Here is a 112,932-nt window from a genome sequence, read left to right as displayed (position 1 = left end):
TGCGCGGTTCGGCTCACCCGACCCGAGGACGAGGCCGTACGTTGGCGTGATGACCGACTCTCCCGCGGACCTTGTCATCACCGGATGCACCGCCCTCGTCCACGACGACCAGGAGCGCGTCGGGTTCGAGGAGAACGCCACGATCGTCGTACGGGACGGAGTCATCGAGTCCGTCACCATCGGAACGGAGCCGCCACCCGCGAGCGAACGCATCGACGCCCGCGGGCAGGTCGCCCTTCCCGGACTCGTCAACTGCCACACCCACGCCCCGATGGTCGCCCTGCGCGGGGTCGCCGAGGATCTGCCCACCGAGGAGTGGTTCAACGACGTCGTGTGGCCCATCGAGTCCAACCTCACCGCGCGAGATGTGGAGTTGGGGGCGCGGCTCGCCTGTGCCGAGATGATCCGGGGCGGTGTCACCTGCTTCGCCGACCACTACTTCTCGATGGACGCCGTCGCAGCCGTCGTCGAGGAGAGCGGGATGCGGGCGCATCTCGGCGAGGCCTACTTCTCCTCCCAGGGGGCCCAAGGGCGGGAGAAGTCACTGGAGTTCGCGCTGCGGCACCGGGGTGGCGCGGGAGGCCGTATCACCACCGCCCTCGCCCCGCACGCGCCCTACACCGTCGACGACGCCGATCTCGCCGCCACCGCCGAACTCGCCCGCGCACACGGCCTGCCCGTCCACCTCCATGCCTCCGAGAACCGGGACCAGGCCGAGGTCAGCCTCGAACGCCACGGCGTCACCCCGATCGAGGTCCTGGCGCGCACCGGCATCCTCGACGTCGACGTCCTGATCGCCCACGGCACCGGGATCCTCGACCGCGACCTGCCCGTGCTCGCCCGCGCCGCCGGCCGGGTCGCCGTCGCCTCCGCGCCCCGCGGCTACCTCAAGTTCGCCTGGCCCACCACCACACCTGTCCGCGCCCTGCGCGAACTCGGCATCCCCGTCGGACTCGCCACGGACGGCGCCGCCTCCAACAACTCCCTCGACGTATGGGAGTCGATGGCGCTCACCGCCCTCGTCCAGAAGTCCACGACCGGCGACCCCCGCTGGCTGACGTCCCGTCAAGCCCTGCACCACGCAACCCTCCAGAGCGCCCGCGCGGTCGGCCTCGGCGACACCCTCGGCACCCTCGCGCCCGGCCGCCGCGCCGACCTCGTCCTCGTCGACCTCACCGGCCCGCACACCCAGCCCGTCCACGACCTCGCCGCCACCCTCGTGCACAGCGCCCGCTCCTCCGACGTCCGCACGACCATCGTCGACGGCCGCGTCCTCATGCGCGACCGCGAGCTGCTGACCATCGATGTGCCTGAGGTCATACGGGAGTTGGGCGAGCGACTCCCCGCCCTCCTCGACCGCGGCCACGGCAAGCGCATCCAGGACTACGACACCTGAACCGGATCCCGAATGAGCCGGATCCCGAAAAGAAATTTCCCGTACTGCGATGAGTTCGGCGCCCGCCATAAGTCACCACCCCGAACGGACCGTCGCAGCAGGAGGAGCCATGTCGCTTCCGGAGGTCGTCTCGCGTGAGCAATGGCGCGCGGCGCGCGGGGAATTGCTGGTCAAGGAGAAGGCGGCCACGCGCGCGCGTGACGCGCTCAACGCCGAGCGGCGCGGGCTGCCCATGGTGGAGGTCGACGAGGAGTACGTCTTCGAGGGCGGCGACGGGAAGGCCACGCTGCTCGACCTGTTCGAGGGGCGGGCCCAACTCGTCGTCTACCACTTCATGTTCGCGCCCGAGTGGGACGCGGGCTGCCGCAGCTGTTCGGGATTCCTGGACCAGATCGGGCACCTCGCGCATCTGAAGGCACGCAGGACGACGTTCGCGGCGGTGTCCCGGGCGCCGTACACGAAGATCCTGCCGTTCAAGGCGCGGATGGGATGGACCGTGCCCTGGTACTCGTCGTACGGCGGTGGGTTCAACCATGACTTCGAGGTGACCCTGGAGCGCGAGGGGGAGTTCCTCGAACGGCCCGGGATCAGCTGCTTCCTGCGGGACCGTGACCGGGTGTTCCACACCTACTCGACGTACGAACGCGGTCTCGACGGGCTGGGTTCCACCACGAGCCTGCTCGACCTCACCGCCCTGGGACGGCAGGAGGAGTGGGAGGAGCCGAAGGGGCGCGCGTCGGCGGCGGGGGCGCCTGCGGGCAGTGAGCGCGTTCGGTATCACGATGAGTACGAGGAATGACACGAACGGTGGCGGAAGTGACCGTTCGGTAACCGAAAGCTCACACTGCGCGCCGAACCCGTGTCGGCTACGTCTCAGTCCGGCAACTCAGCGAGCCGTTCGGGGCCTCCAGAGCGTTAACTCCTACAAGTACGACGCTCAAGGGAGGTGCAGGATGGTGAACGGGCGAACCGTGCTCGAGCGCTTTCCCGCAGGTGGGCCGCGAGGCTCGTGGCCGGCGGAGGAGTTCGCGCACGCTCGACGGCTCGAAGGGCTGCCCGCGGAGGTCGTGATGGACCTCGCGACGGACATGTTCCTGGTGATCGTGCGGGGCCAGGCGAGCGTCGACGTCGTGGCCTGACCTCAGCTCGCCTTCGGCGCGGTGAACTGGTCCGCCTGGAGCGAGTACAGCTCCGCGTAGATCCCGCCCGTGGCGAGCAGTTCCTCCGGTGTGCCGGACTCCACGAGGCGGCCCTGCTCCAGGACGTGCACCAGATCCGCGTGGCGTACGGACGCCAGCCGGTGGGTGATCAGGACCACCGTCTGGCCGGTGCCCGCCAGCGCGCGGATCTTCTCGAAGACCTCCAGCTCGGCCCGGGCGTCGAGCGCCGCCGTCGGCTCGTCCACGATGAGGATGCGGCCGCGCCGGTACGCGGCCCGCGCGATGCCGAGCCGCTGCCACTGCCCGCCCGACAGCTCGTGCCCGCCGCTGAAGTGGCGGGCCAGCAGCGTGTCCAGGCCGCGCGGCAGATCGTCCACCACATCCTGGGCACCGGCCTCGGCGACCGCCTCGGCCAGCCGCTCCTCGGTCAGCGGCGCGCCCGAACGGCCCACCGCCACATTGACCTTCGCCGTGAACGGCCAGCGCTTGAAGTCCTGCGCCACCATCGCGATCCGCTCGGCGAGCAGCCGCCGGTCCGCACCGGCCGCGTCCACGCCGTCCCACAGGATCCGGCCCCGGTCGGGCGTGTACAGACCGGAGAGCAGCTTCACGAGGGTGGTCTTGCCGGAGCCGTTCTCGCCGACCAGCGCGACGATCCGGCCGAGGGGGAGGGTGAGCGTGATGTCGTCGAGCGCGGGGCGGGTGGACTCGCCCGGGTAGCTGAAGCTGACGTTCTCGAAGCGGATCTCCCGCGGCTCCTCGGGCAGTTCGCGCCCGCCGACCGGGATCGCCCGCTTCTCCGCCTCGACGTACAGCCGTTGCAGATCGCCCACGAACAGGGCCTCCTGATGCAGCTGGTTCACCTCCAGGACCAGGCTGTCGAGGCTCGCCGACCCCGAACGGATCGCGATCACGGCCGTACCGGCGACGGACAGCGCCATCGCCCCGGTGAGCAGCAGACCGCCGAGCGTCGCGTACGTCGCCACGGTCGCGATGCCCGTCCAGGACGCGGCGATGAGCCCCGTACGGGCCGCCAGCCGGGCCAGCCGCGCCTGTTCCGCCTCCGCGACCTCCGACATCGCGCGGTAGTGGCGCAGCAGGAACGGGCCGACTCCGTGCAGCCGGATCTCCGGCGCGGACTCCGGTTCGATGAGCAGCCCGCTGAGGAGATGACCGGCGCGGGCGTGCTGCACCCAGATGTGGAACGACTCGTACCGGCGGCGGGCGTTGGTCAGGGCGCTCCAGGCGCTGGGCAGGGTCATGGTCACGAGGAGGGGGAGCAGCGCGGGGTGCAGCACGGTCAGGACACCGGCCGCCGCGACGAGGGAGATCGCCGCGTTCATGACCCGGGTGGCGTAGGCGATCATGCGGCGGGCGGACGTGGCGCCGTACTGGGCGGTGTCCAGCAGCTTGTGGAAGGCGTGGTCCTCGATCGCGGCCAGCTCCACGGCCGCGGCCCGTTCGAGATACCGCTCGGTGGCCACGCGCTCCACCTTCGGCTCCAGACGGCCGGTGGCGTACGTCGACGCGGCCCGCAGCAGCGCGGACACCAGCATGACGGAGGCCATCGCCACGAGGGCCGGTACGGCTTCCCGCAGCCGTTGCTCGATCGCCCCGCCGGCGATCAGCCGCCCCAGCACACTGTTCACGGCCAGCAGACTCACCGCCTGCGCGACACCCCGGCCGGCCTCGGCGCCCAGCACGATCCGCGCGGCCCTGCGGTCGGCCTGCCAGGCCAGCCGGAACGTGAGCGCGAGCAGGGCGGGCAGCTGCCGCATCATCGTGCGGAAGCTCAGCCGCAGACGGGCGTCGGAGTGGCTGTTCCACCCGGTGTCATAGCGCAGGGGACCGCCGAAGAGCAGCTGCTCGGACTCGGACAGCCCGGGTTCCGCCGCCTGACGCTTCTTCCTCACGGTCGCCCTCCCCCGATCGTGCCGGAGGGCCACTATCGCCGCGAGGGGGTGCCAGGGGCAGGGCGCAGACGGATATGCGGGCGCGCGCGGGCGTACGCCGTGGGGGCGGGGCGCGCAGGCAGGAGACCGCTGCCTGGACACCGGCGCCTTCAGGACCTCGATCTCTCGATCTCCTTAGGGCGCCGGTTCCCTGAGAACACCGGCACCGTACCCCGGCCGAACCGCCGGAGGCCTACGCGCTGACGGGCCGCGACCAGCTCGGCGTAGTCCCCGTCACCCGGCACAGCGCCAGGTACAGGGGGATCGGCGGGGTGTACGGAAGCTTGCCGTCGGGGCGGTGGATCAGGTCGGGAACCACCGGCGCGTCCGGAACGATCGCGCCGGTGGCGTACTGGGCGGGGGCGGGCCACTCCAGGGCGTAGTCGGAGTCCGACGGGACCAGCCACCACCAGTGCGTCTCATCGGCGTAGACGCACCCCACGCGGGGCAGCCGGGGCATGACGAGCGGACCGTAGCGGGCGGGGACCGCCACCGCGTCGCACCCCAGCGGGGCCGTCATGCCGTCGGGGACGGGGAGCCGGCGCGTCGCGGCCGGGGCGTGCAGGCCGCGCCGGAGGCGGACCAGCGTGTCCAGGGTCAGTACCTTGCCGCCGGTCACGGGCCTCACAGCCATGGGCCCCCCGTCCCGTGCCGCCGCGCCGTCCCGTGCTCCCGCGCCGCCTCGTAGAGCCGCGCTCTCTCGTGAGCCTGCGGCGCGATCTTGTCCTGCGGCGTGAGCCGGACATGCGGCGACATCCGGTGCGGGGGCGTCGGGCCGTCCTGCCGCGCTGCTTCGGGAGCTTGCGGTGCGATGTTGTCCTGCGGTGCGAGCCGGTCCTGGGACGACATCCGGTGCGGGGGCGTCACGCCGTCCTGCCGCGCTGCTTCGGGAGCTTGCGGTGCGGTCTTGTCCTGCGGTGCGAGCCGGACCTGCGGTGACATCCGGGGCCCGGGCGTCACGCCGTCCTGCCGCACCCCCTCGTGAGCCTGCGGAGCGATCCGCTCCTGCGGCGCGATCAGATCCCGCGGCACCCCGAAGTCCTGCCGACCCCCTCGGTCCTGCGGTGCGACGCCGTCCTGCCGGGCCACGCCGTCCAGCCGCGCCGAGCCCTCCTGCCGCGCCACCCCGTCCCGCCGCGCCATCTCCCCGTACGGAGGTCTCTCATGGCCCCGCGGCGCCGCTTCGGCGTGCCGCGCGTCGGCCTCCTCGTCGTCGCCGCCCGAGCCGCCGGCGGGGCCGGGCTTCGGGCGGGCTCCCCAGCCCAGGTCGTTGCAGGGGCCGCAGTCGTGCCTCGGGGCGTCCGCCTGGCGCGGCAGCTCCGCCCAGACCAGCAGGCCGGGACCGTGCTCATGGGCGCCCCAGGCGTGACAGAGGGCGTCGACGAGAAGCAATCCCCTCCCGTGCTCCTCCTCGCCCCGCTGCGCCACCGCCGGATGGACCTCGCTCGGTGCGCAACCCTCGTCACGCACGGCTATTCGCACGATGTCGTCGCCGTCGTGCAGCTCGCAGACTATGTGGGTACTCGCGGTGTGCACGATCGCGTTGGTGACCAGTTCGGAGACCACCAGGGCCGCCGAATCGCAGATGTCCTCGCAGACCGACCAGCCGTTCAGCCGAGCCCGCGTCAACCGTCTCGCCTGCGCGGCGGAGCCCGGATGTGCGGCCAGCTCGAACCGGAACCGGCGCTCGGCAGCGGCCCCACCAGGGGTTGCTCCCGGACCAGCGCCGAGGCTGTGGGGGCCGGCGGCGGCGTCTGTTCCTAAGGGCGCGGACGGAATCACGCTTGCCACTATCGCCCCGCCGTGAACACTTGGCAAGTGTCACTCTGAAAATTGCAGAGTGCTGTGTGACGGTCTGGAAGGCCGTGGCACACTGCTCGCAACAGCATGTCGAGCGGCGCCAGTTGAGATCACCGGAGATCCGACCAGGTCTTCGAATAGGTCTTCGAATGGCGCCGTCCGGCTGCCAGGATTCTTTTTTGACAGGTTTTTCCCAGCAAGGTCCAGCAGGGTCCAGCAGGGTCCAGCAAGGCCTCGCAGGGGCGACTTCCGGGAGGTGGAGGGTGAGCGAGCCGCGGTCCGCGCCGACGGTCGGCCAGGTCGTGCTCGGCCGGCGCCTCCTCGACCTGCGCGAGCGCGCGGGTCTCAAGCGCGAGGAGGCCGCCAAGGTCCTCCGCGTCGCCCCCGCCACGGTCCGCCGCATGGAGATGGCCGAGGTCGCCCTCAAGATCCCGTATCTCCAGCTGCTCCTGAAGTCCTACGGCGTCTCCGAGGAGGAGGCCGACGCCTTCGTGGAGCTGGCCGAGGAGGCAAACCGGCCCGGCTGGTGGCAGCGGTACCACGACATCCTGCCCGGCTGGTTCTCGATGTACGTCAGCCTGGAGGGCGCCGCGAGCCTGATCCGCTCGTACGACCCGCACTTCCTGCCCGGACTGCTCCAGACCGAGGACTACGCCCGCGGGGTCCTGAAGTCGGGGGCCATCGGCCAGACCAGCCCCGACGACATCGAACGGCACGTCGCACTGCGAGTACAACGCCAGGAACTGCTCACCCGTCCCGACGCGCCGCGGTTCTGGGCCGTGGTGGACGAGACCGCGCTGCGCCGCCCCGTCGGCGGCCCGGAGGTGATGCGTGCCCAGATCGACAAGCTGCTCGACGCCACGAAGCTGCCCAACGTGACGCTTCAGGTCGCCCCGTTCACCAACGGGCCGCACCCCGGCACGTACGGGCCCTTCGTGCTGTTCCGATTCGCCGTGCCGGAGCTTCCGGACATGGTTTACAGCGAGTACCTGACCGGCGCCGTCTATCTCGACGCGCGTCCCGAGGTGGCGACCCACCTGGAGGTCATGGACCGCATGGCGGCGCAGGCCGCTACGGCACATCGCACGAAGGAGATCCTCCGGGATCTCCGCAAGGAGCTGTGAATGGATCGCATCAAGCCGCGCATACCCGTCTACAACGGCATGCCCGCGCGGGAGTTGGGCAGTGAGGGCTGGCACAAGCCCTGGAGCGGCGGCAACGGCGGCAACTGCCTGGAGGCGATGAAGCTCGCCGACGGACGGATCGCCGTCCGTCAGTCCACCGACCCGGACGGTCCGGCGCTGATCTACACCACGGACGAGATGACGGCCTTCATCGAGGGCGCGAAGGCGGGGGAGGCGGACTTCCTGCTGTCGTGACGCATTGGTCCGGCACCGACGTGAACTTCCTTGCAGCAGTGCTTAATTCGCCCTTGAGAAAGTCTCAACTGCTTTAGAACCAGGACGCGATGCGCCGCGGCGCGTCCACCAGCCGGCTGACCGCCACCACCGGGAGCGGCGGCTGGGCCGCCTCGTCGCGGCTGAGGTTCAGCCCGTAGTAGATCTGCTCGATCGACGGCGGTCCGACCGCGAGATTGCGCCGGACCGCCTGAGCGGACGACTCCTCCCCGGTCTGCACGAGATACGCGGCCGCCATGGTGCCCGTACGCCCGACTCCCGCACCGCAGTGCACGAACACCGGCCCTGACGACTTCGCCACGACGTCCAGAAGCCTCCGCACCTGCTCGGGCTTCGGCGTCTGACCGTCCCGGATGGGCAGTCGTACGACGTCCAGGCCGGCCTCGGTCGGTTCGGCGAGCTGCGCCGCGCTCAGGTCCTCGGCGCGCAGGTCGACGACCGTCGTGAAGCCCATCGCCGCGAGCGCCCGGTACCCGGCCGGGGAAGGCGCCGCGCCGCGCCACAGATGCCCGGACGTGTCCACCGGCTGGAAGTTGTGGACGCCCTGCACGGTACGGGTTCCCGCCGGTGCCGGGGTCTCCGCGCGCGTCCAGTACGACAGGGCCAGGATGCCCCCGGCGCCGGCCGCCCACAGGACGGCGTAACCGATGACGAGGGTCAGCAGGATCCGCACGGCACGTCGCCGGAGCGGGCGCTGCGGGAGGACGGGGCGGGGGAGTGCGGCGGTGAGGACAGCCATGAGCGACCAGGGGGACTAGGGGACGTGGGCGCTTTGGCAGGGTAACCCGAGGTCCTCTTGGCCGTCTTGTCCGTGTACACAAGCAAATGCGTCCTTCGTGTCCCGCTGCCGTGTCCGGCCGGCTGTCGTGGGCCGTGTCCCGTCAGTCGTCGTCGGCGTCCGCGTCGCCGATCCCGACCACCGTGAGATGGGCGCGCTCCAGGGTCGCGTCCTCCAGGCAGCCGCGCAGCCGCAGGCGGTCGTGGTCGGTGAGGGCGGGGCGTACGACACCGGCGAAGAGCCCGTCGCCGAGGTCCCCGAGCGTCGCGTGCCGCAGCGGTACGGAGGTGGAGTCCCGGCAGCGCTCCCAGACCTGCTGCGCGGCGAGGGACCTCCGCGCGGCCGTCGTGTCCGGGCCGCGCATGTCGACCTGGACGACCACCGAGGTCGCCGCACTGTCGTTCGCGCCCTCCTCGCGGGTCTGGGTGAGGTCCGCGAGCCCCACGACGAGCCCGCCGAGCAGGGCGACCCCGACGACACCGACGGCGGCCACCCGCACGGTCCGCCCCTTGGGGCGCGCGGCGGCCGGCGACGGCAGGTCCTCCAGGTCGTCCGGGGAGGCCGGGTCCGGCGCGGTGAGGACCGTCAGGCGCCCGGCGAGCCGCCGCTCGGCGGGCCGGGCCGTGGCCGAGGCGACGCGTTGCACCACCCAGGCCAGCCCGGACAGCAGCACACCGGTGACCATCAGGACCGGCACGAAGACGTACGCCCGGTCCGCCGGGTCCTCCAGCCACCGGAACCGGGTCTCGTCCGGTTCCGCGGCCGGCTGCCGCAGCCGGGCGAGCGCGTCCTCCTGCCGGGCCGCCTGCTCCCGCTGCCGCTGGTCGGACGCGCTCAGCCGGTCCTCGATCCGGGTCAGCCGCCCCAGCAGCACGATGCCGAGCAGCAGCACCTCGACGACCAGCAGCAGCACACCGCACAGCAGGGCCCGCTGCCACTGCCACCGGTACAGATAGACGACGAGGTACGTCCCGGCCCCGGCGGCGGCCAGGCCTCCGAAGACGTACGCGATCCTCCTCATGGCGCGTCTCCCGGCTGTACGTCCCCTGCCGTCCCGTCGACGGTGAGCCGGGAGCCGACCGGGAAGCGGTGCACGGCGTCCGTCGCACCGACGACGGCGGGCACCATGAACTCCCGTGCCAGCACCGCGAGATGGGACAACGGGCTGCCGGTCTGCGCGACCAGTCCGGTGAGCCCGGGCAGCAGCGGGGCGAGCGCGGGATCCAGGGTCCGTACGACGAGCACGGCGTCCTTAGGCCGGGGCCCCGCCCCGTCCCAGACGGTTCCGACGGCCCGCCCGCCGGACACGCCCCGCGTCCCGTCCCGGCCCCCGCCGGTCCGCTCGGCGACGACGGCTCCGGCCTCCGTCAGCCGGAAGGCGTCCGGCAGCGGCGCCGACTCGCTCTGCGGCACGCGCGCGTGGAGATCGGCGGGCAGCCCGCCGCCGTGCAGCGCGGCGGCCAGCTCCCGCCACCGCAACAGCCCGACCCGCTCGGCGTCGAGCCGCAGCCGCAGCGCCGCCTCCCGGACGAGCCGCACCTGGAGCTCCTGCACCCAGCGGATACGGAGGCGGAGAGCCTCGCGGGGTGGGAGGGGGGTGGTGGGGGTGCGGGACTTCATCGTGAGGTGGTCGGTGGGGTGCTCGGCGGCATCCGGTACCCGTGACCCCGGTACCCCGCGCTCCTCGTCGCCCTCGGGCAGCCGCCCCCGCGCTCGCAGACTCGGTGCGGTGAGCGCCAGCACCACCGGGTCCTCGGCGACCACCACGCTGTCGGGCACGCCACGCGCGCGTGCCGACGCCAGCGCCTCCAGCGCCGTACCCGCCGCCGTACGGCTCTTCGACGGCTCGTGCAGCAGGGCACCCGCGAGGGCCTCCTGGGCGTGCAGCGAGACCAGGGTTCTGCGGGACCAGCGGACCTCGCCGACGAGGGCGGACGCGGACAGCGCGGACAGCGACGGGATCTCGGCGAGGCGACGGTCGACGTCCGCCACGAGGTCCGTCGCCAGCCCGGGCAGCGCCACGGAGAGCCGGCCCAGCCGCCAGGCCGCGCCCAGGCGGCGCGCCCCCGGCGCCGGGTTGAGCAGGGCCAGCCACCGGTGCCGCGGTCCGACGGCACCCAGCAGCCGCAGGTCGGCCGCGGCCCGCCCGCCGACCGTCGTGACCACCGGCACCGTCCGCAGCAGCCGCCGCGGCGCGCTCCCGCCGATGTCGAGCGCGGCGGCGAGCCCGCGGGCCATCGGAGCCACCCACAGGTCCTCCTCCAGCGGCGCCAGCTGCTCGGGCAGCGTCTCCGCCACCGGACCGGGGCCGAGCAGCCGCGCCCCGCGCGGAGGCCGGGCCGCCATCGCCGTGATCGGACGGCTCTGGAACAGCCACAGCCGGCCGCCCCCGTCGAACCCGAACTCGATGTCCTGGGGCCCGCCGAAGATCCGCCAGGCCCGTCGCGCGAGCCGGGCGAGCCGGGCCAGCTCTGCGCGCGTGAGCAGCGGACCGGCGTCCGCCGGCTCCGTCCGCAGCAGCCGTCCCCGCCCGCCCAGCCAGTAGTTGGTGCCCGCCTGCGCCCCGCTGACCAGGCTGTCCGGGCCGCCCCGCACCGCGCTGACCAGCATCCGGTCGGCCCGCCCCTCGACGGGGTCGGCGCCGAACACGACCCCGCCGACCCGCGCCGCCAGCATCGGCTGCACGAGCACCGCCATCGGTGCCGTGGACCCGTCGGGCCGTACCGCCGAATCGAGGACGGTCCGCACCGCCGTAAGGAAGCCGTCCCAGCCGCGCACGTCGAGGACGGAGGCGAACTGGCCCGCCAGCGACGACTCCTCGGTGTCCTCCTGGGGCGACGAGGACCGTACGACGAGGGGGCGTGTGCCGCCGTCGGAGAGTTCGTGCCAGGCGTGGCGCAGGGCGGCTGTGTCTTCTGTGTCCTCTGTTGTGTCCTCTGTGTCCTCGGCGGTGTCGCCGCCCCCGTACGGGATGACGAAGCCGGGGAGCACGGGCAGGCCGGCGCCCGCCGCGCGGGCGAGGTTCGCGGCCTTGGAGCCCGCGCTACCGGGCAGCGCGGCGGCGGGTCGGTCGAGTGGGACGGCGGGTCGGTCGAGCCGGACGGTAGGTCCGTCGAGTGGGACGGTGGCCGGGCCGCGGGCTTCCGCCAGGCCGAGGGTCACCTCGCCCCGGGGCCTGTCCCCGTCGCGCGCACCTTCTCCGTGACGTTCGTCGAGCGTGGTCATCGCTCACCCTCCCGGACCGGCCGCCAACAGGGGGGACGCGCGGGGGTTGCCCTGCGCCTGACGGCGGAACGAAGGATGGGACGGGCCGCTGCCGACCCCCGCGGGGGCCCGACGGCAGCACGCCTCCTGCTGCAATGATCCCACCGCTGTTCGGTTCCATGTCGGTCGGAAGCCACTTTTCGGACGCCGGGCGAGGATTTACGAGCACCGTAGGAGAGTGCGCGGGGCGCGCTCCTCCGCAGGCAGTACGCCGCTTCTCATCCGGGAGAAGGAGACCCTCAGCCGGGGGCCGGGGGGAGCGCTTGGCACAGGGCTTCCAGGGCCGCTCCGTAGGCGTGCTCCGAGGGGGTCGCGTAGCCGACGACCAGGCCGTCAGGGGCGGGCATGTCCGTCCCGGAAGCCTCCGAAGCCGCTGGATGCCGGAAGTCGGCGAGGCCGTCCAGGGCGATGCCCCGCCAGGTGGCGGCCTTGACGGTGGACCGCTCGGTGCCCGGCGGCAGCCGCAGCACCGCGTGCAGGCCGGCCGCGACCCCGGTGACCTCGACATGCGGCGCGTGCTCGGCGAGCGCGGCGACGAGGCGGTCGCGACGGCTCCGGTACCGCTGCCGCATACGCCGCACATGACGGTCGTACGAGCCGGATGAGATGAGGTCCGCGAGGGCCAGCTGGTCCAGGACGCTCGCCCAGGCCTCCCGCTCGCCCTTGGCCGCGAGCACGGGACCGACGTACCGCTCGGGAAGGACCATCCAGCCCAGCCGCACCGCCGGGGACAGGCTCTTGCTGACCGAGCCGATGAAGATCACGCGCTCCGGGTCGAGCCCCTGGACCGCCCCCACCGGCTTGCGGTCGTAACGGAACTCCCCGTCGTAGTCGTCCTCCAGCACCACCCCGCCACGCGCGCGTGCCCAGTCGACGACGGCCGCCCGCCGCTCGGCGTGCAGCGGGCCACCGGTCGGGAACTGATGCGCGGGCGTGAGCAGCACGCCCCGCTCCCGCCCCAACCGGCTCACATCGGCGCCGTGTTCGTCTAGGGGCAGCGGTACGGTCCGGACGCCGGCGGTGGCGAGGAGCTGCCGGTGGAAGGGGAGGCCGTACGCCTCCACGGCGAGGGGATCGCGGACGATCGGCGACTGACCGGTTGGCTGGGCGGGCCTCTGGGCGGCGGGCCGGGCGGGCGCTTGGAAGAGCAGCCGCAGGGCGTGTGCGAAGCCGGAGCAGATGACGACCCGGCCCGGCTCGGTGCGCACGCCACGCGCGCGTGCCAGGTACTCGGCGAGGGCCTCGCGCAGCTCGATCCGCCCGGCGGGGTCACCGGGGCCGAAGACCTCGTTGGGCGCCTGCTGGAGGGCCCGCCGGTAGGAGGCCAGCCAGGCGGTGCGCGGGAACGCGGAGGCGTCCGGAGTGCCCTGGCGGAGGTCGTGCCGTGGTCCACGCACGCGTGGCGGCGTTTTCACGGGTACGCGCGCGTGCTTGCCGTTGCGGAGAGGTTCGGCGCGCTCGGCGACCCGGGTGCCCGAGCCCTGGCGGGCGGTGAGCCAGCCCTCCGCGACGAGCTCCGCGTACGCGTCGGCGACGGTGTTCCGGGCCACCCCGAGATCGGCGGCGAGGGAACGGTACGGCGGCAGCCGGGTGCCGGGGGCGAGCCGCCCACCGCGTACGGCCTCGCGGAGCGCGTCGATGAGAGCGGCCCTCTTGCTGCTCGCCCGGGAGAGTTCGAGGTGCAGGTCGGAGCCGATCCGCTGCGCTGAATTGACCCATGACTCCGCCATGGAAATGCACCCTACAGTGGGTCTTTCCGGCTCGTAGGTTGAGGGACATGACGACGAACACGCAGACGAACACCGGCCGCCTCAACTTCGCCAAGTCCGCCCCGAAGGCCTTCCGAGCCCTCATCGGCTTCGACGCCGCCGCCCGCGCGGGCCTCGACCCCGCCCTCGTAGAACTGATCCAGATCCGCGCCTCCCACCTCAACCACTGCGCCTACTGCCTCCACATGCACACCAACGACGCCCGCAAGGCCGGCGAGAGCGAGGACCGGCTCCACATGGTCGCCGTGTGGCGCGAGGCCCGGAACTTCTTCACGCCGAAGGAGCAGGCGGCCCTGGCCCTCACGGAGGCGGTGACGCTGGTGGCCGACGGGGGAGTCCCGGACGAGGTGTACGCGGAGGCCGCGGCCCGCTTCGGCGAGGAGGAACTGGCCCAGGTCCTGGCACTGATCTTCGCGATCAACACGTGGAATCGGGTGGCCCTGGCGACGAAGAAGGTGGCGGGGACGGACGAGCGGGGTTGAAGCGGTGGGGGGTGGCGTGGGGCGGGCGCCCGCCGGTGTGGCGTGGGGCTGGCGCCCGCTGGTGTGGCGTGGGGCTGGCGCCCGCTGGTGTGGCGTGGCGATGGTGCCGCCCGGGAGGTGTGGCGAAGGCACCGGCCGGGGTGGTGTGGCGCTGGTGCCGCCGGGGTGGTGCGGCGATGGCGCCCGCCGGGGTGGTGTGGCGATGGCGTCCGCCGTCGGTCCCGGCTACACCGTCATCGGCCGGTCGTACGGCCCGATCGGCGCAGGCAACCGCGAACTCCCCGTCAGATGACGGTCGACCGCCGCGGCCACCGCCCGTCCCTCCGCGATCGCCCACACGATCAACGACTGCCCCCGCGCCGCGTCCCCCGCGGCGAACACGCCGGAGGCGCTCGTCGCGAACCCGGCGTCCCGGCTGATCGTGCCGCGCGGCTCCATCGCCAGCCCCAGCTGGTCGACGAGCCCGTCCCCCCGGTCCGGCCCGGAGAAGCCGAGGGCGAGCAGGACGAGGTCGGCGGGGAGCGCCCGCCCGGTGCCCGGCAGCGGCCGCCGCTCCGCGTCCACCTCGACCAGGTGCAACGACCGCACCTGCCCGTCCGCGTCCCCGGTGAAGCGGAGCGTGGACGCCGCGAACAGCCGCGCGTCCGCGTCCGCCGCCGGGGCGGTCCGGAGGTCACCGGCCTCCTCGTGCGCCGCCGACAGCCGGTAGATCTTCGGATACGTCGGCCAGGGCTCGGTGTCCTCGTCGCGCTCGGCGCCGGGCTGGGCGTAGATGTCCAACTGGCTGACGGACGCGGCCCCTTCACGCACCGCCGTCCCCAGACAGTCGGCCCCCGTGTCCCCACCGCCGACGATGACGACATGCTTCCCGGCGGCGGACAACGGGGAGCTCTCCAGATCCCCGTCGCACACCCGGTTGGCCAGCGGAAGATACTCCATCGCCTGATGGATCCCCGCCAACTCCCGCCCGGGTACGTCGAGTTCGCGCCAAGCCGTCGCCCCCGTCGCGATCACCACCGCGTCGTACCGCGCCCGCAGCTCCGCCGCCCCGATGTCCCGCCCGACCGCCGTCGACGTACGGAACTTCGTGCCCTCCGCCCTCATCTGCTCGATCCGCCGGTCCAGATGGTGCTTCTCCATCTTGAACTCCGGGATGCCGTACCGCATCAGACCGCCGAGCCGGTCGTCCTTCTCGTACACCGCGACGGTGTGCCCCGCCCGCGTCAGCTGCTGTGCCGCGGCGAGCCCGGTCGGCCCCGACCCGATCACCGCGACCGTCCGCCCCGACAGCCGGTCCGGTGGCCGCGGCGGCGCGAACCCCAGCTCCCAGGCCCGGTCGGCGATCGCGACCTCGACGTTCTTGATGGTGACCGCGGGCTGGTTGATGGCGAGCACACACCCCGCCTCGCACGGCGCGGGACACAACCGCCCGGTGAACTCGGGGAAGTTGTTCGTCGCGTGCAGCCGGTCGGCGGCCCGCCGCCAGTCGTCCCGGCTGACCAGGTCGTTCCACTCGGGGATCAGATTGCCGAGCGGACACGCCTCGTGGCAGAACGGCACCCCGCAGTCCATGCACCGGTCGGCCTGCTTGGTGATGATGGGCAGCAGCGCCCCGGGGACGTACACCTCGTCCCAGTCCCTGACCCGCTCCTCGACCGGCCGCCGGGGCCAGTCCTGGCGAGGGGTGGTCATGAATCCCTTGGGATCGGCCATGGCCGTCTTCCTTGCGTGGGTTTCGACGGGCCGTGCGTCATCGGGCGGCTCTTTCGGCCACGATACGTCCCGCCGGCCACTCGCGCAGAGTGGGGGACAGCGCTTTCTCAGGCGCTTCACGAAGCCCCCGGCGACCCTGTCGCGGCTACCCTGGGCACCTCTGTCGCGGCTACCCCCGGCATCCCTTTCGCTGCTACGCCAGGGCCAGCAGGTACGACAGCGCCGCGGCGCCCGAGGCGACCATGCGGACGTGGTTCCAGACCGTCCACTCCCGCACATACGTCGGCCAGTACGCCGCCGCCTCCGACGTCCCCGCCTCCAGTCCCATCAGGGTGTCGTTGCGCGGCACGTTCGCGACCATGGTCACCCCGAACGAGCCGAACAGATACAGCGCACTGCCCAACAGCAGCTCCACCGTGCCCTCGTCCGGCCACAGCACGAACGTCACCACGGCGATCACCGCGCACAACACCGCCGACCCGGCGAACACCAGCATGAACGCGGGCCGCAACGCCGTCACATTGATCGCCTTCATCGCGGCGACACCCTGCGCGGGCGGCAGCGCGGCGAGCCCCTTCATCACGAACGTCGAGAACGCGCAGAAGACCCCGGCCACCAGACCGGTCCCGAGCACCCCCAGCACCGTCAGCACGAAGTACGGTCCCTCGATCATGTCAACGTCAACTCCCGCATCGAGCCGAGATCTTGCCCGGCACCAACCGTCACCACAAGTGAATTCCCGTACGGGAAGCGTCACCATGGCCGAGGACCGCGAGGGCATGCGCGAGCGTCCAGGGGGCTTCTCAAGCCGGGTGCTCCTTCCGTACAGGACCTTCCGAACCGGACCTCACTGTGTCGACTCCGGGTGCGGGGGTGCGGGGGTGCGGGGGTGCGGGGGTGCGGTGTGACCTCAACCGGCCGCCACTCCTTCCTCTTCCTCCTCCGCACGCCAGCCGCCCAGCACCGACTCCACCCCCGCCGAGATCCGCCGCCGCGCCTCATGCCTCGGCACCCCGCTCATCAGCAACCGGTCGTACGGCGTGTCCAGATGCCGTACGGACGCCACCACCGCCGAGACCACCGCCGCCTCGGACAGGGCCCGCCCCGCCGCACTCCGCCCCACCCGCCCACTGCCCCGCACCGAGGCATGCGCCGCGATCCCCTGCGCCCGCTCCACCGGACACCGGGGAAACAGCCGCCGTATCTCCGCCGCGAACACGTCCGCGAACCGCACATCCTCCACGGCCCTCCGCCGCGCGTCCCGCGCCCTGCGCCGCCGCCGCGCCTCGGCATCTGCCAGACACCGCACCTCGGCCCGCCCGAGCGCCGCCTCCTCCACGAGCACGCCCTGCCGCTCGTACCGCCCCTTGCGCCGGTTGAACCGTACGACCACCGCCGACAGCGCACTCTCCTCCCGCGCCCTGCGCGTCAACGCCGTGTCGCCACGCGGCAGAAACACGAGATGCCCTAGATCGGCGCAGTCCAGACACCTCGGCGCCCCTTCCTCCAGCACCAGCAGCGTCAACGGCCCACCCCGGCACTCGGCACACTGCTTCCGCTTGAGGGGCTGGACGACGAGAAGCCCGGTGCGGTGCGGAGGAGTAGCGAGGTGAGACATAGGGGGTTCATTCCCGGCGACGGGGCGGGAACCACGGCGTCGGGCTGCTTGGCGGGTTGCTCTTCGACCGGGTTTCTTGGGCGGTTTCCTTTGCGGCGCCCCCTATCTCGCCGTCCCCCCCTCCCCCCGGCCCCCTCCCTCCCCCCAACCCCGCTCGGCTACTCGCCGTCGAACACCGACACCCGCGTCCGATGTGCCGTCGGCCGCTCGATCTCGTCGACCACCGCCACCGCGAGATCCGCGTACGACAGGACACGCGCCCCGTTGGGCACCCGCTCCCCGCCGATCGCGTAGCGCCCGGTGCGTGGCGCGTCCTCCTCCAGCCCTCCTCCCGGGGTGAGCATCACCCAGTCGACACCGCTCTCATAGTCCGCACTGCCCGCACCACCCGCACCGGCCTCCCGCAGCCGGTTCAGCCCCGCCGTGTGCGCCAGCGCGAACGGCCGGATCTCCGGCGGGAACAGCGCGGGATCCTCCAGGACCGGCCGCCCGTCCGCCCCGAGGAGATTCGCGAACAGCCCCACGGCGACCAGCCGCCGGACCCTCGCCGAGGCGAGCCCGTCCAGCAGCGCGTCCGCCGCCTTCACGAAGAAGTCCGGGTCGAGCGTGTCGAACCCCTGTTCCGGCCCGCTGAACGGCGACACGGCGTGCACGGCCGCCAGCTGCCCGCGGCCGGCGGAGGCGACCGAACCCGGATCGGTCACATCACCCCGGACCACGGTCACCCCCTCCGCGCCCAGCTTCGGATGGCGCGCCGGATCCCGCACCACGGCCGTCACCGCGTACTCGCGCCGCCGGGCCTCCGCCGTGACCGCCCGCCCCGCACGTCCGCCCGCTCCGAAGACGACGATCCCGCCCATGTCCAACCCCCTTGCCACGCACCGCGGTTCGGTGCCTGACCTGGACGTTAGAGACACAAGGGCCGGTTACTTCAACGGTATCGGCGCTACCCTCGACCGATGACCGACTCCTCGGACGGCATGGCTCGGCTCGCTCCGCTGGACCCCGACATGTTCGACGCGGTGTGCCCGTCGTCCGCGATGCCCTTCCGGGTGGGGGACAAGTGGACCGGCATGGTCGTCCGCTGCCTCGAAGGCGGCCCGCGCCGTTTCACCGAACTCCGGGCCCCGCTCAGGGCCGTCACCCCCAAGGTCCTCGCCGAGACCCTGCGCGCCATGGAACGCGACGGTCTCCTCACCCGCACCGCGTACGACGAGAACCCCCCTCGCGTCGAATACGCCCTCACCTCTCTCGGCCGCACCCTGATCCCCCTGCTCGACGCCGCCCGCACCTGGAGCGAGACCCACCTCCCACAACTGCTCGCCGCCCGCCGGGCCCACGAGCGGAACGCGTCCTGACCGTCTGGGGGTCGCGTCCTGACCGTCGACGGGTCGCGTCCTGACCGTCTGTCGGCCGCGTACAGACCGTCGGCGGAAGGCGTCCTGGCCGTCAGCTGACGCATCATGGGCCGTGTGCGACTCGAAGCGATCACCTGGGAACGGCTCGGCGACCTCCTCGCCGACCGGCTGCTCGACCTGAAGTCGGCCGACGACAGCCCCTGGCCCCGTATCGCCTTCGACGGCGCCCCCGCGGCCCGTCCCCAGGACCTCGCCGAACGTGTCTCCGAAGCGCTGCGCGTACGCGGCCGCCCCTCGCTCGTCGTCGGCACCGAGGGCTTTCTGCGCCCCGCCTCGCTCCGCCTGGAGTACGGCCACCAGGACGTGGAGGCCTATTACAACGGCTGGTTCGACACCGGCGCCCTGTGGCGCGAGGTCTTCGGCCCCCTCGAACCCGGCGGCGACGGCCGCGTCCTGCCCGACCTGTGGGACCCCGACACCGATCGCGCCACTCGCAGCCCCTACGTCCAACTCCCGCCCGGCGGCTTCCTGTTGCTGCACGGACCCCTCCTGCTCCGGCACTGGTTCCCCTTCGACCTGACCGTCCACGTCCTCCTCTCCCCGGGCGCCCTGCGCCGCCGTACCCCCGAGGCCGACCAGTGGACCCTGGAGGCCTTCGACCGCTACGCGGACGAGACCGACCCCGCCGGCACGGCCGACGTCCTGGTGCGGGCCGACGACCCTCGCCATCCCGCGTGGGGCGGCTGATCCAGCGGCTCTCCGGGGAAGATCCACCAAACCGCTTTTATATGCGCGTGCATGTAACTACGCTGTGCCCCATGACGACCTCCACTTCCGCGAGCGATTCCCTCTCCTTCGACGACTCCGTCCGCACCCTCCTCGACGGCAAGAACTTCGCCAGCGTCGCGACCCTCGGCCCCGACGGCTCCCCACAGAACTCCGTGGTCTGGATCAAACGGGAGGGCGACGCCGTCCTGTTCTCCTCCGTCGACCACCGCCAGAAGGTCCGCAACCTGCGCCGCGACCCCCGGATCAGCGTCTCCGTCTACGACCTCGCCAACCCCTACACCTCGGTCGAGATCCGCGGCACCGCCGAGATCCTCCCGGACCCGGACAAGCGCCTCCCGCACGATCTCTCGCACAAGTACCTCGGCATCGACCCGCCCGCCGAGAAGGAGGACGAGGCCCGCGTGATCATCCGTGTCGTGCCGCGGAAGATCGTCGGCTTCTCCGTCTGAGTGCGTGAGCACCTGAGCGCGTGAGTACCACCTGGGTGTGTGAGCACCTGGGTGCGGGAGTGCTTGAGTGCGGGAGCGCCTGGGCGCCTGGCACCTGGCACCTGAGCTTCCGGTCGGTTCCGGGTGCGGGGGCCCCGCCGCGCGGCGAGAATGTAGGGCGCCGGGACCAGCGGTGCGCCCCGCGCCGCGCCGGCCGTCCGGCACCGGGAGGTACTTCATGACCACCGCCGGAGACATCATGCACCGCGGCGCCCAGTGGATCCCCGCCCACGAGACCCTGGACCGCGCCGCCCAGCTGATGCGCGAGCTCAACGTCGGAGCACTGCCCATCAGCGACCAGAACGAACGGCTCTGCGGCATCCTCACCGACCGCGACATCGTCGTCGGCTGCGTGGCCATGGGGCACGACCCCGCTAAGGTCACGGCCGGTGAGATGGCCCAGGGCACCCCGCGCTGGATCGACGCGGGCGCGGACGTCGGCGATGTGCTCCGCGAGATGAAGGACCACCAGATCCGCCGGCTCCCCGTCATCGAGAACAAGCGCCTGGTCGGCATGATCAGCGAGGCCGACCTGGCCCAGCACCTGACGGAGGACCAGATCGCCGCCTGGGCGGAGAGCGTCTACGCGAAGAGCTCGATGCGCTGATCCGGTCTTCGGTCCTCAGAGCCAGCCGTTGCGCCGGAAGCCCCGGTACAGCACCAGGCACGCCACCGATATCACGCCGAGAACGAGGGGGTAGCCGAACGTCCAGCGCAGCTCCGGCATGTGCTCGAAGTTCATGCCGTACACCCCGCAGACCATCGTCGGCACCGCGACGATCGCGGCCCAGGCCGTGATCTTCCGCATGTCCTCGTTCTGTGCGACCGAGACCTGGGCGAGGTGTGCCTGGAGGATCGAGTTCAGCAGTTCGTCGAAGGCGGCGATCTGCTCCTTGGCGCGCAGCAGATGGTCGGAGACATCGCGGAAGTAGGCCTGTATCTCCGGGGCGACCGCCCGTATCGGCCGGGTGGAGAGCTCCTCGATCGGCCGGGTGAGCGGGACCACGGCCCGCTTCAGCTCCAGCAGTTCACGCTTGAGCTGGTAGATGCGCCCCGGGTCGAGCCGCGCGCCGTTCTGCGAGAAGACGTCCGACTCGACCTGGTCGATGTCGGCCTGCACCAGGTCGGTGACGTGCAGATAGTCGTCGACCACATGGTCCGCGATCGCGTGCAGCACCGCGGCCGGCCCCTTGCCGAGCTGCTGCGGGTCGGCCTCCAGCTCCTCGCGCAGCGGGCCCAGCGAGCCATGCATCCCGTGCCGGACGGTGATGACGAAGTCCTGGCCGACGAACACCATGATCTCGCCGGTGTTCACCACCTCGCTCGTCGCCGTGAGCTCCTCGTGCTCGACGTAGCAGACCGTCTTGAACACCGCGAACAGCACGTCGTCGTACCGCTCCAGCTTCGGCCGCTGATGCGCCTCGACCGCGTCCTCCACCGCCAGCGGGTGCAGCTCGAAGAGTTCGGCGATGCCCGCGAACTCCTGGTCCGTCGGCTCGTGGAGACCGAGCCAGACGAAACCGTCGCCGTGCTTGCGCACACGCTCCACCGCGTCGACCAGATCGCTGCCACCCGGGACGCGCGCGCCGTCCCGGTAGGTCACGCAGTTCACCACGGAGGAGCCCAGCGGTGACCGGGCGGGGTGACTCAGGTCGACGCGCCGACGGCGCCGCGCCAGCCGTGCCACCTTGCGGAGGCCGCCGACCGTGCCGAGGCTCGTGACCTTCCGCAGATTCCCTGCCATGGACATCTGGATCTCCTTGCGTGGATCCCCGCTCACCGCATCTCTGCGTCCTGGCCGGCCAGTCTGCCAGTTCGCGGTGAGAGGCGTGTAAGCCTGTGGGAACAGGGCGTTCCGCTTTGTTCCCGCCTGTGGATGACGGGCTTCGGCCTGTCGAGGTACCCGCCGATCCCTGGTCGTACCGTGGCCTCGGAGCGTCGACCGCCATGGACAAGAAGGACAACTGGGATGATCGCGACATGATGCGTACAGACGGGTATCTCCTCGACAACCAGCAGGCCGAGGCGGCGGAACGCTTCGACGCCTTCGCCGCCCTCTTCGACCCCACGACGTTCCGGCACATCGAGGCGTTCGGCATCGGCTCCGGCTGGCGCTGCTGGGAGGTCGGCGCCGGCGGTACGTCCGTCGTGTCCTGGCTGGCCAAGAAGGTCGGTCCGACGGGACGTGTGGTCGCCACCGACATCGACACCTCGCGGCTCGCCCCGGCCGCCCGCCCGCCGGTCGAGGTACGGGTCCATGACGTGGGCGCGGACGAGGCGCCGGGGGAGGGCTTCGACCTGGTGCACGCCCGGCTCGTCCTCGTCCATGTGCCGGACCGGGAGCGGGCGTTGCGGTCGATGGTCGAGTCGCTGCGCCCCGGCGGCCGCCTCCTGATCGAGGACGCGGACCCCGCCCTCCAGCCCCTGACCTGCCCCGACGACCACGGCCCCGCCGAGCAGCTGGCGAACCGCCTGCGGCAGGGCTTCCGTCGGCTCCTCGCCGACCGCGGCGCCGACCTCTCCTACGGCCGCCGGCTCCCCCGCCTGCTCCGGGAGGCCGGCCTGCGGCGCGTCGAGGCCGACGCGTACTTCCCGCTCTCCTCGCCCGCCTGCGCGGCCCTGGAGTCCGCCACGATCCGCCAGATCCGCGACCAGCTCGTCAGCGCGGGCCTCGCCACGGACGACGACATCGACCGCCACCTCGCGAACGTCGCCGCCGGGGGCATGGACCTGGCCACGGCACCGATGATCTCGGCGTGGGGACGCAAAGCGTAGGACGGGGACGGGAGTCGCCGGCCGGGCGGGTGGCCGCTTGCATGGCCGCGGCCGCGGCCGCGGCCGCGGGCGCCGGTCCCACCGTGGGCCGGCGCCCCGGCGGCATCCCGTCGGCAAGGTGACGTCGGCAATGTCCCGTCAGCAACGTGACGTCGGCAACCTGACGTCGGCCGACCACAGCCCGAAGGTCCGCCCGGGCACCGCTCCCCGCCGCTCGCCACCCCGCCGGCCCTACGTCACTCGCCCGCGGCCGGCGGTCTGCCTCCCACCCGCTCGACCGCCATCGCCCCCGCCCGGCACCCCTCCGCCGCCGCCTCCTCGGGCTCGGCGCCCGTGAGGAGGGTGGCGAGGAAGGCGCCGGTGAAGGCGTCGCCGGCGCCCGTGGTGTCCCTGGGGGTCGCCGGTATCGCCGGGACGTGGGCGGACACCGTGCCGGAGCGGGCCACCAGCGCGCCGTCGGCTCCCTGCTTGGCGACCACCAGCGGAACGTGGCGGCTCAGCTTGGCCGCCGCGTCCGCAGCGTCGGGCAACCCGGTCAGCAGGCAGGCCTCGTCGCGGCTCGGGAGCAGCACGTCGACCCCCTCGATGAGCGCGAGGAAACGGTCCACTCCCAGCTCCACGAGGAAACCGGTCGACGCAGGATCGAGGCTCACCGGCACACCACGCGCGCGTGCCGACGCCAGCGCCACCTCGACCAGGGCGCGGCTCGGCTCCGAGAACAGCAGGTAGCCCGACAGATGCAGCCGGGCCACCCCGTCGAGCAGCGTGTCCGACCAGTCCTCCGGGGCGAACCGCAGGGCCGCCCCGCTGTCCGTGAGGAACGACCGCTCGGCGGCGGCACCGGTGTCGACGAGGCAGATCACCGTCCCGGTGGGCGCCTCCGCGTCGACGACGAGGCGGGGCCGCACCCCGCAGGCCACCAGCTCCCGCTCGTGCCACGCGGCCGCTTCCGCACCCACCCGCCCGAGCATCCGGACCTCGGCGTCACCCCAACGAGCCGCCCAGCAGGCCACGTTGGCGCCCGCCCCGCCCGGCAACGCCCTGATCGACGCGACCGTGTCGGTACTCGGCGCCAGCGGCCCCCGATGCCGGGCGACGATGTCCGTGACGACGTCCCCGACGACCAGCAGTGCACCACCCGGAGCCGCGCCGCCCCCGAGCCCGTCGTACGCCGCCCCCGTCACGCCCCGGCCCAGGCCGCCGCGATCCGCCCCGCCAGTCGTACGTTGCCCCGCACCGCCGCCAGATTGGCGCTCAGGGAGGCGCCGTCGGTGTGCCGCACCAGGTAGTCGAGAAGGAACGGGGTGACCCCCTGCCCGGTGACCCCCGCCTCCTCGGCCGCGCGCAAGGCGTCGGCGAGCACGCGCGCGTGGAGCTCGGGATCCAACTGCTCGCTCTCCGGCACCGGGTTGGCGACGATCAGCGCCGACTCGGCCCCGCCCAGCGCGTCCTGAGCCCGCATCACATCCGCCACCTGCCGCGGGGAGTCCAGCGTCCAGTCCACCGGATAGCCGGAGTCCGACAGATAGAAGCCGGGGAAGCGGTCCGTGCCGTACCCCGCGATCGAGACGCCCAGCGTCTCCAGCCGTTGCAGGGTCGCCGGCACGTCCAGGATCGACTTCACGCCCGCGCACACCACCGTGATCCGGGTGCGCGCCAGCAGCCCCAGGTCCGCCGACTCGTCCTGGGTCACCGTCCACTCCCGGTGCACCCCGCCCAGCCCACCGGTCGCGAACACCCGCACGCCCGCCAGCGCCGCGAGGCGCGCCGTCGCCGACACCGTGGTCGCCCCGCTCGCCCCGCCGGCCACCGCGAGCGGCAGATCACGGTGACCCAGCTTGCGGATCCCGTCCTCGTTCGCGACCCGCTCCAGCTGCTCCTTGTCCAGGCCGACATGGGGCCGCCCGTCCAGCACGGCGATAGTCGCCGGAACGGCCCCCTCCTGCCGTACGACGTCCTCCAGCTCCAGCGCCACCTGCAGGTTCCGCGGCCGCGGCAACCCGTGCGCGATGATCGTCGACTCCAGGGCCACCACGGGTCGACGCGCGTCGACCGCTTCGCGCACTTCCTCCGACAACACCAGCACCACGCGCCTGCCTCCTGTCGATCGGTTCTCCCTCATCTCTGGCGAGCGGCAGACCTGGCCAAACCCTTGCGGGCTGTGGGCGACGACACCAGCCTGGGGAACATGACGGACAACACGACACGTCTCGACCATGTCGTCCTCTGGGTCCGCGACCCGGTGGCATCGGCCGGCTTCTACGAGAAGGCGGTCGGTATGGAACCCCTGAGGATCACCGACTTCGCCGCGGGAGCGGTGCCCTTCCCCTCCGTAAGGCTCAACGACGAGACCCTCTTCGACCTCATGCCGCTCACCATGGCGGAACGCATGAAGATGGTCCCCGGCGCCGCCGACAGCGCGGGCCACCTGGTCAACCACGTCTGCCTGGCCCTGCCCGCCGACGACTTCCAGGCACTCCGCGTCCGCCTGGAGGAACGCTCGGTCCCCGTCTCGGACTTCTCCTACGACTCCTTCGGCGCCCGCGGAATGGCCCGCCGCAGCTTCTACTTCCGCGACCCCGACGGGAACGTCTTCGAGGCCCGGCACTACGACTAGCGAGGCCTTAGGTGCGGAGAGAGGGCCACGCGCGCGTGGCCCTCTCCACAGGCGTCAGACCGGCCGTACGCCGTTCAGCGCCCCATGCGGGTCGAGCACGTACTTGCGGCTGGCGCCCTGGTCGAACTCGGCGTAGCCGCGCGGTGCGTCCTCGATGCCGATCACGGTCGCGTTGACCGCCTTGGCGATGTGCACGCGCTCGTGCAAGATCGCCCGCATCAGGTTGTGGTGGTACCTCATCACCGGGCACTGTCCGGTGGTGAAGCGGTGGCTCTTGGCCCAGCCGAGCCCGAGCCGCACCTTCAGCGTCCCGGACTTGGCGTCCTCGTCGACCCCGCCAGGGTCGTCCGTGACATACAGACCGGGAATGCCGAGCGCGCCGCCCGCGCGCGTGATGCCCATCAGCGAGTTGAGCACCGTCGCCGGCGCCTCCGGGGCGTCCGGGCCGTGGGCCCGCGCCTCGAAGCCGACCGCGTCGACCGCGGCGTCCACCTCGGGCTCCCCGAGGATCTGCGCGATCTGCTCGTCCACGCCGCCGCGCGAGACGTCGACGGTCTCGCAGCCGAAGCTCCGCGCCTGCGCGAGCCGCTCGGCGTTGAGGTCACCGACGATGACGACCGCGGCGCCCAGCAGCTGCGCCGACGCGGCCGCCGCCAGACCCACCGGGCCCGCCCCGGCGACGTACACCGTCGAACCGACCCCGGCACCCGAGCTCACCACGCCGTGGAAGCCGGTCGGGAAGATGTCCGACAGCATGGTCAGGTCGAGCAGCTTCGCCCGCGCCTGGTCCCGGTCCGGGAACCTCAGCAGGTTGAAGTCCGCGTACGGCACCATGGCGTACTCGGCCTGACCGCCGACCCAGCCGCCCATGTCGACATATCCGTAAGCCGCCCCGGGCCGTGCCGGGTTGACGTTCAGACAGATGCCGGTCTTGCGCTCCTTGCAGTTACGGCACCGCCCGCAGGCGATGTTGAACGGTACGGAGACGATGTCGCCCACGTCGAGCGTCTCGACGTCCGGCCCCCGTTCGACGATCTCTCCGGTGATCTCGTGTCCGAGGACCAGCCCCTCGGGCGCGGTCGTCCGCCCGCGCACCATGTGCTGGTCGCTGCCGCAGATGTTGCTGGCGAGCACCTTGAGGATCACACCGTGCCGGCACTTGCGGCCGACGTTCTCGGGTGCCACCCCCGGCCCGTCCTGGAGTTCGAGCGTCGGGTAGTCGATGGTCCTGACCTCCACCGCACCCGGCTTGAGATACGCGACTGCCCTGTTTCCGCTTCCGCTCATGCGTGATCGCCGTCCCTTCGGCTCCGAAGTCTTCGGATGCCAGTGGCTGTGCGCATGGCGGAGTCTGCTACCGCGTCGGCGTTCCGGCCAGCCGTCGCGCGCGGACCGAAGCAGCGGCTTCCGCGGGCCGGGAGAGCCGCCCTCCGCGCACCGTGGCTCGCGCCTCTCAGAAGAGTGGCTCGGGCAGCACGCCCTCCAGGGCGAGCAGCTTCCGCTTGGTCTCCAGACCGCCCCCGAAGCCGCCGATGCCGCCGTCCCTCTCGACGACCCGGTGGCAGGGCACGACCACTGGCAGCGGATTGGCGCCCATCGCCGCCCCCACCGCCTGCGCGGCACCCGGCTGGCCGACCCGCCCGGCCAGATCGCCGTACCCCACGACACTGCCGTACGGCACCCCGGCCGCCAGCTCGCGCAGCACCTCCCGGTTGAACCCGGAGATCAGCGACCAGTCCAGCGGCAGCTCGAAATCGCGCCGACCGCCCGCGAAGTACGCCTCGACCTGGCGTATCGCCTCGGCCAGCAGCGGGGAGCCGGGCTCTTCGACGGGCTCGGTGCCCAGCCGGGACGCGAGCTGCTTCAGCGCCCTGTCCCGCACCGCCTCGGTGGCGTGGAACACGACGTTGACCAGGCCCTCGCGGGTCGCGGCCAGCAGCAGCGGGCCGATGCCGGTGCCGACGACGGCCCATACGACCCGCTGCTCGTTCTGCCCATGGCTGTCCATGCGCCCACCGTACGACCCGCCACTGACAACGCCCCGCCGGGCGGCCCTCAGGGTCCCTGTACCGCGTCCCGCACCACGTCGGGCGTGTTCGTGATGATGCCGTCGACGCCGTACCCCGCGACCTTCCGGGCGGTCCTGGCGTCGTTGACGGTCCAGGTGGAGACCGCCAGCGGCCTGCCGTGCGCGCCCGTGAACGCGTGGACGGCGGCCACGTAGCCGGCGGAGATCGTGCTGTGCGAGGGATTGATCTGATCGGTGAACCGCGCGTACGCGGGCAGGTCGGCCACGTTCGGCGTACCGAGGAGACCGGTCCTGACGCCGGGCTTCAGCTCGTGGACGGTCCGTACGGTGTCCACGCTGAAGCTCTGCACGACCAGGCGCTGGGAGAGGTGGGACCGGTCGAGCCAGCCCTCGTTGGCGAGCACCTTGAGGGTCTGCTGCTCGATGCCCGGGTACAGCTCGGGGTTCTTGATCTCCAGCAGCAGCTTCTGGTGGTTGTGCTCGACGCGGCGCATGTATTGCGCCAGGGTCGGCACGCGCGCGCCCGCGTAGGAGGGGCCGAACCAGCTCCCCGCGTCGAGGCGGGCGATCTCGGCGGCTGTGAAGTCCTTCACCTTCCACGGCGCCCGGTCGGGGAAGACCTCCTCGACATCGGTGGTGCGCCGCAGATTGTCGTCGTGGATGACGACGAGCCGACCGTCCCTGGTGCGCTGGACGTCGTTCTCGACCCAGCGGATACCCAGCCGGGCCGCCTTGTCGATGGCGGCCAGGGTGTTCTCGGGGGCGTAGGCGGAGGCGCCCCGGTGGGCGATGACCGTCGGCGGTTCGCCGGTCTCGACGGCCCGGACGTCGGAGGCGGGGAGCAGAAGGGCGGCGGTCCCCAGGAGCGCGGTGGTCGTGGCGGCAACTGCGCGCGCGTGCATGCGGACTCCTTGCGTCGAGCGACCACGGACAGTTCAACTGTGACAGCAGAGGGTCAACAGCAGGGGGGTACAGAATGGCCACAGATTGAATGGAGTTGCCCAACTCCGCTCACGGGTGCCGCACAACTGCGGCAACGGCGTGGCAAGGGCGTGTTTCTTTGCCCGAAAATCGTTCGACCATTCCGGTGGGAGTCATACTCTCTGCCTCGACCCTGACCGCTCGGGCGGTCCTGGGAAGGGCGCATTTCAGCACATTCCTGGACGCAAGAGGGCGGGAAGGACAGCCGCGCATGCAAGGCACGGTCGACGGATTCAGCTACGGACTCGTCACACCGCTCGTGGCCTACCTCATGGCCTGCCTGGGGGGTGCCCTCGGGTTGCGTTGCACCACCAGATCCATGCTCGTCTCGAACTCCTGGCGGCCGGGCTGGCTGGCCCTCGGCTCCGCGGCGATCGGCTCCGGCATCTGGACCATGCACTTCGTCGCGATGATGGGGTTCACGGTCAAGGAGGCGCCGATCCACTACGACAAGCCGACGACCTTCGCGAGCCTCGGCGTCGCCATCGTGATGGTGGGCATCGGGATCTTCATAGTCGGCTACAAGGGCGCCAGCGGCACGGCCCTGTTCACCGGCGGCACCATCACCGGCCTCGGTGTCGCCTCCATGCACTACCTGGGCATGGCCGGGATGCGGCTCAACGGAAAGCTGGAGTACAACACCCTCACCGTCGCCGCCTCCGTCGTCATAGCCATGTGCGCCGCGACCGCGGCCCTCTGGGCGGCCGGCCAGGTCCGAGGCTTCCTGTGGAGCGTGGGCGCGAGTCTCGTCATGGGGCTCGCCGTCAGCGGGATGCACTACACCGGCATGGCCGCCCTCAGCGTCCATCTGCACGGCTCCTCCGCCGCCCCCTCCTCGGGCGACTCGCCCGCCGAACTCCTCGCGCCCATGATGGTCGGCCCCCTGGCCTTCCTGCTGCTCGCCGGCGTCGTCGTGATGTTCGACCCGCTGATGGTCATGGGCAAACCCGACTGGACCCCCGCCGAGAACAAGCCGGGAATCCCGGCCCACCCGGACGCCCCGCACTCCGCCCGCCGCCCCTCGATCCGCCCCCGCCGAGGCGTCGGCCACCGCGGCTCTCGCACCCCGCAGAACCGCTGATCCGACCGCGTTGTCAGTGGGGGGTCGTACGGTGGACTCCATGCGGCCCGTTTCCCACATCGAACGCACGGTGGCGCCTTTCGAGGTCGTCAGCCCCTACCAGCCCAGCGGCGACCAGCCGGCGGCCATCGCCGACCTGGCCAAGCGCATCGAGGCCGGTGAGAAGGACGTCGTCCTCCTCGGCGCGACCGGCACCGGCAAGTCCGCGACCACCGCGTGGATGATCGAGAAGCTCCAGCGGCCCACCCTGGTGATGGCCCCGAACAAGACCCTGGCCGCCCAGCTGGCCAACGAGTTCCGCGAGCTGCTGCCGAACAACGCGGTCGAGTACTTCGTCTCGTACTACGACTACTACCAGCCCGAGGCGTACGTCCCGCAGTCGGACACCTACATCGAGAAGGACTCCTCGATCAACGAGGAGGTCGAGCGGCTGCGCCACTCCGCGACCAACTCGCTGCTCACCCGCCGTGACGTGATCGTGGTCGCCTCCGTGTCCTGCATCTACGGCCTGGGCACCCCGCAGGAGTACGTGGACCGCATGGTCCCCCTCAGGGTCGGCGACGAGATCGACCGCGACGACCTGCTGCGCCGCTTCGTGGACATCCAGTACACGCGCAACGACCTGGCCTTCACCCGCGGCACCTTCCGGGTCCGCGGCGACACCATCGAGATCTTCCCGGTCTACGAGGAGCTCGCCGTCCGCATCGAGATGTTCGGCGACGAGATCGAGGCCCTCTCCACCCTCCACCCGCTCACCGGCGAGATCATCAGCGACGACCAGCAGCTGTACGTCTTCCCGGCCTCCCACTACGTCGCGGGCCCCGAGCGCATGGAGCGGGCCGTCAACGACATCGAGAAGGAGCTGGGGGAGCGCCTCACCGAGCTGGAGAAGCAGGGCAAGCTCCTGGAGGCCCAGCGGCTGCGCATGCGCACCACCTACGACCTGGAGATGCTCCGCCAGATCGGCTCCTGCTCCGGCGTCGAGAACTACTCGATGCACTTCGACGGCCGTGAGCCCGGCTCCCCGCCCAACACCCTGCTCGACTACTTCCCGGACGACTTCCTGCTCGTCATCGACGAGTCGCACAACACCGTCCCGCAGATCGGCGCCATGTACGAGGGCGACGCCTCCCGCAAGCGCACCCTCGTCGACCACGGCTTCCGGCTGCCCTCCGCCCTGGACAACCGCCCGCTGAAGTGGGAGGAGTTCCAGGAGCGCATCGGGCAGACCGTGTACCTGTCGGCGACCCCCGGCAAGTACGAGCTCTCCCGCGCGGACGGCGTCGTCGAGCAGATCATCCGCCCCACCGGCCTGATCGACCCCGAGGTCGTCGTCAAGCCCACCGAGGGCCAGATCGACGACCTGGTGCACGAGATCCGCACCCGCACCGAGAAGGACGAGCGGGTCCTGGTCACCACGCTCACCAAGAAGATGGCCGAGGACCTCACCGACTACTTCCTGGAACTCGGCATCCAGGTCCGCTATCTGCACAGCGACGTCGACACCCTGCGCCGCGTCGAGCTGCTGCGCGAACTGCGCTCCGGAGAGTTCGACGTCCTGGTCGGCATCAACCTCCTCCGTGAGGGCCTCGACCTGCCCGAGGTGTCCCTGGTGGCGATCCTCGACGCCGACAAGGAGGGCTTCCTGCGCTCCGGCACCTCCCTGATCCAGACCATCGGCCGCGCGGCGCGCAACGTCTCCGGCCAGGTCCACATGTACGCCGACAAGATCACCCCGGCGATGGAGAAAGCCATCGACGAGACCAACCGCCGCCGGGAGAAGCAGGTCGCGTACAACACCGAGCGCGGGATCGACCCCCAGCCGCTCCGCAAGAAGATCAACGACATCGTCGCCCAGATCGCCCGCGAGGACGTCGACACCGAGCAGCTGCTGGGCTCCGGCTACCGCAAGCAGAAGGACGGCAAGGGCGCCAAGGCCCCCGTGCCCGCTCTCGGCGGCAAGGCGGTCAAGAGCGCCAAGGGAGCCAAGGGCAAGGCCAAGGACGCGGTGCCCACCGACCGTCCCGCGGCCGAGCTCGCCGAGCAGATCGAGGAGATGACCGAACGCATGCGCGCCGCCGCCGCGGACCTGCAGTTCGAGATCGCGGCCCGACTGCGCGACGAGGTCCACGAGATGAAGAAGGAACTGCGCCAGATGCGGGAGGCCGGCCTGGCCTGACGGACGCGCACGCCCCTGTTGTACGCGCTGTGTTGCAAGACCGACACAAAGTGCGGACCTGGGTAGCGGCACTGTCAGTGCCACTGCGTAGGGTTCTCGTCAACCGCGTACTGCGCGGCAACAGGGGACAGTTCGAGAGGGGAATCAGCGCGTGACCGTCAACATGACCAAGGGTCAGGCCATCAGTCTGCAGAAGAACGACGGCGGCAGCCTGACCGCGGTGCGCATGGGTCTCGGCTGGCAGGCGGCCCCCCGTCGCGGCCTGTTCGGCTCGCGCACCCGGGAGATCGACCTGGACGCCTCCGCGGTCCTGTTCGCGGACAAGCAGCCGGTCGACGTCGTCTTCTTCCGCCACCTGGTGAGCGACGACGGCTCGGTGCGCCACACCGGCGACAACCTCGTCGGCGGTGTCGGCCAGGGCGGCGACGACGAGGCGATCCTCGTCGACCTGGCGCGCATCCCGGTCCACATCGACCAGATCGTCTTCACCGTGAACTCCTTCACGGGCCAGACCTTCCAGGAGGTGCAGAACGCGTTCTGCCGCCTGGTCGACGAGACCAACGGCCAGGAGCTGGCCCGCTACACGCTCGCGGGCGGCGGCGCCTACACCGCCCAGATCATGGCGAAGGTGCACCGCACGGGCGCCGGCTGGACGATGACGGCCCTGGGCACTCCGGCCAACGGCCGTACCTTCCAGGACCTGATGCCGGCGATCCTGCCGCACCTGTAGGCCCGCTCGGCGAGCGGCACACGACACCGACAGCGACACAGGGGGACGAGGGCATGACGGCCGAGCTGGTGCGGGGGCAGAACCACCCGCTCTCCCAGGCCCGTCTCGAGATCCGGGTCTCGGCCGGCAAGCCGATCGTGGCCGGAGCCACGCTGAGCGACGAGCACGGCAAGGTGCACGGCGTGGAGTGGGTGGCCCATCCTGGCGCACCCACCCTCCCGGGTCTCGAGGTCTCCCGGCAGGCCGCCGCCGACCACCGGCTCGCGGTGGACCTGGGGGCCGTGCCGGAGGCCGTGCACCGGGTCAGTGTGCTGCTGGCCCTGCCCACCGGAGTGGGCGGCCCCGTCCGCTTCGGTGGCCTCGCCGCCCCCTTCGTCGCGGTCACCGGCCTCGACGGTGCCGAGGTCGCCAGCTACACCATCACCGGCCTGGAGGCCGAGTCCGCCGTCGTCGCCCTGGAGCTCTACCGCCGCCAGGGCGCCTGGAAGGTGCGCGCCATCGGCCAGGGATACGCCGGCGGCCTCGCCGACCTCCTCGCCGACCAGGGCCTGCCGGAGGCCCGCCAACTCGCCACCGGCATCAACGACGCCGTGGCCCAGGGCCTGGCCCGCTCCGTGTCGGCCCCGCCCCGCACCACCGACGGCGACCGCACCCGCCAGACCGCCGCACCGGCGCTCGGCCCCGACCAGGGCGGCCCGGCACCCCAGGGCGCCGTACCACCCCAGCCGCCGACGTCTCCGTACGGCGCGCCGCCCGGCCAGCCGACGCCTCCTTATGGCGCCCAGTCGCCCGGCGAGCCGGCATCTCCGTACGGCACCCAGTCACCTGGCCAGCCCGCTTCGCCCTACGGCGGCCAGCAAGGCTCCCAGGACCCGGCGGCCGCCCAGCCCTCCGCTTCCTCGACGCCCACTCCGGGCGGCCCGATCGACTACAGCCACCCGCGCCGCCAGACCACCGCCCCGCCGCCGCCCCCGCCGACCGCGCCCCCGGCCCAGCCCGGGCAGCCGCAGCAGCCCGTCGCGGGGGACGCGACCGGCTGGTCCATGGACGAGCGGCTCTACAACCAGGTGTGGGGCATGTTCGAGGATCTCGCCCGCACCGCCGCCGCGTACCGCAGCGCCGTCGACTTCGCCGACTCCCGCATGGAGAAGGAGCTCGACCAGGCCCTGTCCGACCCGCGCAGCCGGATCGGCGGCCAGGGCGATGCCGCGCGCGAGGCGGCCCGCGCCAAGCACAGCCAGCTCGTCGACCAGGCCCAGGCGGCCCTCGACCGGGACCTCGCCCAGCTCGCCGCCGAGGCCGATGTGGTGGAGCCCGCGCTGCCGCCGGCGTTCGCGCGCTGGGACAACCCCGTGTGGCACGGCTACCGCGTGCCGATGGAGATCCCCATGGCCCTGCGCCTCGGCGACCTCCATCTGCCCGAGGCCCCGCAGGTGAGCATCCCGATGCTGGTCAGGCTCCCGCTGGAGCGCGGCCTGTGGATCGACAGCGGACGCGGCGGCACGGCCGACGGCTCGTTCGCCGACTTCCACGAGGTGAAGCGGCTGGCCCTGGACACCGCGGTGGCGATCGCGGCCCGGCTGCTCGCCGTCTATCCGGCGCGCGAGTTCGGCGTGCATGTCGTTGACCCGGCGGGCTCGGGGGGACAGGCGCTGGTGCCGCTGGTGCAGTCGGGCGTGCTGGCGGGGCCGCCCGCCCTCGGCGCGGCCGGTGTGCAGGACGTCCTGGCCCGGCTCACCCAGCGGGTCGACCTGGTGCAGATGGCCGTGCGCGGCGGTGCGCCGGACGCGCTCCCGCCCGGCTTCGACACCGCCGAGCAGCTGCTGATCGTCAACGACTTCCCGCACGGCTTCGACGACCGCGCCGTGACCCAGCTGCGCTACCTCGCCGACGAGGGCCCGGCGGTCGGCGTCCACCTGATGATGGTCGCGGACCGCGAGGAGGCCTCCGCGTACGGGCCGTTGCTCGACCCGCTGTGGCGTTCGCTGCTGCGACTGACACCGGTGCCCGACGACCACCTCGCCGACCCGTGGGTGGGGCACGCCTGGACGTACGAGCCCCCGCTCGTGCCGCCGGGCAGTCAGGTGCTCCAGCAGGTCCTCCACCAGGTGGCAGTGGCCCGCACCAAGCATACGTAAAGACGCCTGACCAGGAACTTTGACCTTTCTTTTGCCAAGCTCTTTACCTTTCCTTGGTGATTGGGGTACCGTTTTCCTCACGGAGGGGAGTACTCCCTGTCGATCGCGGCGTTCCCGTCAATACGGATCCGGCCATTCGGAACAGGCCTGAATCCCGGGGCGTCGGCCCACCTTGGGTGGAAGAGACCTCCGGCAGCGCGACGACGCTGGTTATTTGCCGTTACGTAATGCCGGAGGATCAGTGGATGTTTCCGTGACCCTGTGGGTCCTGACCATCGTGGGCCTCGCCGCCCTCATCGCCGTCGACTTCTTCATCGGCCGCAAGCCGCACGACGTGTCCATCAAGGAAGCCGGAATCTGGACGGTCGTCTGGATCGCCCTGGCCGGCCTCTTCGGCCTCGGCCTGCTGATCTTCGGCGGCGGCCAGGCCGGCGGAGAGTTCTTCGCGGGCTTCATCACCGAGAAGTCGCTGAGCGTCGACAACCTCTTCGTCTTCGTCCTGATCATGGCGAAGTTCTCGGTGCCCTCGCAGTACCAGCAGCGCGTGCTCCTCGTCGGTGTTCTCATAGCCCTGGTCCTGCGGGCGATCTTCATCGCCGCGGGCGCCGCCATCCTCGCCAGCTTCGCCTGGGTCTTCTACCTCTTCGGCGCCTTCCTGATCTGGACCGCCTGGAAGCTCATCCAGGAGGCCCGGGCCGACGAGGAGGACGAGGAGTTCGATGAGAACAAGCTGCTCAAGGCCGCCGAGCGCCGCTTCGGTGTCGCCGACCGCTACCACGGCACCAAGCTGTGGATCGAGCAGAACGGCAAGCGGGTCATGACCCCGATGCTGGTCGTCATGCTCGCGATCGGCACCACCGACGTGCTCTTCGCCCTCGACTCCATCCCCGCGATCTTCGGCCTGACCCAGGACCCGTACATCGTCTTCACGGCCAACGCGTTCGCCCTGATGGGTCTGCGCCAGCTGTACTTCCTCATCGGCGGACTGCTGAAGAAGCTGGTCCACCTCAGCTACGGCCTGTCGATCATCCTCGGCTTCATCGGCGTCAAGCTGGTCCTGCACGCGCTGCACGAGTCCGGTGTCCATGTCCCCGAGATCTCCATCCCGGTCTCCCTCGGCGTGATCTGCGCGGTCCTGGTCGTCACCACGATCACCAGCCTCAGGGCCTCCAAGAAGCAGGCGGCGGCCGAGGCGGCGCAGGCGCGGAGCGATGGCGCTCCGAAGGACAGCATCGACGTCTGACCACGTCGGACGTAGGAACAACCAGCACCGGGAGCGCCGTGTGGCCGATTGCCGCCCCTCGCTCCCGGTGCTTGCGTTGTTCTGAGCGCGTTTCCCGGCCGGGGGACGCCCCGGCCGACGGAGGCAGCCATGAAGTTCGTGCAGATCATCGACTTCGAAACCGAGCGGCTCGACGAGATGGAGCAGCTGCTCGAAGGGGCCAGGCAGCGCATGGAGGGCCAGGAAGGCGGCCCCACCCACCGCATCCTGCTGAAGGACCGTGACACGCCCGGACGCTACCTCGCCGTGATCGAGTTCGAGTCCTTCGAGGAGGCGATGCGCAACAACGAGCGCCCCGAGACGAGCAAGATGGCCGAGCAGCTGGGCGAGTTGTGTACCCGGGCGCCCCGCTTCGTCAACTGCGATCTCCTGGACTCGCGTGAGCTGAAGTAGCCCGGACCCGAGGGAAAGAGGCCCCGCGGCGCCGAAATGCGGGGCCTCGGCACCTTTGCGAAGATCGCTGCATGATCGCTCGGCTCGGGTCGCTCACCACCCAGTGGACGTTCCTCGTGCCGGTGCTCGGGATCGTCCTCCTCGCGTTCACCTGGGGGCGCGACCTGCCGGGCGTGGTCGTCGGCCTGGTCACCCTGGTCCTCGCGGGCGCTGTCCTGGCCGCGGTGCACCACGCCGAAGTGGTCGCCCACCGGGTCGGCGAACCCTTCGGCTCCCTCGTCCTGGCGGTGGCCGTCACCATCATCGAGGTCGCCCTGATCGTCACCCTGATGGCCGACGGAGGCAGCAAGGGTTCGACGCTCGCTCGGGACACGGTCTTCGCGGCCGTGATGATCACCTGCAACGGCATCGTCGGCATCTGCCTCCTGGTCGCCTCACTGCGCCACGGCATCGCCGTGTTCAACCCCGAGGGCACCGGCGCCGCCCTCGCGACCGTCGCCACCCTCGCGACGCTCAGCCTGGTCCTGCCGACGTTCACGACGAGCAAGCCGGGCCCTGAGTTCTCCGGCGTCCAGCTGACCTTCGCCGCGCTCTCCTCGCTGATCCTGTACGGCCTGTTCGTGGCGACCCAGACCGTGCGGCACCGCGACTACTTCCTGCCGATCACGCGCCAGGGTGAGGTCATCACCGTCGACGACCACGCCGACGCGCCCACCGCCCGCACCGCCCTGATCAGCCTCGGGCTGCTGGGCCTGGCCCTGATCGGGGTCGTGGGCCTCGCCAAGGGCGTGTCGCCCACCATCGAGTCCGGGGTCGAGGCCGCCGGCCTGCCGCACGCCGTCGTCGGCGTGATCATCGCCCTGCTGGTCCTGCTCCCCGAGACCATCGCCGCGCTGCGCTCCGCCCGCCGAGACCGGGTGCAGACCAGCCTCAACCTCGCGCTCGGCTCGGCGATGGCCAGCATCGGCCTGACCATCCCGGCGGTCGCGCTGGCCTCCATCTGGCTCGACGGCCCGCTCGTCCTAGGCCTCGGTTCCACCCACATGGTGCTGCTCGCCCTGACCGTCGTCGTCAGCTCCCTGACGGTGGTGCCGGGCCGGGCGACCCCGCTCCAGGGCGGCGTACATCTGGTGCTGTTCGCGGCCTACTTGGAGCTGGCGATCAATCCGTAGGCCGCCCCGTAGGCCGGCCCGCGGCTCACTCCAGGGCGGGCTCGGCCGTCACGGCCACCGGCACCGGACGCGTCTCCGGGAGCAGCGCGAAGCACCCCAGACTCAGCAGCGCGATCGCCGTCAGATACGCCCCCACACCCCACGGCACCCGGCCGCCCCGCTCGGCGAGCGCCGTCGCCACGATCGGCGTGAGCGCGCCCCCGAGGACCCCGCCGAGGTTGTAGCCGACCGCGGCACCCGTGCAGCGCACCCGCGGCTCGTACAGCTCCGGCAGATACGCGGCGATGACGGCGAACATCGTGATGAACGCGAGCATCGCGCCCAGGAACCCCAGGAACATCAGCAGCGGTTCGCCGGTCGACAGCAGCGCGACCATCGGGAACATCCACACGGCCGCCGCCGCACACCCCGCCAGACACAGCGGCCGCCGCCCGTAACGGTCACCGAGAAGCGCCGTCACCGGTGTGAGCGAGCCCTTCACCACGACCGCCGCCATGATGCAGGCCAGCATGACGGTACGGCTCACGCCCAGCCGCTCCGTCCCGTAGGCGAGGGACCAGGTCGTCACGGCGTAGAAGATCGCGTACCCGATGGCGAGCCCGCCGGCCGTCAGCAGGACCAGCCGCCAGTGGTCGCGCACGACTTCTACGAGCGGCACGCGCGCGTGGTCGTCGAGTTCGAGGAAGGACGGGCTCTCGGCGAGCGACGACCGCAGCCACAGTCCCGCCACGGCCAGCACCCCCGCCGCCCAGAACGGCACCCGCCACCCCCAGGACGCGAACTGCGCCTCGGTCAGCGTCGCCGACAGCACCAGCATCACGCCGTTGGCGAGCAGGAAGCCCACCGCAGGCCCGATCTGCGGGAAGCTCGACCACAGCCCGCGCCGCCCGGCCGGCGCGTGTTCCGCCGTCAGCAGCACGGCCCCGCCCCACTCCCCGCCGAGCCCGAGGCCCTGGAGGAACCGCAGCACGAGCAGCAGCAGGGGAGCGGCCGCCCCGATCGAGCCGTACGCCGGCACACAGCCGACCGCGACCGTGGCGCCGCCGGTCAGCAGCAGCGAGGCGACGAGGACCGGCCGCCGCCCGCGCCGGTCCCCGATGTGCCCGAACAGCACCGAACCGAGCGGCCGTGCCACGAACCCCACGCCGAACGTGGCGAACGCGGCCAGCGTCCCCGCCAGCGGCGAGAACGTCGGGAAGAACAGCGGCCCGAGGACCAGCGCCGCCGCGGTCCCGTAGACGAAGAAGTCGTAGAACTCGATGGCCGTCCCGGCGAGCGAGGCGGCGGCGAGCCGCGGCATGGAGGGCGCCCTTACGGTGCGTACGTCGTGCATGCCGCGTCAACTACCCACGGTGACCGCCGGTTACGGGGGCGTGCGGGGGCGTGTCCCGCGGATCAGTAGGTGACCGTGATGCGCCGGGCGGGCCCGTCGACGCGGACGAGACCCCCGTAGGGGATGACCAGTTGAGGGTCGGTGTGCCCGAAGTCCACGTCGAAGACGATCGTGGTGCCGGGGGCGTACGCCCGCATCGCGCGCAGTACGGCCTCACGCTGCTCGGCGGCGTAACGGGCGGCCTCCTGCGGGCTGTTGGGCCGCTCGAAGGACCAGGTCTTCGCGCGGCCCATCAGGAGCGCGGAGAAGCGCTGGAGCAGACCGCGCTCGCCCATGTTGCGCAGGGTGCGGAAGACCTCCTCGCCGCTCGGCAGCTCCTCGGAGGTCTCCAGGAGCAGCACGCCGCCGTCGTACTCGCCCGGGTCGCGCGCGATCTCGCGGTCGGCCATCAGCAGCCAGCCCAGGATCTCCAGACAGCCGCCCCAACTGCGGCCCTCGATCACCCGCTCGGGGTTCACCCAGGTCCAGCCGGTGCCGGGCCTGGTCTCCGGCTCCGCTTCGAAGGTCGCCGGGTCCGCCCAGTCGCGGTTGACGTCGTTCCAGCGGTCGGCGGGCCGCAGTTCGTACGCGCCGGAGGTGAACAGCGCCGCCCGCAGCGACTCGGCGGTCAGCTCGTCCATGGCGACCGGCCGGCCGAGCGCGGTCATCACGGTCGCGCCGTGATACCCGACGATCCCCGTGTTGCGCAGATACATCAGCAGGTTCGTGTTGTCGCTCATCCCGAAGAACGGCTTCGGGTTCGCCCGGATCAATTCCCGGTCCAGATACGGCAGTACGGTGATCTGGTCGTCACCGCCGATCGACGCGATGACCGCCCTGACGTCCGGATCGGCGAAGGCGGCGTGGATGTCGTCGGCGCGCTCCTTCGGGCTCGCACCCATCCTGCGGGTCGTCGGGTACTCGACCGGGACGAGACCGTAGACCTCGCGCAGCCGCTCCAGGCCCAGTTCGAAGGGGCGTGGGAAGAGCCCGGGCAGTCCGGCGCCGGGCGAGATGACCGCTATCCGGTCGCCGGGGGAGGGCTTGGGAGGGTACGAGATCGTCGTCATCCGAGGAGGGTACGGGCCTCCGCGCGCTCGGCGCACCGTGATAAACCGGGTCTGAGCAGCGGTCTTCAACGGATCGCGCACCCGCTACCGGACCGGAGGAACCGTGCCCCGCACCCTGGCCAACGCCCCGATCATGATCCTCAACGGCCCCAATCTGAACCTGCTCGGCCAGCGCCAGCCGGAGATCTACGGTTCCGACACCCTCGCCGACGTCGAGGCCCTGTGCGCCAAGACCGCGGCCGCGCACGGCGGCACGGTCGACTTCCGGCAGTCCAACCACGAGGGCGAGCTGGTCGACTGGATCCACGAGGCGCGCCTGAACCACTGCGGGATCGTCATCAACCCGGGCGCCTACTCGCACACGTCGGTCGCGATCCTGGACGCGCTCAACACCTGCGACGGACTGCCGGTCCTGGAGGTCCACATCTCCAACATCCACCGGCGCGAGTCCTTCCGGCACCACTCCTACGTCTCCCTGCGCGCCGACGGTGTCATCGCGGGCTGTGGTGTGCAGGGGTACGCGTTCGGTGTGGAGCGGGTCGCGGCGCTGGCGGGGACGGGACAGGCGGAGGCGTAAGGCGGGCGGCAAGGGCGGTCGGTACTGACCGACCGCCAGGCAGGCGCCCGTTACAGGCGCCCGGCCTCCACGATCCGCCGCAGGAAGCGCTGCGTGCGCTCCTGCTGAGGGTCTCCGAAGATCTGCTCGGCCGTCCCGCGCTCCAGGACGACCCCTCCGTCCAGAAAACAGACCTGGTCGGCGACGTCCCGCGCGAAGCCCATCTCGTGCGTGGCGAGCACCATGGTCATGCCCTCGTCCTTGAGGTCGCGGACGACGGTGAGCACCTCGCCCACGAGCTCCGGGTCGAGTGCCGCGGTGATCTCGTCGAGCAGCAGCAGCCGGGGCCGTACGGCCAGTGCGCGCACGATCGCGACCCGCTGCTGCTGACCGCCGCTCAGCCGGTCCGGGTACTCGCCCGCCTTGCCGCCGAGCCCGAGCCGCTCCAGCAGCTCCCTGCCGCGCTCCTCGGCCTCCGCGCGGGACACCCCGTGCACCCGGCGCGGGGCGAGCGTGATGTTCTCCAGGACGGTCATGTGCGGGAACAGGTTGTACGCCTGGAAGACCACGCCGATACGGCGGCGTACCGCGTCCTGGTCGACCCGCGGGTCGGTGATCTCCTCGTCGTCCAGCCAGATCGCGCCGTCGTCGATCTCCTCCAGGAGGTTCGCGCAGCGCAGCAGCGTGGACTTGCCGGAGCCGGAGGCGCCGATCAGCGCGGTCACGGTGTGCGGGGCGACCTCAAGGTCCACGTCCCGCAGGACGACCGAGCCGCCGAAGGTCTTGCGGACGGACTCCATCCGCAGCACCGGTGCGTCTGCGTCGCTCATGCGATCCCTCCCTGGGCCCGCCGCCGGTCCATCCGTGCCGTCACCCAGTCCGTGAACCGGGTCATCGGGATGGTCAGCGCGACGAAGACCAGCCCCGCGACGATGTACGGCGTGTAGTTGAGGCTGCGGCCCACGATGATGTCGGCGGCCCGTACGGCGTCCACCGCGCCGCCGATCGACACCAGGCCGGTGTCCTTCTGCAGCGACACCAGGTCGTTGAGCAGCGGCGGCACCTGGCGCCGTACCGCCTGCGGCAGCACCACGTAGCGCAGCGCCTGCCGGTTGTTGAGGCCGAGCGAGCGGGCCGCGGCGCGCTGCGAGGGGTGGATGGACTCGATGCCGGCGCGGAACACCTCGGCGACGTACGCCGAGTACGTCAGCGTCAGCGCCGTGCCGCCCAGCCACACCGGGTCGACCGTCACGCCCTGGAGCCGCAGCGCGGGGACTCCCAGGACGACGATCATGAGGTTGATGATGAGCGGAAGGCCCCGGAAGAAGTCCGTGTAGGCGGCGGCCAGCACCCGCAGCGGGAAGAACACCGGGCCGCGCAGCGTGCGGGCGATGGCGATGAGCATGCCGAGGACCAGCACGGCCGCACCGCAGATCAGCAGCAGCCGGAGGTTGAGCCACAGCCCTTCGAGGACCTTGGGGAACGCCTCGCGCGCGTACTCCCCGTTGAAGAAGGTCTCCTTGGTGCGCGGCCAGCCCGGCGCGTTGACGACGACCACGTAGAGGACGACGGCCGTCACCAGGGTCGAGAGCGCGGCGATCGCCGTCGCGCGGCGGGAGCGGGCGCGCTTGTGGCGCTCCCGGTCCAGCCGCCGCTGCGAGGGCGTGTACGAGTCATCCGAGTCCGGCGCCTCCGCGCCGGACTCGTCCTTCGTGAGCGTCACTTGAGCACCGGTGCGTCGACGGCGTCGGACAGCCACTGCTGCTCGATCTTCGCCAGCGTGCCGTTCTCGCGCAGGGTGTCGACCGCTTCGGTCACGCAGGAGGTGAGCGCGCTGCCCTTGTCGAGGACGAGGCCGAACTGCTCGGGGGTGCCGCCCTGGTTCTCGAACTGGCCGACGATCTTCGCGTCGGTCACCTCGGCCGCGGTGATGTAGAAGGCGGTCGGCAGGTCGACGACGATGGCGTCCACCTGACCGTTCTTCAGGGCGGACTTGGCCTGGTCGTTCTTGGCGTAGGCGGCGGCCTGCTGGGTCGGCTTCACCACGTCCTCGATGTAGTCGAGGCTGGTGGTGCCGACCTGGGCGCCCAGCTTGAGGCCCTTGAGGTCCGCGACGCTCGTCGCCTTGGCGGCCTTGGAGTCCTTGAGGGCGATGACGGCCTGGCGCACGTCGTAGTAGCCGGACGAGAAGTCGACGGCCTTCTTGCGCTCGTCGCTGATCGAGACCTGGTTGATGTCGAAGTCGAAGGTCTTCTCACCGGGCGCGAACGCCTTGTTGAAGGGGACGCTCTGCCAGACGACGGCGCTCTTGTCGTAGCCGAGCTGCTCGGCCACGGCGTAGGCGACCGCGGACTCGAAGCCCTTGCCGTTGGCGGGCTTGTCGTCCTTGAACCACGGCTCGTACGCGGGCTCGTCGGTGGCGATGGTGAGCTTGCCGGAGGTCTCGGTGGCCAGCTTGCCCTTGGCGCACGTGGTGCCGGACGACGAACCCGAGGGCTTGGCCGCCGAGTCCTCCTCCGGCTGCGGGGCACAGCCGACGGCGGTGGCGAGCAGGGCTATGGTCGCGGCGGCGACAGCGCGGTGCAGTGCGCGAGGGGCGAGGTGCATGGCGGGAGATTGACAGCAGGCCGCCCTGTTTGTCGAGGTCACAACGGCATTTGTCCGCATACTGGGAACGGGTGTTGCGTTCTTGTGAACGTCCTCTGTGTGCGTCGCCGGGGCCGCCGGTCGAGGGCGGGGATCGGAAGACCGGCGGCCCGTACCGCGCGGGAGCCGTCATCCTGCGCGGGGCTGCTACCAGTTGACCGCGCAACCATGTGCGCGGGGAGCGTGCGCGGGGCGCCGGAGTGTGCGAAGGGTTCACACGGGGCGCGCGTGAAGGCGTGCGCGCCGGGCGCGTGAAGTTATGCGGCGCGCCCCGGCGTTCACCACCCGTTGTTCGGGCTCGACGTGCCCGCCCTGACGCTCACCACCCGCGCGCGTGCCACTCCGGCAGATGCGGGCGCTCCGCGCCCAGCGACGTGTCGTTGCCGTGCCCCGGGTAGACCCACGTCTCGTCCGGCAGGACGTCGAAGATCTTCGTCTCCACGTCGTGGATCAGGCTGGCGAAGGCCTCCGGGTCCTTGCGGGTGTTGCCCACGCCGCCGGGGAAGAGGCAGTCGCCGGTGAACACATGGGGGTGTCCGTGCGGGTCGTCGTAGACGAGCGCGATGGAGCCCGGCGTGTGACCGACCAGATGGCGCGCGGTGAGTTCCACGCGCCCGACCCGGATCGTGTCCCCGTCGTCGACGAGGACGTCGGTCGGCACGGGGATGCCGTCGGCGTCCTGGCGGCCCGCGTACGTACGGGCGCCGGTGCCGTCGACGACCCGGGCGAGGGCCTGCCAGTGGTCGCCGTGCTGGTGGGTGGTGACGACGGACGCGATGCCGTCGTCACCGATCATGCCGAGCAGCGTCTCCGCGTCGTTCGCGGCGTCGATCAGCAGCTGCTCGTCCGTGGCCCGGCAGCGCAGCAGATAGGCGTTGTTGTCCATGGGACCGACCGCGATCTTGGTGATCATCAGGTCCTTGAGTTCGTGCACGTCCGCCGGGCCACCGACCGTGACCTGTCCGCTGTACGTCATGGCGGTCAGTCTAGGGCGCCCCTACAGCGGAGGAAGCTCCGGCAGCCTGCCGCCCTCCGTCCGCAGCCCCGACCCGTCCCGGCGTCCGGCGAGCCAGCCGAGCAGGTCGGCGGGGGATCCCGTCACCGTGACCCCGATGGGTTCCGCCACCCGGCCCGTGGTCCACGCGCGCGTGCCGTCCGTCAGCCGCGTCGGCGGTACGTCGGGGTGCCCGGTGAACCGGTCGGCGAGGAAGGCGATCTCCCGCTCCGTGAACTCCTCGGGGAGGTCCTCCAGCTCGTAGCCGATCCCCAGGTCCACGTGGTGCAGCTCCACCTCCACCCAGCGCCGGAACGGCACCATGGCCGCCGAGTCGGTGACCCCGTTGCGCAGCTGCACGATGCGGGACCAGTCGGCCGGGACGGCCCCCGCCTCCTGGAAGCGGGCGGCGCTGTCGCGGACGTCCGCGAGCTGGACGTCGAGGGGGCGCGGGGCGTCCCGGTCGATGTCGGCGTCCCGGGTCTCCGCGGAGGCGTACATGGGGCGGCCCCCCAGAACATTCACCAGCGCGTCCGCGTTGCGGGCGAGGTGGGCGAGGACGTGACCGCGGGTCCACCCGGGAAGCCGTGACGGCTCGGCCACCGACGCGTTGTCCAGTTTGGCCGCTGCGGTGAGCAGCCGTTCCGTAGCGTCACGTACAGACACCAGGTCATGAGCGTGATCAATCATGGTGCTGACCCTAGTCCCGCCACACCTTTGGGTGAAGGTGGTGAAGCAGTGCCGTAAATCGAATGCGCGTGCTATATGGTCGGGAGCGGCGTCGGGCATGCTGGATGGCTCGGGTTTGTTGTCCCATTCGGGAATCCGACCGGCGTTGTCAGTGGCTCCCCCTAGTGTGAGAAAGCACGGGGGCCTCGCCCCTGTCACTTCTCTCAAGAAAGGTGCGGACCGGCGTGGCCGACCGTCTCATCGTCCGTGGCGCGCGCGAGCACAACCTCAAGAACGTCTCGCTCGACCTGCCGCGTGACTCGCTCATCGTCTTCACGGGCCTGTCCGGGTCGGGCAAGTCCTCCCTGGCCTTCGACACCATCTTCGCCGAGGGCCAGCGCCGCTACGTGGAGTCGCTCTCCTCGTACGCCCGCCAGTTCCTCGGCCAGATGGACAAGCCGGACGTCGACTTCATCGAGGGCCTCTCGCCCGCCGTCTCCATCGACCAGAAGTCGACCTCCCGCAACCCGCGCTCGACGGTCGGCACCATCACCGAGGTCTACGACTACCTCCGGCTGCTCTTCGCCCGCATCGGCAAGCCGCACTGCCCCGAGTGCGGCCGCCCGATCGCGCGCCAGTCGCCGCAGGCCATCGTCGACAAGGTCCTGGAGCTGCCGGAGGGGAGCCGCTTCCAGGTGCTGTCGCCGCTGGTGCGCGAGCGCAAGGGCGAGTTCGTCGACCTCTTCGCCGACCTCCAGACCAAGGGCTACTCCCGCGCGCGTGTGGACGGCGAGACCATCCAGCTCTCCGAGCCGCCCACGCTGAAGAAGCAGGAGAAGCACACCATCGAGGTGGTCATCGACCGTCTCACGGTGAAGGACTCCGCCAAGCGCCGTCTCACCGACTCCGTCGAGACCGCCCTCGGCCTCTCCGGCGGCATGGTCGTGCTCGACTTCGTCGACCTGCCCGCCGACGACCCCGAGCGCGAGCGCATGTACTCGGAGCACCTGTACTGCGCCTACGACGACCTGTCCTTCGAGGAGCTGGAGCCCCGCTCCTTCTCCTTCAACTCGCCCTTCGGCGCCTGCCCCGAGTGCACGGGTATCGGCACGCGCATGGAGGTCGACCCGGAGCTGATCGTCCCCGACGAGGACAAGTCCCTCGACGAGGGCGCCATCCACCCCTGGTCGCACGGCCACACCAAGGACTACTTCGGCCGTCTGATCGGCGCCCTCGCGGACGCGCTGGGCTTCCGCACCGACATTTCGTTCGCCGGGCTGCCGCAGCGCGCCAAGAAGGCCCTCCTCTTCGGCCACAAGACGCAGATCGAGGTCCGCTACCGCAACCGGTACGGCCGTGAGCGCGTGTACACGACCCCCTTCGAAGGTGCCGTTCCCTTCGTCAAACGCCGGCACAGCGAGTCCGAGAGCGACGCCAGCCGCGAGCGCTTCGAGGGCTACATGCGCGAGGTGCCCTGCCCCACCTGTGAGGGCACCCGCCTCAAGCCGATCGTCCTCGCGGTCACCGTCATGGGGAAGTCGATCGCCGAGGTCTCCGGCATGTCCATCAGCGACTGCGCGGACTTCCTGGGCGAGCTCAAGCTCAACGCGCGCGACAAGAAGATCGCCGAGCGGGTGCTGAAGGAGGTCAACGAGCGGCTGAAGTTCCTGGTCGACGTCGGTCTGGACTACCTCTCGCTCAACCGCGCGGCCGGCACCCTCTCCGGCGGCGAGGCCCAGCGCATCCGCCTGGCCACCCAGATCGGCTCCGGACTCGTCGGCGTGCTCTACGTCCTCGACGAGCCGTCCATCGGTCTGCACCAGCGCGACAACCACCGGCTGATCGAGACCCTCGTCCGGCTGCGCGACATGGGCAACACGCTCATCGTCGTCGAGCACGACGAGGACACCATCAAGGTCGCCGACTGGGTCGTCGACATCGGCCCCGGCGCCGGTGAGCACGGCGGCAAGGTCGTGCACAGCGGCTCCATGAAGGAGCTCCTCGCCAACGCGGATTCGATGACGGGCCAGTACCTGTCCGGCAAGAAGGCCATCCCGCTGCCCGACATCCGCCGCCCGCAGGACCCGACCCGCAGGCTCACGGTGCACGGCGCCCGGGAGAACAACCTCCAGGACATCGACGTCTCGTTCCCGCTCGGCGTCTTCACCGCGGTCACCGGCGTCTCCGGCTCCGGCAAGTCGACGCTGGTCAACGACATCCTGTACACCCACCTGGCCCGTGAGTTGAACGGTGCGAGGAGCGTTCCGGGACGGCACACGCGCGTGGACGGCGACGACCTCGTCGACAAGGTCGTCCACGTCGACCAGTCGCCCATCGGCCGCACCCCGCGGTCCAACCCGGCGACGTACACCGGTGTCTTCGACCACGTCCGCAAGCTGTTCGCCGAGACCACCGAGGCGAAGGTGCGCGGCTATCTGCCGGGCCGCTTCTCCTTCAACGTCAAGGGCGGCCGCTGCGAGAACTGCGCGGGCGACGGCACCATCAAGATCGAGATGAACTTCCTCCCGGACGTCTACGTCCCGTGCGAGGTCTGCCACGGCGCCCGGTACAACCGGGAGACCCTGGAGGTCCACTACAAGGGCAAGTCCATCGCCGAGGTCCTGAACATGCCCATCGAGGAAGCGATGAACTTCTTCGAGGCGGTTCCGGCGATCAACCGCCACCTGAAGACGCTCAACGACGTGGGTCTGGGCTATGTCCGCCTCGGCCAGTCCGCGACGACCCTCTCCGGCGGCGAGGCACAGCGCGTGAAGCTCGCCAGCGAGCTCCAGAAGCGGTCCACCGGCCGTACGGTCTACGTCCTCGACGAGCCGACCACCGGTCTGCACTTCGAGGACATCAGCAAGCTGCTGAAGGTCCTCGCCGGACTGGTCGACAAGGGCAACACGGTCATCGTCATCGAGCACAACCTCGACGTGATCAAGACCGCCGACTGGATCGTCGACATGGGCCCCGAGGGCGGCGCGGGCGGCGGACTCGTCGTCGCCGAGGGCACCCCCGAGGAGGTCGCCGCGGTCCCCGCGAGCCACACCGGCAAGTTCCTGCGGGAGATCCTCGGCGCCGACCGCATCAGCGACGCCTCCTCGGTGAAGGCCCCGCGCAAGACGGCGGCCAAGAAGACCGTCGCGGCCAAGTCGACGGCGAAGAAGACCGCCACGGCCAAGACGGCCTCGGCCAGGACCACCACGGCCAGGACCACCACGGCCAGGACCGCCAACAACACGGCCACGAAGAAGGCCGCCGCGGCCGGCAAGAAGGCGGCCCCCGCCAAGAAGACGACACGGGCACGCAAGGCCTGACCGGACCGGGGTGCGCGGAGCGACTTCCGCGCACCCCGGCCGACCTCTTTTCCTCATCTCTTCCTCTTCGCGCTCACCCCTGACTCGCCGGCCTCCGAGCCGGTAGCTTCTCCGCGACGACTCAAGGGCAGGAACACTCCGAGCAGTTGGACTTCGACGTCATCTGCCCGTGGTGCTGAACCGCCCTGCGCGAGAGGGGAATCACGTGACCGCCACCGCCGTTCCGGAGCCCAGACGCAACGAGCCCGACCAGAGTGCCGAGAAGCGCGCGGATGCCACGCGGAAGCGTCTGGAGGGCCAGATCAAATGGTTCGACGACAAGAGCGTCTCCGCCCAACGCCAGTTCAAGCGGCTGAAGATGGCCACTCTGATCCTGGCGGCGGGCCTCCCCGTGGCCGTCGCCGCGGGAGCCCCCGACTGGATCGTGGCGCTGATGGGCGCCCTGGTCGCGGTCATCGAGGGCGCCCAGCAACTCTTCAAGTACCAGGAGAACTGGATCAGTTACCGATCCGTGTGCGAGAGCCTGCGCCGCGAGGATCATCTGTATCAGGCGCGCGCCGGCCGCTACGCCAAGGCGGACGACCCTGATCTCCTGCTCGCCGAGCAGCTGGAGAAGCTCACGAGCAAGGAGAACGCCCTATGGGCCGAACGGGAGACCAAGTAGCGGCTACTTCGGCTCGACGAACTGCATGTCCAGCTGGATCTTGACCACGTCACCGAGGAACCCCGCCCCGAAGTCGAGCCCGAAGTCGCCGCGTCGGATCTCGCCGGTCGCCTCGAACCCGGCGTGCCGGCGCTGATCCGCCGGTGAGTCCACGACACCGCCGAACTCGACGGCCAGCGTCACCGGCCGGGACACCTCGCCGATGGTCAACTCGCCCTCCAGCGACCAGTCTTCACCCGACCCCGACACCCGCGTCGAACGGAACGTCATCGTCGGACGCTTCTCCACGTCGAGCAGATCGGCCGAGCGGGTGTGGGCATCGCGGTCGGGGTTGCCGGTGTCGATGGAGGCGAGCGCGATCTCGGCGCTCACCCGTACGTCGTCGGCCGTCGCACCGGCGTACAACTCGGCCTTGAACTCGGTGAAACGGCCGCGCACCTTGGCGATCCCGAGGTGGCGGATGGTGAAGTTGACGGCGGAGTGCAGCGGGTCGAGTTCCCAGTCGCCGGAGGAGAGGGGGAGCGCGGCGGCCGAAGGGGCGGTGGTTTCCGAGGAGTTGGTCATGCGTCCACCCTGCGCGGCCCGCCGCCGCGGAGGGAGACCGGGCGGAGAGTGGTAGTGACAGGGACACCCTCCACCGCGGCCCGCGTTGTACGTTCGGAAGGTGAGCGACAACGAGTTGGGCACCTTCCTGCGCACCCGCCGTGAATCCGTCACACCCGCGGACGTGGGCCTGCCCACGGGTCCCCGTCGCCGCACCCCCGGACTGCGCCGCTCCGAGCTCGCCACGCTCGCCGGTATCAGCGTCGAGTACCTCACCCGGCTCGAACAGGGCCGCGACCGCAACCCCTCACACCAGGTGCTCGGCGCGCTCGGGGACGTGCTGCGCCTGCCGGGTCCTGACCGCTTCCTGCTGCGCCGCCTCGCCAAGGAGATCGACGCGGACAAGGCGTCCTGCGCCTCGGCGGAGGCCCCCACCCACACCGTGCGGCCCACCGTACGGGCCCTGCTCGACCGCCTCGAACCCACCCCGGCAGTGCTGGTCAACTGGATCGGCGACATCGTGGCCCACACCCACGGCTACGAACGGTTCGCCCGCCCGCTGGGTCTCCTCGACGGCCACCCGCCCAACGTCGTGCGGTACGTCTTCACCGACGACCGGGCCCGTGCCGTCTACCCCGGCTGGGAGCGCCTGGCGGACACGCAGATCGCCCATCTCCGCCACGACGCCTCCCTGCACGACCCCCATGTCGCCGCTCTCGCCGACGAGTTGACGGTCACCGCGGGAGCGGCCTTCACCGACCGGCTCTCCGCGGTTCCGGCCCTGCCTGCCCGCTCCGGCACGGACCTCGTCGAGCATCCCGAGGCGGGGCGCCTGAGACTGTCGTACGAGACCCTCGAACTCCCGGACGACGGACAGCGCCTGACGATCCACGTCCCGGCCGACGAAGCCACCGCGACGGCCCTCGACCGGCTCAACGGCCGTACGCCGGGGGCACTTCGCGCGGTGAGCGGCTGAACTCCCGCAGGAAGCGGGGAAGTCCCTAGAACCCCACCTCACCCGCGTACGGCGGCTCCGCCCCCGCCCGCGAGCACGTCACCGCCGCCGCCCGCGCCGCGAACCGCAGCAACCGTGTCCACCCCGGCACCCCCAGCCCTTCGAGGGCCTCGCGCGACAACGCGTCCTGGACGGACAGTCCGTGCAGGAGAGCCGCGTTCACCGTGTCACCCGCGCCGATCGTGTCGACGACGTCGACCTTCTCGCCCGGCACGGAGTGCACGCCCCCGTCGCGGGTGAACGCGGTGAGGCCGTCGCCGCCCTGGGTGATCACCACGGCGGAGGGCCCCGCGGCCAGCCACTCGCGAGGCGTGCCGCCCAGCCACAGCGCGTCCTCCTCGGAGAGCTTGAGCAGGGACACCGAGGGCAGCCAGCTTTTGAACCGGGCCCGGTAGGCGTCCGCGTCCGGGATCAGTCCGGCCCGGATGTTGGGGTCGAGCGCGGTGAACACGCCCTGCGCGGCGGCGGTCCGCAGCAGCTCCTCGTAGGCGCTCGCCCCGGGCTCCAGGACGAGCGAGCAGGTGCCGAAGGACACCGCGCGCGTGTCGGCGGGGAGGGCGGCGGGTGCCGAGAACAGGCGGTCCGCGGTGCCCTCGACGTAGAAGGAGTACGCCGCCGAGCCGCTCGCGTCGATCGTGGCGACCGCCAGCGTCGTGGGCTCCGGACCGCGCTGCACCGCCGACACGTCCACGGACGCCCGCCGCAGCCCGTCGAGCAGGGCCTCGCCGAACGCGTCCGACGACGTACGGGAGCAGAAGGCGGTGCGGGAGCCGAGGCGGCCGAGGGCGACGGCCGTGTTGTACGGGCCCCCGCCGAGCGCCGGCGTCAGCCCCGCCAGGGCTCCCGTGCCCTGCGGTACCAGGTCGATGAGGGCCTCACCGGCGACGACGATCACGAGCGGTTCCTTTCCAGGGGGATGGTTCCAGAGGTCCCGGCCTTCTCGGGCGTCCCAGCCTTCTCCGGCGTCCCGGCCTTCTCGGGCGTCCCGGCCTTCTCGGGCGTCCCGGCCTCCTCGGGACACCCGCACGACGTCCGGTGCACGAACGCGCAGGGCAGCCGGACCGTCCGGGCGGGCCGGTCCGGATCGGCCCGCCGTTCCAGGAGCACCTGGAACGCCCGCGCCCCGATCTCCCGTCCCGGCTGGGCGATCGCGGTGAGCCGGGGGGAGAAGAGATCGGCCCAGGGGAAGTCGTCGAAGCAGCACAGCGCGATGTCACCGGGCACCGCCAGACCGCGCTCGCGCAGGACACGCAGCGCGCCCAGCGTCATCGTGTTGTTGGCGGTGACGAGGGCCGTCGGCGGCTCGGCGAGGGACAGCAGCGCGGCGGTCGCCCGCTCGGCACCGGCCGACGCGGAGTCGCCGTGGACGACCAGCGTCCCGTCGTGCGGCAGCCCGGCGGCCGTGAGTCCGTCCCGGTACCCGGAGATCCGCTCGTCGGTGGTGCTGAGCCCCGGGCGGCCCGCCACCAGGCCGATCCGCCGGTGACCGAGTTCCGCGAGATGGGTGACCAGCAGGCTCGTCGGTGTGCCGCTCTCGGCGCACACCTGGTCGAAGCGCGGCGCGGCGGTGTCGACGACGCGGTCGAGGAGCACGGTCGGTACGTCGTGCCGGCCGAGGTAGGCGAGGAGCTCGGCGGGTTGCGCCGAGGGCGCGACGATGACGCCGTCCACCCGCCGCTCGTGCAGGAGCTGGACGACCTTGCGCTCGTGGCCGGGGTCGTCGTGCGGATCGGCGATGAGCAGGCTGTAGCCGTGTTCCAGGGCCGCCGCCTCGACGCCTTGGAGGATCTCCGTGAAGTACGGGTTGCTGATCGCCGACACCGCGAGGCCGAGGGAACGGGTGCGGGAGGTCACCAGGGAGCGGGCCAGGGTGTTGGGTGTGTAACCGAGCTCGTCGACGGCGTCCAGCACGGCCTGCCGGGTCGTCGGGAGCACCGGCCGGGTGCCGTTGAGCACATGCGAGACGGTCGCCACGGACACGCCCGCGCTGCGCGCGACGTCGGCCATCGTCGGCATGCCGCCCCCTCCTCCTGGACACCGCTCAGGCCGGGAACGTATCGCATCCGACGACGGACGTAAACGCTTGCGCAAGCGTTTACGTCGATCGAAACCAGCTCAATCCCAAACGGTCATTCCCAGTCCCACCCGATCCCCACGATCCCGGTCCGCACCCGCGGCTCGACGATGTGCACCGACCGGTGCGTCCCGGTGAGCGCGAGCTCCTGGCGGCCGCTGCGCGGGGCGGCGGCGGAGTGCTGGGTGAAGCGGTGGCAGCGGGCCGGGAGGGCGTTCTCGTCGAAGCGGACCTGGAGGGCGTACTGGCCGCCGGACGGTCCGAAGCCGCGGACGTACTCGCGACTGACGCCCGCCGTGCCGTCCTCGACGCCGTAGCGGAACAGGAAGGTGTCGCCGGCCCGCAGCCGGGTGTCGAACAGGAGTTCCGCGACGAGCACGCCGGTCTCGTGGTGGAAGCGGACCCGTCCGGTGCGGCAGTTCTCCAGGGCGTGCACCCGCATGTGCTCCGGCGCGCACCCCGGGTCGCCGTGGTGGACGGCCACGAACCGGTCGACGCCGTCCTTGTGGGCGCGCACGATGTGGTGCGACTCGCGGCCGAGCAGCTCCCGGCGCCCCCCGATCCGCACCCGCTCGTGGTGGCCCAGGGTGTGCAGCCCGCCGTCCGGCGGCGAGTCCAGCTCGGCCAGCAGCCGTTCCAGTACGCCGGAGGCCTCGACGAGGGCGCGGTAGGAGCGGCCGGCCGGGCGTCCGGCGGCCTGGTGTTCGTCGGCCTCGGCGAGCAGCCGTATCAGGGACTCCTCCGGCAGCTGGAGGATCTCCTCCAGGGCCCGGACCGCGCGCAGCGACTCGGGGCGCTGCGGGCGCCGGGCGCCCTGCTGCCAGTAACTCAGGCTGGTGACGCCCACTTTGACCCCGTGCCGGGTCAGATGGTGCTGCACGCGCTGGAGCGGCAGTCCCCGGGCGGCGATCGCGGCCCGCAGGGCGACGTGGAAGGGGCCGCCCCGCAGGGCCGTGTCCAGTTCCGCGGAGGTGACGGCGGCGACATCCGCGTGCTGTGTGGCGTGCGGCATGCAGGGGCCTTTCTGTGTGTTCACGACGGCTGGTCAGACCGTTCGCGCGGGTTCGCACCGGGACCGGGGCGTCTTCACATCCGTACGCCGTTCTTCACGGTCCCGAGTTCCCCCGCATTGAAGCGTGTTGACCAAGTCCCGACAACACCTCATGCCCAACGGACGCGCACTCCTGGCCGGGATACGGCGGGAAAGTCAAGGCTGCGCGACGGCACCGTCGTCGCCGAGTATCTTTCTGATCGCCCGCGCGGAGAGGGCGGACTTGTGAAGAAATCCGCGGGCCGGGCTGGCGGCGACGAGTTCCTCGAAGTCGTCCAGGGAGTGCGTGGAGATCAGGATGATCACGGACGACACCTGGCCGGAGAGCTCCACCGCCAGGTCGAAGCCGCTCTCGCCGCCCAGATCGAGATCCACCAGGACGATGTCCGGGACCAGTTCGGCGGCCCGCGCGATGGCTTCCGAGCCTGACATGGCGACGCCGACGACGGGTACTCCGTCGCGCTCCAGAAGAGTGCGCGCGGCCTCCAGGAACCGGATGCTGTCATCGACGAGAAGACAGCGCATGGACATGCCCCAAAGGGTCCCGCTCGGCCGGTGATTGCGCTTTCCAGCTACCCGGAAAGAGTCGACGCGCGTTGCTTCCCGGCAGCTGGAATGTGCTGAATTCCCTTGCCGAACACGGCAGTTCCCGCTCACACAGCGCAGCGGCACATCACCGGCGGTAGCATGTGGGCTGCCCTGGGGAGGCCGTGGTGGTCCGGTCGAGTGGGGGTGCGCGATGAAGGCGTGGATCAGGAACGTCGGAACGGTCCGGAGGCGTCGCGCCCTGGCCGCGGGGCTGTTGGGAGCCGTCCTGCCGCTGGCCGCGTGCGGTGGCGGGGGAGGCGACGACGACCGCGGCGCCGACCGGACGGTCCGCACGGACACGACCTGCGACGGCCGGATCGAGGGCACCGAGCATCTGACGGTGTGGTTCCACGCCGGGCCGAGCGGGGAGTTCAGCACCCTCCAGAAGCAGGTCGCGGACTTCAACAAGGCGCAGAAACGGGTGCGGGTCGAGCTCGTCACGCTGCCCGAGCAGAAGCCGTACAACGAACTCGTGGACTCCGCCGCCGCCAGCGGCGACCTGCCGGACCTGCTCGACTTCGACGGACCGCGGCTGTACAGCTACGCCTGGTCCGGCAAGCTCAAGCCGATCGACTCCTGCGTACCGGCGAGCCTCCGCGACGACCTGCTGACCTCGATCCGCCAACAGGGCACATACGCCGGGAAGTTGTACGGCGTCGGCACCTTCGACTCCGGTCTCGGGCTGTATGTGCGGCCGTCGGTCCTGAAGAAGGCCGGCATCCGGATCCCCGAGGGCGTCGAGGACGCCTGGACCTCCGACGAGTTCACCGACGTCCTGCGCACCCTCCGCGAGGCGGGCCACAGGACCCCCCTCGACATGGGGCTCCTTTACGCCAGGCCCGGCGAGGAGTGGGCCACGTACGGCTTCGCGCCCGCGGTGTGGTCGGCGGGCGGCGACCTCATCGAGCCGCGCACCTTCCGGACGGCCGACGGCTTCCTCAACGGGCCCGAGGCGGTCAAGGCGCTCACCGTCATGCGGAGTTGGGTGAAGGAAGGGCTCGTCGAGCCCGGCCGGACCGACGACCAGGCGTTCAGCGAGGGCCGCGCCGTCATCTCCTGGACCGGCCACTGGTGGTACCCGGACTACAGCAAGGCGCACCCCGGCGACGTGGCGATCGTGCCGCTGCCCGACTTCGGTGAGGGCACGGTGACCGGGATGGGCTCCTGGCAGTGGGGCGTCACCTCGGGCACCGCCGACGGCGACGCCGTCTGGCGCTTCCTCGCCTATCTGCTGAGGACGGACCAGGTCGACCGGATGACCGGGGCCAACGGCGCGATCCCGGCCACGCACAGCGCGGTGAAGCTCTCTCCGGCGTACGCCACCGGCGGCGCCGAGCATCTGTTCATCGAGCAGCTCACGGGCGGCGTCGCCCGTCCCCGGCCGCAGACGCCCGCCTACCCGGCGATCACCGAGGCCTTCTCCCGGGCCTTCACGGAGATCGTGAAGAACGGGGCCCCGGTGAAGGCGACCCTCGACGAGGCGGTGGCGGCCATCGACAAGGACCTCGCCGCCCACGACGGCTATCCGCGGCAGGGGCCATGACGCCTGGACCTCCGGGGAATTGACGGGCATTCTGAGGAAACCGGGGAAGGAGAGCTCCTCGACGAGGTGGTGGGCATGGCGAACGTGAGGGACCTGGCGGACCGTCAACACCGCCCGCCCACCGTGCACCACCGGCACCGCCCGCCCACCGGACACCACTGGCACGGCCCGCCCGCCGGGCGCTGAGGGACCGGACATGCGCGGCCCGAGAGCGACCGGAACGGGGCGTCCCCCGCTCCTGGCCCGGCTGCGGGTCGGCCGCAAGCTGATGCTCCTCGTGCTGCTGCCGGTGACCGGCCTGCTGGCCTTCACCGCGTTCAGCGCCGTCGCCCAGTGGCAGGAGGCGAGCGACCTGCGCTCCTTCCACCACGCCACCGAGGTGTCCTTCGCGCTCACCGGGGTCTCCGACGCCGTCGCACGGGAACGGATCGCCGCCGTACAGGCCCGTCTGCGCCCCGCGGCGCCCGTCCTGGCGGACCGCGCGGCGGCCGAACGGGCCACCGACCGCGCCCTGGACCGGGCCGCCGGCCGCGCCGCCCCCTGGACCGGCACCGACGTCGCCGGCGCCCTCGACGCCGTGGGCCGGCACCTGCACGCCCTGCGCGTCCAGACCGGCACCGCCTCGCTGACCGCGCGCGCCGTGGCGGGGGAGTACGCCGGCATCGAGGACACGCTCCTCGACAACGTGGCCGCCGTCGAGTCGGGCGGCCCCACCCGGACCTCGGGCCGGGCCGCCGACGCGCACCTCGCCCTCGTCCGCGCCATCGAGTCCGCCGAACGCGAGCGCGCGGAACTCGCGATCCTGCTGGACACACCCGCCGGGCAACGCCCCACCACCGCCGGACGCTGGCCCGAACTGGAGGCGGCCGAGCTGGACACCTTCAGGCAGAACACCACGGACGAACTCCGCGGCAAGCTGTACGGCATCCAGTTCGCGGCACCAGGCAGGGCCGTCCGCAAGGTCCGCGACACCCTCGCCGCCCCCGCCGCCGAGACCTCCCCATGGCCCTCGTACCACCGCTGGCTCGCCGACTCCACGGCCCGCATCGACTCCCTGCGCGGCATCCAGGACCGGGCGGCACGCGAACTCGACGCCACCGCCGCCCGCGACCGCCGCGGCGCGGAGACCCGCGTCCAGCGCGACCTCGCCGCCTCCCTGACCGTCCTCGCCGTCGTCACCGTCCTCGCCCTCACCCTGCGACGGTCCATCACCCGCCCCCTCAGCGAGGTCTCCGAGGGCGCGCGGGCCCTGTCGTCCGGCGATCTCTCGTACGACATCCGGTACGCGGGACGCGACGAGCTCGGCGATGTCGCCGACACCTTCCGCGAACTGCGCGTCACCACCGAGCGGCTGGCCGGCGAGATCCGGGCCATGAACACGGCGATCGACTCGGGCCGGCTCGAACACCGCGCCGACGTCGCCGCCTTCGAGGGCACCTGGGCGCAGCTCCTCGGCGGGATGAACGGCACCATGGCGTCCTTCGCGGCGGCGCACGGGCGGCGCGAGAAGGCCGAACAGGAAGTGGAGAGCATCTTCAACCTCTCCCTCGACCTGCTCTGCATCAGCGGCCTCGACGGCTACTTCAAGCGGGTCAACCCGGCCTTCGAACGGACCCTCGGCCGCCCGGGAGAGCAGCTGCTGTCCAGGCCGTACATCGAGTTCGTGCACGAGGAGGACCGGGCCGTCACCCGCGCGGCCCTCGACCGGCTCGCGAGCGGAGTCGAGGTGGCCGAGTTCGAGAACCGCTATCTGCGCGCGGACGGCACCGAGTGCTGGCTTCAGTGGAGCGCCCGGCCGGTCCCCGAGGAAGGCCTCATCTACGCCACCGCGCGTGACGTCACCGAGAGCCGCCGGGCCGCCCTGGAGCAGGCCGCGCTGCGCCGGGTCGCCACCCTGGTGGCGCGCGGTGCCCCGCCGTCCGAGGTGTTCGGGAGGGTCGCCGAGGAGGTCGGGGCCCTGCTGAACACGACCGCGGCCGTGCTCAGGCAGGAGGCCGACGGCGGCCAGACGGTCCTCGGGACCGTCCTCGGGCTCCCGGACGAGCTGGAGCGGGCCACCCGGGAGACCCGCAGACAAGGGGGCCGCAAGGCGATCCGCGAGGTCCTGGAGACCCGCCGCGCGGCCCACGTCGGACAGGCCGTCGGCGCGCCCATCGTCGTCGAGGACCGGCTGTGGGGGTTCATCCTCGCCGCCTCCCCGCAGGACGTCCTGCCCGGCGGCACCGAGTCCCGGCTGGCCGACTTCACCGAACTCGTCGCCACGGCCATCGCCAACGCCGACAGCCGCGCCCAGCTGACCGCGTCACGCGCGCGCGTGGTGGCCGCCTCGGACGCCTCCCGGCGCCGCATCGAACGCGATCTGCACGACGGGGTCCAACAACGGCTCGTCGCCCTCCAGTTGGACCTCAGACTGGCCGAGTCCCTGCTGACGGACCGGTCCTCGGAACTCGCCGAGCAGCTCGCCCACGTGGGCAAGGGGCTCGACGACGCCTTCCAGGACCTGCTCCAGGTGGCCCGCGGCATCCACCCCGCCATCCTCTCCAAGGGCGGCCTCGGTCCGGCCCTGCGCTCCCTGGCCCGCCGCTCGGCCGTCCCCGTGGAGCTCGACCTGAGGCTGCCCCCGGCCCGGCTGCCGGAGCGGCTGGAGGTGGCCGCGTACTACGTCACCTCGGAATGCCTCACCAACGCCACGAAACACGCGCACGCGCGCGTGGTGCAGGTCGACGCCGAGATCCGCGACGACTGGCTGGAGCTGGTCATCCGCGACGACGGCGTCGGGGGCGCCGAGCCGGGCCGCGGTTCCGGTCTGATCGGGCTCATCGACCGGGTCGAGGCCGTAGGCGGCAAGCTGGACGTCACCAGCCCGCCCGGGGAGGGCACGACCATGGCCGTACGCCTTCCGCTGAACCCGCCCCCGGCGGACGTGTGACCGCCCGGGCGCACGCGGGGGAGTTGTCCGGGCGGGGGGACCTCGGACTGGTGACGTCGCGTACGCACCGGGCGGTCATGTCGGACGGAGAGGCTGCCGTCCGGTCCTAGAGGCGGTCGTCACCGCCGTGCCGTGCCGATCGCAGGCGCTTGGCGCGCACGATGTCGGGGTCCCTCGGGTCGAGGACGTCACCGAAGCTGTACGTCTCCTCGGTACCGGGACGGACCCGGCCCGACCGCCTCCTCGGCTTCTCGATCCGCGTCCGTCGCATGTCCCGCAACCCTTCGGTCCCAGGGCCCGCCGCCTCTCGCCTCGTGTCCGAGCCGACCGGTCCTTCCGCATCGCACTGGTAAGAGAATCGCCCGCGCACGTCCGCGTGTCGTCACGGCAAGCCCCCAATTCCGCTTCCGGCTAGCCGTAACCCCGCCGGTGGGGCAGGCTGTTGGGCGCGCACCAGATCGGGTCGGGCAAGGGGAGCCGGGGCCATGGACGACGCATCGCGGCAAGAGGTGCGGGGACGGGTGGTCCTCGCCGACGACGACATCCTGCTCCGGGAGGGCCTGGCGAGTCTGTGCGAGAGATCCGGGTACGAGGTGGTCGGCCAGGCGGGTGACGCGGAGCTGCTCCTGGAACTGGTCGACGAGGAACGCCCCGACATCGCGATCGTCGACATCAGGATGCCGCCCGACCACTCCACCGAGGGCCTCAAGGCCGCCCGCACCATCCGGGAGCGCCATCCGCGCACCGGCATCCTCGTCCTGTCGGCGTTCGTCGAGGTCGAGGACGCCCTGGAGCTGCTGGCCGGCGGACGCGGCGTCGGGTACCTCCTGAAGAGCCGGATCACGGTCGTCGAGGAGTTCACCGAGTCCCTCGACCGCATCGCCAAGGGCGGCGCGGTGGTCGACCCCTCCCTCGTCCACGAACTGTTCACCGCCCAGCGCCGCGACGACCCCCTGTCCCACCTCAGCGCCCGCGAACGCGAGGTCCTCGCCCTGATGGCCGAGGGCCGCAGCAACGCCGGCATCGGCCGCCGCCTCTGGGTCACCGAGGGCACGGTCGAGAAGCACGTCCGCAGCATCCTCGGCAAGCTGAGCCTCACCGAGGACACGGACGACCACCGGCGGGTGCTGGCGGTGCTGACGTTTCTGGAATCCCGGTAGCGCGTCCCGGCAGCAGACACTGGTAGCGCGTCCCGGCCGCCGTCGTCCACAGCCCCGTCGGACTGTCAGCCCCCGCCAGTAGGGTGGGAGACATGGCCGACCCCTCCAGCTACCGCCCCAGGCCGGGACAGATCCCGGACTCTCCCGGGGTCTACCGATTCCGCGACGAGCACCGCCGGGTGATCTACGTCGGAAAGGCGAAGAGCCTGCGCCAGCGCCTGGCGAACTACTTCCAGGACCTGGCGAACCTCCACCCGCGCACGCGCACGATGGTGACCACCGCCGCGTCCGTGGAGTGGACGGTGGTGTCCACGGAGGTCGAGGCCCTTCAGCTGGAGTACTCCTGGATCAAGGAGTACGACCCCCGGTTCAACGTCAAGTACCGCGACGACAAGAGCTATCCGTACCTCGCGGTGACGATGAACGAGGAGTACCCGCGCGTGCAGGTGATGCGCGGTCACAAGAAGAAGGGCGTCCGCTACTTCGGGCCCTACGGGCACGCGTGGGCGATCCGCGACACCGTCGACCTCCTGCTGCGCGTCTTCCCCGTCCGCACCTGCTCCGCCGGCGTCTTCAAGAACGCCGCCCGCACCGGCCGCCCCTGCCTCCTCGGCTACATCGGCAAGTGCTCCGCGCCCTGCGTCGGCCGGGTCTCCGCTGAGGAACACCGCGAACTCGCCGAGGAGTTCAGCGACTTCATGGCCGGCCGGACCGGGACGTACCTGCGCCGGCTGGAGAAGCGGATGATGGAGGCGGCCGAGGAGATGGAGTACGAGCGGGCCGCCCGCCTGCGCGACGACATCGAGGCCCTGAAGAAGGCCATGGAGAAGAACGCGGTCGTGCTCGCCGACGCGACCGACGCCGACCTCATCGCGGTCGCCGAGGACGAGCTCGAAGCCGCCGTGCAGATCTTCCACGTCCGTGGCGGCCGCGTGCGCGGCCAGCGCGGCTGGGTCACCGACAAGGTCGAGGAGATCACCACCGGTGCCCTCGTCGAGCACGCCCTCCAGCAGCTCTACGGCGAGGAGACCGGCGACTCCGTCCCCAAGGAGGTCCTCGTCCCGGCCCTGCCCGACCCGGTCGAGCCGGTCCAGGAGTGGCTCACCGGACGCCGCGGCTCCCATGTCTCGCTGCGCATCCCGCAGCGCGGCGACAAGAAGGCGCTGATGGAGACCGTGGAGCGCAACGCCCTCCAGGCGCTCGCCCTGCACAAGACCAAGCGCGCCTCCGACCTCACCACGCGCTCGCGTGCCCTGGAGGAGATCGCCGAGGCCCTCGACCTCGACAGCGCCCCGCTGCGCATCGAGTGCTTCGACATCTCGCACCTCCAGGGCGACGACGTCGTCGCCTCCATGGTCGTCTTCGAGGACGGGCTCCAGCGCAAGAGCGAGTACCGGCGCTTCCAGATCAAGGGCTTCGAGGGCCAGGACGACGTCCGCTCCATGCACGAGGTGATCACCCGCCGCTTCAAGCGGTACATCGCCGAGAAGGAGAAGACCGGCGAGTGGGTGGACGACGGCTCCGGGGACGTCCCCGGGAACACCCTCACCGAGGACGACGGCCGCCCCAAGAAGTTCGCCTACCCGCCCCAGCTCCTCGTCGTCGACGGCGGCCAGCCCCAGGTCGCCGCCGCCAAGAAGGCCCTCGACGAGCTCGGCATCGACGACATCGCCGTCTGCGGCCTCGCCAAGCGCCTGGAGGAGGTGTGGCTGCCCGACGAGGACGACCCGGTCGTCCTGCCCCGCACCAGCGAGGGCCTCTATCTCCTCCAGCGCGTCCGTGACGAGGCGCACCGTTTCGCGATCACCTACCAGCGCGCCAAACGGGCCAAGCGCTTCCGGTCGAGCCCCCTGGACGACGTCCCCGGCCTCGGGGACACCCGCAAGCAGGCACTTCTGAAACATTTCGGCTCGTTGAAGAAACTTCGATCTGCCACCATCGACCAGATCTGCGAGGTCCCCGGCATAGGCCGCAAAACGGCTGAGACCATCGCCGTGGCCCTCGCCCAGGCGGCACCGGCCGCGCCCGCGGTGAACACAGCTACTGGAGAGATCATGGAAGAGGAACCCGGCACGATGGGTTCCAGTGGGGAGCCCCTACGGACGGGCGCCCCGGACGAACGACGGGGGCAGGAGACATGAATGTGAACGAGCAAGAAGGCCCACAGGACCACACCGGAGACGGAGCACAGGTGAGTACGGGCACGAGTACGGGCACGACCGGCGACGCCGCCGGCCTCCCCGACGCGGCCATCCCCGAGCTGGTGATCATCTCCGGCATGTCCGGAGCCGGCCGGTCGACCGCCGCCAAGTGTCTGGAGGACCTCGGCTGGTTCGTCGTCGACAACCTGCCGCCCGCGCTGATCCCCACCATGGTGGAGCTCGGCGCCCGCTCCCAGGGCAATGTCGCCCGGATCGCGGTCGTCGTCGACGTCCGCGGCCGCCGCTTCTTCGACAACCTCCGCGAGTCCCTCGCCGACCTGGAGGCCAAGCACGTCACCCGGCGGATCGTCTTCCTGGAGTCCTCCGACGAGGCCCTGGTCCGCCGCTTCGAGTCGGTGCGCCGCCCGCACCCCCTCCAGGGCGACGGCCGCATCGTCGACGGCATCGACGCCGAGCGCGAGCTGCTGCGCGAGCTGCGCGGTGACGCCGACCTGGTCATCGACACCTCCAGCCTCAACGTCCACGAACTGCGCGCCAAGATGGACGCCCAGTTCGCCGGCGAGGAGGAGCCCGAGCTGCGGGCCACCGTCATGTCCTTCGGCTTCAAGTACGGCCTTCCGGTCGACGCCGACCTGGTCGTGGACATGCGGTTCCTGCCCAACCCGCACTGGGTCCCGGAGCTGCGCCCCTTCACCGGCCTCAACGAGGAGGTGTCGGCGTACGTCTTCAACCAGCCCGGCGCCAAGGAGTTCATCGACCGCTACAGCGAACTGCTCCAGCTCATCGCGGCCGGCTACCGCCGCGAGGGCAAGCGGTACGTGACCATCGCGGTCGGCTGCACCGGCGGCAAGCACCGCTCCGTCGCCACCTCCGAGAAGCTCGCCGCCCGCCTCGCCTCCCAGGGCGTGGAGACGGTGGTCGTACACCGGGACATGGGACGGGAATGACAGCACGTTCTCCGCGGCTGAGCAGGCTGCGCCGGGTCGTGCCCGAGGGACGCGCGACCCGGCCCGTGGAGGCCCGCGGTGCCAAGCCGCGCCGCCGCGGTGCCCAGCCCAAGGTCGTCGCCCTCGGCGGCGGCATGGGCCTGTCCGCCTCGCTCGCCGCCCTGCGCCGGATCACCGGCGACCTCACCGCCGTCGTCACCGTGGCCGACGACGGCGGCTCCAGCGGGCGGCTCCGCGACGAGCTGGGCGTCCTGCCGCCCGGTGATCTGCGCAAGGCGCTGGCCGCGCTGTGCGGCGACGACGACTGGGGCCAGACCTGGGCCCGCGTCATCCAGCACCGCTTCCACTCCAAGGGCGACCTGCACGACCACGCGGTCGGCAATCTGCTGATCGTCGCCCTGTGGGAGCAGCTCGGCGACCATGTCCAGGCCCTCGACCTGGTCGGCAAGCTCCTCGGCGCGCACGGGCGCGTGCTGCCCATGTCCGCCGTACCCCTGGAGCTCCAGGCTCTGGTCAAGGGGCACGACCCGGAGCGGCCCGAGGACGTGGACACCGTCCGGGGCCAGGCCACCGTCGCCCTCACCCCCGGCGAGGTGCAGTCCGTGCACGTCGTACCGCACGACCCGCCCGCCGTCCCCGAGGCGGTCGCCGCCGTCCTCGACGCGGACTGGGTGGTGCTCGGCCCCGGCTCCTGGTTCTCCTCGGTCATCCCGCATCTGCTGGTGCCCGAACTCCTGGACGCCCTCACCCAGACGAAGGCACGCCGGGTACTCTCGCTGAACCTCGCCCCGCAGCCCGGAGAAACCGATGGCTTCTCCCCGCAGCGTCATTTGGAGGTTTTGGGACGACACGCCCCTAAACTCGCCCTGGACGTGGTGCTGGCCGACGAGGCCGCCGTGCCCGACCGCGACTCGCTGACCGACGCCGCCAAGCGGCTCGGCGCCGCGGTCGAGCTGGCGCCGGTGGCCCGGCCCGACGGGACCCCGAGGCACGACCCGGAGCTGTTGGCCGCCGCGTACGACCGTATTTTTCGGATGCATGGAAGGATCGGCCCATGGCGATGACGGCAGCGGTGAAGGACGAGATCTCCCGGCTCCCCGTCACCCGGACCTGCTGCAGAAAGGCGGAGGTCTCCGCCATCCTGCGGTTCGCCGGCGGCCTCCACCTGGTGAGCGGGCGGATCGTGATCGAGGCGGAGCTGGACACCGCGATGGCGGCCCGCCGGCTCAAGCGGGACATCCTGGAGATCTTCGGCCACAGCTCCGAACTGATCGTGATGGCACCGGGCGGACTGCGCCGCGGTTCGCGGTACGTGGTGCGCGTGGTCGCCGGCGGTGACCAGCTGGCCCGGCAGACCGGCCTGGTCGACGGGCGGGGCCGCCCGATCCGGGGGCTGCCCCCGCAGGTCGTCTCCGGTGCCACCTGTGACGCCGAGGCCGCCTGGCGCGGGGCCTTCCTGGCGCACGGCTCGCTGACCGAGCCCGGCCGTTCCTCCTCCCTGGAGGTGACCTGCCCGGGTCCGGAGGCCGCGCTTGCCCTGGTCGGCGCCGCCCGCCGGCTCTCCATCGCCGCGAAGGCCCGCGAGGTGCGCGGCGTGGACCGGGTGGTGGTCCGCGACGGCGACGCGATCGGCGCGCTGCTCACCCGGCTCGGCGCCCATGAGTCGGTGCTGGCCTGGGAGGAGCGCCGGATGCGCCGCGAGGTGCGCGCGACGGCGAACCGTCTCGCCAACTTCGACGACGCCAACCTGCGCCGCTCGGCCCGCGCGGCCGTCGCCGCCGGCGCCCGTGTGCAGCGTGCGCTGGAGATCCTCGCCGACGACGTGCCCGAGCATCTCGCGGCCGCCGGGCGGCTGCGCATGGACCACAAGCAGGCCTCCCTGGAGGAGCTGGGCGCGCTCGCCGACCCGCCGCTGACCAAGGACGCCGTCGCGGGCCGGATCCGCCGACTGCTCGCCATGGCCGACAAGCGGGCGCAGGACCTCGGCATCCCGGGCACCGAGTCCAGCATCACCGAGGAGATGGCCGACAACCTCGCGGGCTGACGATCTCGGGTGACCAACCGTCAACACGCCGGTGCCGATGCTCCATTGGAGTGTCGGCACCGGCGTTTGGCTGTCTTTGAGGCACCCTTGACTGGATCATGAAGTGTCATGAGCCTGGCATGTGTTCGCTGCTGTGGCGGACAGACGCAAGGGGGGCACATGAGACGAAGAGCGAGACCGATCCTCGCCGTTGGCGCACTCCTGCTGGGCGGAGCGGGCATCGCGCCGCTCGCCCAGGCCGCGGAGAGCGCACCCTCTCCCGATCCGAACGAGGTCAAGGTCTTCCACGCTGAGGTCACCAACAAGCAGGTCCCCCTGCTGCTGGCGGCCGGGCAGGACGGCCATGAACTGAGCGAGCAGGTACCCGCCAAGGGCACCGCGACGGTCGAGGTCTACCTCACCGACAAACAGGCCGACAAGCTGGAACAGCAGGGCGTCGACCTCACCGAGTACACCCTCTCCGCCAAGGCCGAGGCCCGCGTCGAGGCCGCCGCCGACGGGGTGTTCCGCCCGTACAGCGGGGCCGGCAACCTCAAGGAGGAGATCCTCCGCACCGGCCAGGAGAACCCCGGCCTCACCAAGGTCGTCTCCATCGGCAAGACGGTGGGCGGCCAGGACATCCTCGCGCTCAAACTGACCAAGAACGCGAAGAAGACCAAGGACGGCGCCAAGCCCTCGGTCCTGTACCTGTCCAACCAGCACGCGCGCGAGTGGATCACGCCGGAGATGACCAGACGGCTGCTCCACTACTACGTCGACCACTACAAGACCGACCAGCGCATCAAGAAGATCGTCGACTCGACCGAACTGTGGTTCGTCCTCTCGGCCAACCCCGACGGCTACGACTACACCTTCCAGAGCGACGACACCCGCCTGTGGCGCAAGAACCTGCGGGACAACAACGGCGACGGCACCATCGCGATCGGTGACGGCGTCGACCTCAACCGCAACTTCTCCTACAAGTGGGGCTACGACAACGAGGGTTCGTCGCCCAACCCCACCAGCGAGACCTACCGCGGCACGGAACCCAGCTCCGAGCCCGAGACCAAGGCGCTGGACGCCTTCGAGAAGCGGATCGGCTTCACGTACGGCATCAACTACCACTCCGCCGCCGAACTCCTCCTCTACGGGGTCGGCTGGCAGGTGGCCACCGACACCCCCGACGACGTCCTCTACCGGTCGCTCGCCGGCACCCCGGACAACTCCGCGATCCCCGGCTACCGTCCGCAGGTCTCCTCGGAGCTGTACACCACCAACGGCGAGGCGGACGGCCACGCGTCGAACGTCAACGGCCTGGCGATGTTCACCCCCGAGATGTCGACCTGCCAGACGGCCTCGAACATCGACCCGAACGACCAGTGGAACGCGGCGGACTGCCAGTCGGTCTTCAACTTCCCGGACGACGAGAAGCTGATCCAGGCGGAGTTCGAGAAGAACATCCCGTTCGCGCTCTCCGTCGCCGAGTCCGCGGGCCAGCCCGACCAGCCGAAGTCCTCGCTCGGTCTGAAGGCCGCCGACTTCACCCCGAAGACGTTCACCACGTCCTACTCCCGCGGCGCGGACCAGGAGGTCTCCGTCACCGTACGCAAGTCCGTGCGGGACAAGGAGCTCAAGTACCGCGTCAACGGCGGCCGCGTCCACGACGAGGACCTCAGGGCCTGGAAGGGCGGCGAGACGTACGGCGGTGACGACAACCTCTACTTCGACGAGTACCGGGCCAAGGTCGAGGACGGCGACCCGGGCGACAAGGTCGAGGTGTGGTTCACCGGCAGGACCAGAAGCGGAAAGCCCACCTCCAGCGAGCACTTCACGTACACCGTGGCCCAACGGCCGCGCGCGGACACGCTCGTGGTCGCCGAGGAGGGCGCGACCGCCACACAGGCGCAGACCTACGTCGACGCGCTGAAGGCCAACGGCCGCAAGGCGATCGTCTGGGACGTCGCCGCCCAGGGCGCGCCCGACGCGCTCGGCGTCCTCGACCACTTCGGGACGGTCGTCCACTACACCGGCGCGAGCGTCCCCGGCAACGCCACCCAGCTCCAGCTGCGGGCCTTCCTCAACGAGGGCGGCAAGCTGATCGAGGCGGGCGAACGGGCCGGCGGCACCGTCGACCTCGGCGGCGGCACCCTGTCGAACGACTTCAGCCAGTACTACCTGGGCGCCTACACCCGTACGTCCCTCCCGGGGGCCACCGCCTTCCAGGGCACCGGAAAACTCGCCGGAGCCGGCGCGGCGCTCGGCGCGGCGCCGGGCAACCCGCTCGACACGGCCGGGTCGTTCAGCGTCACCTCGGACAACCTGCCGGCCGCCACGTTCCCGCAGTTCGCGAGCGCGGGCGGGGGCAGCTACCCCGGCACGGTCAACCCGTACGGCCCGTACGAAGGCGCCTCCATGGCGGCCGTCACGCACAGCGACTACGCCTGGAACCGCCTCACCCGCACCATCGACCTCACGAACGTGACCGCCGCCCAGGCGCCCACGTTCCAGACCCGCATCCTGTGGAGCACCGAGGAGGGCTACGACCACGCCGTCCTGGAGGCCCGTACCGCCGGGGGCGACGACTGGACCACGCTCCCGGACAAGGGCGGCCAGACCAGCAGCGCCGTACCGACCGAGTGCGAGGCCGGGTACTTCATCGCGGCCCACCCCGCGCTCAAGCGGTATCTGACGCTCGGCGACGGCGGCTGCACCAACACCGGCACCAGCGGCCAGTGGAACAGCCTCACCGGGGCCTCGGCGGGCTGGCAGCAGGTCTCCTTCGACCTCTCCGCCTACGCGGGCAGGACGGTGGAGATCGACCTCAGCTACATCACCGACCCGGGTGGCGGCGGTCGCGGCATCCTCGTCGACAACGCGTCCGTCGTCATCGGCGGCACCGCGGTCGAGACCGAGGGCTTCGAGACCTCGCTGGGCGCCTGGAGCGTCCCCGGGCCGCCCGCGGGCAGCCCGGCGGTCGTCAAGGACTGGGGGCTCGCCGGAGAGCTGTTCAAGACCTACGGCGCGGTCACCACGGACGACACCGTGCTGCTGGGCTTCGGCCTGGAGCACGTCACCGCGGCGGCCGACCGTACGACCCTGCTCGGCAAGGCGCTCGCGGCCCTCGGAGGGTGAACGCACCGGTCAACGGTGACTGACTCTCCGTAACCGATTCGAGCGACGGGGCCTTTCGGCCCGGGCGGTCCGTACCCCTACTGGCGGGTACGGACCGCCTGCCCGTGTATGGGGCATCTCGATGTCACTCAGGGAGCCTCAGGGAGGTAGGGTCGTAGGCGGTCGGGGACATCCCAAACAGAGCTCGCCGGCACCGCATAGCCGGCGTACCAACGAGGAGATCGGTTCGTGACGATCCGCGTAGGCATCAACGGCTTCGGTCGTATCGGTCGCAACTACTTCCGCGCACTGCTGGAGCAGGGTGCTGACATCGAGATCGTGGCTGTCAACGACCTGGGTGACACCGCGACCACCGCTCACCTGCTGAAGTACGACACCATCCTGGGTCGCCTCAAGGCCGAGGTCACCCACACCGCCGACACCATCACGGTCGACGGCCACACCATCAAGGTGCTCTCCGAGCGCAACCCGGCCGACATCCCGTGGGGTCAGCTGGGCGTCGACATCGTCATCGAGTCGACCGGCATCTTCACCAAGAAGGCCGACGCCGAGAAGCACATCGCCGGTGGCGCGAAGAAGGTCCTCATCTCGGCTCCGGCCAAGGACGAGGACATCACCATCGTGATGGGTGTCAACCAGGACAAGTACGACGCGGCCAACCACCACGTCATCTCCAACGCCTCCTGCACCACCAACTGTGTGGCGCCGATGGCGAAGGTCCTGGACGAGAACTTCGGCATCGTCAAGGGCCTCATGACGACGGTCCACGCGTACACCAACGACCAGCGCATCCTGGACTTCCCGCACTCGGACCTGCGCCGCGCCCGCGCCGCCGCCGAGAACATCATCCCGACCACGACCGGTGCCGCGAAGGCCACCGCCCTGGTCCTCCCGCAGCTCAAGGGCAAGCTCGACGGCATCGCGATGCGCGTCCCGGTCCCGACCGGCTCGGCCACCGACCTGGTCGTGGAGCTCCAGCGCGAGGTCACCAAGGACGAGGTCAACGCCGCGTTCAAGAAGGCCGCCGACGACGGCGACCTCAAGGGCATCCTCTTCTACACCGAGGACCCGATCGTGTCCTCGGACATCGTGAGCGACCCGGCCTCCTGCACCTTCGACTCCTCCCTGACCATGGTCCAGGAGGGCAAGTCGGTGAAGATCCTCGGCTGGTACGACAACGAGTGGGGCTACTCCAACCGCCTCGTCGACCTCACGGTCTTCGTCGGCAACCAGCTCTGACCGACGGAGCAGGCAGCTTGATGTGAGTGCAGGGCCCGTGCGGCGCAGGGACGCGCCGCACGGGCCCTGCCTCACGTACAGAACGGCCCTCTTAGGATCACGAGCGATCCGAGTACCAAACCCTCCTCGGGAGTCCCTTTCATGAAGACGATCGACGAACTTCTCGCCGAAGGCGTCGCCGGCAAGCGGGTCTTCGTCCGCGCCGACCTGAACGTGCCGCTGGCCGGCACCACCATCACCGACGACGGCCGCATCCGCGCCGTGCTGCCCACCGTCAAGGCGCTGGCCGAGGCGGGCGCCCGCGTGGTCGTCGCCTCCCACCTGGGCCGTCCCAAGGGCGCCCCGGACCCGGCCTTCTCGCTCGCCCCCGCCGCGGCGCGCCTGGGCGAACTCCTCGGCGCCGACGTGGCCTTCGCGACCGACACCGTCGGCGAGTCCGCCACGGCCACCGTCGCAGGGCTTGCCGACGGCCGGGTCGCGGTCATCGAGAACCTGCGCTTCAACGCCGGCGAGACGTCCAAGGACGACGCCGAGCGCGGCGCCTTCGCCGACCGGCTGGCCGCCCTCGCCGACGTCTACGTCGGTGACGGCTTCGGCGCCGTGCACCGCAAGCACGCGTCCGTGTACGACCTCCCGGGCAAACTGCCGCACTACGCCGGCCACCTCATCGCCACCGAGGTCGGCGTCCTGAAGAAGCTCACCGAGGACGTCGCCCGCCCCTACGTCGTGGCGCTCGGCGGCTCCAAGGTCTCCGACAAGCTCGCCGTCATCGACGAACTGCTCGGCAAGGCCGACCGCATCCTCATCGGCGGCGGCATGGCCTTCACCTTCCTCAAGGCCCAGGGCCACGAGGTCGGCGCCTCCCTCCTTCAGGAGGACCAGATCCCGGCCGTCACCGAGTACCTGGAGCGCGCCGAGAAGCTCGGCGTCGAGCTGGTCCTCCCGATCGACGTCGTGGTCTCCCCGGGCTTCCCCGACCTGAAGGCCAAGGCGCCCACCGAGCACACCGCCGTCGACGCCGACAAGATGCCCGAGGGCCAGTTGGGCCTCGACATCGGCCCGAAGACCGGCGAGCTGTACGCGAGCAAGCTCGCCGACGCCAAGACCGTGTTCTGGAACGGCCCCATGGGCGTCTTCGAACACCCCGACTACGCCGAGGGCACCAAGGCGGTCGCCCAGGCCCTCATCGACTCGGACGGCTTCACCGTCGTCGGCGGCGGAGACTCCGCCGCCGCCGTGCGCACCCTCGGCTTCGACGAGAACGCGTTCGGCCACATCTCGACCGGTGGCGGCGCCTCCCTCGAATACCTCGAGGGCAAGACGCTCCCCGGCCTCGCCGCACTGGAGGACTGACCCGCATGACCACTCGCACGCCGATCATGGCGGGTAACTGGAAGATGAACCTCAACCACCTCGAGGCCATCGCACACGTCCAGAAGCTCGCCTTCGCCCTCGCGGACAAGGACTACGAGGCCGTAGAGGTCGCCGTCCTGCCGCCCTTCACCGACCTGCGCTCCGTGCAGACCCTCGTCGACGGCGACAAGCTGAAGATCAAGTACGGCGCCCAGGACATCTCCGCCCAGGACTCCGGCGCCTACACCGGCGAGATCTCCGGCGCCATGCTGGCCAAGCTGAAGTGCACGTACGTGGCCATCGGCCACTCCGAGCGCCGCCAGTACCACGCCGAGACCGACGAGATCGTCAACGCCAAGGTCAAGGCCGCCTACAAGCACGGCCTGACCCCGATCCTGTGCGTCGGCGAGGAGCTGGACGTCCGCGAGGCGGGCAACCACGTCTCCCACACCCTCGCCCAGGTCGAGGGCGGTCTGAAGGACCTCCCGGCCGAGCAGGCCGAGTCCGTCGTGATCGCCTACGAGCCCGTGTGGGCCATCGGCACCGGCAAGGTCTGCGGCGCCGAGGACGCCCAGGAGGTCTGCGCCGCGATCCGCGCCAAGCTCGCCGAGCTGTACACCCAGGAGCTGGCCGACCAGGTCCGCATCCAGTACGGCGGCTCCGTGAAGTCCGGAAACGTCGCCGAGATCATGGCGCAGGCCGACATCGACGGGGCGCTCGTGGGCGGTGCGTCGCTCGATGCCGATGAGTTCGTCAAGATCGTGCGCTTCCGCGACCAGTAAGTATGCGGTAGCGGCGATCCGTCGTACCCTTGCGGGGGCACAGCCCGGTGGCTGTGCCCCTGTCGTCCATCCAGATCCGAGGAAGTTGGTCCAGCCGTGGTTATGGGGTTCTCGATCGCCCTGATCGTCTTCAGCGGCCTGATGATGCTGCTGGTGCTCATGCACAAGGGCAAGGGCGGCGGCCTGTCCGACATGTTCGGTGGCGGTATGCAGTCCTCCGTCGGCGGCTCCTCGGTCGCCGAGCGCAACCTCGACCGGATCACCATCGTGGTCGGTCTGCTGTGGTTCGCGTGCATCATCGTGCTCGGCCTTCTCATGAAGGCGAACAACTGACCGGCACGCACATTCCGTACGTAAGGCCCCATGTTCGGTACGCGCACCTGAGCGCGGCCTATCATGGGGCTTGCGTCTAGGTGTGGGGGCTGTAACTCCAACCACTGGACGCGCGTTGGGCCTTACGTAGACTGAGGCGCTCGCAACGAAGCGAAACGCCGACTCGCTTCGCGGCACCATCACGCAGGGAGTTACGACCGTGGCAAGTGGCAACGCGATCCGAGGAAGCCGGGTCGGGGCGGGGCCGATGGGCGAGGCCGAGCGGGGCGAGTCCGCGCCCCGACTGCGCATCTCCTTCTGGTGCTCCAACGGGCACGAGACGCAGCCCAGCTTCGCCAGCGACGCGCAGGTTCCCGAGACCTGGGACTGTCCGCGCTGCGGCTTCCCCGCCGGACAGGACCGGGACAACCCGCCGGACCCGCCGCGCACCGAGCCGTACAAGACGCATCTCGCGTATGTACGGGAGCGGCGCAGCGATGCGGACGGCGAGGCGATCCTCGCCGAGGCGCTCGCCAAACTGCGGGGCGAGATCTAGGAATTGACAGCCGGCCGGGCACCGACAGGTGCCGGGCCGGAGCTGTTTTCACCCCTTCCGCGACCCTGTGGGCAGAGTTATCCACAGGCCCATCGTGTTGTCAGTGGTGACCTCTACGGTTTGTGCATCGCTGAAGAGCGAACGAATCGTGAGGGGGAGCTGTGGCTGTGGTCGAGGCTGTGGGCGTGCGTGCGCCCGCGTGGCGCGGGGGGTTCGGGCGGTTGTGGAGCGCCGCCGTGCTCTCCAGTTTCGGAGACGCGCTGCGGACGGCGGCGCTGCCCCTGCTGGCCGCCACCCTGACCGACGAGCCCCTGCCGATAGCGCTCGTCACCGCCTGCGGCTATCTGCCCTGGATCGTCTTCGGACTGCTCGGCGGCGCCGTCGCCGACCGGGTGGACCAGCGGCGGGCGATGTGGACGGTGGACGCGGTACGAGGGCTGCTGGTCGCCGGTTTCGCGGTGGCCGTGGCGCTCGGGCACGCCTCCATCGGCCTGCTGATCGCGCTGGCCTTCGCACTGACCACGCTCCAGACGCTCTTCGACAACGCGTCCACGGCCCTGCTGCCCGCCCTGGTGGACAGCGAGGCCCTCGGCAGCGCCAACGCCCGGCTCATGACCGGGCAGAAGATCGCGGGCGGACTGCTCGGCGCCCCCGTCGTGCCCCTGCTGCTGGTGGTCGGCGCCCCCGTGCCCTTCGTGGCCGACGCGGCGACCTTCCTGGTGGCCGCCGCGCTGGTGGCCTCGCTGCGGACCGGCGCGCCCGCGCGGAAGCCGAGACCGGCGGGCAGCACCCTGCGCCGGGAGATCGCCGAGGGACTGCGCACCCTGGGCCGCGACCGGGCCCTGCGCGGCCTGTGCGCGGCGACGGCCCTGTGCAACGTCGGGGTCGGCGCCCTCATCGCCACCATGGTGCTGCTGGTCACCGACTGGCTCGACGTCGGCCACGCCGGGTACGCGGCGGCCACGACCGCCTACACGGTCGGCGCCCTGGCCGGGGGAGCGCTCAACCGCCGGCTCGTCTCCCGCATAGGGCGGGTACGGGCGGTGCTGCTCGCCGGGAGCGTGCAGATCGGGGCGCTCGTCGTCATGGGCACGGTGCGGAGCCTGGGCGCGCTGATCGCCGCCATGGCCGTCTTCGGGCTCATGGGGATGGTGTGGAACGTCAACACCACGACCCTCATGCAGGAGCGCGGCCCCGCCGAGATGCTGGGCCGCATCAGCTCGGCGTTCCGGACCCTGGCCGTCGCCGGGGCACCCCTGGGCGCGCTGCTCGGCGGGGTCGCCGCCACCGCCTGGGGGCTCAACATCCCGGCGCTCCTTGCGGCCGGTTTCTTCGTCCTGTCCGTCGCCTCGTTGACACCTGCGCTCAAGCGGGACGTACCTGTAGTCGCACCCGAGGACGGCGCCGCGACAGCTCATGTCACGCGCTGATCAACTAAGTTGGACCAGCTGGGACAGGCACGAAAGAAGGCTGAAGTCGGACATGAACGCAGACGCCCGTACGAGGCTCAACCAGACCCCTGAGTGGACCGCTCTGGCCAAGCACCGCGAGGAGCTCGGCGAGCTGCGGCTGCGCGAGCTGTTCGCCGCGGACCCGGGCCGTGGCGCCGGGTACACGCTCCAGGTCGGGGACCTGCACATCGACTACTCCAAGCACCTCGTCACCGAGGAGACCCTGCGGCTGCTGCGCGAGCTGGCCGCCGCCACCGATGTCTTCGGGCTGCGGGACGCCATGTTCCGCGGCGAGAAGATCAACACGACCGAGGACCGGGCTGTCCTGCACACCGCGCTGCGGGCGGCGCGGGACACGGTGGTCGAGGTGGACGGGGAGAACGTCGTGCCGGGCGTGCACGCCGTCCTCGACAAGATGGCCGGCTTCGCCGACCGCGTCCGCTCCGGGGAGTGGAAGGGGCACACCGGCAAGCGGATCAGGAACGTCGTGAACGTCGGCATCGGCGGCTCCGACCTCGGCCCGGCGATGGCGTACGAGGTGCTGCGCGGCTTCACCGACCGCGAGCTCACGGTCCGCTTCGTGTCCAATGTCGACGGCGCCGACCTGCACGAGGCGACCCGGGACCTGGACCCGGCCGAGACGCTGTTCATCATCGCGTCCAAGACCTTCACCACCATCGAGACGATCACCAACGCCACCTCGGCCCGCCAGTGGCTGCTGGACGCGCTCGGCGACGAGGCCGCCGTCGCCCAGCACTTCGTGGCGTTGTCGACGAACGCCGAGAAGGTCGGCGCGTTCGGCATCGACACGGCGAACATGTTCGAGTTCTGGGACTGGGTCGGCGGCCGCTACTCCTACGACTCGGCGATCGGGCTCTCCCTGATGATCGCCATCGGCCCGGACCGCTTCCGGGAGATGCTCGACGGGTTCCGGCTCGTCGACGAGCACTTCAGGACCGCGCCCGCAGAGTCCAACGTGCCCTTGCTGCTCGGCCTGTTGGGGATCTGGTACGGCAACTTCCACGACGCCCAGTCGCACGCCGTGCTGCCGTACAGCCACTACCTGTCCAAGTTCACCGCCTATCTCCAGCAGCTCGACATGGAGTCCAACGGCAAGTACGTCGGCCGGGACGGGGTGCCGGTGGAGTGGCAGACCGGGCCCGTGGTGTGGGGGACGCCGGGGACCAACGGGCAGCACGCGTACTACCAGTTGATCCACCAGGGCACGAAGCTGATCCCGGCGGACTTCATCGGCTTCGCCGAGCCGGTGGACGAGCTCAGCGACGAACTCAAGGCACAGCACGACCTGTTGATGGCGAACTTCTTCGCCCAGACGCAGGCCCTCGCCTTCGGCAAGACCCCGGACGAGGTGCGGGCCGAGGGGGTGGCCGAGGAGCTGGTGGCGCACAAGACCTTCCAGGGCAACCACCCGACGACCACGATCCTCGCGCGCGAGCTGACGCCGTCGGTGCTCGGGCAGCTCGTCGCGCTGTACGAGCACAAGGTGTTCGTGCAGGGTGCCGTGTGGAACATCGACTCCTTCGACCAGTGGGGCGTGGAGCTCGGCAAGGTCCTCGCCAAGCGCGTCGAGCCGGCGCTGACGGAGGGCGCGGACGTGCCGGGTCTGGACGCGTCGACCACGGCTCTGGTCGCCAAGTACCGGGAGCTGCGCGGCCGTTCGCGAGTGACGATGCGGGAAAGCGGGCGGCGCGGGGCCGTCCGCATCCCGTAGACTCCCGGACGATCATGAAGAAGCCATGGCTCGGGGGAGTGCGGAGTGGCTGGTTCGCAGGGCGGTTGGACGGGCGGCGCGCTGACAGCGGGGTCGTTCTGGAAGCCGAAGTACGCGGCACGCGCGGTGTTCCATCCCGCGTGGATCCCGGAGTCCATCGACCCGGGGGTGGAGCAGCTCAAGAAGTTCCGGCTCATCGCCGGGACGGTCGCGGCGATCGGGGTGTACACCTTCGTCGAGGGCGGTTTCGCCTTCGACGAGATGCTGGAGAACATGCTGACGGCGTCGGTCGTCCTGCTGTTCATCACCCCGCTGACGGTCGGCATCATGCTGTTCGTGTGGCGGCGCCACGGCTCGGTGAGCGAGCTGAAGCCCTCGCTGTTCAACTCGCTGAAGCTGCTGCTGCTCTTCGTGGGGACGATCGTGCTCACGGTGGTGCTGCTGCAGTCGGCGGGCGGCGCGGGGTTCTTCATCCTGCTCCTCGGGCCGATCGTGCTCTGGCTGATCGGCTTCGTGGCGCGCGGGGCCTGGCACGTGGGCGCGAACTTCTTCGGCACGGCGGGTGTGCACCGCTGCCTCCCGCCGCTGCTCGCGACGGTCACGGCCTGGCTGATGGCCGTCCCCGACCTCCTCACGGGCGACCTGCACGGGCTCGGTCTCGCGATGGGCGTGCTGTTCATCCTGGGCGCCCCGGTGACGGTCACGGGGATCGCACTGCTGGAGATGCGACGCCTGGAACAGCGCTACGGCATCCGGCTGGCGGCCCACCCGTCCACCCAGCTCCGCTTCACGCCCCAGCCCCCGCCGATGCCCCCGAACGCCCCACCGACGCCGCCGGGCACGCCGTATGTGCCGCCGCAGGGAAACCCGTACGGCCCGCCGCCCGGCAACCCGTACGGGCCGGGCACAGGGCAGCCGTACCCGCCCGCCAACCCGTACGGACCGCCCGCCGGGAACCCCTACAACCAGGGCAACCCCTACGGCCCGCCGCCCTCCGGCAACCCGTACGGGAGCTGAAGGGTCGGTCGCTTCCCGGCTGCCTGTTCCGGCTCAACCACAACATCGCGCCGTAAGCCGTGCATACGACGAAGGCCCCAGGAAAACCTGGGGCCTTCGAAGAACACACTCAGGGCGACGCCGGTGGATACAGAGACCGCGGCAGTTGCGAGGCCGCCGCTGCGTCCAGGAGCCACAGGGTGCGCTGGCGGCCGTACGCGCCCGCTGCCGGGGCCTGGATCTCGCCCGCGCCCGAGAGGGCGATCGCCGCGGCCTGGGCCTTGTCCTCGCCGGCTGCCAGGAGCCAGACCTCGCGGGCGGCGCGGATGGCGGGCAGCGTGAGGGTCACGCGGGTCGGCGGGGGCTTGGGCGCGCCGTGGACGCCGACGACCGTGCGCTCGGTCTCGCGGACCGCCGGGAGCTCCGGGAACAGCGAGGCGACGTGGGTGTCCGGGCCGACGCCCAGCATCAGGACGTCGAAGGTCGGGACCGAGCCGTGGTTCTCCGGGCCCGCCGCACGGGCGAGTTCCTCGGCGTAGGAAGCCGCCGCCGCGTCCACGTCCTCCCCGTGCGGACCGTCCGAGGCGGGCATGGCGTGCACCCGCTTCGGGTCGAGCGGCACCGCGTCCAGCAGGGCCTCGCGGGCCTGCGTGACATTGCGCTCCGGGTCGCCCTCGGGCAGGTACCGCTCGTCGCCCCACCACAGGTCGAGCCGGCCCCAGTCGATCGCGTCCCGGGCGGGAGCCGCCGCCAGCGCGGCCAGCAGCCCGTTGCCGTTGCGGCCGCCCGTGAGGACCACGGACGCGTAGCCCCGGGAGGCCTGCGCGTCCACGATCTTCGTGATGAGACGGGCCGCGGCGGCCTGCGCCATCAGTTCCTTGTCGCGGTGGACGACCAGCTGGGGAGTGCTCACTTGGCCGCCGCCTTCTTCGCGGGGGCCCGCTTGGCGGCCGCCTTCTTCACCGGCGGTGCCTCCTCGGGAACCGCCTCGACAGCGACCGCCACCGGAGCCGGGTTCAGCTTCTCCACCCCGAACCGCAGCGCGGACGCGTACGTGTCGTCAGGGTCGAGCCGCCGCAGCTCCTCCGCGATCAGCTCGGCCGTCTCGCGTCGCTTGAGCGCCACCGCACGGTCCGGCTGGCCCTGGATGGACAGCGTCGCGAGCGAGCCGTCCGCGCGGTCCAGGGTGATCGGGCCGTGGTTGGTGTCCATGCGGACCGCGGTGAGGCCGGGGCCGCTGGACAGGGAGCGCTTGACCGGGACGTCCAGCCGGTCCGCGAGCCACATCGCGAGCAGCTCGCAGCTCGGGTTGAACTCCTCGCCCTCCACCTCGACGGCGTTGACGTCGACGGTGACCTGGTCGAGGGCCGCGGCCAGCATCGAGCGCCACGGCGTGATGCGGGTCCAGGACAGGTCGGTGTCGCCGGGCGTGTAGGTGTCGGCGCGGGCACCGAGGTCCCGTACCGGCTGCTCGGAGGCGTAGGTGTCGGTGACCCGGCGCTGGGCCAGGGCGCCCAGCGGGTCGCTCGCCGGGTCCAGCGGCGCGTCCACCGGCCACCAGACGACCACGGGGGCGTCGGGCAGCAGGAGGGGAAGGACGACCGACTGGGCGTGGTCCGCGACATCGCCGTACAGGCGCAGGATCACCGTCTCGCCGGTGCCCGCGTCCGCGCCCACCCGCACCTCGGCGTCGAGGCGGGACTGGGTGCGGTCGCGGGGGGTGCGGGAGACGCGCTTGATGACCACGAGCGTGCGCGAGGGGTGCTCGCGCGAGGCGTCGTTGGCGGCCTTCAGGGCGTCGTACGCGTTCTCCTCGTCCGTGACGATGACCAGGGTGAGCACCATGCCGACGGCCGGTGTGCCGATGGCACGGCGGCCCTTGACCAGCGCCTTGTTGATCTTGCTGGCGGTGGTGTCCGTGAGGTCTGTCTTCATGGCCGGCGCCAGCTCCGTCCCTCGCGTGCGAGCATTTCGTCCGCCTCGACCGGGCCCCAGGTGCCGGACGGGTACTGGGCGGGCTTGCCGTGCTTGTCCCAGTACTGCTCGATCGGGTCGAGGATCTTCCAGGACAGCTCGACCTCCTCGGTGCGCGGGAAGAGGTTCGAGTCGCCGAGCAGCACGTCGAGGATCAGCCGCTCGTACGCCTCGGGCGAGGACTCCGTGAAGGACTCGCCGTAGGCGAAGTCCATCGACACGTCCCGGATCTCCATCGACGTGCCGGGGACCTTGGAGCCGAAGCGGACCGTGATGCCCTCGTCCGGCTGGACGCGGATGACGATCGCGTTCTGGCCGAGCTCCTCGGTCGCCGTCGAGTCGAAGGGGGAGTGCGGGGCCCGCTGGAACACCACCGCGATCTCGGTGACCCGGCGGCCCAGACGCTTGCCGGTGCGCAGGTAGAAGGGGACGCCCGCCCAGCGGCGGTTGTCGACCTCCAGCTTGATCGCGGCGTACGTGTCCGTCTTGGACTTGGGGTCGATGCCCTCCTCCTGGAGGTACCCGACCGCCTGCTCACCGCCCTGCCAGCCCTCCGCGTACTGTCCGCGGACGGTGTCCCGGCCCAGGTCCTTCGGCAGCTTCACCGCGCCGAGCACCTTGGTCTTCTCGGCGGCCAGCGCGTCCGCGTCGAAGGAGGACGGCTCCTCCATCGCGGTCAGCGCCATCAGCTGCAACAAGTGGTTCTGGATGACGTCACGCGCGGCGCCGATGCCGTCGTAGTACCCGGCACGGCCGCCGACGCCGATGTCCTCGGCCATCGTGATCTGCACATGGTCCACGAAGGACCGGTTCCAGATCGGCTCGAACATCTGGTTGGCGAAGCGGAGCGCCAGGATGTTCTGGACGGTCTCCTTGCCGAGATAGTGGTCGATGCGGAAGACCTGGTCCGGGGCGAAGACCTCGTGGACGACCTTGTTGAGGTCCTCGGCCGACTTCAGGTCGTGGCCGAAGGGCTTCTCGATGACCGCGCGGCGCCAGGAGCCGGTGGACTGGTCGGTGAGCCCGTGCTTCTTCAGCTGCTGGATGACCACGGGGAAGGAGCGCGGCGGCACCGACAGGTAGAAGGCGAAGTTGCCGCCCGTGCCCTGGGCCTTGTCGAGCTCCTCGATGGTGCCGCGCAGCCGCTCGAACGCGTCGTCGTCGTCGAAGGTGCCCTGGACGAAGCGCATCCCCTGGATGAGCTGCTGCCAGACCTCCTCGCGGAACGGCGTACGGGCGTGCTCCTTGACGGCGTCGTGGACCTCCTGCGCGAAGTCCTCGTTCTGCCACTCCCGCCGGGCGAAGCCGACCAGCGAGAAGCCCGGCGGCAGCAGACCCCGGTTCGCGAGGTCGTACACGGCGGGCATGAGCTTCTTCCGGGACAGGTCGCCCGTGACGCCGAAGATGACCAGGCCCGACGGCCCCGCGATACGCGGGAGCCGTCGGTCGGCGGGGTCACGAAGCGGGTTCGCTCCGGAACCGGAGAGAGGGGACAAGGTTTAGCCCTCCGAGGGTGCGAGGCGCTCCAGCTCCGCCTCGGTCGACTTGAGCAGGTCGTTCCAGGAGGCCTCGAACTTCTCGACGCCCTCGTCTTCCAGGAGCTGCACGACGTCGTTGTACGAGATCCCGAGCTTCTCGACGGCGTCGATCTCGGCGCGGGACTGCTCGTACGTACCGGCGACGGCGTTGCCGCGGATCTCGCCGCTCTCCTCGGTGGCCTGGAGGGTGGCCTCCGGCATGGTGTTCACCGTGTTGGGGGCGACCAGCTCGTCGACGTACAGGGTCGCCTTGTAGGCGGGGTCCTTCACGCCGGTCGAGGCCCACAGCGGGCGCTGCTTGTTGGCCTGCGCCTTGTCGAGGGCGGCCCAGCGGTCGGAGGAGAAGATCTCCTCGTACGCCTGGTAGGCGAGCCGCGCGTTGGCGACACCGGCCTTGCCGCGGGCGGCCTTGGCCTCGTCGGTGCCGAGCGCGTCGATCCGCTTGTCGATCTCGGTGTCCACGCGGGACACGAAGAAGGAGGCCACGGAGTGGATCAGGGAGAGGTCCAGGCCCTTGGCCTTGGCCTTCTCCAGGCCCGCGAGGTAGGCGTCCATGACCTCGCGGTAGCGCTCCAGCGAGAAGATCAGCGTGACGTTGACGCTGATGCCGTTGCCGATCACCTCGGTGATGGCCGGCAGACCCGCCTTGGTGGCCGGGATCTTGATGAGGGTGTTGGGGCGGTCCACCAGCCAGGCGAGCTGCTTGGCCTCGGCGATGGTCGCCGTGGTGTTGTGCGCCAGGCGCGGGTCGACCTCGATCGACACCCGGCCGTCCTGGCCGCCGGTGGCGTCGAAGACCGGGCGCAGGATGTCGGCGGCGTCGCGGACGTCCGCCGTCGTGATCATGCGGATCGCCTCTTCGACGGTGACCTTGCGGGCGGCGAGGTCGGCGAGCTGCTGCTCGTAACCGTCACCGCTGCTGATCGCCTTCTGGAAGATCGACGGGTTGGTCGTGACGCCCACGACGTGCTGCTGGTCGATCAGTTCGGCGAGGTTGCCGGACGTGATCCGCTTGCGCGACAGGTCGTCCAGCCAGATCGCGACGCCTTCTTCGGAGAGGCGCTTGAGTGCGTCTGTCATGGAATTACATCTCCTACGTGTCGTATATGAGCGTCAGCGCCGAGCGTCGGCGAGAGATTCCTTCGCCTTCGCGGCCACGTTCTCGGCAGTGAAGCCGAACTCCTGGAAGAGGACCTTGCCGTCGGCGGAAGCACCGAAGTGCTCCAGGGAAACGATGCGGCCGGCGTCCCCGACGTACTTGTGCCACGTCAGACCGATACCGGCCTCGACCGCGACACGCGCCTTCACGGAGGGCGGCAGGACGCTGTCCCGGTACCCCTGGTCCTGCTCCTCGAACCACTCCACGGACGGCATGGACACCACACGCGTCGGCACACCGTCGGCCTCCAGCGCCTCGCGCGCCTCGACGGCGACGTGCACCTCGGAGCCGGTGGCGATGAGGACGACCTCGGGCGAGCCGTTGGAGGCCTCGAACAGGACGTAACCGCCCTTGACCGCGTCCTCGTTGGGCTCGTACGTCGGCACGCCCTGACGGGTCAGCGCCAGACCGTGCGGGGCGCCCTTGCCGAACTCCTTCGTCCAGCGCTTGAGGATCTCGCGCCAGGCGATCGCGGTCTCGTTGGCGTCGGCCGGGCGGACCACGTTCAGGCCCGGGATGGCGCGCAGCGAGGCGAGGTGCTCGACCGGCTGGTGGGTCGGGCCGTCCTCGCCGAGACCGATGGAGTCGTGCGTCCACACGTACGTCACCGGCAGGTGCATCAGGGCCGACAGGCGGACGGCGTTGCGCATGTAGTCGGAGAACACGAGGAACGTGCCGCCGTAGATACGGGTGTTGCCGTGCAGCGCGATGCCGTTCATCTCCGCGGCCATGGAGTGCTCGCGGATGCCGAAGTGGATCGTGCGCCCGTACGGCTGGGCCTCGGGCAGCGGGTTGTCGGCCGGCAGGAACGAGCTGTTCTTGTCGATCGTCGTGTTGTTCGAGCCGGCGAGGTCGGCGGAGCCGCCCCACAGCTCGGGGATGACCGCGCCGAGCGCCTGGAGCACCTTGCCGGAGGCGGCACGCGTGGCGACACCCTTGCCGGGCTCGAAGACCGGGAGCTTGTCCTCCCAGCCCTTGGGCAGCTCGCCCGCGACGATGCGGTCGAACTCGGCGGCGCGCTCGGCGTTGTTGTCGCGCCACTCCTGGAGCTGCTTCTCCCACTCCGCCTTGGCCTCACGACCGCGGTCGAGAGCCTGGCGGGTGTGGTTGATGACCGCCTCGGAGACCTCGAAGGACTGCTCCGGGTCGAAGCCGAGGACGCGCTTGGTGGCGGCCACCTCGTCGTCGCCGAGCGCCGAGCCGTGCGCGGCCTCGGTGTTCTGCGCATTCGGGGCGGGCCAGGCGATGATCGAGCGCATCGCGATGAAGGACGGCTTGTCCGTCACCTGCTTCGCGGCCTCGATCGCGTTGTACAGGGCGTGCGGGTCGAGGTCGCCGTCCGGCTTCGGGGCGACCCGCTGGACGTGCCAGCCGTACGCCTCGTAGCGCTTGACGGTGTCCTCGGAGACGGCCGTCTCGGTGTCGCCCTCGATGGAGATGTGGTTGTCGTCCCACAGCAGGATGACGTTGCCGAGCTTCTGGTGACCGGCCAGCGAGGACGCCTCCGCGGAGATGCCCTCCTGGAGACAGCCGTCACCGGCGATGACGTACACGAAGTGGTCGAACGGCGACTCGCCCTCGGCGGCCTCCGGGTCGAACAGACCGCGCTCGTAGCGGGCGGCCATCGCCATGCCGACGGCGTTGGCGACACCCTGGCCCAGCGGACCGGTCGTCGTCTCGACGCCCTTGGTGTGGCCGTACTCCGGGTGACCCGGGGTCTTCGAGCCCCAGGTCCGGAAAGCCTTCAGGTCGTCCAGCTCCAGGCCGAAACCGGCCAGGTAGAGCTGCGTGTAGAGGGTCAGGGACGAGTGGCCCGCGGACAGCACGAACCGGTCGCGGCCCACCCACTCGGGGTCGGCGGGGTCGTGCCGCATCACCTTCTGGAAGAGGGTGTAGGCGGCGGGCGCGAGGCTCATCGCCGTACCCGGATGGCCGTTGCCGACCTTCTGTACGGCGTCGGCGGCCAGGACGCGGGCGGTGTCGACGGCCCGCTGGTCCAACTCGGTCCACTCGAGGTCTGTGGTGGTCGGCTTGGTGCTCACCCTGGGTCAGGGCTCCTCTCCACATGTCACGCATGTCGAAATGCCGGTGCACGGGGCGCCCCGGCCGTTGTCGAGCCTACCCCCGTATGTACGTGCGTTTTTGCGCGTCATTCCAGACTGCCGGGCGTCGCGACGATCCGCCTCCTGACTGGGCCGAATCGCCATTCGGCAACTGAATACGGCCCCGCTCGTTCGAGTGCTCAACCGAGTGCCGATCAGCTCTTCCGACGAGCTCTCGAACGGGTGCCGGCGGGCCCTTCCGGAGGGCGCCGATCAGCCCTTCCGGGGGTGCTCCCCAACACGACCCCACCCCCGCGAATGTCGGGGTATGGGCAACGTCTACAGTGGCGTGGTACGCGCGGGCCTTTACCGGGACTTCACACGGGGAGGCTTGCTGGGATGTCTCTGTAGGGGTGTGCGTGACGGCCGTCGAATCCCGTCCAGCCGGGGTGCTGGGGGAGAGCAAGAGCTCGAGTCACCGGCCGTTCGGGGCCCGTGTCAAGGCATTCGTGGCCCTCACCAAGCCCCGGATCATCGAGCTGCTGCTGATCACCACGGTGCCGGTGATGTTCCTCGCCGAGCAGGGCGTGCCCGACCTGACGCTGGTGCTGCTCACCTGCGTCGGCGGCTACCTCTCCGCGGGCGGCGCCAACGCGCTGAACATGTACATCGACCGCGACATCGACGCGCTCATGGACCGCACCTCGCAGAGACCGCTGGTCACCGGCATGGTCTCGCCGCGCGAGTGCCTCGCCTTCGGCATCACCCTCGCGATCGTCTCCACGCTCCTGTTCGGCCTCGCCGTCAACTGGCTGTCCGCCTGGCTGTCCCTCGGCGCGCTCCTCTTCTACGTCGTCGTCTACACGATGATCCTCAAGCGCCGTACCTCGCAGAACATCGTGTGGGGCGGCATCGCCGGCTGCCTCCCGGTCCTCATCGGCTGGTCCTCCGTCACGAACTCCATGTCGTGGGCGCCGGTCATCCTCTTCCTCGTCATGTTCTTCTGGACGCCGCCGCACTACTGGCCGCTGTCCATGAAGGTGAAAGAGGACTACGCGCGCGTGGGCGTCCCGATGCTCCCGGTCGTCGCCTCCAACAAGGTGGTCGCCAAGCAGATCGTGATCTACAGCTGGGTCATGGTCGCCGTCTCCCTCCTCCTCACCCCCCTCGGCTACACGGGCTGGTTCTACACGCTCGTCGCGCTGCTGGCGGGCGGCTTCTGGCTGTGGGAGGCACACGGCCTCCAGAACCGGGCCAAGGCCGAGGTGACGGGCGCGAAGCTCAAGGAGATGCGCCTGTTCCACTGGTCGATCACCTACGTGTCGATCCTGTTCCTGGCCGTGGCGGTCGACCCGTTCCTGCGCTGAGACCGTGCGGGCGTATGTCACACGGCCCTGCCCTCGCCAGTCGATCTACCCGTGAGTAGCATCCTGCCCATGGCAGACACGCAGCAGGTTGACGCGAAGGCCGCGGAGAAGGCGGACCGCAAGGCGGCCAAGCTCGCCAAGCAGATCGGCGCCTTCTCCAAGGCACACGGCGGGGCCGAGGGCCAGGTGGCCTACATCGGCCAGCGCGGCGCCCGGATCGCCCTCGTCGGCGAGGACGGCGACTGGGGCAACCTCGTCGCCCCCACCTACGAGATCGCCCAGAAGGCGGTCGAGAAGGCCGGCATCACCGTCCACGAGGACTTCGACGGCGAGTTCGCGGCGAAGGTCCGGACGGGCCGGTACGAGTGGACGCGCATGGCGGGCATCCAGGTCGGCGGCCCGAGCAACGGCTAAGCCTTCGCCGCGCTTCCGGCTGAGTTTTTTCGGCTTTTCGCACGGGGTGTGCGGTGGCGCCACCTAGCACCCGGTTCACCCGTTAGGACCTGTAAGACACCACGGTCCAGCCACGGGAGTCCGGATGATCGAAACGCCGTCCCTCGTGGACCAGTACTGCCACGGCGTACTGAGAACCGAGCTGGGCCTCGGCACCTTCGAGGCCCAGCTGGCCCGTACCGAGGGGCCGCCCGCCCCCGGTACGACCCTCTTCGACACCCAGACGGGTTTCGCCGTACGACGATGGTGTCCCCCTCTCCTCGGCCTGGAACCGCACTGCCCGCCCGCCCGCTATCTCGCCCGGCGCCGTGAACTCGGCGTACTGGAGGCGGGCCGTCGGCTGCTGCGGGGCAGTGGCATCACGACGTATCTCGTCGACACGGGACTGCCCGGCGATCTGACCGGCCCCGGCGAGATGGCCGCGTCCTCGGACGCCGAGGCCCGTGAGATCGTGCGCCTCGAACTCCTCGCCGAACAGGTCGCCGACACCTCCGGCACGGTCGAGTCCTTCCTCGCCAACCTCGCCGAGTCGGTGCACGGCGCGGCGGTCGACGCGGTCGCCTTCACCTCGGTGGCGGGCGTACGGCACGGTCTGGCGCTGGCGCCCGAACCGCCGGGGCCGGGAGAGGTGCGGGGCGCGGCGGGACGTTGGCTGGCGGGGCGCAGGGTCGGAGGGGAGCTGTCGGATCCCGTTCTGCTGCGGCACCTGCTGTGGATCGCGGTCGCGTCCGGGCTGCCGCTTCAGCTGCACGCCGGACTCGGTGAACCGGGGCTGCGGATCGACCGTACCGACCCGGTCCTGCTCACCGACTTCGTCCGCGCCACGGCAGGCCTCGGCACCGATCTCGTCCTCCTCCACGGCTACCCGTACCACCGTCACGCCGCCCACCTCGCCGGCGTCTTCCCGCACGTCTACGCCGACTCGGGCGCCGCCCTGGTCCGCACCGGCGCCCGCGCGGCGACGGTCCTCGCCGAGATCCTCGAACTCGCCCCCTTCGGCAAGATCCTCTTCTCCAGCGGTGCCCAGGGTCTGCCCGAACTGCATGTCGTGGGCGCGCGGCTGTTCCGCGAGGCGCTGGCCAGGGTGCTGGGCAACTGGGTCGCGGAGGGGGCGTGGTCGCTGGCGGACGCGCAGCGGGTCGCCGGGCTGATCGCGGCGGGGAACGCGCGGAGGGTGTACGGGCTGGAGTGAGCGGTACGGGTGTACAGACCGGGTGGGCTGTACAGGATGGGGACATGCAGACCGACGCGTTACTCGACCGCTTCCTGTCCGGCCTCGCCTCCTTGGACCCGCTCGCGGTGTGGGCGCACGGGTCGCTCGCCGGCGGGGACTACCAGGAGGGCCGCAGCGACCTGGACCTGATCGCCGTACTGGACCGTCCGATCTCGGCGCGGACCGTTTGGGGGCTCGCAACGCTGCACGCCCGACTTCGGCACGAGCCGCTCGCCGCGCAGCTGCACTGCACGTATCTGACGCCGGACGCCGTCGACGACTCCCGGCGGTCCCATCTGACCTGGGCGCACGAGATGCTGTTCAGGCGGCCGGTCACCCCGGTGACCCGGCGGGAGCTGCACACCTTCGGGCGGGTGCTGCACGGGAAGGCGCCGACCGGGCTGCTGCCGCCGGTACTGGATCTCGAACTCGACGAGTTCGTCGTACGGGACCAGCGTGACTTCTGGCGCCCCAAGCTCGCGAAGCCGGAGCGGTGGCGGCAGGCCCCCTGGGTCGACGTGGGACTGACGACCTTCGCGCGCGCGACCGCGACCCTGCGCGACGGACGGCTCCTCTCCAAGCGGGAGGCGCTGGAGCTGCTGCCGGAGCTCGGTGCGCCCGTCGAGGTCGTCGAGGACATCCGCAGGCGGCGGTACGAGGACCCCGCGCCGCCCACCCGGGAGTGGACGGCACGCAGGGGCGAGCTGACCCGGGCCTACTTGGGACCGGCGATCGACGAGCTCGTGGCGGCGTACGCCTGATCCGGGAGCCGCACCTCGACCTCGGGGCGTTCGCGCAGGGCCAGCAGGACGCGCAGGACCGCGATCCAGACCAGGCAGGAGCCGAACATGTGGAGGCCGACCAGGACCTCGGGGAGGTCGGTGAAGTACTGGACGTAGCCGATGACGCCCTGGGAGAGGAGGACCAGGAAGAGGTCGCGGGTGCGGTCCAGGGGGCCCTTGGGGGCGTCGACCGCCTTGAGGACGAACCACAGGGCGAAGGTCAGCGTCACCACGATCCAGGCGAGCACCGCGTGCAGCTTGCTGACCGTCTCCCAGTCCAGCGGCATCCGCTCGACCTCGCTGGAGTCACCCGCGTGCGGGCCCGAACCGGTCACGACCGTGCCCACCGCGATCAGCAGCACGGCCGCGGCCACCAGGAACCACACCAGCTGCTGCACCGACTTGCCGACCAGCGGACGCGGCACGTCGTCACCCTCCCGGGTGCGCTGCCACATCACCGTGGCGACCGCGATCAGGGCGGAGGAGAGCAGGAAGTGCGCGGCGACCGTGTACGGGTTGAGGCCGACCAGGACGACGACGCCGCCGAGGATCGCGTTGCTCATCACGACCCAGAACTGCGCCCAGCCCAGCCGGGTGAGGCTGCGCCGGTACGGCTTCTCCGAGCGCGCGGCGATGATCGCCCAGCCGACGGCGGCGCACAGGACGTACGTCAGCATGCGGTTGCCGAACTCGATCACGCCGTGCACGCCCATGGCGCTCGTGGTGGTGAGCGAGTCGTCGGTGCACTTGGGCCAGGTCGGGCAGCCGAGCCCCGAGCCGGTGAGCCGCACCGCGCCTCCGGTGACCACGATGACCACCGACATGACGAGCGCGGCGAGAGCCGCCCGCTGCACCGTCCGGGGATCCGGGGTCCAGCGTGCGGCGATGAAGGCGAGCGGGTTGCGCACGGCGGCTGCGGCGTCAGCGCGGGTCAGGTTTGGCACGCGCACCATCGTAGGCCGCCGCTTGTGCACGCTTTCACGAGGGTCCATGGTCCCTCCCGCTCCCAACCGCTCCCGGCCCTACTCCCAGCGGAAGAACTTTCCCGCCGCCGCCAGGCCCACGACCGCCCACACCGTGAGAATCCCCAGGTCACCCCACGGCATCCCGGCCCCGTGCTGCAACACGTCCCGCAGGCCGTCCGACAACGCCGAGATGGGGAGCAGGCCGAGGACGTCCTGCGCGCCGGCGGGGAACTTGTCCATCGGGACGATGACGCCGCCGCCGACGAGGAGGAGCAGGAAGACCAGGTTGGCGGCGGCGAGCGTCGCCTCCGCCTTCAGGGTGCCCGCCATCAGGAGGCCCAGGCCCGAGAAGGCGGCCGTGCCCAGGATCAGCGACAGCAGCACGGCCGCCGGATTCCCCTGGGGGTCCCAGCCCAGCGCGAAGGCGATCACCGTCAGGAGGGCGATCTGGAGGATCTCCGTGACCAGGACCGACGCCGTCTTCGCCGTCATCAGGCCCCAGCGGGGGAGCGGGGAGGCGGCGAGGCGCTTCAGGACGCCGTAGCGGCGCTCGAAGCCCGTCGCGATCGCCTGGCCCGTGAAGGCCGTGGACATCACCGCGAGCGCGAGGATGCCGGGGGTCAGGAAGTCGACCGCGTCGCCCGCGCCCGTGTCCACGATGTCGACCGAGCTGAACAGGACCAGGAGGAGGGTCGGGATCACGACGGTCAGCAGCAGCTGTTCGCCGTTGCGCAGGAGCATCTTCGTCTCCAGCGCCGCCTGCGCCGCGATCATGCGCCCCATCGGCGCCGCGCCCGGCTTCGGGGTGTAGACACCGGTCGTGGTCACGAGCGCAACTCCTTGCCGGTCAGCTCCAGGAATACGTCTTCCAGCGTGTGCCGTTCGACCGAGATCTTCTCCGGCATCACGCCGTGCTGCGCACACCAGGAGGTGACGGTGGCCAGCAGCTGCGGGTCGACCTTGCCGCCGACCCGGTAGGAGCCCGGCGTCAGCTCCGCCGCCGTGCAGTCCGCCGGGAGCGCCTTCAGCAGCGAGCCCACATCGAGCCCCGGGCGGCCGGTGAAGCGGAGGGTGTTCTCGGCGCCGCCCTTGCACAGCTCCTCGGGGGAGCCCTGGGCGATGACCTTGCCCGCGTCGATGATCGCGACGTCGTCGGCGAGCTGCTCGGCCTCGTCCATGTGGTGCGTGGTGAGGATGACGGAGACGCCGTCGGCGCGCAGATCGCGGACCAGGTCCCAGGTGGCGTGCCGGGCCTGCGGGTCGAGACCGGCGGTCGGCTCGTCGAGGAACACCAGCTCCGGGCGGCCCACCACGGCCATCGCGAGCGCGAGGCGCTGCTGCTGGCCGCCCGAGAGACGGCGGTACGTGGTCCGGCCGCAACTGCCGAGACCCAGGCGCTCGATGAGCGCGTCCACGTCCAGCGGGTGGGCGTGCAGCTTGGCGACATGGCGCAGCATCTCGTCCGCGCGGGCGCCCGAGTAGACGCCACCGGACTGGAGCATCACGCCGATCCGGGTGTGCAGTGCGCGGGACTGTCTCACCGGGTCGAGGCCCAGGACGCGCACCGTGCCGGAGTCCGGCTTCCGGTACCCCTCGCAGGTCTCGACCGTGGTCGTCTTGCCCGCCCCGTTGGGACCGAGTACGGCGGTCACCCCCGCCGCGGCCACCAGGTCGAGGCCGTTCACCGCGGTCTTCGTGCCGTACCGCTTCACCAGGGCCTGGACCTGGACCACGGGCTCACTTCGCATGGCTCAAGAGTCTAGGTACGCGCTCGGCTCCTCAGGCGGGCGGGTGCGGGATCTCCTCCTCACGGGGCCGGTGCACCGCCAGCCACCGCTCCGCGTACGCCACCGCGTCGGCCACCGGGAACAGCCGCGCGTCGGCCGCGCCCACCTTGCCCCGTACGACGGGACGGTCCCGCTCGAAGTCGTGCCCCAGCTCGTCGAAGCGGTCGGAGGAGATGGACACCTCGGTCACCGTCTCCCAGCCGGTCGGGCCCGGGCGGCCGACCTTCACGAGCGGGGACGGTATGCGGTACTCGGCGAGATGGAAGCTGGTGCAGGTGTCGTAGCCGGCGCCGAGGAGGAGCACGCGCGCGTGGCGGGCTTCGAGACGGGCCAGGGGGCTCTGTTCGCCGAGGCGGCAGTCGGTGGCGTGTCCGTCGATCACCTCACGCGCGTGTGCGCCGATCGCCGCGAACGACGTCTGCGGGTGCGCGCTGCGCAGGGCGCCGGGCCAGGTGCGGACGGTCTCCGGGAGCACGCCGACGTGGCGGCAGGGGGTGACCTGGGGGTCGTACGGCGGCATGGACGCGCGGATCGGCTCCCACCACTCCTCGGGCACCGGCGGGTTTCCCCACAGGGCCGGGTCCGAGAGCTCGCCGGTCTGGGTGGGGACCACGAGGGTGCCCGTCGGGCCGAGAGCGTCGAGGAGTCCCTGGACGACGGCTACAGGGCCGCCGCAGACCCAGCCGAGCGACTTCAGGGAGGAGTGGACGAGGAGGGTCTCGCCGTCGCGTACGCCCAGCTCGCGCAGCTGTGCGGCGACTGTGCCGCGGGTGACAAGAGGGCCGGTCGGAGGGGGTGTGGGCATGGTTCTGGAGTGTCCCGGAAGGGGGTCGGGGATGCCACCGAATTGATCGATCAAAGATCGTTTCCGCAGGTCAGGTTAGCTTTACCTAAGTGATGCACCGCACCGTCGATCGGCGCGGACGCGGGTTGCCCGGCTCTGAGGAATTACGCAACAATGGCGTTGTGAAAAACGTCGGCGAGGCTCGGGAGACCCCCACGGGGGCCCCTCAGGAGGAGCTCGCGACCGGGGAGCGCTCGACGCGCAACCGTGTCGCGCGGTCCATCCTGGACCACGGGCCGTCGACCGTCGCCGAGCTGGCCGGGCGGCTGGGCCTCACCCAGGCCGCCGTACGCAGGCATCTCGACGCGCTGGTCGCCGACGACGTCGTGGAGGCACGCGAGCAGCGGGTCTACGGCGCACGCACGCGTGGCCGTCCCGCGAAGGTCTTCGCGCTCACCGACTGCGGCCGGGACGCCTTCGACCAGTCCTACGACAAGCTCGCCGCGGACGCCCTCAACTTCATCAGGGAGCGCTTCGGCGGGGACGAGGCCGTCATCGCCTTCGCGCGCGCCAGGATCGCCGAGCAGGCGACCGCGTACCGACGGGCCATCGAGTCCGCCGCCCCCGAGGAGCGGACCGAAGCCCTGGCCAAGGCCTTGAGCGCGGACGGGTACGCTGCTACGGCGCGCAGCGCACCGGTCGGCGAGCAGCTGTGCCAGCACCACTGCCCCGTCGCCCACGTCGCGGAAAAGTTCCCGCAGCTCTGCGAGGCGGAGACCGAGATCTTCTCCCAGCTGCTCGGAACGCACGTCCAGCGACTGGCGACCATCGCGCACGGTGACGGCGTCTGCACGACGTTCATCCCAAAGATTTCCCACACCACACATAACGCATCTGCAAGCACGGCCGGGAGGAACCCCGCATGACTCTCCCCATCGAGGAGACTGCCCACCCCGAGCTCGAGGGCCTGGGTAAGTACGAATACGGCTGGGCGGACTCCGACACGGCCGGTGCATCGGCGCGACGCGGCATCAACGAGGACGTCGTCCGCGACATCTCCGCCAAGAAGTCCGAGCCGGAGTGGATGACCAAGCTCCGCCTGAAGGGCCTGCGCCTGTTCGACAAGAAGCCCATGCCGAACTGGGGCTCCGACCTCTCCGGCATCGACTTCGACAACATCAAGTACTTCGTGCGCTCCACGGAGAAGCAGGCGGAGTCCTGGGAGGACCTGCCCGAGGACATCAAGAACACGTACGACAAGCTCGGCATCCCCGAGGCGGAGAAGCAGCGCCTCGTCGCCGGTGTCGCGGCCCAGTACGAGTCCGAGGTCGTCTACCACCAGATCCGCGAGGACCTGGAGGAGCAGGGCGTCATCTTCCTCGACACCGACACCGCCCTCAAGGAGCACCCGGAGCTCTTCAAGGAGTACTTCGGCACCGTCATCCCGGTCGGCGACAACAAGTTCGCGTCGCTGAACACCGCGGTGTGGTCCGGCGGCTCCTTCATCTACGTGCCGAAGGGCGTGCACGTCGAGATCCCGCTCCAGGCCTACTTCCGTATCAACACGGAGAACATGGGCCAGTTCGAGCGGACGCTGATCATCGTCGACGAGGGTGCCTACGTGCACTACGTCGAGGGCTGTACGGCGCCGATCTACAAGTCGGACTCGCTGCACTCCGCGGTCGTCGAGATCATCGTCAAGAAGAACGCCCGCTGCCGCTACACGACCATCCAGAACTGGTCGAACAACGTCTACAACCTGGTCACCAAGCGCGCCGTGGCGTACGAGGGCGCGACCATGGAGTGGATCGACGGCAACATCGGCTCCAAGGTCACCATGAAGTACCCGGCCGTCTACCTGATGGGCGAGCACGCCAAGGGCGAGACCCTCTCCATCGCCTTCGCGGGCGAGGGGCAGCACCAGGACGCCGGCTCCAAGATGGTCCACATGGCGCCGAACACCTCCTCCAACATCGTGTCGAAGTCCGTCGCGCGCGGTGGCGGTCGTACGTCCTACCGCGGTCTCGTCGAGATCGGTGAGGGCGCCCACGGCTCCAAGTCCAACGTGCTGTGCGACGCGCTGCTCGTCGACACCATCTCCCGCTCCGACACGTACCCCTACGTGGACGTCCGCGAGGACGACGTGTCCATGGGCCACGAGGCGACCGTCTCCAAGGTCTCCGAGGACCAGCTCTTCTACCTGATGAGCCGTGGTCTGAGCGAGTTCGAGGCGATGGCGATGATCGTGCGCGGCTTCGTCGAGCCCATCGCGAAGGAGCTGCCGATGGAGTACGCCCTTGAGCTCAACCGGCTGATCGAGCTCCAGATGGAGGGCGCGGTCGGTTAACACCGGCCCGGTGGGCCGACACCGGCCCACCCCTCCGTCGTAAGTCTTATAAGCGTCAGGAAGAGAGCAAACCGACAGCCATGGCTGAGGCTCAGAACATCCCGGTGGGGTCCACCACCGCCGGCTCGATCGCGGTGGCCGCCGAGTCGACCGTCGCCACGCGCATGAGCGCGCCCCCGTCCTTCGACGTGGCGGACTTCCCGGTCCCGCACGGCCGCGAGGAGGAGTGGCGGTTCACCCCGCTGGAGCGCCTGCGCGGGCTGCACGACGGCACCGCGGTCGCGACCGGCGAGGGCGTGAAGGTGGACATCCAGGCGCCCGAGGGCGTCACCGTCGAGCTCGTCGGCCGTGACGACCCGCGCCTCGGCAAGGCGGGCACCCCCGTGGACCGCGTCGCCGCCCAGGCGTACTCGTCCTTCGAGCGGGCCGGTGTCATCTCCGTCCCCAAGGAGGCGGTGCTCACTGAGCCGATCCGGATCGCCGTGCACGGCGAGGGTGGTGTCGCCTACGCCCACCAGCTGATCGAGCTGGGCGACTTCGCCGAGGCCGTCGTGGTCATCGACCACACCGGTGACGTGGTGACCGCCGCCAACGTGGACTTCGTCCTCGGCGACGGCGCCAAGCTGACCGTCGTCTCCGTCCAGGACTGGGACGACAAGGCCGTCCACGTGGCGCAGCACAACGCGCTCATCGGCCGGGACGCCTCCTTCAAGTCCGTGGTCGTCACCTTCGGCGGCGACCTCGTACGGCTGCACCCGCGGGTCGCGTACGCCGGTACCGGTGGTGAGGCCGAGCTCTTCGGGCTCTACTTCACCGATGCCGGCCAGCACCAGGAGCACCGCCTCCTGGTCGACCACAACACCCCGCACTGCAAGTCCAACGTCGTCTACAAGGGCGCGCTCCAGGGCGACGACGCGCACGCCGTGTGGATCGGTGACGTGCTCATCGAGGCCAAGGCCGAGGGCACCGACACCTACGAGATGAACCGGAACCTCGTCCTCACGGACGGCGCCCGGGTCGACTCGGTGCCGAACCTGGAGATCGAGACCGGCGAGATCGTCGGCGCCGGCCACGCCTCCGCGACTGGCCGCTTCGACGACGAGCAGCTCTTCTACCTGATGGCCCGCGGCATCCCCGCCGACGAGGCCCGTCGCCTGGTGGTCCGCGGCTTCTTCGCCGAGCTGGTCCAGCAGATCGGCGTCGAGGACATCGAGACTCGGCTGCTCGAAAAGATCGAGGCCGAGCTGGAGGCCACGGTCTGATGAGCTTCGTACGCGCCTGTGGGCTGAGCGAGCTGGAGGAGGACACCCCGAAGCGGGTGGAACTCGACGGCACGCCGGTCTCGGTCGTGCGGACCGAGGGCGAGGTGTTCGCCATCCACGACATCTGCTCCCACGCGAACGTCTCCCTCTCCGAGGGCGAGGTGGAGGACTGCCAGATCGAGTGCTGGCTGCACGGCTCCGCGTTCGACCTCCGCACCGGCAAGCCGTCCGGCCTTCCCGCGACGCGCCCCGTCCCCGTATACCCCGTAAAGATCGAAGGGGACGACGTGCTCGTCTCCCTCAACCAGGAGTCCTGAGGCACCCATGGCAACGCTTGAAATCCGCGACCTGCACGTCACCGTCGAGGCCGACAACGCCACGAAGGAGATCCTCAAGGGCGTCGACCTGACCGTGAAGCAGGGCGAGACGCACGCCATCATGGGCCCCAACGGCTCCGGCAAGTCGACCCTCGCCTACTCGCTGGCCGGTCACCCGAAGTACACGATCACCGGCGGCACCGTGCTGCTCGACGGCGAGGACGTCCTGGAGATGTCCGTCGACGAGCGCGCCCGCGCGGGCCTGTTCCTGGCGATGCAGTACCCGGTCGAGGTCCCGGGTGTCTCCGTCTCCAACTTCCTCCGCACCTCCGCCACCGCCATCCGCGGCGAGGCCCCCAAGCTGCGCACCTGGGTGAAGGAGGTCAAGGAGGCCATGGAGCGCCTCAACATGGACCCCTCCTTCGCCGAGCGCAACGTCAACGAGGGTTTCTCCGGCGGTGAGAAGAAGCGCCACGAGATCCTCCAGCTGGAGCTGCTCAAGCCGAAGGTCGCGATCCTCGACGAGACGGACTCCGGTCTGGACGTCGACGCTCTTCGCATCGTCTCCGAGGGCGTCAACCGCGTCCGCGAGACCGGCGAGGTCGGCACCCTGCTGATCACGCACTACACGCGCATCCTGCGCTACATCAAGCCCGACCACGTGCACGTGTTCGCCAACGGCAAGATCGTCGAGTCGGGTGGCCCCGAGCTCGCCGACAAGCTGGAGGCCGAGGGCTACGAGGCTTACACGAAGGGTGGCGCATCCGCGTGACACAGCTGCCGGGCCTCCTCGACACCGAGGCGATCCGCAAGGACTTCCCCATCCTGGACCGCCAGGTCCACGACGGTAAGAAGCTCGTGTACCTGGACAACGCGGCGACCTCGCAGAAGCCGCGCCAGGTGCTGGACGCCCTGAGCGAGTACTACGAGCGCTACAACGCCAACGTCCACCGCGGTGTGCATGTGCTCGCCGAGGAGGCCACGGCGCTGTACGAGGGCGCGCGGGACAAGGTCGCGTCGTTCATCAACGCGCCCTCGCGCGACGAGGTGATCTTCACCAAGAACGCCTCCGAGTCGCTCAACCTCGTGGCCAACATGCTCGGCTGGGCCGACGAGCCCTACCGCGTGGACCACGAGACCGAGATCGTCATCACGGAGATGGAGCACCACTCCAACATCGTGCCGTGGCAGCTGCTCTCGCAGCGCACGGGCGCGAAGCTGAAGTGGTTCGGCCTGACCGACGACGGCCGTCTCGACCTCTCCAACATCGACGAGATCATCACGGAGAAGACGAAGATCGTCTCCTTCGTGCTGGTGTCGAACATCCTCGGCACGATCAACCCGGTCGAGGCGATAGTGCGCCGGGCGCAGGAGGTCGGCGCCCTGGTCTGCATCGACGCTTCGCAGGCCGCGCCGCACATGCCGCTCGACGTGCAGTCGCTCCAGGCCGACTTCGTGGCCTTCACCGGCCACAAGATGTGCGGTCCGACGGGCATCGGCGTGCTGTGGGGCCGCCAGGAGCTCCTGGAGGACCTGCCCCCGTTCCTGGGCGGCGGCGAGATGATCGAGACGGTGTCGATGCACTCGTCGACGTACGCGCCGGCTCCGCACAAGTTCGAGGCGGGTACGCCGCCGATCGCGCAGGCCGTGGGTCTGGGCGCGGCGATCGACTACCTCAACTCGATCGGCATGGACAAGATCCTCGCCCATGAGCACGCGATCACCGAGTACGCGGTCAAGCGCCTCACCGAGGTCCCGGACCTGCGGATCATCGGCCCGGCCACGGCCGAGGAGCGCGGCGCGGCGATCTCCTTCACGCTCGGCGACATCCACCCGCACGACGTGGGCCAGGTACTGGACGAGCAGGGCATCGCGGTCCGGGTGGGTCACCACTGCGCCCGCCCGGTCTGCCTCCGCTACGGAATTCCTGCGACCACGCGAGCGTCGTTCTATCTGTACTCCACGCCGGCCGAGATCGACGCACTGGTCGACGGCCTGGAGCACGTACGGAACTTCTTCGGCTGAGGAGCTGGCTGAGTCGTGAAGCTTGATTCGATGTACCAGGAAGTCATCCTGGACCACTACAAGCACCCGCACGGGCGCGGTCTTCGGGATGGCGACGCCGAGGTGCACCACGTCAACCCGACGTGCGGCGACGAGATCACGCTGCGCGTGAAGTATGCCTTCGGCGACGGTACTGCGCAGATCGCGGACATCTCGTACGAGGGCCAGGGCTGCTCGATCAGCCAGGCCTCCGCCTCCGTGCTGAACGACCTCCTCGTCGGCAAGGAGCTCGCCGAGGCGCAGAAGATCCAGGAGACCTTCCTGGAGCTGATGCAGTCCAAGGGCAAGATCGAGCCCGACGACGCCATGGAGGAGGTGCTGGAGGACGCGGTCGCGTTCGCCGGTGTCTCCAAGTACCCGGCCCGGGTCAAGTGCGCCCTCCTCAGCTGGATGGCGTGGAAGGACGCGACGGCCCAGGCCCTGGGCGGGGCCGACGCCGAAAGGAAGACGGCATGAGCGAGACGCTTGAGATGAAGCCGGCCTCGGAGGAGGAGATCCGCGAGGCGCTGTACGACGTCGTCGACCCCGAGCTGGGCATCGATGTCGTCAACCTCGGTCTGATCTACGGCATCCACATCGACGACGCGAACATCGCGACGATCGACATGACCCTGACCTCGGCGGCCTGCCCGCTGACCGATGTCATCGAGGACCAGGCCAAGTCCGCCACGGACGGCCTCGTCAACGAGCTGCGCATCAACTGGGTCTGGATGCCGCCGTGGGGCCCGGACAAGATCACGGACGACGGGCGCGAGCAGCTTCGTGCGCTCGGGTTCAACGTCTGAGAGCGATACGACGAACGGCGGTGCCCTTGGGGGGCGCCGCCGTTTTCTCATGCTCGTTTTCTCACGCTCGTTCTCTCATGCTCGGGCTCACCGGGTCACCAGTTGGAACGCCGAGTCCGCGCGATACAGGGAGCTGTTCTCGAACGGGTCCAGTTTCAACTGGAAGTTCTGGTGGCGCAGGAAGCGGCCGGGGTAGTTCACCGACTCCAGCATGATCGCGCCGTAGACGGACGAGGCGCGGGGGCAGAACGTCGCGTCCTGCTTGAACAGGGACGAGCCGTCGTTGATATTGGCGACGAGGACGAAGCTGCGATGGCGGAGATAGGCGCCGTCGGCCGTGGCGAAGGAGTAACAGGAGCTGTTGGCCAGGCCCTTGACCAGCTTGAAGGTGGAGGCCTCGCGGTCCAGCTTCACGTAGCCGTCGCGCACATGCCAGTAGCGGTCGGGGTAGTTGACCGAACGGACCGAGCGCCAGGTGGCCGTCGGCTTCGGAGCCGAAGGCGAACTCGGCTTGGAGGAAGGCGACTTGGTCGTCGGATCGGGGGCGGGTGCGGAGGACGAGGCAGGTCCGCCCGCGGGGGACGTGGACTCTACGGGGCTCGCCAGGCCGCTCTTTCCCTTGGGCGGCATCGTGGCGGTGTCGGACGGGGTGGCGTAGGAGATGAGACCCGGCAGCGTCGAGTCGTCCGACGGGGACGCCGACTTCGCCCGGTTCTCGGGGCTCTGGTTCGTGACGGATATGGCCGTCACGCACGCGACGATCGTGGCCACCGCCAACGCGCCCGCGAGATAGAGCCTTCGAGTCCCGGGCGCCCGGGAGGTGTCTGGTGCCCAGCCGGATTCCCACGGTCGGTCCGGTGGCGGCTGGGGCTTGTCTTCTGGCATGCGCGGTTCCTCTGGCAGCCCATGGGGGAGGCCGCAGCCGTGACGGCGCGGTAGGTGAACGGTGAATCAGATGGCACAGTAGTGGAACCTGTGGTGATCAAACAGCAGTTTGGATCGAGCGGTATCCACATCGTTTTCTCATCGGCTTTCACAGGGGTTCTCAGCGCCCTCCCAGGCCGGTCCCAGCCCACGGCGGCAGCGTGGCACCGTGGTTACTTCCGTTTCGCCCTCCGTACGCCCCGTCTTCGTGCTCGGCTGCCCCCGTTCCGGCACCACCCTGCTCCAGCTCATGCTGCACGCGCACCCGCGCATCGCACTGCCCCCGGAGACCCGCTTCGTCCTGCCCGCCTACGAGCGACGCCTGGGCTTCGGCGACCTGCGCGACCCTGACAACCGGGCCGGCCTCGCGTACTGGATCACCGGGCGCGAGGAGACCCGCTTCCACGAGCTGGGCCTGGACGCCGGGACCGTCGCCCGGCGCATCGAGGGCGGGCCGCCCACCCTGGGCTCCGCGCTCGGCATCGCGCTCAAGGCCTACGCCGAGAGCCACGGCAAGGTGCGCTGGGGCGACAAGCGGCCCGCGTACGCCCTGCATGTCGAGGAGATCCTGCGGCTCTTCCCGGACGCCCAGTTCGTGCACCTCGTACGCGACGGACGGGACTGTGTCGCCTCGCTGCTCGGGATGCCCTGGTGGCACCGCGGCTTCCACGAGGCCGTTGCCACCTGGGCGCAGGTCATGGACGTCACCCGGCGCTACGCGCACCGCCTCGGCCCCGACAGCTGGCACGAACTGCGCTTCGAGGACCTGGTCGCCGACCCCGAGCCGCAACTCCGGGCGCTCTGCGGATACTTGGGCGAGGAGTACGTGCCCGAGATGACCGAGCCGAGCCGCATGGCGCACCGGGCCGTCCCCGCCCGCAAGACCTGGCACCGGCGCACCCACGGCGCCCTGGACACCTCCCGCGCGGGCAGCTGGCAGCAGCGGCTGACGCCCGATCAGATACGGCTGTGCGAGGCCGTGTTGGGGGAGCGCCTCGCCCGCAACGGCTACGCATTGAGCGGAGCCGTCCGGCCCGACCCCGCCGAACTGCTCCGCTACCGAAGGGTCTCCGCCCTGCGCCGCGCCGCCCACACCAAGCGGCGGCTGCTCGACCGCCTGGCGCGGGTGCGCGAACCGGGCCCCGTGTCGGCGGCCCGGCCGTTCAGCGCCTAGGAGTTCACGATGTTCACGATGTTCACGGCGTTCACGGGGTGATGCGGACGACCTGCGGGTCGTGGTCGCTGGTCTGGTCCGAGAACTCGCTGTTGATGTGCACGACGTCGTAGTCGTACGCCGTGATCGACGAGCTGACCAGCGTGTGGTCGAGGACCTGCGAGTTGCCGTCGTAGACGTACGTGTACTGCTGGGACGCCGGCAGTGTGTCGATCAGGTTGGTGAGAACCCCGCCCTTCAGATTGGTGAGCGTGGTCGAGAACTGGTAGTCGTTCAGGTCGCCGAGCACGATCACGTTCGCGTCCGACTGGGCCGCCAGGATCGAGTCCACGAAGGAGTTGACCACCGAGGCCTGGCTGGTGCGCTGGGTCTCCGAGGAGCGGGTCGGCGCCTGGTACTGGCTGTGCAGCGAGTAGTCGGCGCCCTTGGAGACGAAGTGGTTGGCGATCAGGAAGAACTTCTCCCCGCCGAAGGTGAATTCGGCCGCCAGCGGCTTACGGCTGTCCGACCAGGCCGAGTTGGACGGGGCGATCCGGCCCGGGTTGTACGTCAGCTGCGCGAGCCCGCTGCTCGTGGTCACCGAGTTGGCGGTCGTCGCGGTGGCGCTGCCGCGTGAAGTGAAGCCGACACGCGCCGAGTTGTAGAGATAGACCTGACGGATGTTGCCGCCGGTCTCACCGCCGTCGGCGTCGTTGGTCGGGTTGATCTGCGTGTACGAGTACGTCGGTCCGCCCGCCGCGCTGATCGCGGAGATCAGCGTGGAGAGCGTGGTGCTCGCGGACACCGTGCCGTCGTCGGTGGCGCCGTTGTTGTCCTGGACCTCCTCCAGGGCCACGATGTCCGGCGACTTGAGGTTGTTCACGATCCCGGACGCCAGCGCGCTGAACTTCGATGAGGCGTCGGTCGGGTCGAGGTTCTCCACGTTGTACGTCGCCACCGACAGCTGGCCCGTGGACTGCGCCGACGTCGATTCCTTGGCGAGGCCTCCCGAGGTGACCGAGCCCAGCGTGGTCGCCTGGAGGGTGTAGCCGCCGTACGCGATGTAGTCGAGGACGCCGGTCGCGCCGGACAGCGTGTCGCCGACGGTGGCCGTCGGGAACGTCGAGGAGAGCAGCGTGCCGATCTGCACCCGGCCCGAGTTCTGGCTGGTGTAGGAGGAGTACAGCGAGCCGCCGCGCGCCGAAGTCACCTGGCTGGGCTTGACGTTGACCCACAGCTCGTCGTAGTCGTTGGTCGCGCCGACGACCGGCGCGCTGCCGACGGAGACCCGCATGCCCTCAAGGGACTCGTAGTAGTCCAGGGCGTACGTGGTCGGGGCGAGCGTGAACGAGTTGATCGAGCCGCCGCTGTTGGTGCGCGTGTAGGTGGCGGGCACCGTCGAGTCGCTGATCGTGACGGCCGAAGGCAGCGTGTTCCCCGTGGAGTTGGTGGTCCAGGAGGCGCTGGAGAGCTCCGTGAGCGACTGGCTGCCGTTGTCGGAGTCCGGATAGTACTCGGAGACCTTGCCGGTCACCGTGACGCTGTTGCCGACCGTGGTGCTCGGGGTCGTCGAGCCCGTGTAGACGAAGATCGCGTCACTCGTCGTGGCCACGCCGTCGCCGCTCGCGCTCTGGATCCAGAAGCCGCGCGAGGAGCCGGTGGAGCGGATCGCGGTGACGATGCCGGTCGTGGTGACCGTGGAGCCGTTGTACGGGGAGATCCGGGTCGAGCCCTGGATCGCGGAGATCGTGTAGGTGGCCGCGTGCGCGTTCGCCGGGAGGGCGATCAGCGCGGCCGACGCGAGCAGTCCGGCGGCCAGGGTACGGGCGCCGAGAGCGAGCGTTCTGTCCATGTGCGTCCCTTCAACAGACAGTCGAGTAGGAGGAGTTGGTGCTGGACGTACATGAGCGACTGGTCGGAGAGAGTTTTAGGGGCTCTGCGTTACGGCGCAATGTACGGAACGTGATCTACGCGTGTCGTCTACGCGCGTCATAGACACTCTGTGCGCACGCTGTGGAAGAGCTGTTATGTACGGTCGTACGCATCATGTGTACACTCGTACATATGGGATATGTACTGCTGGCCGGGGCCATCGCGGCCGAGGTGGCCGCGACGACCGCGATGAAGTACAGCGAGGGGTTCAGCCGACTGCTGCCCTCGCTGCTGACCGTGCTCGGCTATGTGGTCTCCTTCGCGCTGCTCGCGCAGACGCTGAAGTCGGTGGCGGTCGGCACGGCGTACGCGATCTGGGCCGGGGTCGGGACCGCGACCATCGCGACCATCGGGATGGTGTTCCTCGGGGAGGGGATGACGGCCGCGAAGGCTGCCGGGATCGTGCTGATCATCGTGGGTGTGGTGGTCCTGAACCTGGGCGGTGCGCATTGAGGCGGTGTGCATTGGGGTGGCGCGCATCGAGGGCGACGGGAGGCGTGCGCTGATGGCCCGGCGCTACGACCCCGAGCGGCGGCAGCGGATCATCGACGCGGCGATCCGGGTGGTCGGACGGCAGGGGCTCGCCGGGCTGAGCCACCGCAGTGTCGCCGCCGAGGCCGATGTGCCGCTCGGCTCGACGACGTACCACTTCAAGACCCTCGACGAGCTGATGGTCGCCGCGCTGCGGCAGGCGAGCGAGGGGTTCTCCAAGGTCATCGCCTCGCGGGGCGGGCTGGAGGACCCCGCGAAGGATCTCGCCACCGAGCTCGCGGGGTGGCTCGGGGAGTGGCTGGCCGGGGACCGTACCGGGGTGGAGCTGGAGTACGAGCTCTATCTCGCCGCGCTGCGCCGGCCCGCGCTGCGGCCGGTCGCCGCGGAGTGGGCGGCGGACCTCGCTGCGCGGCTGGCGCGGCGGACGGACGAGGTGACGGCTCGGGCGCTGGTGGCGCTGATGGACGGGATCTGTCTTCAGGTGCTGCTGACGGACGGGGTGTATGAGGAGGGGTATGCGCGGGAGGTGTTGGGGCGGGTGATCGGTGAGGGGTGAGGGGGCGGTCGGAGGGGGTGCGGTCGGAGGGGGTGCGGTCGGAGGGGGTGCGGTCGGAGGGGGTGCGGTCGGAGGCGACGGGGTCGCCCCCGCCGCCCCCGCCGCCCCTACCCCGGCGTTGGGAAGCGTCGACCGGCACCTGAGACACCGCCCGTGCTGGTTGGCCTCGGATGCTGTGGGCCGGTTAGGTTGCCCTCATGACCGATACGACTGCTTCTCGTACCAACGGCGCCGTGGCCGCCGGCCTCGCCACGATCGCCGCCGACGGCACTGTTCTCGACACCTGGTTCCCCGCGCCCGAGCTCGCCGCCGAGGCGGGCCCCTCCGGCACCGAGCGGCTGTCCGCCGAGCGTGCCGTGGAGCTGCTCGGTGAAGGTGCCGCGAAGGCGATCGGTCCCGACGCCCGCCGTGGCGTCGAGGTGGTCGCGGTCCGTACGGTCATCTCCTCGCTCGACGAGAAGCCGCTCGACACGCACGACGCCTATCTCCGCCTCCACCTGCTCTCCCACCGCCTGGTCAAGCCGCACGGGCAGAGCCTGGACGGCATCTTCGGCCTCCTCGCCAACGTCGCCTGGACCTCGCTCGGCCCGGTCGCGGTGGACGACATCGAGAAGGTGCGGCTGAACGCCCGTGCCGAGGGTCTGCACCTCGCCGTGACCTCGATCGACAAGTTCCCGCGCATGACGGACTACGTCGCTCCCAAGGGCGTCCGGATCGCCGACGCCGACCGCGTCCGCCTCGGCGCGCACCTCGCCGAGGGCACCACCGTCATGCACGAGGGCTTCGTCAACTTCAACGCCGGCACGCTCGGCACGTCCATGGTCGAGGGCCGTATCTCCGCCGGTGTCATCGTCGGCGACGGCTCCGACATCGGCGGCGGCGCGTCCACCATGGGCACGCTGTCCGGTGGCGGCAACGTCATCATCTCCATCGGCGAGCGCTGCCTCATCGGCGCCGAGGCGGGGGTCGGGATCGCGCTGGGCGACGAGTGCGTGGTCGAGGCGGGCCTGTACGTCACCGCCGGCACCCGCGTCACCATGCCCGACGGGCAGATCGTCAAGGCCCGTGACCTCTCCGGCGCCTCCCACATCCTCTTCCGCCGCAACTCGGTCACCGGCACGGTGGAGGCCCGGCCGAACAACGCGGTGTGGGGCGGGCTGAACGAGGTTCTGCACAGCCACAACTGACGGGCGCGGTGCGCGTCGAGCGCCCGCCCGGGACCCGTGGTCCCGGGCGGGCGCTCTTGCGTCAGTCCTGTTCGGGGCCGCGGAGCCGTGGCAGGGGGAGGGGCTCGTCGGGCGTGATGGTGTGGGACAGGGATCGAAGCCAGGACGCCGAGACCATTCCGTCGGCGTTCGCGACGAGGGCCGCCAGATCCTCTCGGTCGATCCTTCCTCTGCTCGCCAGCCAGTTGATGAATTCCTTCAGCTCGCGGGCCTCCCGCACCGCCCTGCTGTCCGCCGTCGTCCGCGGGCCCGTGAAATGGCGCTGCATCTCCTGGACGGCCTCAAGGATGTCGGCGATCCCGCGCTCCTCGGCCTTGTCCGAACCCCGCAGCTGCTGAAGATCGAGCGCATACGTCATCGGCGTGTCCAGGGGCTTCTTGTCCTCGATGGCCTTGATCGCCTTGACTATGGCATCCCTCGCCTCGGCGGCGCTGTCCAGGTCGCGGTGGTCGAGCTCGATGACGCGGATGCCCTGGACATCGAACGGGACGGGCTGCCCCGTCTGGACGATGTGGATGAAGGGCTTGCGCAGCGCGTGCCGTACGGCGAGTTCGTAGTAGACGTTGGGGTTGTTGTCCGTGAGGTCGGCGATGATCAGATCGTCGTCGAAGATCCTCTGAAGTACCTGGGTCGTGATCAGTCCCGAGCCGTCGATCTGGTCGCCGCGCGTGGCGGAGTAGCCGCAGCTCTCGACCGCGGGCCTGACGACATGGCGCAGGATCTGGTCGCTGCGCAGCCTGATGTCGGAGCCGGGCATGCCGATGGGGGCGATGTAGAAGCACTGCTTCTCCGCCGGGGTGTCGTTCATTCGACCGCCCTCCGTACCGCTCGCATCCCTAACCGCCGCGCCAGCCACATCGTGTGCTCCCGGCTGATGGCCTGTTCCGCGGAGAGGACGAAGCGGGTCCAGTCCGCCTCGGTGGTGATGGACTCGCCGGTCTGGCGGACGAAGCCGAGTTCGGTGGCGGTGAGGGAGTAGGCGGAGGCGAGGTTGTCGTACTGCTTCACTTCCAGCCACGCGCCCGCGGCGGCGATGGCGGCGGCCACCACGCTGCCCACCTCGATGTCGGTGAGGTCCATGAGGCTCACCACGCTGGCCGCGACGCCGAGGACCTCGAAGGAGATCAGGACGGAGCGCCACTTCTGGGAGTTGCGCTGGCTCTGCTTGGCCTTGCTGGTGTACCAGGCCTCCTGGTCGGCCACCCGCAGCGCGAGATACGTGGCCTTGCGGCCCTCGTAGTCCAGGTCCCTGACCTCCGTCATCCGGTCGGTCACCTGGACGGTGCCGTAGGACAGGCCCGACAGGGGGTTGGAGTCGACCAGGTCGCGGATGCGGGTGAGGAGGACGCGGCGGGCGTCGTCGTTCGGGCGGTCGGGCGGGAAGGGCTCCGCGCCCGCCATGTAGCGCCACGCCAGAGTCTTGGCGGACTCGGCGAGCGCCCTGCCGTGGTACCAGCGGTCCTCCGGCTTGTCCCGCAGCAGATGGATCTCCGTGACCAGCGCGGCGATGAAGGCGACCAGGGCCAGCGCGGCCGCCGCCTTCTCCGTCCGGCCCTCGCTGCTGGCCGCCACGGCACCGAACAGGGCGGCGGCCAGGGCGAGTTGGAGGCGACCCCGGGTCCACTTGAGATATTCGCGCTGGGACTCCTTGGAGATGGCGTCCGCTGACTCGAACACCCCGGGAAAGTCCGTCTCTTCGAGTGGACTTGGTGTCGTCATCTACTGGTCCCCGCCCTGTGGAGTGTGCGCAGTCAGGTCAGGGTAACGTCTCGACGTGCCTGGCCACGGGGGGAGTTGTGATCGCCCATGGGCGGCGTCCGGGTGGTGCTCGACGGTCCGCGGGGATACGCGCCGCGCCGGTGGTGGCGCGCGGCCGTCACGCTCGACGACACCACGATCGTGCCCGTCGGAGTCGCCTCCGGGGCACGGAACCTGACCGCGCTGGTGACCCGCCTCGCGCGCCTGGCACGCCTGGCTCGAACCGCGACTGACCGGACTCGGGCGCCGTTACGACCGTAAGGCGAAGGCCGGGGAGGTCGTCCCCGGGGAAGTTAGTCACAGTCGGCCGCTGACGGGCTCTGAAGTGACGGCTGAGGCCCGGAGAAGGGGCCCTCACGCCGGCAGCGTCGTCGCGAACTCCCTCAGTGTCTCGAAGTCCCCCTCGCGCAGCCCGATCCGGGGATCCACAGGGTGGAGGAGGGCGGGGCCGGGGTGCTCGTCGGCGACGTACGTGTCGTCCGCCGGGCTCTGTTCGTCGTCCACCCACGCGAAGGGGCGCCCCTCGGCGTACGCCACGATCGCCGCCGTCTTCCAGTGGACGCCGTCGGGGCGGTGGGCGAACAGGGAGTCGCCGAAATCGACGTACGGGAGGGAGGGGAGGCCGACGACCGGGGCGATCCAGCGGTTGGCGGCGTCCATCCAGGTGGTCGCCCAGCAGAGGTCGTAGGGGAGGGCGAGGAGGGCCGGGCCGTGGGAGGGGTTGAGCCAGACCCGCAGGGGGCGGCCCGGGTGGAGGGCCACCCTGATCGTCGTGTAACCCTCGGGGCGGCGCTCCGGCTTCGCGGCGTACGGGTTGAGCGGGCCGTCGACGTCGAGGAAGAGGAGAGGGCGGCTCATCGGGTCACCGTACGGCAAGGACGTGCGCGGGCCCGGGGAATTGTTCCGCAGTCCCGCACCCGCAGGCATAGCGGTGGGCGGCCGCGCGCGTCACAAGGGGCACAGGGGGTGGACAGCCGGTCCGCCCCGGGGGAAGAGAAGGTGACGATGGATGCCGAAGCGCAGGACAGCTTCCGGGAGTTCGTGGCGCACCGGTCGTCCGCGCTGCTGAAGACGGCCGTGCTGCTCAGCGGCGGCGACCGGCACACCGCCGAGGACCTGTTGCAGAACGCGCTGATCAAGGCGGCCGGCCGCTGGCACCGCATCGACGAACCCGAGGCGTACGTACGGCAGATCCTCTACCGGCAGCAGATCAGCCGCTGGCGACTGAAGTGGCCCAGACGGGAGTTGAGCGTCGCCGAGCCACCGGAGGGGCGGCCCGACCCGGACGCCTCATCCGCCGCCGAGCTGCGTCTCGTGATGCGCGGCGCGCTCGCCCGGCTCACCGCGCGGCAGCGCGCCGTGCTCGTGCTGCGCTACTTCGAGGATCTGCCCGAGGCCGACGTGGCCCGCATCCTGGGCTGCTCCGTGGGGACCGTACGGTCCACCACCCACCGCTCGCTGGCCCGGCTGCGCGCCCTCGCGCCCGAACTGGCCGCGCTCGGCGGGCAGGACGAGGACCGGCGCCCGTCCCCTGACTGCACACCCGTGGAGGTACGTCCGTGAACGTCGAGGAACTCGTGCGTGACTCCCTGCGGGAGATCGCCGGTGAACAGCCGTCGGCGGGGGCGGAGTTCGCCGACCGGGTGCTCGCGGTACGCCGTCGCCGCCGCACCCGCCGGCTCGCCGCTGTCGCAGCGGCCACCGTCGCCGTCGTCTCCGTGTCGGTGGCGGTGCCGCTGCTGGACGGCGGCAAGGACGACGTGCGTCCCGCTGGGGTGACCCGGCAGGACGAGGTCAGCGCCCACCCCGAACAGTCCCCGCCGCGCGATCTGATCGCGGCCGGACGGACGGCGCTCGCCACGTACTACACGACGAAGACGGTGCCGCGGACGGAGAACGACGGGATCGCCGTACGCACGTACTGGCTGCTCGACCCCGAGACCGGCACATACCGGAAGGACACGCGATGGTCCTACGTCGCCGTCGCGCCCGGCCTCAAGAGGGCAGCCGTGCTGGAGCAGAGCCTGCCCGCCCGGCGGATCGGGCTGCTCGACCTCGCGAGCGGCAAGGTCGAGCGGTGGATCCCGGTCCAACAGGGCGTCGGCGGGGTCGAGTTCTCGCGTGACGGGAGCAAGCTGGTCGCCACGACCTACAGCGAGAATCCCGAAGCGCGGGAGTCGGCGGTGATGGTGGCGCCCGACGGGAGCGAGACCCACGAGTGGATGCCGACGGCGGAGAAGGTGCTTCGGACCGGCTTCTGTGTCATCGACGTGAGCGGCAGCGAGGGGTTCGCCTGGTGGCGGGTGGCGGCCGGCCCCCATGACGTCGGCCGGATGGACTTCGCCTTCACCCGGGACGGCAAGTACCTCTACAGCAAGGTCAGCCGGGACATGAACGACGAGCAGCAGTTCTACGATCTCTCCGGCGCCAAGGTCTCCGCACCCGCGAGCGAGCGGTACTTGACCACGCAGGTGTCGGCGCGACTGTCCCCGAACGGCAAGCTCGCCGCCCTCGGCCTGACGGAGGAGGCCGCCCACGGCAAGTCGTACTCCACGATCGCCGATCCGCGCACGGGCGAGGAGGTCGTCAAGGTTCGCGGCGCCCGTCTCCTCGCCTGGGCCGACGACAAGCGTCTCATCGCCTGGGAGGGGACCCCCTCTCCGGAGGGCGCGGCCCTCAACCAGCTCGTGCTGGTCACGATCGGCAGCGACAAGGTCGTCCCGCTGAGCGGCGTCAGCGATCTGAACAAGCTCGACGGTCCGGCGCGGTGGACGCCCGTCTTCGCCGACCGCTGATCAGCCGGCGGTCAGCTCCTCGTAGGCCGCCCGCAGCCCGTCGACCGCGTCCCGGTCGGCGGGCAGCAGGGGTGCGCGGACCGGGCCCGCGGGCAGGCCCAGCTCGTGGAGGAGGGCCTTGGCCGTGACCGTGCCGGGGAGTCCCGACGACATCATCAACTCGATGAGGGGGGCGGCCTGTTGCTGGAGACGGGCGGCTCCTGCCGTGTCTCCCGCGTCGAACGCGTCGAGGACCGCGCGGAGTTGAGACGGTACGACGTTCGCGACGGTGCTCACATATCCCGCACCGCCCACCGCGTACAGCGCGAGATTGTGCTCGTCGCAGCCCGCGTAGTACGCCAACTCCGTGCGGGCGATGACCTTCTGGGCGGCGAGGAAGTCGTAGGAGCAGTCCTTGACCGCCACGATCCGGGGATGCTCGGCGAGCCGGATCAGGGTGTCCGGCTCGATACGGGTGCCGGTACGGCCCGGGATGTCGTACAGGGCGATCGGCAGGCCGACGGAGTCCGCGATCTGGCGGAAGTGCGCCTCGACGGCCTCCTGCGGGGGCCTGCTGTAGTACGGGCTGACCACCAACAGGCCGTCCGCGCCCGCCTTTTCGGCCTCCAGGGCGAGTTCGACGGTGTGGCGGGTGTCGAAGGTGCCGACGCCGGCGAGGACCGACGCCCGTTCGCCGACCGCCTCCCGTACCGCCCGCACCAGCTCCGCCTTCTCGGCGTCCGTCGTGGTCGGCGACTCGCCCGTCGTACCGGACAGCACCAGCCCGTCGCAGCCCCCGTCTACCAGCCGCGCCGCGAGCCGCTGAGCGCCGTCGAGGTCGAGGGCGCCGCCCTCGGTGAAGGGCGTGATCATCGCGCAGAGGGCGCGGCCGAAGGGCGGGGCGGCGGAGTGGGGCATGGGGCCGGAGTAGGTCATAGGGGTAGTCTCGGCGGAGCCATCGTGAAGCTCCACTTAATTCTTCTACGAGGTATTGATAAGGGAATCTGAGAGATGGTCCTCGGACCGGCGTCCCCAGGCCCTATGTCCAAACCGGGGCTTCATGGGTCACCATGGCCAGAACGGTCAACAACCCTGGTCGTGGTCATGGTCATGGGAGGCGTCATGAAGCTCGGCAAGGCACTCGCCACCGGAGTCGCGGAGGAGCGGGACCAAGTGGAGGAACCCGCGCTCGAACTCCCCACGGAGATCGAGGAACTGAAGGCGCCCGAAGAGGTCCCGGCCGCCCGATGAGGCTGCGGCTTCCGGAGGAACGCCCGACGGAGCCGCCGACCGGATACAAGATCGCCCACCCGGTGCTGTCCCACGACGGCACCCGGGCCGGGTTCACCGGTGTGTCGCTGGGCGGCGCGCTGCCGTACGGGGTCCTGGCCGACGCGTCCTGCGTCTACGGCCTGCGCCACCGGGCACCGCACCGCCGCTGCGACTGCGGCTTCCACTGTGTGCACGACCGCTCGACGGCCGAGGCACTCCTGTGCACGGCCGAACACCGCGCCGCCGTCCTGCTGGAGGTCACCGTCCTCGGCCGCTACCTCCGCTTCGAACTCGGCTTCCGCTACGCCCGCCAGCGGATCCGGGTGGCCACCGTGGGCCCCTGCGCATGCGGCACGGTCGCGTCCGCCCTCGCCGACGCGGGCTGGGGCCGCCCGGGTTGGCGAGCGCTCGCACCCTCGTGCGCCGGGTGCCTGCGGGGGCGTACGTCGATCTCGCTCGCGTCGTTCGCGCGGCTGGCGGGGGAGGGGCTGCGGGTGGTGGCGGGGAGCGGGGTCGCGCCTGTCCAGGGGGACGACCTCGGCGTACCCGAACTGGCGGCGGAGGCAGCGCTGTTGCAGGCGCGGCTGGACTGGTTCCAGTCGCAGCTGGCGAGATTGGGGGAACAGGGGAAGGGCGGTTCCCATGACGCGCTCTGAAGGGGCGCGGGGCTGCATCGGTGTGCGGCTCCGCCGCGTAGGCGCGATCGGCTGCCGAGCACCCGGACCGAACTGAAGACATAGCGCTTGTCGGCCCCGCAAACGGGTACCCGTCCGCCTCGAAAGAGAGGAGGCGGACACCGTGACCAACCCCCCGGCCACCCACCACTCCGTCGGCGAGCTCGTCGGCCAGGCCACAGATCAACTCTCCCAGCTCGTACGACAGGAAGTGGCCCTCGCCAAGGAGGAGCTGACCGAGAAGGGCCGACGCGCCGGCCGCGGCGGCGGCATGCTCGGCGCCGCCGGCGCGATCGCCTACGCCGGTCTGCTCGCCCTCGCCGCCACGGCCACCGCCGCCCTCTCCCTGACGCTGCCCGTCTGGGCCGCGGCGCTCATCGTGACGGCGGTGCTGTTCGCGACCGCGGCCCTGCTCGCCGCGAACGGTCGCGCCCAGCTGCGCCACGCCGCACCCCCCACGCCCGAGGAGACCCTCGGCAGCGTCAGGGCCGATGTCGAGGAGATCAGGGAAAGGGCGCACCGATGACGGACAAGACGACGCCGGGCGTGACGGGCGGGGCCAAGGGCCCCGAGGAACTGCGCCGGCAGATCGAAGAGACCCGCGGCCAACTCGGTGACACAGTCGAGGAGTTGGCGGCCAAGGCGGACGTGAAGGGCCGAGCCGCGGCCCGCGCCGCCGACCTCAAGGACAAGGCCGGCGCGATGACGGTCCAACTCCGCAGCAGCGCGGCCCAGGCCGGTCATGCGGTCCAGGAACGGGCGAGCAGGGCGGGGCATGTCGTCCAGGAGCGGGCGACGGGAGTCGGCCACACCGTCCAGGAGAAGGCCACCGGGGTCGGCCACACCGTCCACGACAAGGCGACCCACGCGGGTCACGCCGTCGAACACAGCGTGCCGCGGCCTGTCCGCACCGTCGTCCAGGCGGGGTTGCGGCATCCGCGGCCGGTGCTGGTCGTGGGGGCGGTGGTGGGGGTTGTGGTCGTGGAGGAAGTGCTGCGGCGGCGGAACGGGCGGCGCTGAAGCATGGTTCCGTGAGTGCTGGGCTCACTGCTGGAGCGGTTGTCCCAACGGCGGGCAAGGTAACGTTCCGATAACGGGCTGCCTCCGGGTTCGAAGGGGCGTGGCCGATACTCGCCCATCGAGGCAAGGTGATGATCGCATACGCGGGGGTCTGAGGGGGACCTACCCTCAGATTCCCTTGCAAGGGTGACGAAATGGCCCGGTGGCTGAATGAATCCGCCTATCACGTAGTGGATTCCATGCCTCCGCCGAGCCTCCTTGACGTGTCCAGGTAATTCACAGTTAAGGTCCCCCTCACTTACGCAACTTGTGTAACTCGCAAGTGCAGGCTGTGAAGTTGAGGGCGGGGGACGGGTGTGACCGGGGGTCGTTCAAGCGGTAGATCAAGTGCGTCCGGCAGAGCCGGCAGAGCGCGAAGACCGTTCCTGGGGGTTGTCGCAGGCACTCTTTTAGCGAGCGTTGTGCAGCCCGTCGCCTTCGCGCCGCCGGCCGCAGCCACCCAACCGAAGTCTGTGGCGACGGCGGCCGCGGATGCCCCCAAGGCGGCCACCACGGTTCGGGCCGCCCAGAGCGCCGCTGAAGCCGGTGGTGCCAACGTGGAGATCACGTCTCTGCGCGGCGAGTCGACCGAGGTGTACGCCACTCCGGACGGCCAGTTCGAGGAGATCCAGCACCTCAGACCGGTGCGGACCCGTGTCGACGGGCAGTGGAAGGCGATCGACAACACCCTGCTCAAGCGCTCCGACGGCACGGTGGGGCCGAGCGCCGCGGCAGTCGGCCTTGCCTTCTCCGGTGGTGGCGACGGTCCTCTCGTCACGCTCGACCGCACTGGCAAGAAGCTGTCGTTCTCCTGGCCGACCGCCCTGCCCGTGCCGACGGTCGACGGGGACACCGCCACCTATGCCAACGTGCTCCCTGATGTCGATCTGACCATGCGGGCCGCCACGGACGGCTTCTCGCAACTGCTCGTGGTCAAGACGCCGGAGGCGGCCAAGGACCCCGCACTGGCTGAGCTGAAGTTAGGTGTCGAATCTCCGGGACTCGACCTGCGAGCCACGGATTCCGGCGGTCTCGAAGCGGTCGATGAGACAGTCGGCGGCACGGTGTTCCAGGCGGCCAAGCCCTTGATGTGGGACTCCACGAAGGCGCCTGCCGCGAGGTTCAGTGCGGCAGCGGCCGCCGATGGGGAGACCGACGGCCCCAGCGACGCTGCCAACATCGCACCCATTGACGTCGACGTCGCCGCTGATGGCAGCGAACTCAGGCTCACCCCGGATCAGGGTTTGTTGACCGACCCGGACACCACCTTCCCGGTTTACATCGACCCGCAGAGTTACACCCCGAAAGCCGGCGAGTGGACGATGGTCTCGCGGTACTGGGCATCCTCACCGCAGTGGCGGTTCAACGGTGACTCAGACGCCGGCGTGGGCTACTGCGGCTGGGACTACTGTGCGCCATACGACGTGAAACGGCTGTTCTACAAGTTCGGGACTGTCCTGAAGTTGGGTCTTCCAAGATTTTCGTAGGCGTTGATCGGTGCTGCTGGCGGTCAGTTGAGCAGGATGAGCTGGCGCAGGAGCGGGTGGCCGGCCCGGCCGTACCGTTGGCGCTTGAGTAGTTTGATCTTGCAGTTGGTGCCCTCGGTGCGGCCGTTGTGGTGGGGCAGGGTGACGGCGGCGTCGATGGCGGCGCGGTCACGTTCCAGGCCGGTGGCGAAGGAGTGCAGGAAGGGCAGGTCGGCAGCGCGGGTGGTAGCGATCCAGGCGGTCAGTCGCTCGGCGTTGCCCGCGGAGGGTACGAGGAGCGCGGCGAAGGCATGGATCTGATCGGCCAGCACCGTCATCTCGGGGCAGGCGCCGGCGAGCTGGTCACGCAGCGCGCTGTGCTTGTCGTTGAGGCGGTCGGGGTGACGGGTGAGCAGTCCGGCGACCTTGCGGGGGGACAGGGCCGCGTGGTCGGCCTCGACGCGGCCCTGATTGATGTAGCGGACCAGGAGGTTGGCGCTGCCGGTGTAGCCCTGCTCGCGGATCTCCGCGAGCAGGTGGGTGACCGGGACGGCCGGGTCCTCGGC

Annotated in this window: 107 protein-coding genes and 1 pseudogene; 62 read left to right on the top strand and 46 right to left on the bottom strand. The window is 70.7% G+C overall.

Translation table 11 applies throughout. From position 1 onward, the window contains the following. The first annotated feature begins 49 nt into the window (after positions 1-49). The 3 genes from ABZ928_RS32755 (at position 50) to ABZ928_RS32745 (ending at position 2,535) form a co-directional block, all read left to right on the top strand. Positions 50-1,396 carry an amidohydrolase gene (locus tag ABZ928_RS32755; RefSeq protein WP_361526969.1) on the top strand — a complete coding sequence of 449 codons (1,347 nt, stop codon included), beginning with the start codon at positions 50-52 and terminating at the stop codon, positions 1,394-1,396. 109 nt (positions 1,397-1,505) lie between these two features. After that, a complete protein-coding gene (locus ABZ928_RS32750; protein ID WP_361526967.1) occupies positions 1,506-2,195 on the top strand; it encodes a DUF899 domain-containing protein in 690 nt (229 codons plus the stop codon). Between the two features lie 154 nt (positions 2,196-2,349). Continuing rightward, positions 2,350-2,535, top strand: a complete 186-nt coding sequence (locus tag ABZ928_RS32745; RefSeq protein WP_361526965.1) for a hypothetical protein — start codon at positions 2,350-2,352, stop codon at positions 2,533-2,535. Between the two features lie 2 nt (positions 2,536-2,537). Here ABZ928_RS32745 and ABZ928_RS32740 read toward each other — a convergent pair whose 3' ends face one another. From ABZ928_RS32740 to ABZ928_RS32730, 3 genes and pseudogenes are all read right to left on the bottom strand, one after another. Next, positions 2,538-4,469 carry an ABC transporter ATP-binding protein gene (locus ABZ928_RS32740; protein WP_361526963.1) on the bottom strand — a complete coding sequence of 644 codons (1,932 nt, stop codon included), beginning with the start codon at positions 4,467-4,469 and terminating at the stop codon, positions 2,538-2,540. 232 nt (positions 4,470-4,701) lie between these two features. Beyond that, a complete protein-coding gene (locus tag ABZ928_RS32735; RefSeq protein WP_361526961.1) occupies positions 4,702-5,142 on the bottom strand; it encodes a hypothetical protein in 441 nt (146 codons plus the stop codon). Positions 5,143-5,711: 569 nt separating this feature from the next. Further along, positions 5,712-6,299: pseudogene (locus ABZ928_RS32730) on the bottom strand (ATP-binding protein); the annotation flags it as partial. Positions 6,300-6,571: 272 nt separating this feature from the next. Here ABZ928_RS32730 and ABZ928_RS32725 point away from each other — a divergent pair. After that, positions 6,572-7,432, top strand: coding sequence for a helix-turn-helix transcriptional regulator (locus ABZ928_RS32725; protein WP_361526959.1), 861 nt, complete (start codon positions 6,572-6,574; stop codon positions 7,430-7,432). Continuing rightward, entirely contained in the window at positions 7,433-7,687 is a 255-nt protein-coding gene (locus tag ABZ928_RS32720; RefSeq protein ID WP_059197394.1) for a DUF397 domain-containing protein, read from the top strand. Between the two features lie 73 nt (positions 7,688-7,760). Here the strand turns inward: ABZ928_RS32720 and ABZ928_RS32715 are convergent, their stop codons facing one another. The 4 genes from ABZ928_RS32715 to ABZ928_RS32700 form a co-directional block, all read right to left on the bottom strand. Beyond that, a complete protein-coding gene (locus ABZ928_RS32715) occupies positions 7,761-8,465 on the bottom strand; it encodes a dual specificity protein phosphatase family protein (protein ID WP_361526957.1) in 705 nt (234 codons plus the stop codon). Between the two features lie 142 nt (positions 8,466-8,607). Next, positions 8,608-9,525 (bottom strand): hypothetical protein, encoded by a 918-nt coding sequence (locus ABZ928_RS32710; protein ID WP_361526955.1) that lies wholly within the window; start codon positions 9,523-9,525, stop codon positions 8,608-8,610. Continuing rightward, positions 9,522-11,729, bottom strand: a complete 2,208-nt coding sequence (locus ABZ928_RS32705; protein WP_361526953.1) for a PEP/pyruvate-binding domain-containing protein — start codon at positions 11,727-11,729, stop codon at positions 9,522-9,524. The genes ABZ928_RS32710 and ABZ928_RS32705 overlap by 4 nt, the downstream gene beginning before the upstream one ends. A gap of 278 nt (positions 11,730-12,007) precedes the next feature. Beyond that, positions 12,008-13,498, bottom strand: a complete 1,491-nt coding sequence (locus ABZ928_RS32700; protein WP_361526951.1) for a PLP-dependent aminotransferase family protein — start codon at positions 13,496-13,498, stop codon at positions 12,008-12,010. Positions 13,499-13,545: 47 nt separating this feature from the next. Between ABZ928_RS32700 and ABZ928_RS32695 the strand changes: the two genes are divergently transcribed. After that, positions 13,546-14,019 (top strand): carboxymuconolactone decarboxylase family protein, encoded by a 474-nt coding sequence (locus ABZ928_RS32695; RefSeq protein WP_361526949.1) that lies wholly within the window; start codon positions 13,546-13,548, stop codon positions 14,017-14,019. A 225-nt stretch (positions 14,020-14,244) separates the two neighbouring features. Here ABZ928_RS32695 and ABZ928_RS32690 read toward each other — a convergent pair whose 3' ends face one another. The 4 genes from ABZ928_RS32690 to ABZ928_RS32675 form a co-directional block, all read right to left on the bottom strand. Beyond that, the gene (locus ABZ928_RS32690; protein ID WP_361526947.1) at positions 14,245-15,732 is read right to left on the bottom strand and encodes a glutamate synthase subunit beta; all 1,488 of its coding nucleotides are present in this window, start codon (positions 15,730-15,732) and stop codon (positions 14,245-14,247) included. Positions 15,733-15,925: 193 nt separating this feature from the next. Continuing rightward, positions 15,926-16,405 (bottom strand): anthrone oxygenase family protein, encoded by a 480-nt coding sequence (locus ABZ928_RS32685; RefSeq protein WP_361526945.1) that lies wholly within the window; start codon positions 16,403-16,405, stop codon positions 15,926-15,928. A 237-nt stretch (positions 16,406-16,642) separates the two neighbouring features. Further along, positions 16,643-17,350: a DUF2293 domain-containing protein gene (locus tag ABZ928_RS32680; RefSeq protein ID WP_361526943.1), complete on the bottom strand. Its 708-nt coding sequence runs from the start codon at positions 17,348-17,350 to the stop codon at positions 16,643-16,645. A gap of 158 nt (positions 17,351-17,508) precedes the next feature. Then, entirely contained in the window at positions 17,509-18,210 is a 702-nt protein-coding gene (locus ABZ928_RS32675; RefSeq protein ID WP_361526941.1) for an NAD(P)H-binding protein, read from the bottom strand. 99 nt (positions 18,211-18,309) lie between these two features. Between ABZ928_RS32675 and ABZ928_RS32670 the strand changes: the two genes are divergently transcribed. From ABZ928_RS32670 to ABZ928_RS32655, 4 genes are all read left to right on the top strand, one after another. Then, positions 18,310-18,708 (top strand): helix-turn-helix domain-containing protein, encoded by a 399-nt coding sequence (locus tag ABZ928_RS32670; protein ID WP_361526939.1) that lies wholly within the window; start codon positions 18,310-18,312, stop codon positions 18,706-18,708. A gap of 105 nt (positions 18,709-18,813) precedes the next feature. Beyond that, positions 18,814-19,455 (top strand): uridine kinase, encoded by a 642-nt coding sequence (locus ABZ928_RS32665; RefSeq protein WP_361526937.1) that lies wholly within the window; start codon positions 18,814-18,816, stop codon positions 19,453-19,455. A gap of 71 nt (positions 19,456-19,526) precedes the next feature. Then, entirely contained in the window at positions 19,527-19,946 is a 420-nt protein-coding gene (locus ABZ928_RS32660; protein WP_361526935.1) for a PPOX class F420-dependent oxidoreductase, read from the top strand. Between the two features lie 217 nt (positions 19,947-20,163). Next, on the top strand, positions 20,164-20,592 hold the full coding sequence (locus ABZ928_RS32655; protein WP_361526933.1) for a CBS domain-containing protein: 429 nt from the start codon (positions 20,164-20,166) through the stop codon (positions 20,590-20,592). A gap of 15 nt (positions 20,593-20,607) precedes the next feature. On the opposite strand, the gene corA is transcribed toward ABZ928_RS32655, so the two are convergent. Beyond that, positions 20,608-21,735: a magnesium/cobalt transporter CorA gene (gene corA / locus ABZ928_RS32650; protein WP_361526931.1), complete on the bottom strand. Its 1,128-nt coding sequence runs from the start codon at positions 21,733-21,735 to the stop codon at positions 20,608-20,610. A gap of 230 nt (positions 21,736-21,965) precedes the next feature. Here corA and ABZ928_RS32645 point away from each other — a divergent pair, with 230 nt between their 5' ends. Then, the gene (locus ABZ928_RS32645) at positions 21,966-22,760 is read left to right on the top strand and encodes a methyltransferase domain-containing protein (protein WP_361526929.1); all 795 of its coding nucleotides are present in this window, start codon (positions 21,966-21,968) and stop codon (positions 22,758-22,760) included. Positions 22,761-22,996: 236 nt separating this feature from the next. Here the strand turns inward: ABZ928_RS32645 and ABZ928_RS32640 are convergent, their stop codons facing one another. Further along, positions 22,997-23,944, bottom strand: a complete 948-nt coding sequence (locus ABZ928_RS32640) for a sugar kinase (protein ID WP_361526927.1) — start codon at positions 23,942-23,944, stop codon at positions 22,997-22,999. Continuing rightward, positions 23,941-24,849: a pseudouridine-5'-phosphate glycosidase gene (locus ABZ928_RS32635; RefSeq protein ID WP_361526925.1), complete on the bottom strand. Its 909-nt coding sequence runs from the start codon at positions 24,847-24,849 to the stop codon at positions 23,941-23,943. Before ABZ928_RS32635 ends, ABZ928_RS32640 begins: the two co-directional genes overlap by 4 nt. A gap of 99 nt (positions 24,850-24,948) precedes the next feature. On the opposite strand from ABZ928_RS32635, the gene ABZ928_RS32630 reads away from it, so the two are divergent. Beyond that, the gene (locus ABZ928_RS32630; protein ID WP_361526923.1) at positions 24,949-25,377 is read left to right on the top strand and encodes a VOC family protein; all 429 of its coding nucleotides are present in this window, start codon (positions 24,949-24,951) and stop codon (positions 25,375-25,377) included. A 54-nt stretch (positions 25,378-25,431) separates the two neighbouring features. On the opposite strand, the gene fdhA is transcribed toward ABZ928_RS32630, so the two are convergent. The 3 genes from fdhA to ABZ928_RS32615 form a co-directional block, all read right to left on the bottom strand. Beyond that, positions 25,432-26,664, bottom strand: coding sequence for a formaldehyde dehydrogenase, glutathione-independent (gene fdhA / locus ABZ928_RS32625; protein ID WP_361526921.1), 1,233 nt, complete (start codon positions 26,662-26,664; stop codon positions 25,432-25,434). Positions 26,665-26,830: 166 nt separating this feature from the next. Then, complete coding sequence (locus ABZ928_RS32620; RefSeq protein WP_361526919.1) at positions 26,831-27,385, bottom strand: methylated-DNA--[protein]-cysteine S-methyltransferase; 555 nt, start codon at positions 27,383-27,385, stop codon at positions 26,831-26,833. Positions 27,386-27,432: 47 nt separating this feature from the next. Next, on the bottom strand, positions 27,433-28,308 hold the full coding sequence (locus ABZ928_RS32615; protein ID WP_361526917.1) for a glycerophosphodiester phosphodiesterase family protein: 876 nt from the start codon (positions 28,306-28,308) through the stop codon (positions 27,433-27,435). Positions 28,309-28,598: 290 nt separating this feature from the next. Here ABZ928_RS32615 and ABZ928_RS32610 point away from each other — a divergent pair, with 290 nt between their 5' ends. The 7 genes from ABZ928_RS32610 (at position 28,599) to ABZ928_RS32580 (ending at position 37,362) form a co-directional block, all read left to right on the top strand. Beyond that, positions 28,599-29,468 (top strand): MHYT domain-containing protein, encoded by an 870-nt coding sequence (locus tag ABZ928_RS32610; protein WP_361526915.1) that lies wholly within the window; start codon positions 28,599-28,601, stop codon positions 29,466-29,468. Between the two features lie 40 nt (positions 29,469-29,508). Beyond that, positions 29,509-31,647: an excinuclease ABC subunit UvrB gene (gene uvrB / locus ABZ928_RS32605; RefSeq protein ID WP_361526913.1), complete on the top strand. Its 2,139-nt coding sequence runs from the start codon at positions 29,509-29,511 to the stop codon at positions 31,645-31,647. Positions 31,648-31,798: 151 nt separating this feature from the next. Next, positions 31,799-32,377 carry a TerD family protein gene (locus ABZ928_RS32600; protein ID WP_097262584.1) on the top strand — a complete coding sequence of 193 codons (579 nt, stop codon included), beginning with the start codon at positions 31,799-31,801 and terminating at the stop codon, positions 32,375-32,377. 53 nt (positions 32,378-32,430) lie between these two features. Next, positions 32,431-34,515 carry a TerD family protein gene (locus ABZ928_RS32595; RefSeq protein WP_361526911.1) on the top strand — a complete coding sequence of 695 codons (2,085 nt, stop codon included), beginning with the start codon at positions 32,431-32,433 and terminating at the stop codon, positions 34,513-34,515. Between the two features lie 241 nt (positions 34,516-34,756). Further along, positions 34,757-35,758 (top strand): TerC/Alx family metal homeostasis membrane protein, encoded by a 1,002-nt coding sequence (locus tag ABZ928_RS32590; RefSeq protein ID WP_361526909.1) that lies wholly within the window; start codon positions 34,757-34,759, stop codon positions 35,756-35,758. 129 nt (positions 35,759-35,887) lie between these two features. Further along, a complete protein-coding gene (locus ABZ928_RS32585; protein ID WP_361526907.1) occupies positions 35,888-36,190 on the top strand; it encodes a hypothetical protein in 303 nt (100 codons plus the stop codon). 71 nt (positions 36,191-36,261) lie between these two features. Further along, positions 36,262-37,362, top strand: a complete 1,101-nt coding sequence (locus ABZ928_RS32580; protein ID WP_361526905.1) for an ionic transporter y4hA — start codon at positions 36,262-36,264, stop codon at positions 37,360-37,362. A 25-nt stretch (positions 37,363-37,387) separates the two neighbouring features. Here ABZ928_RS32580 and ABZ928_RS32575 read toward each other — a convergent pair whose 3' ends face one another. Together ABZ928_RS32575 and ABZ928_RS32570 are read right to left on the bottom strand one after the other, a co-directional pair. After that, positions 37,388-38,695 (bottom strand): MFS transporter, encoded by a 1,308-nt coding sequence (locus ABZ928_RS32575; RefSeq protein ID WP_361526903.1) that lies wholly within the window; start codon positions 38,693-38,695, stop codon positions 37,388-37,390. A gap of 62 nt (positions 38,696-38,757) precedes the next feature. Further along, positions 38,758-39,804 (bottom strand): S66 peptidase family protein, encoded by a 1,047-nt coding sequence (locus tag ABZ928_RS32570; protein WP_361526901.1) that lies wholly within the window; start codon positions 39,802-39,804, stop codon positions 38,758-38,760. Between the two features lie 103 nt (positions 39,805-39,907). Here ABZ928_RS32570 and aroQ point away from each other — a divergent pair, with 103 nt between their 5' ends. Next, complete coding sequence (gene aroQ, locus ABZ928_RS32565) at positions 39,908-40,381, top strand: type II 3-dehydroquinate dehydratase (protein WP_361526899.1); 474 nt, start codon at positions 39,908-39,910, stop codon at positions 40,379-40,381. Positions 40,382-40,431: 50 nt separating this feature from the next. Here the strand turns inward: aroQ and ABZ928_RS32560 are convergent, their stop codons facing one another. The 5 genes from ABZ928_RS32560 to ABZ928_RS32540 form a co-directional block, all read right to left on the bottom strand. Then, a complete protein-coding gene (locus tag ABZ928_RS32560; RefSeq protein ID WP_361526897.1) occupies positions 40,432-41,190 on the bottom strand; it encodes an amino acid ABC transporter ATP-binding protein in 759 nt (252 codons plus the stop codon). Further along, positions 41,187-42,083: an amino acid ABC transporter permease gene (locus ABZ928_RS32555; RefSeq protein ID WP_361526895.1), complete on the bottom strand. Its 897-nt coding sequence runs from the start codon at positions 42,081-42,083 to the stop codon at positions 41,187-41,189. The genes ABZ928_RS32560 and ABZ928_RS32555 overlap by 4 nt, the downstream gene beginning before the upstream one ends. Then, positions 42,080-42,967, bottom strand: a complete 888-nt coding sequence (locus ABZ928_RS32550; RefSeq protein ID WP_361526893.1) for an ABC transporter substrate-binding protein — start codon at positions 42,965-42,967, stop codon at positions 42,080-42,082. The genes ABZ928_RS32555 and ABZ928_RS32550 overlap by 4 nt, the downstream gene beginning before the upstream one ends. Positions 42,968-43,325: 358 nt before the next feature. Then, positions 43,326-43,982: an MBL fold metallo-hydrolase gene (locus tag ABZ928_RS32545; protein ID WP_361526891.1), complete on the bottom strand. Its 657-nt coding sequence runs from the start codon at positions 43,980-43,982 to the stop codon at positions 43,326-43,328. A gap of 21 nt (positions 43,983-44,003) precedes the next feature. Next, complete coding sequence (locus ABZ928_RS32540) at positions 44,004-44,690, bottom strand: maleylpyruvate isomerase family mycothiol-dependent enzyme (RefSeq protein ID WP_361526889.1); 687 nt, start codon at positions 44,688-44,690, stop codon at positions 44,004-44,006. A gap of 224 nt (positions 44,691-44,914) precedes the next feature. Here ABZ928_RS32540 and uvrA point away from each other — a divergent pair, with 224 nt between their 5' ends. Continuing rightward, positions 44,915-47,989 carry an excinuclease ABC subunit UvrA gene (uvrA, locus tag ABZ928_RS32535; protein ID WP_361526887.1) on the top strand — a complete coding sequence of 1,025 codons (3,075 nt, stop codon included), beginning with the start codon at positions 44,915-44,917 and terminating at the stop codon, positions 47,987-47,989. 205 nt (positions 47,990-48,194) lie between these two features. Beyond that, positions 48,195-48,653, top strand: a complete 459-nt coding sequence (locus tag ABZ928_RS32530; protein WP_361526885.1) for a DUF4231 domain-containing protein — start codon at positions 48,195-48,197, stop codon at positions 48,651-48,653. A gap of 3 nt (positions 48,654-48,656) precedes the next feature. Here ABZ928_RS32530 and ABZ928_RS32525 read toward each other — a convergent pair whose 3' ends face one another. Further along, on the bottom strand, positions 48,657-49,217 hold the full coding sequence (locus ABZ928_RS32525) for a YceI family protein (RefSeq protein ID WP_361526883.1): 561 nt from the start codon (positions 49,215-49,217) through the stop codon (positions 48,657-48,659). A gap of 100 nt (positions 49,218-49,317) precedes the next feature. Between ABZ928_RS32525 and ABZ928_RS32520 the strand changes: the two genes are divergently transcribed. Further along, complete coding sequence (locus tag ABZ928_RS32520; RefSeq protein ID WP_361526881.1) at positions 49,318-50,172, top strand: helix-turn-helix transcriptional regulator; 855 nt, start codon at positions 49,318-49,320, stop codon at positions 50,170-50,172. Positions 50,173-50,197: 25 nt separating this feature from the next. On the opposite strand, the gene ABZ928_RS32515 is transcribed toward ABZ928_RS32520, so the two are convergent. From ABZ928_RS32515 to ABZ928_RS32500, 4 genes are all read right to left on the bottom strand, one after another. After that, positions 50,198-51,106, bottom strand: a complete 909-nt coding sequence (locus tag ABZ928_RS32515; RefSeq protein WP_361526879.1) for a carbohydrate kinase — start codon at positions 51,104-51,106, stop codon at positions 50,198-50,200. After that, on the bottom strand, positions 51,103-52,227 hold the full coding sequence (locus ABZ928_RS32510) for a LacI family DNA-binding transcriptional regulator (RefSeq protein ID WP_361526877.1): 1,125 nt from the start codon (positions 52,225-52,227) through the stop codon (positions 51,103-51,105). Before ABZ928_RS32510 ends, ABZ928_RS32515 begins: the two co-directional genes overlap by 4 nt. Before the next feature lie 113 nt (positions 52,228-52,340). Then, a complete protein-coding gene (locus tag ABZ928_RS32505) occupies positions 52,341-53,297 on the bottom strand; it encodes a hypothetical protein (RefSeq protein WP_361526875.1) in 957 nt (318 codons plus the stop codon). Positions 53,298-53,492: 195 nt separating this feature from the next. After that, positions 53,493-53,867: a response regulator gene (locus ABZ928_RS32500; RefSeq protein WP_361526873.1), complete on the bottom strand. Its 375-nt coding sequence runs from the start codon at positions 53,865-53,867 to the stop codon at positions 53,493-53,495. Between the two features lie 208 nt (positions 53,868-54,075). Between ABZ928_RS32500 and ABZ928_RS32495 the strand changes: the two genes are divergently transcribed. After that, a complete protein-coding gene (locus tag ABZ928_RS32495; RefSeq protein WP_361526871.1) occupies positions 54,076-55,467 on the top strand; it encodes a sugar ABC transporter substrate-binding protein in 1,392 nt (463 codons plus the stop codon). A gap of 196 nt (positions 55,468-55,663) precedes the next feature. Next, positions 55,664-58,396 (top strand): nitrate- and nitrite sensing domain-containing protein, encoded by a 2,733-nt coding sequence (locus ABZ928_RS32490; protein ID WP_361526869.1) that lies wholly within the window; start codon positions 55,664-55,666, stop codon positions 58,394-58,396. A 106-nt stretch (positions 58,397-58,502) separates the two neighbouring features. Here the strand turns inward: ABZ928_RS32490 and ABZ928_RS32485 are convergent, their stop codons facing one another. Next, complete coding sequence (locus ABZ928_RS32485) at positions 58,503-58,667, bottom strand: hypothetical protein (RefSeq protein WP_361526867.1); 165 nt, start codon at positions 58,665-58,667, stop codon at positions 58,503-58,505. 214 nt (positions 58,668-58,881) lie between these two features. Here ABZ928_RS32485 and ABZ928_RS32480 point away from each other — a divergent pair, with 214 nt between their 5' ends. The 14 genes from ABZ928_RS32480 (at position 58,882) to ABZ928_RS32415 (ending at position 76,262) form a co-directional block, all read left to right on the top strand. Then, positions 58,882-59,556 carry a response regulator transcription factor gene (locus ABZ928_RS32480; protein WP_361526865.1) on the top strand — a complete coding sequence of 225 codons (675 nt, stop codon included), beginning with the start codon at positions 58,882-58,884 and terminating at the stop codon, positions 59,554-59,556. 92 nt (positions 59,557-59,648) lie between these two features. Beyond that, positions 59,649-61,697, top strand: coding sequence for an excinuclease ABC subunit UvrC (uvrC, locus tag ABZ928_RS32475; protein WP_361526863.1), 2,049 nt, complete (start codon positions 59,649-59,651; stop codon positions 61,695-61,697). Continuing rightward, positions 61,694-62,665: an RNase adapter RapZ gene (gene rapZ / locus ABZ928_RS32470; RefSeq protein WP_361526861.1), complete on the top strand. Its 972-nt coding sequence runs from the start codon at positions 61,694-61,696 to the stop codon at positions 62,663-62,665. Before uvrC ends, rapZ begins: the two co-directional genes overlap by 4 nt. After that, complete coding sequence (yvcK, locus tag ABZ928_RS32465; RefSeq protein ID WP_361526859.1) at positions 62,662-63,729, top strand: uridine diphosphate-N-acetylglucosamine-binding protein YvcK; 1,068 nt, start codon at positions 62,662-62,664, stop codon at positions 63,727-63,729. Before rapZ ends, yvcK begins: the two co-directional genes overlap by 4 nt. After that, positions 63,720-64,709 (top strand): DNA-binding protein WhiA, encoded by a 990-nt coding sequence (gene whiA / locus ABZ928_RS32460; protein ID WP_329340465.1) that lies wholly within the window; start codon positions 63,720-63,722, stop codon positions 64,707-64,709. Before yvcK ends, whiA begins: the two co-directional genes overlap by 10 nt. A gap of 159 nt (positions 64,710-64,868) precedes the next feature. Beyond that, positions 64,869-67,820: a M14 family zinc carboxypeptidase gene (locus ABZ928_RS32455; protein ID WP_361526857.1), complete on the top strand. Its 2,952-nt coding sequence runs from the start codon at positions 64,869-64,871 to the stop codon at positions 67,818-67,820. A gap of 228 nt (positions 67,821-68,048) precedes the next feature. Then, positions 68,049-69,059, top strand: coding sequence for a type I glyceraldehyde-3-phosphate dehydrogenase (gene gap / locus ABZ928_RS32450; protein WP_361526855.1), 1,011 nt, complete (start codon positions 68,049-68,051; stop codon positions 69,057-69,059). A gap of 141 nt (positions 69,060-69,200) precedes the next feature. Then, positions 69,201-70,412, top strand: a complete 1,212-nt coding sequence (locus ABZ928_RS32445; RefSeq protein ID WP_361526853.1) for a phosphoglycerate kinase — start codon at positions 69,201-69,203, stop codon at positions 70,410-70,412. Between the two features lie 5 nt (positions 70,413-70,417). Continuing rightward, positions 70,418-71,194: a triose-phosphate isomerase gene (tpiA, locus tag ABZ928_RS32440; RefSeq protein WP_361526851.1), complete on the top strand. Its 777-nt coding sequence runs from the start codon at positions 70,418-70,420 to the stop codon at positions 71,192-71,194. Positions 71,195-71,296: 102 nt separating this feature from the next. Continuing rightward, the gene (gene secG / locus ABZ928_RS32435) at positions 71,297-71,527 is read left to right on the top strand and encodes a preprotein translocase subunit SecG (RefSeq protein ID WP_361527381.1); all 231 of its coding nucleotides are present in this window, start codon (positions 71,297-71,299) and stop codon (positions 71,525-71,527) included. A 199-nt stretch (positions 71,528-71,726) separates the two neighbouring features. Beyond that, positions 71,727-72,062, top strand: a complete 336-nt coding sequence (locus ABZ928_RS32430) for an RNA polymerase-binding protein RbpA (RefSeq protein ID WP_003976875.1) — start codon at positions 71,727-71,729, stop codon at positions 72,060-72,062. A gap of 185 nt (positions 72,063-72,247) precedes the next feature. Then, entirely contained in the window at positions 72,248-73,492 is a 1,245-nt protein-coding gene (locus ABZ928_RS32425; RefSeq protein WP_361526849.1) for an MFS transporter, read from the top strand. A 52-nt stretch (positions 73,493-73,544) separates the two neighbouring features. After that, on the top strand, positions 73,545-75,245 hold the full coding sequence (gene pgi, locus ABZ928_RS32420; RefSeq protein ID WP_361526847.1) for a glucose-6-phosphate isomerase: 1,701 nt from the start codon (positions 73,545-73,547) through the stop codon (positions 75,243-75,245). Positions 75,246-75,290: 45 nt separating this feature from the next. Further along, on the top strand, positions 75,291-76,262 hold the full coding sequence (locus ABZ928_RS32415) for a DUF3824 domain-containing protein (protein ID WP_361526845.1): 972 nt from the start codon (positions 75,291-75,293) through the stop codon (positions 76,260-76,262). A 109-nt stretch (positions 76,263-76,371) separates the two neighbouring features. Here ABZ928_RS32415 and pgl read toward each other — a convergent pair whose 3' ends face one another. The 5 genes from pgl to tkt are packed head-to-tail and all read right to left on the bottom strand — an operon-like array spanning position 76,372 to position 82,954. Next, positions 76,372-77,154: a 6-phosphogluconolactonase gene (pgl, locus tag ABZ928_RS32410; protein ID WP_361526843.1), complete on the bottom strand. Its 783-nt coding sequence runs from the start codon at positions 77,152-77,154 to the stop codon at positions 76,372-76,374. Next, the gene (gene opcA, locus ABZ928_RS32405) at positions 77,151-78,176 is read right to left on the bottom strand and encodes a glucose-6-phosphate dehydrogenase assembly protein OpcA (protein WP_361526841.1); all 1,026 of its coding nucleotides are present in this window, start codon (positions 78,174-78,176) and stop codon (positions 77,151-77,153) included. The genes pgl and opcA overlap by 4 nt, the downstream gene beginning before the upstream one ends. Next, positions 78,173-79,711, bottom strand: a complete 1,539-nt coding sequence (zwf, locus tag ABZ928_RS32400; protein WP_361526839.1) for a glucose-6-phosphate dehydrogenase — start codon at positions 79,709-79,711, stop codon at positions 78,173-78,175. Before zwf ends, opcA begins: the two co-directional genes overlap by 4 nt. 3 nt (positions 79,712-79,714) lie before the next feature. Then, positions 79,715-80,833 carry a transaldolase gene (gene tal / locus ABZ928_RS32395; RefSeq protein WP_361526837.1) on the bottom strand — a complete coding sequence of 373 codons (1,119 nt, stop codon included), beginning with the start codon at positions 80,831-80,833 and terminating at the stop codon, positions 79,715-79,717. A 33-nt stretch (positions 80,834-80,866) separates the two neighbouring features. Beyond that, positions 80,867-82,954 carry a transketolase gene (gene tkt / locus ABZ928_RS32390; RefSeq protein WP_361526835.1) on the bottom strand — a complete coding sequence of 696 codons (2,088 nt, stop codon included), beginning with the start codon at positions 82,952-82,954 and terminating at the stop codon, positions 80,867-80,869. Positions 82,955-83,367: 413 nt separating this feature from the next. Here tkt and ABZ928_RS32385 point away from each other — a divergent pair, with 413 nt between their 5' ends. From ABZ928_RS32385 to ABZ928_RS32370, 4 genes are all read left to right on the top strand, one after another. Further along, the gene (locus tag ABZ928_RS32385) at positions 83,368-84,321 is read left to right on the top strand and encodes a heme o synthase (protein ID WP_361526833.1); all 954 of its coding nucleotides are present in this window, start codon (positions 83,368-83,370) and stop codon (positions 84,319-84,321) included. Between the two features lie 69 nt (positions 84,322-84,390). After that, positions 84,391-84,735, top strand: coding sequence for a hypothetical protein (locus ABZ928_RS32380; RefSeq protein WP_361526831.1), 345 nt, complete (start codon positions 84,391-84,393; stop codon positions 84,733-84,735). A 124-nt stretch (positions 84,736-84,859) separates the two neighbouring features. Further along, positions 84,860-85,966 (top strand): amidohydrolase family protein, encoded by a 1,107-nt coding sequence (locus ABZ928_RS32375; RefSeq protein ID WP_361526829.1) that lies wholly within the window; start codon positions 84,860-84,862, stop codon positions 85,964-85,966. Positions 85,967-86,010: 44 nt separating this feature from the next. After that, positions 86,011-86,748, top strand: coding sequence for a nucleotidyltransferase domain-containing protein (locus tag ABZ928_RS32370; protein ID WP_361526826.1), 738 nt, complete (start codon positions 86,011-86,013; stop codon positions 86,746-86,748). On the opposite strand, the gene ABZ928_RS32365 is transcribed toward ABZ928_RS32370, so the two are convergent. From ABZ928_RS32365 to ABZ928_RS32350, 4 genes are all read right to left on the bottom strand, one after another. Then, entirely contained in the window at positions 86,703-87,722 is a 1,020-nt protein-coding gene (locus tag ABZ928_RS32365) for a COX15/CtaA family protein (RefSeq protein WP_361526823.1), read from the bottom strand. The genes ABZ928_RS32370 and ABZ928_RS32365 overlap by 46 nt on opposite strands. 69 nt (positions 87,723-87,791) lie before the next feature. Then, positions 87,792-88,562: an ABC transporter permease gene (locus ABZ928_RS32360; protein WP_361526820.1), complete on the bottom strand. Its 771-nt coding sequence runs from the start codon at positions 88,560-88,562 to the stop codon at positions 87,792-87,794. Next, positions 88,559-89,482, bottom strand: a complete 924-nt coding sequence (locus ABZ928_RS32355; RefSeq protein WP_361526817.1) for an ABC transporter ATP-binding protein — start codon at positions 89,480-89,482, stop codon at positions 88,559-88,561. Before ABZ928_RS32355 ends, ABZ928_RS32360 begins: the two co-directional genes overlap by 4 nt. Positions 89,483-89,513: 31 nt before the next feature. Further along, positions 89,514-90,326 (bottom strand): AAC(3) family N-acetyltransferase, encoded by an 813-nt coding sequence (locus tag ABZ928_RS32350; RefSeq protein ID WP_361526814.1) that lies wholly within the window; start codon positions 90,324-90,326, stop codon positions 89,514-89,516. A gap of 161 nt (positions 90,327-90,487) precedes the next feature. Between ABZ928_RS32350 and ABZ928_RS32345 the strand changes: the two genes are divergently transcribed. The 8 genes from ABZ928_RS32345 (at position 90,488) to ABZ928_RS32310 (ending at position 97,080) form a co-directional block, all read left to right on the top strand. Then, complete coding sequence (locus ABZ928_RS32345; RefSeq protein ID WP_361526811.1) at positions 90,488-91,231, top strand: metalloregulator ArsR/SmtB family transcription factor; 744 nt, start codon at positions 90,488-90,490, stop codon at positions 91,229-91,231. After that, positions 91,228-92,652 carry a Fe-S cluster assembly protein SufB gene (gene sufB, locus ABZ928_RS32340; protein ID WP_361526808.1) on the top strand — a complete coding sequence of 475 codons (1,425 nt, stop codon included), beginning with the start codon at positions 91,228-91,230 and terminating at the stop codon, positions 92,650-92,652. Before ABZ928_RS32345 ends, sufB begins: the two co-directional genes overlap by 4 nt. Before the next feature lie 80 nt (positions 92,653-92,732). Beyond that, positions 92,733-93,914, top strand: coding sequence for a Fe-S cluster assembly protein SufD (gene sufD, locus ABZ928_RS32335; RefSeq protein ID WP_361526805.1), 1,182 nt, complete (start codon positions 92,733-92,735; stop codon positions 93,912-93,914). Further along, positions 93,914-94,231, top strand: a complete 318-nt coding sequence (locus tag ABZ928_RS32330) for a non-heme iron oxygenase ferredoxin subunit (RefSeq protein ID WP_361526802.1) — start codon at positions 93,914-93,916, stop codon at positions 94,229-94,231. Before sufD ends, ABZ928_RS32330 begins: the two co-directional genes overlap by 1 nt. A 7-nt stretch (positions 94,232-94,238) precedes the next feature. Next, complete coding sequence (sufC, locus tag ABZ928_RS32325) at positions 94,239-95,003, top strand: Fe-S cluster assembly ATPase SufC (protein WP_361526799.1); 765 nt, start codon at positions 94,239-94,241, stop codon at positions 95,001-95,003. Then, positions 95,000-96,256, top strand: a complete 1,257-nt coding sequence (locus tag ABZ928_RS32320) for a cysteine desulfurase (RefSeq protein ID WP_361526796.1) — start codon at positions 95,000-95,002, stop codon at positions 96,254-96,256. The genes sufC and ABZ928_RS32320 overlap by 4 nt, the downstream gene beginning before the upstream one ends. A gap of 15 nt (positions 96,257-96,271) precedes the next feature. Beyond that, positions 96,272-96,751 (top strand): Fe-S cluster assembly sulfur transfer protein SufU, encoded by a 480-nt coding sequence (gene sufU, locus ABZ928_RS32315; protein WP_361526793.1) that lies wholly within the window; start codon positions 96,272-96,274, stop codon positions 96,749-96,751. Further along, positions 96,748-97,080 (top strand): metal-sulfur cluster assembly factor, encoded by a 333-nt coding sequence (locus ABZ928_RS32310; protein ID WP_079308860.1) that lies wholly within the window; start codon positions 96,748-96,750, stop codon positions 97,078-97,080. The genes sufU and ABZ928_RS32310 overlap by 4 nt, the downstream gene beginning before the upstream one ends. 87 nt (positions 97,081-97,167) lie before the next feature. Here the strand turns inward: ABZ928_RS32310 and ABZ928_RS32305 are convergent, their stop codons facing one another. Further along, complete coding sequence (locus ABZ928_RS32305) at positions 97,168-97,965, bottom strand: AbfB domain-containing protein (RefSeq protein ID WP_361526790.1); 798 nt, start codon at positions 97,963-97,965, stop codon at positions 97,168-97,170. 208 nt (positions 97,966-98,173) lie between these two features. Between ABZ928_RS32305 and ABZ928_RS32300 the strand changes: the two genes are divergently transcribed. Beyond that, positions 98,174-99,178: a sulfotransferase gene (locus ABZ928_RS32300; RefSeq protein ID WP_361526787.1), complete on the top strand. Its 1,005-nt coding sequence runs from the start codon at positions 98,174-98,176 to the stop codon at positions 99,176-99,178. A gap of 31 nt (positions 99,179-99,209) precedes the next feature. On the opposite strand, the gene ABZ928_RS32295 is transcribed toward ABZ928_RS32300, so the two are convergent. Next, the gene (locus ABZ928_RS32295; RefSeq protein WP_361526784.1) at positions 99,210-101,009 is read right to left on the bottom strand and encodes an endonuclease/exonuclease/phosphatase family protein; all 1,800 of its coding nucleotides are present in this window, start codon (positions 101,007-101,009) and stop codon (positions 99,210-99,212) included. Positions 101,010-101,221: 212 nt separating this feature from the next. On the opposite strand from ABZ928_RS32295, the gene ABZ928_RS32290 reads away from it, so the two are divergent. The 3 genes from ABZ928_RS32290 (at position 101,222) to dapD (ending at position 103,324) form a co-directional block, all read left to right on the top strand. Beyond that, on the top strand, positions 101,222-101,542 hold the full coding sequence (locus ABZ928_RS32290; protein WP_361526781.1) for a multidrug efflux SMR transporter: 321 nt from the start codon (positions 101,222-101,224) through the stop codon (positions 101,540-101,542). A 52-nt stretch (positions 101,543-101,594) separates the two neighbouring features. After that, positions 101,595-102,137, top strand: a complete 543-nt coding sequence (locus tag ABZ928_RS32285) for a TetR family transcriptional regulator (RefSeq protein WP_361527379.1) — start codon at positions 101,595-101,597, stop codon at positions 102,135-102,137. Between the two features lie 197 nt (positions 102,138-102,334). Continuing rightward, on the top strand, positions 102,335-103,324 hold the full coding sequence (gene dapD, locus ABZ928_RS32280; protein ID WP_361526778.1) for a 2,3,4,5-tetrahydropyridine-2,6-dicarboxylate N-succinyltransferase: 990 nt from the start codon (positions 102,335-102,337) through the stop codon (positions 103,322-103,324). Positions 103,325-103,385: 61 nt separating this feature from the next. Here the strand turns inward: dapD and ABZ928_RS32275 are convergent, their stop codons facing one another. From ABZ928_RS32275 to ABZ928_RS32265, 3 genes are all read right to left on the bottom strand, one after another. Next, positions 103,386-104,171 (bottom strand): hypothetical protein, encoded by a 786-nt coding sequence (locus tag ABZ928_RS32275; protein ID WP_361526775.1) that lies wholly within the window; start codon positions 104,169-104,171, stop codon positions 103,386-103,388. Further along, positions 104,168-105,040: a DUF4231 domain-containing protein gene (locus ABZ928_RS32270; protein WP_361526772.1), complete on the bottom strand. Its 873-nt coding sequence runs from the start codon at positions 105,038-105,040 to the stop codon at positions 104,168-104,170. Before ABZ928_RS32270 ends, ABZ928_RS32275 begins: the two co-directional genes overlap by 4 nt. Before the next feature lie 435 nt (positions 105,041-105,475). Then, positions 105,476-105,979, bottom strand: coding sequence for a hypothetical protein (locus ABZ928_RS32265; protein ID WP_361526769.1), 504 nt, complete (start codon positions 105,977-105,979; stop codon positions 105,476-105,478). Positions 105,980-106,126: 147 nt separating this feature from the next. Here ABZ928_RS32265 and ABZ928_RS32260 point away from each other — a divergent pair, with 147 nt between their 5' ends. Together ABZ928_RS32260 and ABZ928_RS32255 are read left to right on the top strand one after the other, a co-directional pair. Beyond that, positions 106,127-106,684, top strand: a complete 558-nt coding sequence (locus tag ABZ928_RS32260) for a SigE family RNA polymerase sigma factor (protein WP_361526766.1) — start codon at positions 106,127-106,129, stop codon at positions 106,682-106,684. Continuing rightward, positions 106,681-107,916 (top strand): WD40 repeat domain-containing protein, encoded by a 1,236-nt coding sequence (locus ABZ928_RS32255; RefSeq protein WP_361526763.1) that lies wholly within the window; start codon positions 106,681-106,683, stop codon positions 107,914-107,916. The genes ABZ928_RS32260 and ABZ928_RS32255 overlap by 4 nt, the downstream gene beginning before the upstream one ends. On the opposite strand, the gene dapA is transcribed toward ABZ928_RS32255, so the two are convergent. Then, positions 107,917-108,831, bottom strand: coding sequence for a 4-hydroxy-tetrahydrodipicolinate synthase (gene dapA / locus ABZ928_RS32250; protein WP_361526760.1), 915 nt, complete (start codon positions 108,829-108,831; stop codon positions 107,917-107,919). A 186-nt stretch (positions 108,832-109,017) separates the two neighbouring features. Here dapA and ABZ928_RS32245 point away from each other — a divergent pair, with 186 nt between their 5' ends. The 5 genes from ABZ928_RS32245 (at position 109,018) to ABZ928_RS32225 (ending at position 112,387) form a co-directional block, all read left to right on the top strand. Beyond that, entirely contained in the window at positions 109,018-109,146 is a 129-nt protein-coding gene (locus tag ABZ928_RS32245; protein ID WP_361526757.1) for a hypothetical protein, read from the top strand. Further along, positions 109,143-109,823, top strand: coding sequence for a hypothetical protein (locus ABZ928_RS32240; RefSeq protein WP_361526754.1), 681 nt, complete (start codon positions 109,143-109,145; stop codon positions 109,821-109,823). Before ABZ928_RS32245 ends, ABZ928_RS32240 begins: the two co-directional genes overlap by 4 nt. Before the next feature lie 142 nt (positions 109,824-109,965). Next, on the top strand, positions 109,966-110,367 hold the full coding sequence (locus tag ABZ928_RS32235) for a phage holin family protein (RefSeq protein WP_361526751.1): 402 nt from the start codon (positions 109,966-109,968) through the stop codon (positions 110,365-110,367). Next, a complete protein-coding gene (locus tag ABZ928_RS32230; protein ID WP_361526748.1) occupies positions 110,364-110,861 on the top strand; it encodes a DUF3618 domain-containing protein in 498 nt (165 codons plus the stop codon). The genes ABZ928_RS32235 and ABZ928_RS32230 overlap by 4 nt, the downstream gene beginning before the upstream one ends. A gap of 461 nt (positions 110,862-111,322) precedes the next feature. Beyond that, entirely contained in the window at positions 111,323-112,387 is a 1,065-nt protein-coding gene (locus ABZ928_RS32225; RefSeq protein WP_361526745.1) for a hypothetical protein, read from the top strand. 23 nt (positions 112,388-112,410) lie between these two features. Here ABZ928_RS32225 and ABZ928_RS32220 read toward each other — a convergent pair. After that, on the bottom strand, positions 112,411-112,932 hold a 522-nt coding region (locus ABZ928_RS32220), incomplete at its 5' end, for a transposase (protein WP_361526742.1).

Origin of the sequence: Streptomyces sp. NPDC046909, assembly GCF_040644695.1 — a bacterium.
In the GTDB taxonomy this organism is placed as follows: domain Bacteria; phylum Actinomycetota; class Actinomycetes; order Streptomycetales; family Streptomycetaceae; genus Streptomyces.
The sequence above is the reverse complement of the archived record's forward strand: the minus strand, read 5'-3'. Positions and strand labels throughout refer to the sequence as shown.

Coding starts and splice junctions, on each gene's coding strand:
- ABZ928_RS32295 (WP_361526784.1), bottom strand. CDS start 101,009: ATGGACAGAACGCTCGCTCTCGGCGCCCGTACCCTGGCCGCCGGACTG.
- tpiA (WP_361526851.1), top strand. CDS start 70,418: ATGACCACTCGCACGCCGATCATGGCGGGTAACTGGAAGATGAACCTC.
- ABZ928_RS32580 (WP_361526905.1), top strand. CDS start 36,262: ATGATCGCTCGGCTCGGGTCGCTCACCACCCAGTGGACGTTCCTCGTG.
- ABZ928_RS32585 (WP_361526907.1), top strand. CDS start 35,888: ATGAAGTTCGTGCAGATCATCGACTTCGAAACCGAGCGGCTCGACGAG.
- ABZ928_RS32540 (WP_361526889.1), bottom strand. CDS start 44,690: ATGATTGATCACGCTCATGACCTGGTGTCTGTACGTGACGCTACGGAA.
- sufC (WP_361526799.1), top strand. CDS start 94,239: ATGGCAACGCTTGAAATCCGCGACCTGCACGTCACCGTCGAGGCCGAC.
- ABZ928_RS32365 (WP_361526823.1), bottom strand. CDS start 87,722: ATGGTGCGCGTGCCAAACCTGACCCGCGCTGACGCCGCAGCCGCCGTG.
- sufB (WP_361526808.1), top strand. CDS start 91,228: ATGACTCTCCCCATCGAGGAGACTGCCCACCCCGAGCTCGAGGGCCTG.
- ABZ928_RS32680 (WP_361526943.1), bottom strand. CDS start 17,350: ATGTCTCACCTCGCTACTCCTCCGCACCGCACCGGGCTTCTCGTCGTC.
- ABZ928_RS32500 (WP_361526873.1), bottom strand. CDS start 53,867: ATGTCCATGCGCTGTCTTCTCGTCGATGACAGCATCCGGTTCCTGGAG.
- ABZ928_RS32355 (WP_361526817.1), bottom strand. CDS start 89,482: ATGCGAAGTGAGCCCGTGGTCCAGGTCCAGGCCCTGGTGAAGCGGTAC.
- ABZ928_RS32570 (WP_361526901.1), bottom strand. CDS start 39,804: ATGACGACGATCTCGTACCCTCCCAAGCCCTCCCCCGGCGACCGGATA.
- ABZ928_RS32660 (WP_361526935.1), top strand. CDS start 19,527: ATGACGACCTCCACTTCCGCGAGCGATTCCCTCTCCTTCGACGACTCC.
- ABZ928_RS32610 (WP_361526915.1), top strand. CDS start 28,599: ATGCAAGGCACGGTCGACGGATTCAGCTACGGACTCGTCACACCGCTC.
- ABZ928_RS32620 (WP_361526919.1), bottom strand. CDS start 27,385: ATGGACAGCCATGGGCAGAACGAGCAGCGGGTCGTATGGGCCGTCGTC.
- ABZ928_RS32750 (WP_361526967.1), top strand. CDS start 1,506: ATGTCGCTTCCGGAGGTCGTCTCGCGTGAGCAATGGCGCGCGGCGCGC.
- uvrC (WP_361526863.1), top strand. CDS start 59,649: ATGGCCGACCCCTCCAGCTACCGCCCCAGGCCGGGACAGATCCCGGAC.
- ABZ928_RS32645 (WP_361526929.1), top strand. CDS start 21,966: ATGATGCGTACAGACGGGTATCTCCTCGACAACCAGCAGGCCGAGGCG.
- pgi (WP_361526847.1), top strand. CDS start 73,545: ATGAACGCAGACGCCCGTACGAGGCTCAACCAGACCCCTGAGTGGACC.
- sufD (WP_361526805.1), top strand. CDS start 92,733: ATGGCTGAGGCTCAGAACATCCCGGTGGGGTCCACCACCGCCGGCTCG.
- ABZ928_RS32715 (WP_361526957.1), bottom strand. CDS start 8,465: ATGGCTGTCCTCACCGCCGCACTCCCCCGCCCCGTCCTCCCGCAGCGC.
- ABZ928_RS32695 (WP_361526949.1), top strand. CDS start 13,546: ATGACGACGAACACGCAGACGAACACCGGCCGCCTCAACTTCGCCAAG.
- tal (WP_361526837.1), bottom strand. CDS start 80,833: ATGACAGACGCACTCAAGCGCCTCTCCGAAGAAGGCGTCGCGATCTGG.
- ABZ928_RS32665 (WP_361526937.1), top strand. CDS start 18,814: ATGGGCCGTGTGCGACTCGAAGCGATCACCTGGGAACGGCTCGGCGAC.
- ABZ928_RS32575 (WP_361526903.1), bottom strand. CDS start 38,695: ATGCACGACGTACGCACCGTAAGGGCGCCCTCCATGCCGCGGCTCGCC.
- ABZ928_RS32480 (WP_361526865.1), top strand. CDS start 58,882: ATGGACGACGCATCGCGGCAAGAGGTGCGGGGACGGGTGGTCCTCGCC.
- ABZ928_RS32630 (WP_361526923.1), top strand. CDS start 24,949: ATGACGGACAACACGACACGTCTCGACCATGTCGTCCTCTGGGTCCGC.
- ABZ928_RS32330 (WP_361526802.1), top strand. CDS start 93,914: ATGAGCTTCGTACGCGCCTGTGGGCTGAGCGAGCTGGAGGAGGACACC.
- ABZ928_RS32285 (WP_361527379.1), top strand. CDS start 101,595: ATGGCCCGGCGCTACGACCCCGAGCGGCGGCAGCGGATCATCGACGCG.
- secG (WP_361527381.1), top strand. CDS start 71,297: ATGGGGTTCTCGATCGCCCTGATCGTCTTCAGCGGCCTGATGATGCTG.
- ABZ928_RS32265 (WP_361526769.1), bottom strand. CDS start 105,979: ATGAGCCGCCCTCTCCTCTTCCTCGACGTCGACGGCCCGCTCAACCCG.
- ABZ928_RS32685 (WP_361526945.1), bottom strand. CDS start 16,405: ATGATCGAGGGACCGTACTTCGTGCTGACGGTGCTGGGGGTGCTCGGG.
- ABZ928_RS32745 (WP_361526965.1), top strand. CDS start 2,350: ATGGTGAACGGGCGAACCGTGCTCGAGCGCTTTCCCGCAGGTGGGCCG.
- ABZ928_RS32245 (WP_361526757.1), top strand. CDS start 109,018: ATGAAGCTCGGCAAGGCACTCGCCACCGGAGTCGCGGAGGAGCGGGAC.
- ABZ928_RS32735 (WP_361526961.1), bottom strand. CDS start 5,142: ATGGCTGTGAGGCCCGTGACCGGCGGCAAGGTACTGACCCTGGACACG.
- ABZ928_RS32550 (WP_361526893.1), bottom strand. CDS start 42,967: ATGCACCTCGCCCCTCGCGCACTGCACCGCGCTGTCGCCGCCGCGACC.
- ABZ928_RS32615 (WP_361526917.1), bottom strand. CDS start 28,308: ATGCACGCGCGCGCAGTTGCCGCCACGACCACCGCGCTCCTGGGGACC.
- yvcK (WP_361526859.1), top strand. CDS start 62,662: ATGACAGCACGTTCTCCGCGGCTGAGCAGGCTGCGCCGGGTCGTGCCC.
- corA (WP_361526931.1), bottom strand. CDS start 21,735: ATGTCCATGGCAGGGAATCTGCGGAAGGTCACGAGCCTCGGCACGGTC.
- ABZ928_RS32525 (WP_361526883.1), bottom strand. CDS start 49,217: ATGACCAACTCCTCGGAAACCACCGCCCCTTCGGCCGCCGCGCTCCCC.
- ABZ928_RS32485 (WP_361526867.1), bottom strand. CDS start 58,667: ATGCGACGGACGCGGATCGAGAAGCCGAGGAGGCGGTCGGGCCGGGTC.
- ABZ928_RS32710 (WP_361526955.1), bottom strand. CDS start 9,525: ATGAGGAGGATCGCGTACGTCTTCGGAGGCCTGGCCGCCGCCGGGGCC.
- ABZ928_RS32705 (WP_361526953.1), bottom strand. CDS start 11,729: ATGACCACGCTCGACGAACGTCACGGAGAAGGTGCGCGCGACGGGGAC.
- ABZ928_RS32755 (WP_361526969.1), top strand. CDS start 50: ATGACCGACTCTCCCGCGGACCTTGTCATCACCGGATGCACCGCCCTC.
- ABZ928_RS32655 (WP_361526933.1), top strand. CDS start 20,164: ATGACCACCGCCGGAGACATCATGCACCGCGGCGCCCAGTGGATCCCC.
- ABZ928_RS32290 (WP_361526781.1), top strand. CDS start 101,222: ATGGGATATGTACTGCTGGCCGGGGCCATCGCGGCCGAGGTGGCCGCG.
- whiA (WP_329340465.1), top strand. CDS start 63,720: ATGGCGATGACGGCAGCGGTGAAGGACGAGATCTCCCGGCTCCCCGTC.
- uvrB (WP_361526913.1), top strand. CDS start 29,509: ATGCGGCCCGTTTCCCACATCGAACGCACGGTGGCGCCTTTCGAGGTC.
- ABZ928_RS32490 (WP_361526869.1), top strand. CDS start 55,664: ATGCGCGGCCCGAGAGCGACCGGAACGGGGCGTCCCCCGCTCCTGGCC.
- ABZ928_RS32370 (WP_361526826.1), top strand. CDS start 86,011: ATGCAGACCGACGCGTTACTCGACCGCTTCCTGTCCGGCCTCGCCTCC.
- ABZ928_RS32595 (WP_361526911.1), top strand. CDS start 32,431: ATGACGGCCGAGCTGGTGCGGGGGCAGAACCACCCGCTCTCCCAGGCC.
- ABZ928_RS32560 (WP_361526897.1), bottom strand. CDS start 41,190: ATGAGCGACGCAGACGCACCGGTGCTGCGGATGGAGTCCGTCCGCAAG.
- ABZ928_RS32350 (WP_361526814.1), bottom strand. CDS start 90,326: ATGCCCACACCCCCTCCGACCGGCCCTCTTGTCACCCGCGGCACAGTC.
- ABZ928_RS32505 (WP_361526875.1), bottom strand. CDS start 53,297: ATGCCGCACGCCACACAGCACGCGGATGTCGCCGCCGTCACCTCCGCG.
- ABZ928_RS32545 (WP_361526891.1), bottom strand. CDS start 43,982: ATGACGTACAGCGGACAGGTCACGGTCGGTGGCCCGGCGGACGTGCAC.
- fdhA (WP_361526921.1), bottom strand. CDS start 26,664: ATGAGCGGAAGCGGAAACAGGGCAGTCGCGTATCTCAAGCCGGGTGCG.
- ABZ928_RS32305 (WP_361526790.1), bottom strand. CDS start 97,965: ATGCCAGAAGACAAGCCCCAGCCGCCACCGGACCGACCGTGGGAATCC.
- ABZ928_RS32510 (WP_361526877.1), bottom strand. CDS start 52,227: ATGCCGACGATGGCCGACGTCGCGCGCAGCGCGGGCGTGTCCGTGGCG.
- ABZ928_RS32240 (WP_361526754.1), top strand. CDS start 109,143: ATGAGGCTGCGGCTTCCGGAGGAACGCCCGACGGAGCCGCCGACCGGA.
- ABZ928_RS32720 (WP_059197394.1), top strand. CDS start 7,433: ATGGATCGCATCAAGCCGCGCATACCCGTCTACAACGGCATGCCCGCG.
- ABZ928_RS32670 (WP_361526939.1), top strand. CDS start 18,310: ATGACCGACTCCTCGGACGGCATGGCTCGGCTCGCTCCGCTGGACCCC.
- ABZ928_RS32495 (WP_361526871.1), top strand. CDS start 54,076: ATGAAGGCGTGGATCAGGAACGTCGGAACGGTCCGGAGGCGTCGCGCC.
- ABZ928_RS32275 (WP_361526775.1), bottom strand. CDS start 104,171: ATGAACGACACCCCGGCGGAGAAGCAGTGCTTCTACATCGCCCCCATC.
- ABZ928_RS32445 (WP_361526853.1), top strand. CDS start 69,201: ATGAAGACGATCGACGAACTTCTCGCCGAAGGCGTCGCCGGCAAGCGG.
- ABZ928_RS32690 (WP_361526947.1), bottom strand. CDS start 15,732: ATGGCCGATCCCAAGGGATTCATGACCACCCCTCGCCAGGACTGGCCC.
- ABZ928_RS32310 (WP_079308860.1), top strand. CDS start 96,748: ATGAGCGAGACGCTTGAGATGAAGCCGGCCTCGGAGGAGGAGATCCGC.
- ABZ928_RS32260 (WP_361526766.1), top strand. CDS start 106,127: ATGGATGCCGAAGCGCAGGACAGCTTCCGGGAGTTCGTGGCGCACCGG.
- dapA (WP_361526760.1), bottom strand. CDS start 108,831: ATGACCTACTCCGGCCCCATGCCCCACTCCGCCGCCCCGCCCTTCGGC.
- ABZ928_RS32380 (WP_361526831.1), top strand. CDS start 84,391: ATGGCAGACACGCAGCAGGTTGACGCGAAGGCCGCGGAGAAGGCGGAC.
- opcA (WP_361526841.1), bottom strand. CDS start 78,176: ATGAAGACAGACCTCACGGACACCACCGCCAGCAAGATCAACAAGGCG.
- ABZ928_RS32230 (WP_361526748.1), top strand. CDS start 110,364: ATGACGGACAAGACGACGCCGGGCGTGACGGGCGGGGCCAAGGGCCCC.
- ABZ928_RS32700 (WP_361526951.1), bottom strand. CDS start 13,498: ATGGCGGAGTCATGGGTCAATTCAGCGCAGCGGATCGGCTCCGACCTG.
- dapD (WP_361526778.1), top strand. CDS start 102,335: ATGACCGATACGACTGCTTCTCGTACCAACGGCGCCGTGGCCGCCGGC.
- ABZ928_RS32375 (WP_361526829.1), top strand. CDS start 84,860: ATGATCGAAACGCCGTCCCTCGTGGACCAGTACTGCCACGGCGTACTG.
- ABZ928_RS32455 (WP_361526857.1), top strand. CDS start 64,869: ATGAGACGAAGAGCGAGACCGATCCTCGCCGTTGGCGCACTCCTGCTG.
- rapZ (WP_361526861.1), top strand. CDS start 61,694: ATGAATGTGAACGAGCAAGAAGGCCCACAGGACCACACCGGAGACGGA.
- ABZ928_RS32675 (WP_361526941.1), bottom strand. CDS start 18,210: ATGGGCGGGATCGTCGTCTTCGGAGCGGGCGGACGTGCGGGGCGGGCG.